Source organism: Acidovorax sp. CCYZU-2555, assembly GCF_018413525.1.
In the GTDB taxonomy this organism is placed as follows: Bacteria; Pseudomonadota; Gammaproteobacteria; order Burkholderiales; family Burkholderiaceae_C; genus Comamonas.
Genome location: NZ_JAHCDD010000001.1, coordinates 56,771 through 157,157, shown reverse-complemented (window position 1 = coordinate 157,157; position 100,387 = coordinate 56,771). Strand labels below are relative to the sequence as shown.

The 100,387-nt window shown below is 66.6% G+C and carries 87 protein-coding genes, 3 tRNA genes and 1 riboswitch (1 of these 91 only partly in view); of the genes, 54 read left to right on the top strand and 36 right to left on the bottom strand.

The features are described 5' to 3' along the window. From KHY18_RS00705 to KHY18_RS00695, 3 genes are all read left to right on the top strand, one after another. Positions 1–1,480: ATP-binding protein (locus KHY18_RS00705; protein ID WP_213293283.1), on the top strand; the 1,480-nt coding region annotated here is incomplete at its 5' end. After that, complete coding sequence (locus tag KHY18_RS00700) at positions 1,477–2,214, top strand: response regulator (protein WP_213293282.1); 738 nt, start codon at positions 1,477–1,479, stop codon at positions 2,212–2,214. The genes KHY18_RS00705 and KHY18_RS00700, both read left to right, overlap by 4 nt. 125 nt (positions 2,215–2,339) lie before the next feature. After that, positions 2,340–4,931 carry a sensor domain-containing protein gene (locus KHY18_RS00695; RefSeq protein WP_213293281.1) on the top strand — a complete coding sequence of 864 codons (2,592 nt, stop codon included), beginning with the start codon at positions 2,340–2,342 and terminating at the stop codon, positions 4,929–4,931. Positions 4,932–4,942: 11 nt separating this feature from the next. On the opposite strand, the gene KHY18_RS00690 is transcribed toward KHY18_RS00695, so the two are convergent. Further along, entirely contained in the window at positions 4,943–5,569 is a 627-nt protein-coding gene (locus KHY18_RS00690; RefSeq protein WP_213293280.1) for an NAD(P)H-dependent oxidoreductase, read from the bottom strand. 88 nt (positions 5,570–5,657) lie between these two features. Here KHY18_RS00690 and KHY18_RS00685 point away from each other — a divergent pair, with 88 nt between their 5' ends. The 5 genes from KHY18_RS00685 (at position 5,658) to KHY18_RS00665 (ending at position 9,620) form a co-directional block, all read left to right on the top strand. Then, complete coding sequence (locus KHY18_RS00685) at positions 5,658–6,266, top strand: TetR/AcrR family transcriptional regulator (protein ID WP_213293279.1); 609 nt, start codon at positions 5,658–5,660, stop codon at positions 6,264–6,266. A 127-nt stretch (positions 6,267–6,393) separates the two neighbouring features. Then, positions 6,394–7,416 carry a Bug family tripartite tricarboxylate transporter substrate binding protein gene (locus tag KHY18_RS00680; RefSeq protein WP_213293278.1) on the top strand — a complete coding sequence of 341 codons (1,023 nt, stop codon included), beginning with the start codon at positions 6,394–6,396 and terminating at the stop codon, positions 7,414–7,416. Between the two features lie 54 nt (positions 7,417–7,470). Continuing rightward, the gene (locus tag KHY18_RS00675) at positions 7,471–8,745 is read left to right on the top strand and encodes an LLM class flavin-dependent oxidoreductase (RefSeq protein WP_213293277.1); all 1,275 of its coding nucleotides are present in this window, start codon (positions 7,471–7,473) and stop codon (positions 8,743–8,745) included. Between the two features lie 20 nt (positions 8,746–8,765). Then, the gene (gene ssuE / locus KHY18_RS00670) at positions 8,766–9,356 is read left to right on the top strand and encodes an NADPH-dependent FMN reductase (protein ID WP_213293276.1); all 591 of its coding nucleotides are present in this window, start codon (positions 8,766–8,768) and stop codon (positions 9,354–9,356) included. A 48-nt stretch (positions 9,357–9,404) separates the two neighbouring features. After that, positions 9,405–9,620: a TOBE domain-containing protein gene (locus KHY18_RS00665; protein WP_159913649.1), complete on the top strand. Its 216-nt coding sequence runs from the start codon at positions 9,405–9,407 to the stop codon at positions 9,618–9,620. A 306-nt stretch (positions 9,621–9,926) separates the two neighbouring features. On the opposite strand, the gene KHY18_RS00660 is transcribed toward KHY18_RS00665, so the two are convergent. Next, positions 9,927–11,528 carry a rhodanese homology domain-containing protein gene (locus tag KHY18_RS00660; RefSeq protein ID WP_213293275.1) on the bottom strand — a complete coding sequence of 534 codons (1,602 nt, stop codon included), beginning with the start codon at positions 11,526–11,528 and terminating at the stop codon, positions 9,927–9,929. A 29-nt stretch (positions 11,529–11,557) separates the two neighbouring features. Beyond that, the gene (locus KHY18_RS00655) at positions 11,558–12,133 is read right to left on the bottom strand and encodes a cysteine dioxygenase family protein (RefSeq protein ID WP_213293274.1); all 576 of its coding nucleotides are present in this window, start codon (positions 12,131–12,133) and stop codon (positions 11,558–11,560) included. 169 nt (positions 12,134–12,302) lie between these two features. Between KHY18_RS00655 and KHY18_RS00650 the strand changes: the two genes are divergently transcribed. From KHY18_RS00650 to KHY18_RS00625, 6 genes are all read left to right on the top strand, one after another. Next, on the top strand, positions 12,303–13,331 hold the full coding sequence (locus KHY18_RS00650) for an ABC transporter substrate-binding protein (RefSeq protein ID WP_213293273.1): 1,029 nt from the start codon (positions 12,303–12,305) through the stop codon (positions 13,329–13,331). Between the two features lie 34 nt (positions 13,332–13,365). Continuing rightward, positions 13,366–14,472 (top strand): ABC transporter permease, encoded by a 1,107-nt coding sequence (locus KHY18_RS00645; protein ID WP_213293272.1) that lies wholly within the window; start codon positions 13,366–13,368, stop codon positions 14,470–14,472. Further along, entirely contained in the window at positions 14,466–15,326 is an 861-nt protein-coding gene (locus tag KHY18_RS00640) for an ABC transporter ATP-binding protein (protein WP_213293271.1), read from the top strand. The genes KHY18_RS00645 and KHY18_RS00640 overlap by 7 nt, the downstream gene beginning before the upstream one ends. Positions 15,327–15,329: 3 nt before the next feature. Continuing rightward, positions 15,330–16,568 carry a c-type cytochrome gene (locus tag KHY18_RS00635; RefSeq protein WP_213293270.1) on the top strand — a complete coding sequence of 413 codons (1,239 nt, stop codon included), beginning with the start codon at positions 15,330–15,332 and terminating at the stop codon, positions 16,566–16,568. Positions 16,569–16,678: 110 nt separating this feature from the next. After that, positions 16,679–17,779, top strand: coding sequence for an LLM class flavin-dependent oxidoreductase (locus KHY18_RS00630; protein WP_213293269.1), 1,101 nt, complete (start codon positions 16,679–16,681; stop codon positions 17,777–17,779). 2 nt (positions 17,780–17,781) lie between these two features. Then, positions 17,782–18,927, top strand: coding sequence for an acyl-CoA dehydrogenase family protein (locus KHY18_RS00625; RefSeq protein WP_213293268.1), 1,146 nt, complete (start codon positions 17,782–17,784; stop codon positions 18,925–18,927). A 199-nt stretch (positions 18,928–19,126) separates the two neighbouring features. Here KHY18_RS00625 and KHY18_RS00620 read toward each other — a convergent pair whose 3' ends face one another. The 5 genes from KHY18_RS00620 to KHY18_RS00600 are packed head-to-tail and all read right to left on the bottom strand — an operon-like array spanning position 19,127 to position 23,648. After that, entirely contained in the window at positions 19,127–19,903 is a 777-nt protein-coding gene (locus tag KHY18_RS00620; RefSeq protein ID WP_213293267.1) for an ABC transporter permease, read from the bottom strand. After that, the gene (locus KHY18_RS00615) at positions 19,900–21,141 is read right to left on the bottom strand and encodes an ABC transporter substrate-binding protein (protein ID WP_213293266.1); all 1,242 of its coding nucleotides are present in this window, start codon (positions 21,139–21,141) and stop codon (positions 19,900–19,902) included. The genes KHY18_RS00620 and KHY18_RS00615 overlap by 4 nt, the downstream gene beginning before the upstream one ends. A 43-nt stretch (positions 21,142–21,184) precedes the next feature. Further along, positions 21,185–21,994, bottom strand: a complete 810-nt coding sequence (locus KHY18_RS00610) for an ABC transporter ATP-binding protein (RefSeq protein ID WP_213293265.1) — start codon at positions 21,992–21,994, stop codon at positions 21,185–21,187. After that, positions 21,991–23,091: an acyl-CoA dehydrogenase family protein gene (locus KHY18_RS00605; RefSeq protein WP_213293264.1), complete on the bottom strand. Its 1,101-nt coding sequence runs from the start codon at positions 23,089–23,091 to the stop codon at positions 21,991–21,993. Before KHY18_RS00605 ends, KHY18_RS00610 begins: the two co-directional genes overlap by 4 nt. Then, positions 23,088–23,648, bottom strand: a complete 561-nt coding sequence (locus KHY18_RS00600) for a carboxymuconolactone decarboxylase family protein (RefSeq protein WP_213293263.1) — start codon at positions 23,646–23,648, stop codon at positions 23,088–23,090. The genes KHY18_RS00605 and KHY18_RS00600 overlap by 4 nt, the downstream gene beginning before the upstream one ends. 220 nt (positions 23,649–23,868) lie before the next feature. On the opposite strand from KHY18_RS00600, the gene KHY18_RS00595 reads away from it, so the two are divergent. Further along, complete coding sequence (locus KHY18_RS00595; RefSeq protein ID WP_213293262.1) at positions 23,869–24,783, top strand: EamA family transporter; 915 nt, start codon at positions 23,869–23,871, stop codon at positions 24,781–24,783. Positions 24,784–24,902: 119 nt separating this feature from the next. Here KHY18_RS00595 and KHY18_RS00590 read toward each other — a convergent pair whose 3' ends face one another. Beyond that, the gene (locus KHY18_RS00590; protein WP_213293261.1) at positions 24,903–25,565 is read right to left on the bottom strand and encodes a helix-turn-helix transcriptional regulator; all 663 of its coding nucleotides are present in this window, start codon (positions 25,563–25,565) and stop codon (positions 24,903–24,905) included. Between the two features lie 71 nt (positions 25,566–25,636). Here KHY18_RS00590 and KHY18_RS00585 point away from each other — a divergent pair, with 71 nt between their 5' ends. Together KHY18_RS00585 and KHY18_RS00580 are read left to right on the top strand one after the other, a co-directional pair. Continuing rightward, positions 25,637–27,091 carry an MFS transporter gene (locus tag KHY18_RS00585; RefSeq protein WP_213293260.1) on the top strand — a complete coding sequence of 485 codons (1,455 nt, stop codon included), beginning with the start codon at positions 25,637–25,639 and terminating at the stop codon, positions 27,089–27,091. After that, positions 27,084–27,401, top strand: coding sequence for a tetratricopeptide repeat protein (locus KHY18_RS00580; RefSeq protein ID WP_213293259.1), 318 nt, complete (start codon positions 27,084–27,086; stop codon positions 27,399–27,401). The genes KHY18_RS00585 and KHY18_RS00580 overlap by 8 nt, the downstream gene beginning before the upstream one ends. 81 nt (positions 27,402–27,482) lie before the next feature. On the opposite strand, the gene KHY18_RS00575 is transcribed toward KHY18_RS00580, so the two are convergent. Genes KHY18_RS00575 through KHY18_RS00565 form a run of 3 tightly spaced genes read right to left on the bottom strand, consistent with a single transcriptional unit; the run spans position 27,483 to position 30,440 of the window. After that, positions 27,483–29,009: a RimK family ATP-grasp domain-containing protein gene (locus KHY18_RS00575; RefSeq protein WP_213293258.1), complete on the bottom strand. Its 1,527-nt coding sequence runs from the start codon at positions 29,007–29,009 to the stop codon at positions 27,483–27,485. A 1-nt stretch (position 29,010) separates the two neighbouring features. Beyond that, positions 29,011–30,120, bottom strand: a complete 1,110-nt coding sequence (locus KHY18_RS00570) for a GNAT family N-acetyltransferase/peptidase C39 family protein (protein WP_213293257.1) — start codon at positions 30,118–30,120, stop codon at positions 29,011–29,013. Next, the gene (locus KHY18_RS00565; RefSeq protein ID WP_213293256.1) at positions 30,111–30,440 is read right to left on the bottom strand and encodes a hypothetical protein; all 330 of its coding nucleotides are present in this window, start codon (positions 30,438–30,440) and stop codon (positions 30,111–30,113) included. The genes KHY18_RS00570 and KHY18_RS00565 overlap by 10 nt, the downstream gene beginning before the upstream one ends. 292 nt (positions 30,441–30,732) lie before the next feature. Between KHY18_RS00565 and KHY18_RS00560 the strand changes: the two genes are divergently transcribed. Both KHY18_RS00560 and secD read left to right on the top strand, forming a co-directional pair. Next, on the top strand, positions 30,733–31,104 hold the full coding sequence (locus KHY18_RS00560; RefSeq protein ID WP_213293255.1) for a hypothetical protein: 372 nt from the start codon (positions 30,733–30,735) through the stop codon (positions 31,102–31,104). A gap of 105 nt (positions 31,105–31,209) precedes the next feature. Further along, positions 31,210–33,711 carry a protein translocase subunit SecD gene (secD, locus tag KHY18_RS00555; RefSeq protein WP_213293254.1) on the top strand — a complete coding sequence of 834 codons (2,502 nt, stop codon included), beginning with the start codon at positions 31,210–31,212 and terminating at the stop codon, positions 33,709–33,711. Positions 33,712–33,724: 13 nt separating this feature from the next. Here the strand turns inward: secD and KHY18_RS00550 are convergent, their stop codons facing one another. From KHY18_RS00550 to KHY18_RS00535, 4 genes are all read right to left on the bottom strand, one after another. After that, positions 33,725–34,798, bottom strand: coding sequence for a metallophosphoesterase (locus tag KHY18_RS00550; protein ID WP_213293253.1), 1,074 nt, complete (start codon positions 34,796–34,798; stop codon positions 33,725–33,727). 14 nt (positions 34,799–34,812) lie between these two features. Beyond that, positions 34,813–35,313 carry a dihydrofolate reductase gene (locus KHY18_RS00545; RefSeq protein WP_213293252.1) on the bottom strand — a complete coding sequence of 167 codons (501 nt, stop codon included), beginning with the start codon at positions 35,311–35,313 and terminating at the stop codon, positions 34,813–34,815. Positions 35,314–35,402: 89 nt separating this feature from the next. Next, positions 35,403–36,446: an alpha-ketoacid dehydrogenase subunit beta gene (locus tag KHY18_RS00540; protein WP_213293251.1), complete on the bottom strand. Its 1,044-nt coding sequence runs from the start codon at positions 36,444–36,446 to the stop codon at positions 35,403–35,405. Continuing rightward, positions 36,443–37,453 carry a thiamine pyrophosphate-dependent dehydrogenase E1 component subunit alpha gene (locus KHY18_RS00535; RefSeq protein WP_249728813.1) on the bottom strand — a complete coding sequence of 337 codons (1,011 nt, stop codon included), beginning with the start codon at positions 37,451–37,453 and terminating at the stop codon, positions 36,443–36,445. The genes KHY18_RS00540 and KHY18_RS00535 overlap by 4 nt, the downstream gene beginning before the upstream one ends. A gap of 338 nt (positions 37,454–37,791) precedes the next feature. Between KHY18_RS00535 and KHY18_RS00530 the strand changes: the two genes are divergently transcribed. The 8 genes from KHY18_RS00530 (at position 37,792) to KHY18_RS00495 (ending at position 46,739) form a co-directional block, all read left to right on the top strand. Then, positions 37,792–38,775 (top strand): GLUG motif-containing protein, encoded by a 984-nt coding sequence (locus tag KHY18_RS00530; RefSeq protein ID WP_213293250.1) that lies wholly within the window; start codon positions 37,792–37,794, stop codon positions 38,773–38,775. A 110-nt stretch (positions 38,776–38,885) separates the two neighbouring features. Next, on the top strand, positions 38,886–39,596 hold the full coding sequence (locus KHY18_RS00525) for a hypothetical protein (RefSeq protein ID WP_213293249.1): 711 nt from the start codon (positions 38,886–38,888) through the stop codon (positions 39,594–39,596). 275 nt (positions 39,597–39,871) lie between these two features. Further along, the gene (locus KHY18_RS00520; RefSeq protein ID WP_213293248.1) at positions 39,872–40,222 is read left to right on the top strand and encodes a hypothetical protein; all 351 of its coding nucleotides are present in this window, start codon (positions 39,872–39,874) and stop codon (positions 40,220–40,222) included. Between the two features lie 98 nt (positions 40,223–40,320). Beyond that, the gene (locus tag KHY18_RS00515) at positions 40,321–41,559 is read left to right on the top strand and encodes a TolC family protein (RefSeq protein WP_213293247.1); all 1,239 of its coding nucleotides are present in this window, start codon (positions 40,321–40,323) and stop codon (positions 41,557–41,559) included. A gap of 14 nt (positions 41,560–41,573) precedes the next feature. Then, positions 41,574–42,110: a hypothetical protein gene (locus tag KHY18_RS00510; protein ID WP_213293246.1), complete on the top strand. Its 537-nt coding sequence runs from the start codon at positions 41,574–41,576 to the stop codon at positions 42,108–42,110. Beyond that, positions 42,107–43,204, top strand: a complete 1,098-nt coding sequence (locus KHY18_RS00505; protein WP_213293245.1) for a permuted SH3 domain-containing protein — start codon at positions 42,107–42,109, stop codon at positions 43,202–43,204. Before KHY18_RS00510 ends, KHY18_RS00505 begins: the two co-directional genes overlap by 4 nt. Positions 43,205–43,218: 14 nt before the next feature. Next, a complete protein-coding gene (locus KHY18_RS00500; protein WP_213293244.1) occupies positions 43,219–46,338 on the top strand; it encodes an efflux RND transporter permease subunit in 3,120 nt (1,039 codons plus the stop codon). A 23-nt stretch (positions 46,339–46,361) separates the two neighbouring features. Next, complete coding sequence (locus KHY18_RS00495; protein ID WP_213293243.1) at positions 46,362–46,739, top strand: hypothetical protein; 378 nt, start codon at positions 46,362–46,364, stop codon at positions 46,737–46,739. Positions 46,740–46,757: 18 nt separating this feature from the next. Here KHY18_RS00495 and KHY18_RS00490 read toward each other — a convergent pair whose 3' ends face one another. Then, positions 46,758–47,027, bottom strand: a complete 270-nt coding sequence (locus KHY18_RS00490) for a hypothetical protein (RefSeq protein ID WP_213293242.1) — start codon at positions 47,025–47,027, stop codon at positions 46,758–46,760. Between the two features lie 109 nt (positions 47,028–47,136). On the opposite strand from KHY18_RS00490, the gene KHY18_RS00485 reads away from it, so the two are divergent. The 9 genes from KHY18_RS00485 to KHY18_RS00445 all read left to right on the top strand — a co-directional run bounded on the left by KHY18_RS00485 (position 47,137) and on the right by KHY18_RS00445 (position 56,164). Beyond that, positions 47,137–47,769 (top strand): hypothetical protein, encoded by a 633-nt coding sequence (locus KHY18_RS00485; protein ID WP_213293241.1) that lies wholly within the window; start codon positions 47,137–47,139, stop codon positions 47,767–47,769. 61 nt (positions 47,770–47,830) lie between these two features. Beyond that, a complete protein-coding gene (locus KHY18_RS00480; RefSeq protein ID WP_213293240.1) occupies positions 47,831–48,970 on the top strand; it encodes a metallophosphoesterase in 1,140 nt (379 codons plus the stop codon). Between the two features lie 90 nt (positions 48,971–49,060). Next, the gene (locus KHY18_RS00475) at positions 49,061–49,981 is read left to right on the top strand and encodes a LysR family transcriptional regulator (RefSeq protein WP_213293239.1); all 921 of its coding nucleotides are present in this window, start codon (positions 49,061–49,063) and stop codon (positions 49,979–49,981) included. A gap of 126 nt (positions 49,982–50,107) precedes the next feature. Further along, positions 50,108–51,526, top strand: coding sequence for a 3-isopropylmalate dehydratase large subunit (gene leuC, locus KHY18_RS00470; RefSeq protein WP_213293238.1), 1,419 nt, complete (start codon positions 50,108–50,110; stop codon positions 51,524–51,526). Further along, positions 51,519–52,169 carry a 3-isopropylmalate dehydratase small subunit gene (gene leuD, locus KHY18_RS00465; protein WP_213293237.1) on the top strand — a complete coding sequence of 217 codons (651 nt, stop codon included), beginning with the start codon at positions 51,519–51,521 and terminating at the stop codon, positions 52,167–52,169. The genes leuC and leuD overlap by 8 nt, the downstream gene beginning before the upstream one ends. An 80-nt stretch (positions 52,170–52,249) precedes the next feature. Continuing rightward, positions 52,250–52,873 carry a GNAT family N-acetyltransferase gene (locus KHY18_RS00460; protein WP_213293236.1) on the top strand — a complete coding sequence of 208 codons (624 nt, stop codon included), beginning with the start codon at positions 52,250–52,252 and terminating at the stop codon, positions 52,871–52,873. Between the two features lie 29 nt (positions 52,874–52,902). After that, positions 52,903–53,277, top strand: a complete 375-nt coding sequence (locus KHY18_RS00455; RefSeq protein ID WP_213293235.1) for a barstar family protein — start codon at positions 52,903–52,905, stop codon at positions 53,275–53,277. 75 nt (positions 53,278–53,352) lie between these two features. Then, complete coding sequence (locus tag KHY18_RS00450; protein ID WP_213293234.1) at positions 53,353–54,585, top strand: MFS transporter; 1,233 nt, start codon at positions 53,353–53,355, stop codon at positions 54,583–54,585. Between the two features lie 37 nt (positions 54,586–54,622). Then, complete coding sequence (locus tag KHY18_RS00445; protein ID WP_213293233.1) at positions 54,623–56,164, top strand: acetolactate synthase large subunit; 1,542 nt, start codon at positions 54,623–54,625, stop codon at positions 56,162–56,164. Between the two features lie 6 nt (positions 56,165–56,170). Here the strand turns inward: KHY18_RS00445 and KHY18_RS00440 are convergent, their stop codons facing one another. The 5 genes from KHY18_RS00440 to KHY18_RS00420 form a co-directional block, all read right to left on the bottom strand. Further along, positions 56,171–56,575 (bottom strand): GFA family protein, encoded by a 405-nt coding sequence (locus tag KHY18_RS00440; protein ID WP_213293232.1) that lies wholly within the window; start codon positions 56,573–56,575, stop codon positions 56,171–56,173. Further along, entirely contained in the window at positions 56,568–57,098 is a 531-nt protein-coding gene (locus tag KHY18_RS00435) for a P-loop NTPase family protein (RefSeq protein ID WP_213293231.1), read from the bottom strand. The genes KHY18_RS00440 and KHY18_RS00435 overlap by 8 nt, the downstream gene beginning before the upstream one ends. A 26-nt stretch (positions 57,099–57,124) precedes the next feature. Next, positions 57,125–58,111 (bottom strand): thymidylate synthase, encoded by a 987-nt coding sequence (locus KHY18_RS00430; RefSeq protein WP_213293230.1) that lies wholly within the window; start codon positions 58,109–58,111, stop codon positions 57,125–57,127. A gap of 64 nt (positions 58,112–58,175) precedes the next feature. Then, entirely contained in the window at positions 58,176–60,194 is a 2,019-nt protein-coding gene (locus KHY18_RS00425; protein WP_213293229.1) for an ABC transporter permease subunit, read from the bottom strand. Between the two features lie 56 nt (positions 60,195–60,250). Beyond that, entirely contained in the window at positions 60,251–61,294 is a 1,044-nt protein-coding gene (locus tag KHY18_RS00420) for an amino acid ABC transporter substrate-binding protein (RefSeq protein WP_213293228.1), read from the bottom strand. A gap of 253 nt (positions 61,295–61,547) precedes the next feature. On the opposite strand from KHY18_RS00420, the gene KHY18_RS00415 reads away from it, so the two are divergent. From KHY18_RS00415 to KHY18_RS00400, 4 genes are all read left to right on the top strand, one after another. After that, positions 61,548–62,762 (top strand): aminotransferase class V-fold PLP-dependent enzyme, encoded by a 1,215-nt coding sequence (locus tag KHY18_RS00415; RefSeq protein WP_213293227.1) that lies wholly within the window; start codon positions 61,548–61,550, stop codon positions 62,760–62,762. After that, on the top strand, positions 62,752–63,564 hold the full coding sequence (locus tag KHY18_RS00410; RefSeq protein ID WP_213293226.1) for an aspartate dehydrogenase: 813 nt from the start codon (positions 62,752–62,754) through the stop codon (positions 63,562–63,564). The genes KHY18_RS00415 and KHY18_RS00410 overlap by 11 nt, the downstream gene beginning before the upstream one ends. Before the next feature lie 198 nt (positions 63,565–63,762). Then, entirely contained in the window at positions 63,763–65,046 is a 1,284-nt protein-coding gene (locus KHY18_RS00405) for an O-acetylhomoserine aminocarboxypropyltransferase/cysteine synthase family protein (RefSeq protein WP_213293225.1), read from the top strand. A 359-nt stretch (positions 65,047–65,405) separates the two neighbouring features. Then, positions 65,406–65,891, top strand: a complete 486-nt coding sequence (locus KHY18_RS00400; protein ID WP_349630226.1) for an Ivy family c-type lysozyme inhibitor — start codon at positions 65,406–65,408, stop codon at positions 65,889–65,891. Between the two features lie 13 nt (positions 65,892–65,904). On the opposite strand, the gene KHY18_RS00395 is transcribed toward KHY18_RS00400, so the two are convergent. Both KHY18_RS00395 and KHY18_RS00390 read right to left on the bottom strand, forming a co-directional pair. Continuing rightward, complete coding sequence (locus tag KHY18_RS00395) at positions 65,905–67,326, bottom strand: FAD-binding oxidoreductase (protein ID WP_213293223.1); 1,422 nt, start codon at positions 67,324–67,326, stop codon at positions 65,905–65,907. Between the two features lie 26 nt (positions 67,327–67,352). Continuing rightward, positions 67,353–67,751 carry a DUF2069 domain-containing protein gene (locus tag KHY18_RS00390; RefSeq protein WP_213293222.1) on the bottom strand — a complete coding sequence of 133 codons (399 nt, stop codon included), beginning with the start codon at positions 67,749–67,751 and terminating at the stop codon, positions 67,353–67,355. Positions 67,752–67,772: 21 nt separating this feature from the next. On the opposite strand from KHY18_RS00390, the gene KHY18_RS00385 reads away from it, so the two are divergent. Beyond that, positions 67,773–69,074: a YihY family inner membrane protein gene (locus KHY18_RS00385; RefSeq protein WP_213293221.1), complete on the top strand. Its 1,302-nt coding sequence runs from the start codon at positions 67,773–67,775 to the stop codon at positions 69,072–69,074. A gap of 25 nt (positions 69,075–69,099) precedes the next feature. Then, positions 69,100–69,528, top strand: coding sequence for a VOC family protein (locus tag KHY18_RS00380; RefSeq protein ID WP_213293220.1), 429 nt, complete (start codon positions 69,100–69,102; stop codon positions 69,526–69,528). Between the two features lie 156 nt (positions 69,529–69,684). On the opposite strand, the gene KHY18_RS00375 is transcribed toward KHY18_RS00380, so the two are convergent. After that, positions 69,685–70,497: an alpha/beta fold hydrolase gene (locus KHY18_RS00375; RefSeq protein WP_213293219.1), complete on the bottom strand. Its 813-nt coding sequence runs from the start codon at positions 70,495–70,497 to the stop codon at positions 69,685–69,687. Between the two features lie 8 nt (positions 70,498–70,505). Next, positions 70,506–71,804, bottom strand: coding sequence for an O-acetylhomoserine aminocarboxypropyltransferase (locus KHY18_RS00370; RefSeq protein WP_213293218.1), 1,299 nt, complete (start codon positions 71,802–71,804; stop codon positions 70,506–70,508). 217 nt (positions 71,805–72,021) lie between these two features. Here KHY18_RS00370 and KHY18_RS00365 point away from each other — a divergent pair, with 217 nt between their 5' ends. Continuing rightward, on the top strand, positions 72,022–72,471 hold the full coding sequence (locus KHY18_RS00365) for a CBS domain-containing protein (protein WP_213293217.1): 450 nt from the start codon (positions 72,022–72,024) through the stop codon (positions 72,469–72,471). Between the two features lie 56 nt (positions 72,472–72,527). Here KHY18_RS00365 and KHY18_RS00360 read toward each other — a convergent pair whose 3' ends face one another. After that, positions 72,528–74,759 carry a sensor domain-containing protein gene (locus tag KHY18_RS00360; RefSeq protein WP_213293216.1) on the bottom strand — a complete coding sequence of 744 codons (2,232 nt, stop codon included), beginning with the start codon at positions 74,757–74,759 and terminating at the stop codon, positions 72,528–72,530. A 120-nt stretch (positions 74,760–74,879) separates the two neighbouring features. On the opposite strand from KHY18_RS00360, the gene aroC reads away from it, so the two are divergent. Next, positions 74,880–75,977: a chorismate synthase gene (gene aroC, locus KHY18_RS00355; protein ID WP_213293215.1), complete on the top strand. Its 1,098-nt coding sequence runs from the start codon at positions 74,880–74,882 to the stop codon at positions 75,975–75,977. A 383-nt stretch (positions 75,978–76,360) separates the two neighbouring features. Here the strand turns inward: aroC and nrdR are convergent, their stop codons facing one another. The 3 genes from nrdR to KHY18_RS00340 all read right to left on the bottom strand — a co-directional run bounded on the left by nrdR (position 76,361) and on the right by KHY18_RS00340 (position 79,209). After that, positions 76,361–76,813, bottom strand: a complete 453-nt coding sequence (nrdR, locus tag KHY18_RS00350; RefSeq protein WP_213293214.1) for a transcriptional regulator NrdR — start codon at positions 76,811–76,813, stop codon at positions 76,361–76,363. A 28-nt stretch (positions 76,814–76,841) separates the two neighbouring features. Beyond that, on the bottom strand, positions 76,842–78,089 hold the full coding sequence (gene glyA / locus KHY18_RS00345; protein ID WP_159913719.1) for a serine hydroxymethyltransferase: 1,248 nt from the start codon (positions 78,087–78,089) through the stop codon (positions 76,842–76,844). 33 nt (positions 78,090–78,122) lie between these two features. Then, positions 78,123–78,289: riboswitch (ZMP/ZTP riboswitch) on the bottom strand. A 71-nt stretch (positions 78,290–78,360) separates the two neighbouring features. Beyond that, a complete protein-coding gene (locus KHY18_RS00340) occupies positions 78,361–79,209 on the bottom strand; it encodes a lytic transglycosylase domain-containing protein (protein WP_213293213.1) in 849 nt (282 codons plus the stop codon). 711 nt (positions 79,210–79,920) lie between these two features. Between KHY18_RS00340 and KHY18_RS00335 the strand changes: the two genes are divergently transcribed. The 3 genes from KHY18_RS00335 to proX all read left to right on the top strand — a co-directional run bounded on the left by KHY18_RS00335 (position 79,921) and on the right by proX (position 88,175). Beyond that, positions 79,921–83,580 carry a DUF748 domain-containing protein gene (locus tag KHY18_RS00335; RefSeq protein ID WP_213293212.1) on the top strand — a complete coding sequence of 1,220 codons (3,660 nt, stop codon included), beginning with the start codon at positions 79,921–79,923 and terminating at the stop codon, positions 83,578–83,580. A gap of 149 nt (positions 83,581–83,729) precedes the next feature. Next, positions 83,730–86,585, top strand: coding sequence for a DUF349 domain-containing protein (locus KHY18_RS00330; RefSeq protein WP_213293211.1), 2,856 nt, complete (start codon positions 83,730–83,732; stop codon positions 86,583–86,585). A gap of 579 nt (positions 86,586–87,164) precedes the next feature. Continuing rightward, the gene (proX, locus tag KHY18_RS00325) at positions 87,165–88,175 is read left to right on the top strand and encodes a glycine betaine/L-proline ABC transporter substrate-binding protein ProX (protein ID WP_213293210.1); all 1,011 of its coding nucleotides are present in this window, start codon (positions 87,165–87,167) and stop codon (positions 88,173–88,175) included. A gap of 130 nt (positions 88,176–88,305) precedes the next feature. Here proX and KHY18_RS00320 read toward each other — a convergent pair. The 3 genes from KHY18_RS00320 to KHY18_RS00310 all read right to left on the bottom strand — a co-directional run bounded on the left by KHY18_RS00320 (position 88,306) and on the right by KHY18_RS00310 (position 89,180). Next, positions 88,306–88,390: transfer RNA gene (locus KHY18_RS00320), tRNA-Leu, on the bottom strand. A 440-nt stretch (positions 88,391–88,830) separates the two neighbouring features. Then, positions 88,831–88,915 (bottom strand) — tRNA-Leu (locus KHY18_RS00315). A 180-nt stretch (positions 88,916–89,095) separates the two neighbouring features. Next, positions 89,096–89,180, bottom strand: a tRNA-Leu gene (locus KHY18_RS00310). A gap of 34 nt (positions 89,181–89,214) precedes the next feature. Between KHY18_RS00310 and rnr the strand changes: the two genes are divergently transcribed. Further along, complete coding sequence (gene rnr, locus KHY18_RS00305; protein ID WP_213293209.1) at positions 89,215–91,662, top strand: ribonuclease R; 2,448 nt, start codon at positions 89,215–89,217, stop codon at positions 91,660–91,662. A gap of 50 nt (positions 91,663–91,712) precedes the next feature. Here rnr and KHY18_RS00300 read toward each other — a convergent pair whose 3' ends face one another. Genes KHY18_RS00300 through KHY18_RS00290 form a run of 3 tightly spaced genes read right to left on the bottom strand, consistent with a single transcriptional unit; the run spans position 91,713 to position 95,913 of the window. Continuing rightward, entirely contained in the window at positions 91,713–93,215 is a 1,503-nt protein-coding gene (locus tag KHY18_RS00300; protein WP_213293208.1) for an NAD(P)H-hydrate dehydratase, read from the bottom strand. 25 nt (positions 93,216–93,240) lie between these two features. Further along, positions 93,241–94,491 carry an FAD-dependent oxidoreductase gene (locus KHY18_RS00295; RefSeq protein ID WP_213293207.1) on the bottom strand — a complete coding sequence of 417 codons (1,251 nt, stop codon included), beginning with the start codon at positions 94,489–94,491 and terminating at the stop codon, positions 93,241–93,243. Positions 94,492–94,536: 45 nt separating this feature from the next. Continuing rightward, complete coding sequence (locus KHY18_RS00290; protein ID WP_213293206.1) at positions 94,537–95,913, bottom strand: amidase; 1,377 nt, start codon at positions 95,911–95,913, stop codon at positions 94,537–94,539. 205 nt (positions 95,914–96,118) lie between these two features. On the opposite strand from KHY18_RS00290, the gene rpsB reads away from it, so the two are divergent. The 6 genes from rpsB to KHY18_RS00260 all read left to right on the top strand — a co-directional run. Further along, complete coding sequence (gene rpsB / locus KHY18_RS00285; RefSeq protein WP_213293205.1) at positions 96,119–96,871, top strand: 30S ribosomal protein S2; 753 nt, start codon at positions 96,119–96,121, stop codon at positions 96,869–96,871. A gap of 104 nt (positions 96,872–96,975) precedes the next feature. Further along, positions 96,976–97,872 (top strand): translation elongation factor Ts, encoded by an 897-nt coding sequence (gene tsf, locus KHY18_RS00280; protein ID WP_213293204.1) that lies wholly within the window; start codon positions 96,976–96,978, stop codon positions 97,870–97,872. Positions 97,873–97,929: 57 nt separating this feature from the next. After that, positions 97,930–98,652: a UMP kinase gene (gene pyrH / locus KHY18_RS00275; protein WP_213293203.1), complete on the top strand. Its 723-nt coding sequence runs from the start codon at positions 97,930–97,932 to the stop codon at positions 98,650–98,652. A 45-nt stretch (positions 98,653–98,697) separates the two neighbouring features. Further along, complete coding sequence (frr, locus tag KHY18_RS00270) at positions 98,698–99,258, top strand: ribosome recycling factor (RefSeq protein WP_213293202.1); 561 nt, start codon at positions 98,698–98,700, stop codon at positions 99,256–99,258. After that, the gene (gene uppS, locus KHY18_RS00265; protein WP_502767985.1) at positions 99,255–100,022 is read left to right on the top strand and encodes a polyprenyl diphosphate synthase; all 768 of its coding nucleotides are present in this window, start codon (positions 99,255–99,257) and stop codon (positions 100,020–100,022) included. Before frr ends, uppS begins: the two co-directional genes overlap by 4 nt. 11 nt (positions 100,023–100,033) lie before the next feature. Beyond that, positions 100,034–100,387, top strand: partial view of a phosphatidate cytidylyltransferase gene (locus tag KHY18_RS00260; protein WP_213293201.1) — the 5' end (the start) only. The gene runs 501 nt beyond the window's last position; the window shows 354 of its 855 coding nt (coding positions 1–354); its start codon is at positions 100,034–100,036; its stop codon lies beyond the right edge, outside the window.

Here is a 100,387-nt window from a genome sequence, read left to right as displayed (position 1 = left end):
GCCGGTGCTGGTGCTGCTGGTGACGGCCGGGGCGGTGGCGGCGGCGGCGCTGGCGCGGCGCTTTCTGGGCCTCGAAGACCTGTCGATGGTGTTTCTGATCGCCGTGCTGCTGGTGGCTGCGCGCACGCGCATGATCACCGCGTTCACGACGGCCGTGCTGTGCTTCTTTGTCTATGATTTTTTCTTCATCGACCCGCTGCTGACGCTGGCGATAGGCTCACACGGCGGAATTGCCACGGTGGCCATGTTTCTGGCCGCGGCGCTGATTGCGGGGCGTCTGGCTTCACAGCTGCGCATGCAGGTGGTGGCCTTGCGCGCGGCGAATGCGCATGCGGCGGCGATGCAGGCGCTGGGCCAGCAGCTGTCGAAGGCCGCCGACCTTGGGCAGGTGATCGCCTCGGGTTCCGCGGTGCTGCAGTCGACGCTGCATGCCCAGGCCTGGATACGCATCAATGGGGAGTCAGGGCCGCCCGCGGGTGCGGCGCTGCTTGGCGAGAAGGACCTCGCGGCCGCCGACTGGGCCCAGCGCCACGCCCAGGCCAGCGGGCGCTTCACCGATACGCTGTCGCACTCGGCCTGGTGGTTTCTGCCGGTGCGCTCCGACCAGGAAAGCCTGGGCATCGTGGGCCTGCGGTTTCCCGCGGCCATGACGCGCCTCACGTTCGAGCAGCGGCGCCTGGCCGAAAGCATGGTCGAGGACATCGCCCAGGCCGCGCTGCGCGCGCGCCTGGTGTCCGATCTCGAAGTGGCGCGCGTCACGGGCGAAACCGAGCGCCTGCGCTCGGCGCTGCTGTCGTCGGTGTCGCACGATCTGCGCTCGCCGCTGTCGTCGATGATCGGCGCGGCCGACAGCCTGGCGAGCTATGGCAAGGACATGAGCGAAGACGACCGCAAGACCCTGCTCGAGACCATACGCCTTGAAGGCGAGCGGCTGGACCGCTATATCCAGAACCTGCTCGACATGACGCGCCTGGGCCACCAGGGCCTGACGCTCACGCGCGACTGGATCGGCATAGACGAACTCGTGGGTTCGGCCTCGCGGCGGCTGCAGCGATATGTCGCGCATACGCGTGTCGAGATCGACATTCCCGCGGGCCTGCCGCTGGCCCATGTGCATCCCGCGCTGATCGAGCAGGCGCTGTTCAATGTGATGGAGAATGCGGCCAAGTTTTCGCCGCCGGGCGAGGCGCTGCGCGTCGTCGTGCGGCGCACCGAGGCCGACCAGATGCAGATCGATGTCTGCGACAGCGGCCCGGGCATTCCCGAAGACGAGCGCAGCCGCATCTTCGACATGTTCTACAGCGTAGAGCGCGGCGACCGCGGGCGCCAGGGTACGGGCCTGGGCCTGACCATCGTGCAAGGCATCATCGGCGCACACATGGGCCAGGTCGAGGCCTTGCCCGGCTCCGACGGGCGCGGCACCACCATTCGACTGACACTGCCCTGGGGCGAACAGCCTCTGCTGGAGAACACCCCATGACCGTCAGCCACGACGCTTCCCCGACCACACCCGCGGCGCGCGTGCTGGTCATAGACGACGAACCGCAGATCCGCAAGTTCATCGACATCAGCCTGCGCTCGCAGGGCTACAAGACGCAGCTCGCCGACACCGGCGAGCAGGGGCTGTCGATCCTGGCGACGCAGGGCGCCGATCTGGTGATTCTCGATCTGGGCCTGCCCGATCGCGATGGCCAGGACGTGCTGCGCGAACTGCGCCAATGGTCGCGCGTGCCGGTGATCGTGCTGACCGTGCGCTCCGGCGAAGACCAGAAAGTCGCGCTGCTCGATGCGGGCGCCAACGACTACGTAACCAAGCCGTTCGGTATCGAGGAGCTGATGGCGCGCATCCGCGCGCTGCTGCGCAATGCCAGCCGCCAGGGCGAGGCCCAGCCGGTCTATGACGACGGCCAGCTGCGCATCGATCTCGCGCTGCGCGAAGTGCATCTGCAGGGGCAGTTGGTGGCGCTCACGCGCAAGGAGTTCGCGCTGCTGTCGCTGCTGGCCCAGCAGCCCGGGCGCCTGCTGACCCAGCCGCAGCTGCTGCGCGAGATGTGGGGGCCTACGCACGAGGAAGACGCGCACTATCTGCGCATCCTGGTCGGCAAGCTGCGCCACAAGCTTGGCGACGATGCCGCCGCGCCCCAGTACATCATCACCGAGCCCGGCGTGGGCCTGCGTTTCGTGGGCCGGGAGCGGGGTGAACGCGCGCATTGAAGCCGCTGCAAGGGCATTAGGCAAAACCAGGATTCGACACATCATGAAACAATATGGCGCAAGCCGTGTTGTAGCGGATGGATGTGCAAAGGGCGGAAGTTTTCCCCCGATCTTAGGAAGTGCAGATGTTGGAATGCCCTGAAGAAGAAAGCCCGGTTGCACAGCAACTGGCGCAGCTGAGTGCCCTGGATCGTGTGATGGCGATTGCGGAATTTGAACTCGACGGATCGCTGAGCCGCGCGAACGACAATTTCCTGGCGCTTCTGGGATTCACGCGCGAAGAGGCGGTAGGGCGGCATCACAGCGCTTTCTGTACCGCAGCGTTTGCGGCCAGCGCCGAGTACCGCAAGTTCTGGCCCCAGCTGCGCGACGGCAAGGCCCGCACCGGCCTGGCCGAGCGCCTGCGCAGCGACGGCAGCAGCTGCTGGCTCGAAGCCACCTACACGCCGGTGCTCGATGCCCAGGGCAAGGTGCGGCAGATTCTCAAGATTGCGACCGACATCACGGCGCGTCTGCAGCGCGAGCAGGCGCAAAAGGAACATCTGCAGCGGCTGTCGCTGGTCGCCGATGCCAGCGGTACCGCGGTCGTGATCAGCGACAGCGACTCGAAGATCGTCTACGTCAACAACGGCTTCACCCGCATGTTCGACTGGCAGCTCGACGAAGTGCGCGGGCGCGCGCCGATTGCCTTGCTGGCCCCGCAGATCAATGAGGATTTCGTCGATAAGTACCGCGATGCGCTGCGCACTGGCGAGTCCGTGGAACGCGAGGAAATCGTCGTCAGCAAGGAAGGTCGGCGCTATTGGGTCAAGGTCATCAGCAACCCGGTGGGGGCCGAGAACGGCGATGACTGGAACTACACCGTCACCACGCTCACCGACATCACGCGCGCCAAGATGCACGAGGTGCTGCAGCATCGGGTGCTCGAAGCCATGGTGCGCGAAAGCCCGCTGTCGGAAGTGCTGGAACTGATCTGCCACGAAGTCGAACGCATCTCTCCGGAGATCACCTCGTCCATCCTGGGCGTCAGCGAGCAGGGCACGCTGCAGCCCCTGGTCGGGCCCAGCCTGCCCGCAGATTATTCGCGCCAGCTCGACGGTGTGCCGATAGGGCCGGCATCGGGCTCGTGCGGCACGGCCGCGTGGCGCAACGAGACCGTGCGTGTCGACGATATCGCCACCGATCCGCTGTGGGCCGAGCACAAGCACCGCATCCTGCCGCTGGGCTTCGTCGCCTGCTGGTCCACGCCCATACGCAACAGCCAGGGGCGGGTCGTGGGCACGTTCGCGTTCTATTTCAACAGTCCGCGCGTGCAGGCCGCGGAGCTGTTTCATCAACTGATGGTCGATGCCTGCGTGCATCTGTGCGCGCTGGCGTTGGAGCGCGAGCACACGCGCCAGCGCATTCGCCAGCTGGCTTTCTATGATGGGCTGACCGGCCTGCCCAACCGCAGTCTGCTGCAGGCCAAGGCCGATCAGGCGATCGCCACGGCGACGCGCAGCAAGGAAAAGCTGGCCGTGCTGTTCATCGACCTGGATCGATTCAAGCAGGTCAATGACTCCCTGGGCCATCCCGCGGGCGACGAGTTGCTGCGCCAGATCGCGGGCAAGCTGCGCCAGGATCTGCGCGCTTCGGATATCGCCGGGCGCCTGTCGGGGGACGAGTTCGTGGTGGTGCTGCCGCAAAGCGATGTGGTCCAGACCACCGACATGGTGGAGCGCCTGCTGGAACTGCTGGGCGCTCCGGTCACCGTGGCCGGCGTGGCGCTGGCCGCATCGGCGAGCGTGGGCATTGCGATGTTCCCCGACGACGGCCGCGACATGGAGACGCTGCTGCACCGTGCCGACATGGCGATGTACCAGGCCAAGAGCAGCGGCCGCGGCTGCTTCAGCTTTTTCAGCAGCGAGATGAACCAGCTGGCGCAGGAGCGGCTGGCGCTGGAAACCGCGCTGCGCCAGGCGATCCAGACCAAGCAGCTGCATTTGCATTACCAGCCCCAGGTCGACATGGAGACCGGCAAGCTCTACGGCGTCGAGGCGCTGGCGCGCTGGACCCATGCCGAACTGGGCGAGATTTCGCCGGTGCGCTTCATTCCTCTGGCCGAAGAGTGCGGCCTGATCGCCGACCTGGGCCATTGGGCGCTGCGCGAAGCCTGCCGCCAGCTTTCGGCCTGGCGTGCGCAAGGGCTTGCGGTGCCGGCGGTGTCGGTCAATCTGTCGCCCACCAGTTTCCACAACCTCGACTTGCCGCGCATGATCGCCGACACGCTGCAGATCAATTCGCTGACGTCGCAGGATCTGACGCTGGAGCTGACCGAGAGCATTCTGCTGGACACCAATCCCAGCACCATGAAGACCATTGCCGAAGTGCATGCCAACGGTATTCGCCTGGCGATGGACGATTTCGGCACCGGCTACTCCAGCCTCAGCTATCTGCGCCGGCTTCCGGTCAACGAGTTGAAGCTCGACCGCAGTTTTGTCGCCGATCTGGGCAACGACGAAGCTGCGCGCGCGCTCAGCGCCGCCATCCTGGGCATAGGCAAGAGCCTGCACTTGACCGTGGTCGCCGAAGGCGTGGAAACCGCCGAGCAGAACCTGTTGCTGCGCGAGCAGGGCTACCCCGTGGCCCAGGGCTATCTGTTCTCGCGGCCGCTCAACCCGCAGGATTTTGAAAGCTGGCTCAAGAATGCCGCCGTTGGAGAGGCCGCCGTGGTCTGACGCGGCGCAGCTTACCGGCAGCCCGCTTCTTCGGCAGCCAGTGCCGGCACCTGGCTGGCGAAGGCTGCAGCGCCAAGCGCCTGCGCCGCGACGACATGCGACGCCGCCGCCTGCCCGTTCACGTCGAGCAGGAATTCCGACGACACCAGTTGCGCGCCGCAGAAGTCGAAGATGCCGTGATCGATCTGCGTGCGCATCGCCTGCGTGTAGCCGTGGCGCGCATAGGTGCCGGTGTCGGCGCCGCCTATGCCTATGAGGTGTACCGCAAGATGGCCCAGGCGCTTGACCAGCTTGCCGTCGGGCGTTTCCTCGTAGGCCCAGCCGTTGGTGAACACGCGGTCTATCCAGCCTTTGAGCTGGCCGGGAAACGACCACCAGTAGATGGGATAGACGAGCACCAGCGCGTCGGCTCGGTCTATGCGCGCCTGCTCGCGCACGATGTCACCAGGCAAGGGCGACTGCAGAAAATAGGCGCTGCGGTCATTCTGGTTGAACGCCGGGTCGAAGCCTTCGGCCGCGATGTCGGCGATCTCGGTGGTGTGCTCGCCGGCTGCCGCAACTCCCTGCGCAAAAGCGTTGGCAACGGCGTGTGTGAGGGACTGGGAATCGGGATGGCTGACGACGATGAGGGCATGCATGGCGGCTCCTTGGGACTGGCGATTGAACTACCATTGGTAGCTGGAATTCATAAATTACTTTTAGTAGGTTACCTTTGGTAGGTTAAAGATGTCAAGCAATCCGACGAAAGCGGCCCCGCCCGCTGAGACGAAGAAACGCCTGCCCAAGGAGGAGCGCCAGCGCCAGCTGATCGATGTCGCCTGGGACATCGTGTGCGGCGAAGGCACGGATGCGCTCACCCTGGGCCATCTCGCCGAGCGCGCGGGCGTGACCAAGCCCGTCGTCTATGACCACTTCGGCTCGCGCACCGGCCTGCTGGGTCTGCTGTATGCGGAGTACGACAACCGGCAGCACGCGCTGCTGGACCAGGCCCTGCAGGCCTCGGGAAAGTCGCTCAGCGCCGTGGCGAAAGTGATCGCCGGCGCCTATCTCGACTGCGTCATGGCGATGGGCCGCGAGCTGCCCGGCGTGACCGCCGCGCTCGCGGGCTCGCCCGAACTCGACGCGCTGAAGAAGGCGCACGAAGCGCTGTTCCTGGCGAAGTGCCGCGATGCGCTGCAGCCGCATGCCAAACAGCCGCTGGGCCAGGCCGGCATGCGCGCCATGCTGGGCGCGGCCGAGGCGGTGTCGTTTGCCGCGGCCGCGGGCGAAATCGATGCGGCCGAGGCGCTCGATGAAATCTACGACGCCATCGTGCGCATCGCGCGCCGCTCCTGATCGCGGGCCGGGGCGTGCATTGCGCGCCGCTTAGTTGAAAAACGTGTTTGCATAGTCCCAAACATTCGTGGCTGTATCCGGGCCGAATTCCTAGACTTCATTCCAAGCAATCATCAAGGAATGGGTCATGTCTGGATCAGCAATCGTCAATCGCCGCCTCAAGGTCGCACTCTCCGTGGGCTTCTCGGCAGGCCTGGTCCTGGCGGCCACGGCGGGCATGGGCGCGGCATGGGCTGCTGAAGGCAACTGGCCCACGAAACCCATCACGCTGGTCGTTCCCTACCCACCGGGCGGCACCAACGACAACGTCGCTCGGCTGATCGCCGAGCAGGTATCGAGCAAGGCCGGCCAGCCGGTGATCATCGAATACAAGCCGGGCGCGGGCGGCACCATCGGTGCGCAGTTCGTGGCACGTGCCAAGCCCGACGGCTACACGCTGCTCAATGCCTCGATAGGCAACCTTGCCATCGCTCCGCAGCTGATGCCCGTGCAGTTCGATTCGTTCAAGTCGTTCCAGTCGATCGCCTATATCGGCAGCGGCATCACCACGTTCGCGGTGCGCGCCGATTTCCCGGCCAAGAACCTGCAGGAACTCGTGGCCTATGCCAAGAAGCACCCGATCACGCTGGGCACTTCGGGCGTGGGCACGCCGGGCCACATGGCGGGCGTCTACTTCCAGCAGATCACCGGCATCCAGATGACGCATGTGCCATACAAGGGCAGCGCCGCGGCGATCAACGACGCGATCGGCGGCCATGTGGATCTGGTGATCGATCCACTGAGCACCACCTTCGTGCGCGCCGAGAAGCTCAAGGCCCTGGCCTATTTCGGCACCAAGACCGCGCCCGAAGGTCTCAAGGGCGTGCAGTCGGTGAGCCAGCAGGGCTTTGCGAAATGGGACGACGCGTTCGGCGGCTCGTTCTTCTGGACCGCCCCGGCCGGCATTCCCGACGCCGTGCAGAAGAAGCTCACGGGCTGGGTGCTCGAAGCCCTGGCCACGCCCGAAGTGCGCCAGGCGCTGGTCCAGGTGCAGGTCGCCGCCGCGCCCGCGGACGCGGCGGCGACCACGGCCATCGTGCACAAGATGCATGGCCTGGCCAAGGACATCTTTGTGACGCCGGCGCAGCAGCCGGTGGCGCTCGCGAAATAAGCGTCCGACAGGGCGGTGTTCGCCTCTGATGGAAATCCAGGAAAGTTGAAGTTCATGCATCTGGGATTGTTTTTGCTGGCCGCGGGCCACCACGCAGGCGGCTGGCGTTATCCCGGCGCGGAGTCGGGCACCGAGAACTTCGGGTTGATCTCCCGCATCGCCAAGGAAGCCGAGGATGCCAAGTTCGACATGGTGTTCTTTGGCGACCGCCTGGTCACGACCAAGGACTCGCACCCGTCGATGATCACGCGCCCCGACCCCATGGTGGTGCTCGCGATGCTGGCGGTGCAGACGCGCAAGATAGGCCTCGCGGCCACGGCGTCGACGACGTACAGCGACCCGTTCACGCTCGCGCGTTCGCTGGCTTCGGTGGACTTGCTGAGCCAGGGCCGCGCGGCCTGGAACATCGTCACCACGGTGCAGGACGGATCGGGCAATTTCAGCCGTTCGCTGCACCCCGAGTCGCAGGAACGCTATGCGATCGCGCAGGAGTTCGTTCAGGTGGTGCAGGGCCTGTGGCGCTCGTGGGAGGCCGATCCCTATGTGCGTGATAAGGAGCGCGGCGTCTACATCGACACCGCCAAGCTGCACGCGCTGGAGCATGTGGGCAAGTACTTCCAGGTGAAAGGGCCGCTCAATGTGACGCGCAGCCCGCAGGGCGAGCCGGTGCTGATTCAGGCCGGGTCTTCGGGCGCGGGCCAGCAGCTGGGCGCGCGCTATGCCGAAGTGATTTTCACGGCCCAGCAGGATCTGCAGGCGGCCCAGGAGTTCTACCAGGCGCTCAAGCTGCAGGTCGCTGCCGCGGGGCGCGATCCGGCCAGGGTCAAGGTGATGCCGGGGCTGATGCCCATCATCGGCCGCACCGCCGCCGAAGCGCGCGAAAAGCTCGCCCAGCTGCAGGAATTCACCGACCAGAGCAAGGCGCACTACATGCTGTCGGCCGAGCTCGATCTCGATCTCACGGGCCAGGACCTCGACGCGCCCGTGCCCGATCTGCCGCAGGACGATGCCAGCTTCAGCCGGCGCAAGCTGCTGCTCAAGTTGGCGCGCGAACAGAAGCTCACGCTGCGCCAGCTCTATCACCACATCGCGAGCAGCCGCGGCCACCAGGTGGTCGCGGGCACGGCCCAGGAGATTGCCGATCACATGCTGCACTGGGTCGATTCCGGCGCGGCCGACGGCTTCAACATCATGCCCGCCTACTTCCCCGGGGGCTTCGAAGAGTTCACGCGCGGCGTGGTGCCGCTGCTCCAGGAGCGCGGACGCTTTCGCCGCGAGTACAGCGGCAATACGCTGCGCGCCCATCTTGGCCTGAATGATCCCGTTTGACGTTTGAATCAAGGAACCCCATGTCCGTTTTGTTGATTGCCGGCAGCCCGTCGCACACTTCCCGCTCCGCGGCCCTGCTCGAGTCCGTGGGCAAGCGGCTCGCGAAACACCAGATCGAGGTGACGCAGCTGCAGATCCGCGACCTCGATGCCCAGGCGCTGATCCATGCCGATTTCGCCCATCCGTCCATCGTGCGCGCCGTGCAGCAGGTGGCCGACGCCAAGGTGGTGGTGATCGCCACGCCGGTCTACAAGGCGGCCTACAGCGGCGTGCTCAAGGTGTTCCTCGATCTGCTGCCCCAGACCGGACTCAAGGGCAAGACCGTGCTGCCGCTGGCCACGGGCGGCAGCCCGCACCACATGCTGGCGCTCGACTACGCGCTGCGCCCCGTGCTGCAGGCGCTGGCCGCCAAGCAGATTCTTCCCGGCATCTATGCGACCGACGCCCAGGTGTTCGTGCTGCCCGAAGGCGCGAGCACGCTGAGCACCGACCTCGCGGTGCGTGTCGACGAGGCCGTGCATGTGCTGGTTTCCGAGGTGCTGCTGCCCAAGCCGCATGCGGACGCATCGTTCGCGCCCGTGCATTTTTCCCAGGTGCGCTGCAGCGTCTGAGCGCCGCGCCTTCCCTCTTTTTCTCAACGGATTTTTCAGGAGCCTCCCATGACCATTCAAGCTATCAACGTTCGCAATCAGTTCAAGGGCAAAGTGCGCGAGATCATTCGCGGCGACGTGGTCTCCGAAGTCGATGTCGAGACGCCCTGGGGTGTCGTGACGTCGGTGATCACCACGCGTTCGGTCAACGATCTGGGTCTGGAAATCGGCTCGGAAGTCGTGGCGCTGGTGAAGTCCACCGAAGTGTCGATTGCCAAACTTTGAAATCAATGACTTAGAAGGTGGTCGATTTTGGCAAACGGCGGCAAAACTGTGACCCGTTCGTGGTGAGCCTGTCGAACCATGAACGGCCCGTCTTCATGACTTGAGGTCAGGCCGTTCATCCTTCGACAGGCTCAGGACGAACGGATTTTTGACGCCCGCTGTTTCTTTTTAACGCCTTGCGAGACCTAGGCTCGCTTACCCCGCTCAGGACGAACGGAACAGTCAGTCGCTCTGCGTTTGTCAAACGCCTTTTCCCATAAAAAACGCAGTGCCCCGAAAGGCACTGCGTTTTTCATTGCGCGGCGATCAGATGGTTTGGAACCCGTGCGTGCCGTCGTTCTTCAGTTGCTGGACCAGGCCGAATTCCCAGTCGAGATACGCCTGCATCGCGCTGCGCGGCGCCTGCGTGCCTTCGTAGGGGCGGCGGTAGCGGTCGGTGCGCGGCGAGGCCAGGCGGGTCTCGCCCTTCTCCAGCGGCAGGTCGGCGGCGATCCAGGCCTGGGTGCCGCCCGTCAATGCGTACACCGGCGCATCCGTGGCCTGGCTCAGCGCGTGCACGGCATAGCGCGCCAGCAGGCTGGAGCCGCAGGTCACGACATAGCGTTCGGCCTTGGGAATGGTCGCCAGCGCCTGCGTGAGCTGCGGGCGCAGCGTGAACCAGGCGCCGGGAATGTGGCGCTGCACGTAGTTGGCGCTGCTGGTGAAGTCGAGCACGGCGGTGCGCGGGCCCGCGCCGTCGTCGGCCAGCCATTGCGCCAGCGTGTGCACGGAGACATCTTGCACGGCACTCGCATGCGGCGGGTAGCTGATCACTGGCTGGCCGACTTCATTCCAGTCGGCCGCGCTGACGCCGTCGAGCACCCAGGTTTCCCAGCCCATTTGCGCGAGCCAGGAGGCGCTCATGTTGGCGCGCACGCCGTCGTCGTCGACCAGCACGATGCGCGCGCCGCGCACCGGCGCCGCGTGGTCGGTTTCCTGTACCAGCTGGCCGCCGGGGTAGTGGCGAAAGCCCGCGAGATGGCCGGCCGCGTATTCGTCGGCGCTGCGCACGTCGAAGCGGTAGGTGGTGCGCGTGCTCTCTTGGGTAAAGCCATCGAGTTGCGCGCGCGTGGCGCGGCGCACGCCCGCGCGGTCGGCGACGGCGCGCGCGCGTTCGGCGGCCTGGCTGCGTTCGGCTTCGGCGACGGCAGGTGCCTGGCGATCGGCGCCATGGTCCAGTTGCTGGCCGGCGAGCAGCCAGCCAATCGTGCCGTTGCGCAGCGCGGTGATGCGGTTGGGCAGGCCGGCGTTGATCAGCGATTGCGTGCCTATCAGGCTGCGCGTGCGGCCCGCGCAGTTGACGACGATATGGGTGGCGGCGTCGGGCGCGAGCGTGGCCGCGCGCAGCACCAGTTCGGCGCCGGGAACGCTCACGCCGCCGGGAATGCTCATGGTCTGGTATTCGTCGAAGCGGCGCGCGTCGAGCACCACCACGTCGGCCTTGCTGTCGAGCAGGGCCTGCACTTCCTCGGCCGCGAGCGAAGGCGTGTGGCGCTCGGCTTCGAGCCATTCGCCAAACGATTTGCTGGGCACGTTGACGTCGATGAACAGCTCGTAGCCTGCATCTTTCCAGCCCGCGAGACCGCCGGCGAGCACATGCACCTGGGTATAGCCCAGCGCCTGCAGCGTGCGTGCCGCGCCTTCGGTCAGGCCTTCGCCGTTGTCGTAGACCGCGATGCGCGTATCGCGCCGCGGCAGGCGCTGCCAGGCGTCGATCTCGATCTTGCCCGCGGGCAGATTGGCGGCCCACAGCGGGTGGCCTTCGGCGAACGGCGCTTCTTCGCGCAGATCGAGCAGCGCGATTTCTTCGCCGGCCAGCAGGGCCTGGCGTATGTCTTGGGGAGTCAGTTGGGGAACGGGATGGCTCATGTCGGGCTTGGAAGGGAGAGGGTGGAAATTCAGTGGGTGACGTTGGCGTAGCCCGAGACGAAAGGCTTGACGCCGCCGTCTTCGGTGAACACATGGCGCTGCACCTTGCCGATGTCGGCGCCGTAGACGTGGATGCTGATCGAGACCTGGTCGGCGAACACATTGCGCACGCGGTGCACATCGCCTATGGACGGCGAGACGGCGTCCACTTCGCCGGGCTCCAGGCGCTGCGCCGGCCCTTCGGGCTGCCAGCGGCCCGCGGCGTCGCGCGCGAAATGCTGGCCTTCCTCGGCGCCGCGCAGCATGCCGATCAGGCCCCAGACCGTGTGGTCGTGAATGGGCGTGCCCTGGCCCGGGCCCCAGACGAAGCTGACCACGGAAAAGCGGCCTTCGGGGTCGGCATGCAGCAGGAACTGCTGGTAGTGCGCGGGGTGGGGCTGGGCGAAGGCCTCGGGCAGCCAGTCGTCGTGCGCGACCAGCGACTGCAGCAGCGGCGTCGCGCCGGCGAGCAGCGCGGCTTCGTCGGTGCTGCGCGCAATGGTGTCCGACAGCTGCGCAACGAATTGCTGCAGGCGCGGCGCGGGCGTGGGGATTTCATTTGGCATGAATGGATTACAGCCTGCGCGCGCGTTGGCGTAAACGGTAATTTCCGCATATGGATTTCCGTTTTTGTTCGTTCCCGCGGCGCGCGCTATTGACTTCAATAGCGGCTCATCTGGTCATCACGCGTCAGCGTGCAGACCGGCCCAGATCGCCACGAAAGGAATCAACGGCATGGACAGCGTACAGAACCGGGACGGGTTGGAGAAGAAGGCGTGGTCGCGCCGTGATGTGCTGCGCGCCGCGGGCGCTGCCGGCCTGGTCGGCTCGGCGGGCCTGGCCGCGCAACGCGCCACGGCCGCAGGGCCGCTGCGCCCCATCAAGCTCGCCTGGAACGCCAATGCGATCTGCCTTTCGGCCGCGCCGGTGGCGATAGAGCGTGGCATTTTCGAGAAGCACGGCCTCAAGGTGGAGCTGGTCAATTTCGCGGGTGCGACCGATCAGCTGCTGGAAATCATCGCCACGTCGAAGGCCGACGCGGGCCTGGGCATGATCCACCGCTGGATCAAGCCGCTCGAATCGGGCTTCGACGTGAAGCTTGTGGGCAGCTCGCACGGCGGCTGCTCGCGGCTCGTCGGCTATGCGCCCGCGGGCGTCAAGGAACTCAAGCACCTCAAGGGCAAGACGATTGCGGTGTCCGATCTCAACTCGCCGGGCAAGAACTTCTTTTCGGTGCTGCTGACCAAGGCCGGCATCGATCCCGAACGCGATGTGAACTGGCGCCAGTTTCCCGGCGACATGCTGGGCCTGGCCGTCGAAAAGGGCGAGGCCCATGCGATCGCCGATGGCGACCCGAATCTGCTGCTGGTGCAGCGGCGCACCCAGGGCCTGGTCGATCTGGCGACCAACCTCACGGGCGAATACGCGGCCAAGACCTGCTGTGTGCTGGGCGTCAGCGGCGCGCTGGTGCGCAACGACCGCCCGACCGCGGCCGCGCTCACGCGCGCCATCGTCGAGGCCTCGGACTTCATCTCGGACAACCCGGCCGAAACCGCGCGCATCTTCAGCCCTTATTCCAAGGTGCCCGAGAGCGATCTGCGCGCCGTGCTGGGCAAGCTCACGCACCGCAGCCACCCCGTGGGCACGCCGCTGCGCGACGAGATCGAGTTCTATGCGCGCGACTTCAAGCTCGTCAAGGTGCTCAAGCCCACGACCGACCCGGCGCGCTTTGCCGCCCATGTCTACGCGGACGTGCTGTCCTGAAACCCTAGGCTGATTGATCTCCTGGAGAAATGCGATGAGTACCCTTGCCGAACATATCTTGCCTGGTAGAGAGGGCCGGCCCGGGCGCGGCCTGCCGGGAGAAAGCCGCACGGGCGCGGACCTGTCCGATCCGGTGCGCGTGACACCGACAACGGCTGCCGCCGCCACGCCCTCCACGCCGCTGTGGTGGCAGGGCGCGCTGGCCGCCGTGGCCTGGGGCGTGCTCGCGGCGCTCACGCATTTCTGGCCCAACCTGCCCGCGGGCTTTACCGAATGGGCCTACACCACCGAGTTCGCCGCGGGCGCGGCCGTGGTTTCGGCGCTGCTGCTGGCGCTGGTGCTCACGCCCGAAAGCGTGCAGCCGCTGGCGCTGCTGCGCCGCAAGCTGCGGCCTGCGGGCCCTTGGCTGGTTGCGCTGTCGCTGGGACTGATCGCCTGGGAAGTGCTCACGGCCAAGCTGGGCCGCCTGCCCACGCCGTTCTTCGCGCCGCCCCAGGCCCTGGTCGAAGTCTATGCGACCGATGCCGAACGCCTGGCCGAAAGCGCGCTCAACTCGCTGCGCCTGCTGTCCATAGGCATCGCCATAGGCGCGCTGGTGGGCTTTGTCATGGGCGTGCTGATCGGCTGGTCGCGCACTGCGAGCTACTGGATTCATCCCGTGCTGCGCGTGCTGGGCCCCGTGCCCACGACGGCGCTGCTGCCGGTGAGCTTCTATTTCTTTCCTTCGAGCTGGTCGACGGCGGTGTTCCTGATCGCGCTGGGCATGGCCTTTCCCGTCGCCATCCTGACCTGGTCGGGCGTGGCCAACGTGCACAAGAACTTCTATGACGTGGCGCGCACGCTGGGCGCGTCGCAGTGGTTCCTGGTGCTGCGCGTGGCGATTCCCGCGGCGCTGCCGCAGGTGTTCGTCGGTCTTTTCATGGGCCTGGGCGCGGCGTTTTCCACGCTGGTGGTGGCCGAGATGCTGGGCGTGAAATCGGGCCTGGGCTGGTATCTGACCTGGGCCCAGGGCTGGGCTGCCTATCCCAACATGTACGCCGCGCTGATCCTGATGGCCATCCTGTTTTCCGGCGTCATCACGCTGTTGTTCGCGTTCCGTGACCGCGTGCTCTCCTGGCAGAAAGGCACTCTCAAATGGTAAATACCGCCACCGCAACCGCCACTGCAACCCGCGCGCCCGAAACGGCTGCGCATGTATTCCCCGCCGCCGCCAATGCGGGCGCCGGCGCGCGCATCGAAGTGCAGGGCGTGAGCCACTGGTTCGCGCAGCGCAATGCCAAGGACGGCGCCGGCGGTCCGCTGCAGGTCATCGAAGACCTCGATCTGGACATCGCGCCGGGCGAGTTCGTCGCGCTGCTGGGCCCCAGCGGCTGCGGCAAGAGCACCTTGCTGCGCCTGGTTGCCGGGCTGGAGCCCGCGAGCGCGGGCCGGCTGCTGCAGGATGGCAAGCCGATCACCGAGCCCGATCCTTCGCGCATCGTGGTGTTCCAGGACCCCACGCTGTTTCCCTGGCGCACGGTCTGGGACAACGTCGCGCTGGGCCTGCAGGCGCGCGGCCTGCTCAAGTCGCAACGCCACCGCGTCGATGAAGCGCTGGCGCTGGTGGGCCTCGACGCCTTTGCGCGCGCGCTGCCGCATGAGCTCTCGGGCGGCATGGCGCAGCGCGTGGCGCTGGCGCGCGCGCTGGTCAACGACCCGCGCCTGCTGGTGCTCGACGAACCGCTGGGCAAGCTCGACTCGCTGACGCGGCTGGCTATGCAGACCGAGTTGGTGTCCCTGTGGCAGCGCAAGGGCTTCTCGGCGCTGCTGGTGACGCACGATGTCGAAGAAGCGCTGTTCATGGCCCAGCGCGTCGTGGTGTTCTCCGACCGACCCGCGCGCATCAGCGAAGTGCTGGTCAACGACCTGCCTTACCCGCGCCACCGCAGCGACCCCAAGCTGGTCGAACTGCGCCGCCAGGCGCTGGCCCTGCTCGGGCTTGGAGACAGCTGGTAATGCATGGTTCTGTCGACTGATTTCGTCAACGGCGTACTCGAAGCCCTGTACGCCGTGCAGATCGCGCTGCGCGATGCATGGCATGCGCTGGGTTTTGCGGGCACCGTCGCGGACCAGCCCGCGTGGCCGTTCGCCCAGCGCCTGGCCGCCGAGCGGCTGCTGCTCGAGCCCGGCCATGCGCGCCGCGTCGTGATCACGCTGGCCTGCTTCGCGGGCGCGGTCATCTTGTTGTTGATCGCGCTGGCGGCCGGCTTTTTGCGGCGCCCGCGCAATGCCGCGCAGGCGCGCCGGCGCATGTTCTGGCGTGCGGGCCTGGCGGCCGGCGCCGCCGCCCTACTGGTGTTCGCGCCCTGGCCGAGCAGCGCCTTGCTGTGGGCGCCGGCCGTGCCCACCAGCCTGCACCGCGCGCCCCAACCCTTTTCGACGCAAAGCATTGCCCAGGGCCAGGCGGTGTTCACCCAGCATTGCGCGCAATGCCATGGGGCGGACGCGCGCGGCGAAGGGCCGCTGGCGAGCCAGCTCGCGCAGTGGCCGCCGAATCTCGCGGGCGGCCTGCTGTGGAAACGCCTCGAAGGCGAATTGTTCTGGCGCGTGCGCCACGGCATGCGCGACGCGCGCTCGGGCCGCGAAACCATGCCCGCCGCACCTGCGCTTTCAGACCAGGACATCTGGTCGGCACTCGACTATCTGCAGGCCCGGGCTTCGGGCCAGATGCTGCGCGACATGGGCGCGTGGGAGCGCCCGGTGCGCCTGCCCGCGAGCCGCCTGGACTGCCGCTATGGCGGACTGCGCGGCAGCGACAGCCTGCGCGGCCAGCGCCTGCAGCTGGTGCTGCCCACCGCGGGCGAGGCGGCCTTGCCGCCGGAAGACCCACGCTGGGTCACGGTGGTGCTGGGCACCGCGCCCTCGGGCTCCACGCCCGAATGCCAGGCCCAGGACCGCGCGCTGCTGCCCGCGATCGCGCTGCTGCTGGGCGTCACGCCGCAGGAAGTGCCTGGCCACAAGCTGTTTGTCGACCGCGACGGCTGGCTGCGCGCGCGTTCGGTGCCGGGGCAGGCGGCCTGGTCCGAAGACGATCTGATCTGCCGCAGCGAGTCGGCGCCCGCGGCCGCGGCCGCTGTCGCTGCCGCTGCCGCTGCCGCTGCCGCTGCCGATGCGCCGCCGGCCCAGGGCGTAGACGGCCTGCTGCGGCGCATGGACGCCGACCGCATGCAGCTGGTGCGCGCCGGCTACCCGCATTGAAGCCGGCCGGGACCCACAAAAATCGCACAAGCAAACGCGTTTTTCTTCGTTGGCGCGTGGGGGCCGGCCGTCCGATCATGGAGTTTTGCAGCCATTCAAGGAGAAGAGCGATGTCCGTGCAGATCATTGGCATGATTGCCCCCCAGGAATCGTCCGAGACCATTTCCCGCAAGGGCCCGGCCGTTGATCCCGCCTATGTGCGCGCGTTCGCCCAGGCCCATGAGCACGCGGGCTTCGACCGCATTCTGGTGCCCGCGAGCGCGACCAGCCCCGACCCACTGCTCACGGTGGCCTATGCGGCGGCGCATACGCAGGGCATCAAGTTCCTGCTCGCGCATCGCCCCGGTTTTGTTTCGCCGACGCTCGCCGCGCGCCAGTTCGCGACGCTGGACCACTACACGGGCGGGCGCGTCGCCGTGCATTACATCAGCGGCGGCTCGGATGTCGATCAGCAGCGCGACGGCGACTTTCTGAGCCACGACGAACGCTATGCGCGCACCGACGAATACCTCACGGTGCTGCGCCGCGTCTGGACCGAGACCCAGCCTTTCGACCATGAAGGCACCTATTACAAAGTCAAGGGCGCGTTCTCCGAAGTCAAGCCGCTGCAGCAGCCCTATGTGCCTATCTTCTTCGGCGGCGCGTCTGAGCCCGCGCTGAAAGTCGCGGGCAAACATGCCGATGTCTACGCGCTGTGGGGCGAGTCGCTGGCGCAGTCGGCAGATCTGGTGCGCCGCGTGCGCGCCGAAGCCGCGGCCCATGGCCGTGAAGTCGAATTCAGCATATCGTTTCGCCCCATCATCGCCGCCACCGAAGAGCTGGCCTGGGCAAAGGCCGAGGAAATTCTCGCCGTGACGCGCAGCAAGCAGGTGCCCATCGCCCATGCGCGTGGCGCCGGCCCGCAGCAAAGCGAAGGCGCGCGCCGCCTGCTCGCCGATGCCGCCAAGGGCGACCGCGTCGACGAACGCCTGTGGACCGCGGTGGCGCGTGAAACCGGCGGCCGCAGCAACTCGACATCGCTGGTCGGCACGCCCGATCAGGTGGCCGAAGCGCTGGTCAAGTACTACGACCTGGGCATAGGCACGCTGCTGCTGCGGGGCTTCGATCCGCTGGTCGACGCCATCGAATACGGCCGCGAACTGATTCCGCTGATCCGCGAGAAAGTCGCGCAGCGCGAAGCCCTGCGCACGCAGGAACGCAAGGCGGCCTGACCATGAAACTGGAGATGACCTGGGTGGATACGGCGCGCACGCTGGCCGCGGATTTCGGCCGGCGCGCGGTCGTGCATGACCGCGACGGCAGCTTTCCGCATGCCAATTTCGCCGACCTGCTGCAGGCCGGCTTTCTGGCCCTGGCCGCGCCACGTGCGTTCGGCGGGCAGCAGGCGTCGGTGACCGAACTCGGTGAAGTCATAGGCGCCATCGGCTACGGCTGCCCGGCGACGGCGCTGGTGCTGAGCATGCAATACCTGCAGCAGCGCCACATGGCGCGGCCCGGTTCGGCCTGGCCCGAGTCGCTGGCGCGGCAGCTGGTGCAGGAAGCCACGCAAAGCGTGGCGCTGGCCAACTCCTTGCGCGTGGAGCCCGAGCTGGGCACGCCCGCGCGCGGCGGCCTGCCGGCCACGGTGGCCCGGCGCACGCCCGAAGGCTGGCGCCTCAGCGGCCGCAAGATCTATTCGACGGGCGCGCCCGCGCTGCGCTGGTATGCGGTCTGGGCACGTACCGACGACGCCGAGCCGCAGGTCGGAACTTTCCTGGTGCGCGCGGGCAGCCCGGGCGTGCGCATCGAGGAGACCTGGGACCATCTGGGCCTGCGCGCCAGCGGCAGCCATGACGTGGTCTTTGACGACGTTGTCACGCCGCTGGACCATGCGATCGGCGTCGCTCCCGTGGGCGCGCAGTCGCGCGACACCAACATGCAGGCCGAAATGACGGTGCTGCTGGGCGCGCTGTACACGGGCGTGGCGCTGGCCGCGCGCGACTGGCTGCTGACCTTTCTGCGCGAGCGCGCGCCCGCGAGCCTGGGCGCGCCGCTGGCTACACTGCCGCGCGTGCAGGAAGCCGTGGGCCGCATCGAGGCGCTGCTGCTGTCGAACCGGCGCCTGATCGCAAGCCTGGCGCGCGACCTGGACGGCGGCGCCCAGGTGCCGCTGGCCGACAGCGGCCTGATCAAGACGCTGGTGATGCGCCAGGCCGTGGAAATCGTGCAGGAGGCGCTGGCGCTGACCAGCAACCACGGCCTCTCCCGCCGCAACCCGCTGGAGCGCCATCTGCGCGATGTGCTGTGCGGGCGCATCCATACGCCGCAGGAAGACAGCGCGCTGGTGTTGGCGGGCAGGGCGGCGCTGGAGCACGCTTAGCGCCGGGGGGGAGAACACGCCTTGAAACGCCCTTCGACAAGCTCAGGGCGAACGGAGTGAACTAACCCGCCTGAAGAGCACTTGTGGTTTTCCCGTTCGTGGTGAGCCCGTCGAACCATGAACGGCCTGCCCTCATGAGCAAGCCCTGCTGCACGGGCCGGTCGATCGGCCGGTTTTCAATCCGCGCGTGCCGATCCCGTCACCCGCGGTTCCTGCCCACCCACCGTGCCGTCACCGCCCGCGCCGCCACATCCAGCATGAAGCCCAGGCAACCGACCACCACAATCCCCGCCATCAGCTCGTCATACGCCAGCCGGTCGCGCGTATCGAGAATGAAATAGCCCATGCCGGCCGACACGCCCAGCATTTCGGCCGGCACCAGCACGATCCAGGCAATGCCCAGCGAAAGCCGGAAGCCCGTGAGCACATGCGTGAGGATTCCCGGCAGAACGATGTGCAGCACGATTTCGGCGCGCGTCGCCGACAGGCTGTGCGCGAGCTGCAGCCAGCTCTTGTCGAGCGCCGCGACGCCGGCCGCGGTGTTGAGCATGATGGGCCAGACGGCGGCGAACGTCAGCAGGAACACCACCGGCGCCTCGCCCACGCCCAGCGCCATGACGGCCAGCGGCATCCAAGACAGCGGCGAAACCATGCGCAGGAACTGGAACAGCGTTCCCGTGAGCTTGGCGAACAGCGGCGACAGTCCGACCCAGATGCCCAGCGGCACGGCGATCACCAGGGCCAGCAGCAGCGACAGACCGATGCGCTGCAGGCTCAGCAGAATGTGTTCCCACAGATCTCCCGCGGCCAGCAGCCGGCCCAGCGCGGCGAAGCCGGCCGTGGGCGCGAAAGCGTTGCGTATGGCGTCCACATCGGACAGCTGGCGCGCGCCCAGCGACCACAATCCCACGGCCAGCGCCAGGCCGACGATGGGCCAGACCACGCGGTCCACGGCCCGCTTGATGCCCTTGCTCATGCCTGGATGACTTCCTTGCGCGTGAAGCTTTCGACATGGCCGAAGGCCTTGAGGCCGCCCACTTCCTTGAGCGCGGCCTTGACGAAGCGGTCGTCGACCAGGTCCCTGGCGACGAACTTGGGATCGAGCTTTTCCAGGAAGGCCGCATTGCCTTCGACATGCGTCACCTGCAGCGCCTTGACGAGTTCCTCGGTGTACGACGGATAGGGATAGGGCTGGAAGTCGATGCGGCGCTGGTTCCACTGCGGGTGCTTGATGATGCCGTCACGCGTGTACTGCGCCATCTCGGTCGCGGCCAGCACCTTGGTCAGCACGGGCAGGCCGTGCGGCGTGTACTTGCCTTCGCCGCTGCTCGCCAGCAGCTTGGCGGTCTCGAGCTGGTTGTCGCGCGTCCACAGCTGGGCCTTGACGATGGCGGTCGTGACTTTCTGCGCCCATTCGGGGCGCTCGACGATGTCGCGCTCGGCCAGCGTCAGCAGGCAGCACGCATGGTTCTGCCAGACATCGCCGACGAAGCGCAGCACCTTGCCCACGCCCGAGACTTCGGCCGCGGCGACAAACGGCTCGGCGACGATGTAGCCCGAGACGGCCTTGGCGGCCAGCGCCGACACCATCTCGGCGGGCGCCATGACGATCAGATTCACTTCATCGGCCGCCAGGCCCGCGGTGCGCGCGCGGCTCACGGCCTTGAGGCCGTTGGCGCGCAGCAGCTGCTGCAGCACCACGTTGTGTATCGAATACCAGAACGGAATCGCGACCTGCGTTCCGCCCAGATCCTTCACCGAATTGATGTGGCGCGCGACGGCGATCGCCGAGCCGTTCATGTGGTTCCAGGCCACGACCTTGGCGCCGAACTGCGAGCCGTATCGCACGAACATGGTGGTGGGCGACAGCAGGTGAACGACGTTGACCTGGCCGGCGACAAAGGCTTCGATGATCTGCGCCCAGGTGCGAAACAGCCGCGGCTTCTCGGTGCGCAGGCCTTCGGCTTCGAACAGCTTGCGGCTATGCGCCACCAGCAGCGGCGTGGCATCGGTGATCGGCAGATAGCCTATGCGCACCGGCACGTCGTCGCCCTTGTTGGCCTGGGCCATGGCGTCGCCGGCGCGCAGGAAAGGCGCGGCCGCGGCGCCGCTGAGCGCCGCCACGCGCAGCCAGTCGCGGCGGCTGATGCCGCAATCGCAGGTCGATGAGGCGCAGATGTGCTGGTAGTTGGGCGCTTGATTGTGCTGGTCCATGGTGCTTGCCTGGCTGAAGGAAAGTGGAAGGGAAGGGCGGTTTTCAGGCCGGCAGCACGCCGTGTCGGCGCGCATGCAGTTCGGCGAGGATCTCGAGGCGCAGCGCGGTTATTTCCGCGGGGTGCGCATGGCGCGGGTGCGGCACATCGACGCGCCATTCGCGCACGATGCAGCCGCCCTGGTCGCCCGGCAGCCGGCCCATCAGCAGGATGCGGTCGGCGACCAGGATGGCTTCGTCGATGTCGTGCGTGACGACCAGCGCGGCCGTGTGCCACTGGTGCACCAGGTCGACCAGCAGCTCCTGCATTTCGCTGCGCGTGATCGCGTCCAGCGCCGAGAACGGCTCGTCGGCGAGCAGCAGCTGGGGCTCGCGCGCCAGAGCGCGCGCCAGGGCCACGCGCTGCGCCATGCCGCCCGACAGCTGCGCGGGGTGCAGCTCTTCCTTGCCGGCCAGGCCCACGGCCGCGATCGCCTGGGCGACGCGCGCGTTCAGGCGTTCGGCCTCTATGCAGGGCTGGTGCTTGAAGTCCAGGCCAAACGCCACGTTCTTCGCCACCGTGAGCCAGGGCAGCAGGCTCGCCTGCTGGAACACGACGGCGGCGCGCGGGTGGGGCTGGGTCAGCGGCGCGCCCAGAAAGCGCACGCTGCCGGCCGTGGGTGCCTGCAGGCCGGCGAGCGCGCGCAGCAGCGTCGACTTGCCGCAGCCGCTGCCGCCCAGCAGGCAGACGATTTCCTGCGGGCGTATCGCGATGTCGATGTCGCTGAAGATGCGCGGGCCCTGGCCATAGGCGCAGGCCAGGCCCCGGCCCTGCAGCGCGAATTCCGCATCGGCTGGCGCGGCGGCGCTGCTCATGGCAAGGCGCGCTCGGGGGCCGGCGCCGCGGCGGCCGCGAGCTTGTTGAGTTCGCCCTGCAATTGCGTGAGGCTGGGCGTGACCACGGGAATGAACGCGCTTTCCTGCAGGCGCCGGCCGAAGTCGGGCAGGTGATCGCGCAGATAGGCGCGCCCGCCAGAGCCCTGCAATTCGAGCTGCACGCTTTCCTGCACCACGGCCGCAAGCTGCAGCCGCACGCGGAACAGCGCGGGCGCGTCGGCGACGAAACGTCCCGAGACCAGGCCTTCGCGAATGGTTTCGCGCAGGCTGTCGAGCTGGGTGCGGGCTTGGGCGATGCGCGCGCCCAGCACATTGCGCGCCGCGCCCACCTGCTCGGCGGCCTGCAGGCTGGCGCGCGCCAGGCCCAGCGACATGCCGCATTGCAGGCTCAGGAACATGGGCCGCGCGCGCTTGAGAAACGACAGGCCGTCGCGCGCCAGCACGGCCTCTTGGCCGACCTTCACGCCAGCGAGATCGATCGCCGCGGTATTGCTCGCGCGCAGCGCCAGCAGGTCGAGATCGGCGCTGCGTTGCACGCCCGCAAGCCGGCTGTCGATGGCCAGCACCATGGGCGCGGGCTGCAGCGGCGTCTGCACGGCCGCGGCGACGACGAACGGCGGGCGCAGATTGGTGACCCAGGGCAGCTTGCCGCTGACGCTCAGGCCGTCGTCGCCGTCGGGCCTGGCCTCGACTTGCAGGGGTTCGAGCTGAGACAGGAACTTCATCGCGTTCGACAGACCCGTCGCGCCCGCGAGCCGGCCTTGCAGCAGATCGGGCAGCCACAGCTCGCGCGCCGCGTTGTTGTCCGTGAGGCACAGGTAGTCGATGAATGCGCGGTGGCTCCACAGCACGAAGGCCGCGGTCACCGAATGTTCGGCGACCTGGGCGATTGCGTCGATGGCGTCAATCGCTTCGCCGCCATCGCCGCCAAAGGCCTGGGGCACGGCAATGCGGTGCATTCCGGCCAGCACCAGCTGGGGCAGCACTTCCTGCGCGGCGTCGGCATTCGCATTGAGGCTTTGCGCCTGGGTCTGCAGCCAGCTTTGCAGACCGGGCGTGAGCAGGGCGCGGCTCATGCCTGAAACACACCGGGCGAGAACGGCAGCAGTTCGGGGTTGATCTCGGGCTTGGCGAGGTTGTTGGCGAAGTTGCACAGCGTGGCCAGGCTCACGCCCAGCACCACTTCGAGCGCCTGCTGGTCGTTGTAGCCCGCGGCGCGGAACGCGGCCAGCGCGGCGTCCGATGTCGCGCCGCGCGTGGCGATCACTTCCTTGGTGAATGTCTGCACCGCGTCCAGCCTGGCATCGCCCGTGGGCTGGCCGCGCTGCAGATTCAGCGCCGTGACCGCGTCGAGCTCGGCTTTCTTGGCGACAATCGCGGTATGGCCCGAAAGGCAGAAGTCGCAGCCATGCAGCGCCGCTGCGGTCAGCTGCACCACTTCGCGTTCGGCCAGCGTCAGCGACGCGCGTGCATTGATGCCCGAGACTGTGACGTAGGTCTCCAGCGCCACGGGTGCGTTGGCCAGCACGCCGATGAGATTGGGCAGGAAGCCGTTGTTGGCCAGTGCCTTGGCGGCGAACGCCTGGCTTTCCTGGGGCGCGGATTCCACGGTCTGCAAGGGGATGCGGGGCATTTCGGGACCTTTCTGGGCGCAGCTGCAAGACTGGGCCCGGGGTTTTTCACAGGAATGAAAATGGCATCCGAAGATGCCAGTGATTCCATTTCTTCACCAGTATCCCTGTAGATGTCAGGGTTTCCTAACAATAATTCGTAATGTGCAAATCCATTGGTCGGGAATGCCGGCGTGCCCGGCCCGCTGCGGCCCCATCTCGGCCTGCGCCGCAGGCTACGCCATGAGTGCCGTGAATGCCCCTTTTTCCGGCCGCGATCTGTTCGCGGCGCTGTCGGTGGTGGTGATCTGGGGGCTGAACTTTGTCGCGATGAAGTGGGCGCTGGTCGATTTCACGCCGTTCCAGCTGGGCGTCTGGCGCTATGTGTTTGCCGTGCTGCCGCTGGTGTTCATCGTGCGCCGGCCGGCCGTTCCCTGGCGCTGGGTCGTCGCCTATGGCCTGTGCCAGGGCGTGGGCCAGTTCGGCGTGCTGTTCATCGCGCTGCAAGTGGGCATGACGGCCGCGCTGGCGTCGGTGCTGATGCAGACCCAGCTGTTCTTCACGGCCTTGCTGGGCGTATTGCTGCTGGGCGAGCATCTGTCGCGCCCGCTCAAATGGGGGCTGGTCTGGGCGGCGATAGGCCTGGGCTGCTTTGCAATGAATTACCTGGGCGGCGCCGTGGCCGCGGGCACGACCTTGCTGGGCTTTGTGCTGAACCTGGTGTCGGCCGCGATGTGGGCCGCATCGAACATCGTCGCGCGGCGCACGCAGCAGGTCGCGGGCAGCTACGACGCGCTGGGCTTCGTGGTCTGGAGCGCCGTGGTGCCCATCGTGCCGTTCCTGCTGCTGAGCCTGGCGTTCGATGCGCCGGCGCTGCGCTGGCAATGGCTCGATGCACCGCTGTCGAGCTGGCTGGCCGTCGCCTACCTGGGCTGGTGCGCGACCATCATGGCCTATGCGCTGTGGACCGGCCTGCTCAAGCGCCATCCCGCGAGCCGCGTCGCGCCATTCAGCCTGGGCGTGCCGGTGATCGGTCTGGCGGCGGGCATGGGCATGCTGGGCGAGCGCATCACGCTGTGGCAATGGGCCGGCGGCGCGTGCATCGTGATGGCGCTGGTGGTGGTGCTGGTCGGCGCGCGCTGGCAGGCCAGGCGCTGACGTTGGCACGACTGCCTTGTTTTTAGGCAGGCCCCGCAAAGCCAGCGCTGGCGCCGTTTTCGGCAGTTGTTACGGCAGTTATGCACAAGCTTGGGCACGGTCTGCAGGGATAACGTGGGTCAGTGCTTGGCGGGCACGATGCGGTAGGCGCAGCGCGTCGCGCCCGCGAGCAGATGCTGCTCGCGCGACACCTGGGCTTCGGGGCCCACGATGTCCTGGAACAGCTGCAATTCGGAGCGGCAAAAACCCTGGCAGGTGCGCGCCGCGACGCAGATGGGGCAGTGGTCCTCGATCAGCATCCAGTCCTTGCCGTCGGACTCGACGCGCGCCATGTAGCCTTCGGCGCTGCGAATGGCTGCGAGCTGCTCGAGCCGCTGGGGCACGGTCTTGCCGGTGCAGGTCTGCTGATAGACCACGCGCGCTTCGGCTTCGCGCTGGCTGATCAGCCGGTCCAGCCCTTCGTCGCCGAAGATCTGGCGCACCGATCCCAGCAGCTGGGCCGTGAGCTGCGCGTGCGCATCGGGAAAGCGGCGGTTGCCGGCGTCGGTCAGCACCCAGTTCTGGCGCGGCCGGCCCACGCCGGATGCCGCTTCCTGCCGGCCTTCTATCCAGCCCGCGGCGACGAGTTTTTGCACTTGCTGGCGCGCGGCTTCGGCGCTGGTCTCGAGCAGTTGCGCCAGCCGCGTCGTAGACGCCGAGCCCTGGGACTTGAGAAAGAACAGGATGCGATCGGCCGTGGACGCATGGGCAGAATTTTCAAAGTTTTGTCTTGCGTTATCCATGGCGCGGCCTTAATATCCAAACAATTACTTGGATAATAATCCAAGCCGGATTCCCTGTCGAGAGCGCCCCCATGTCTGAACCATCTTCCACGCCCACCGCCACCGCCTCCTGGGCTGATCTTTTCCGCGGCCGCAATGGTTTGCTGGCACTGGCGCTCACCGGTGGCGTCGCGCTGCACGCGATCAATGTGCACATCGTCACGACCGTGCTGCCGTCGGTGGTGCAGGACATAGGCGGCCTCGGCTGGTATGCGTGGAACACCACCTTGTTCGTGGTGGCTTCCATCGTCGGCGCGGCGCTGTCGGTGCGGCTGCTCGCGGCGCTGGGGCCGCGCGGCGCCTGCATCGCGGCGCTGGCGGTGTTCTCGCTGGGCTCGGCGGCCTGCGCGTCGGCGGTCTCCATGCCCTGGATGCTCGCCGGGCGCAGCGTGCAAGGCCTGGGCGGCGGTGTTCTTGCGGCGCTGAGCTACGCGCTGATCCAGGTGGTGTTCCAGCCCGCGCTGTGGCCGCGCGCCGTGGCTCTGGTCTCGGGCATGTGGGGCATTGCGACGCTGTGCGGGCCGGCCGTGGGCGGGCTGTTCGCCCAGGCCGGGCATTGGCGCTGGGCGTTCTGGATGCTGCTGCCCGTGGCGCTGGCCCAGGCCTTGATCGTTGCGGTGCAGCTGCGGCCCGCGGCCGATGGCAAGCCGACCACGCGCGCCAAGCCGCAGATTCCCGCGCTGCAGATCGTGCTGCTGGCCACTTCAGTGCTTGCGGTGGCCGCCGGCAGCCTGTCGGCGCAACTGGCCTGGCAAGGCGTGGGCGTGGCCTGCGGCCTGGCGCTGGGCGCGGCCGCCGTGGCCGTCGATCGCCAGGCCGCGGTGCGGCTGCTGCCGCGCGGCGCCACCGCCTGGGGCTCGGCGCTGGGCGCGGTCTATGCCAGCGTGGCGCTGCTGCTGGTGGGCACGACCACCGAAATCTACATTCCCTATTTTCTGCAGACGCTGCACGGCTACACGCCGCTGGCCGCGGGCTATCTGACGGCGGCGATGGCCGCGGGCTGGAGCGCGGGCTCGCTGCTGTCGTCGGGCCGCGAAGGCGAGAGCGCGGCGCGCCTGTTGCGCGCCGGTCCGGTGCTGGGCACGGCGAGCCTGTTGGCGCTGGCCGTGCTTGTGCCGTCGACGCTGGGCCTGGCGCCCGGAGTGCACATGCTGCTGTGCGGTCTGGCGCTCGCCGGTGCGGGCGCGGGCGTGGGCATAGGCTGGCCGCATCTGCTGGTGCGCGTGCTGACGCTTGCGCCCGCGGGCGAAGGCGGCATGGCGTCGGCGGCGATCACCACGGTGCAGCTCTATGGCATGGCCATTGGCGCTGCGGTTGCGGGCCTGGTGGCCAATGCCGCGGGGTTGATCGCACCGGGCGGAGCGGCCGGCGCGCAGTCGGCCGCGGTCTGGCTGTTCGCGAGTTTCGCCATCGCGCCGTTGCTCGCCGCGCTGCTGGTGCGCGGCATGGGCCGGCGTCAATCGATAGGAATCGAAAGCCATGCGTGAACGCCTGGAACAACTGCTGGCCGCGGGCCGCGACAGCGCCTTGCTGCGCTTCGGCCTGGGCAATGCGTGTCTCAAAGACGGCGATGCCCAGGCCGCCGCACTGCATCTGGCGCAGGCCACGCAGCAGCAGCCGAGCTACTCGGCCGCGTGGAAACTGCTGGGCGTGGCGTTGAACCAGCTCGAGCGCTGGGACCAGGCCCAGGCCGCCTGGACCACCGGGCTGGAGGTCGCCGAGCAGCAGGGCGATGCGCAGTCTGCCAAGGAAATGGCGGTGTTCCTGCGCCGGCTGCAGCGTCAGCAATCGCAGTGAGCGCTCGCTGGGAGTTGCCGCTTATTTAGGCATGCGCCGCAAACCCAGCACCGGCGCGGCTTGCGCGAGTTGTTCCGCGAGTTATGCACAAGCTTGGGCACGGTCTGGGGGCATAACTCGGGGCTGGGCCGCAGCCGGATGGAAGCGCAATTCCACCTGTTTGAGGAAGTGCGACAGCAGCATCACGTAAAGCGCGTCTCCCTGCTCGGCGTCTTCCACGCCGGAATCCAGATTGGGGTTGTCATTGATTTCTATGACGTAGACGCCCGAAGCGGTCGACTTGAGATCCACGCCATAGAAACTGTTGCCCACCAGGCGCGCCGAATTCACGGCCGCGCTCAGCACTTCGGGCGGCACCTGCGCCAGCGGCACGGCCTGCACCCGGCCCTCGGTGTACTTGCCGTTGGCCGCGTGCTGCAGGATCTGCCAGTGGCCGTCGCACATGAAGTACTTGGCCGCGAACACCGGCTGGCCGGCCAGCACGCCTATGCGCCAATCGAAGTCGGTGTACATGAACTCCTGCAGCAGAATGATTTCCGACTCCTTGAGCATGTCCTTCGCAATCTCCTGCAGGTGCTCGAAGCTGTCGGCCTTCTTGACGCTTTTGCTGAAGGCGCCGTCGGGCACTTTCACCACTACGGGGTAGGTCAGCCGGTGGTGCATGTCGGCCAGGCTGCGCCGACTGACCATGTGGGTCGACGGCGTGGCGATCGCATTCTCGCGCAGCAGTTCGGCCAGGAAGGCCTTGTTGGTGCAGCGCAAGATGGACACCGGGTCGTCCATGACCGGCATGCCTTCGGCCACCGCCTTCTTGGCAAACTGAAACGTGTGGTGGGTCACGGCCGTGGTCTCGCGAATGAACAGCGCGTCGAACTGGCTCAGCCGCGAGAAGTCCTTTTTCTCTATGAGTTCCACGGCGATGCCCATGTCCTGGCCCACGTCGACAAGTTTCCTGAGCGTCTTGAGGTTGGACGGCGGCAGCGGGTCGTGCGGGTCGTGCAGCACCGCCAGGTCCATGCGCGGCAAGGGCATGGCGATCAGCGGCCGCCAGGTGCGTCGCGTGTACTGGCGAATCGCCTGCAGGAACACTTCGTCGCGCGCGGTGTCTACGTCGCGCGGGTCCAGCGCCTGCATGTCGCCGATCTGCCAATGGCCGGACTGCTCATGGCGCTGCAGCGTGATTTCCATCAGCGGGCAGCGAAACAGCTCGAAGCTCTTGCGCGCCAGCGCGGCCAGGGTCGGGTCCTCGATGACGCCGAAGAAAACGTGCAGCGTGAGCGTGGTCACGGAGCGCGGAATTTCCTTGAGCGGGCCTATCAAGCGGTTGAGCTGCGCCAGTGCGGCCGGCGGCAGGCGCTTGCGCTGCAGACTCAATATGGTGTCCACGCTGGGCGTCACGCGGTCGCCGCGCGCCTCCGCGAGCAGCGAGCAGTAGTAGCCCATGCTCAGGTAGCCGTAGGTTCGGCACAGGTTGGTGACCTTGCGCCGCGGGCCGCGCGCACCGGGCTGTTCCGCGACGAACTGGTCGGCGGTGATGACCTTGAGCGCCGGGTCATTCCAGCGGAAGTCGGCAAGCTTCTCGACGACGATCACATGTTCTGAGGACAATTTATTTCTTTCTGGAAATGATGACCGCCGCCGTGCGCCGTCGGCGCCCGTATCTGGCGATCTTCTTGAATTCATCCAGGCTGATGGACATGCCGCCATCGGAGTCGCTGGAGCGGGCCATGGGGTCGAGCAGGCGAAACACCGCGCCGTCGAAGCCGACGATCACCACCCAGTGGGGCGTTTTTTCGCCGTGCAGCCGCCACAGGCTGATGAGCACGATGGGCAGGCTGCCCGCGCGCAGGTGTTCGATCAGGCTTTCGGGCGAAACGGGGCTGGCGTGCAGAGGTACCTGGTGCTCCTGCAGTTCGGCGCGGAAGTCGTTCTCCACCAGCTGAATGACGTCTTTCTTGTGCGGGTCGCGCACGCTGCTCATGAACAGGGACGCGCCCGCCGCGGCGTACACCGAGACCTCGAAGCCGCGCCGCAGCGCCGCGCGCGCCAGGCCGAACGGCCCGCAGCCGCCATGGCCCGCGGCCATGAACACGGTCGTGGCTTCGCGCCACAGGCGTATCTCCGCCGCCTGGCTCATGGCGATGGCAGGGTCCAAGGCGGACATGGCCATCAGCAGCGCGCAAGGCCCGCAGGTGAAATCCAGCGTCTGCGCGTAATGGCGCACCGCATACGCGGCGCCGGCCTGCGTGCCGTCGAACAGGTCGCGCTGAAAGCACAGCGCGTCCTGGCCATCTGCGTAGTACCCGTTCTTGCGGCCCGAGGGCACAAACCCATGGCGCTGGAAAAGCCGGTGCGCCGGCGTGTTGTCCCGCCGGCTTTCGAGCCGCAGCACCGCACACCCTGCCTGCCGCGCGTAGGCCAGCGCCGCGCTCAGCAGGCGGGCTGCCAGGCCGGACCCGCGCGCCGCGGGCATGACCGCGATCGAGTACAGGCGCGCCACGGACGAGCCCTTGCGGCGCAGCACCACGCAGGCGCCCTGCAAGGAGTCATCCGCGCGGCAGACCAGTACCCGCGCCGAAGAACTGGCCAGCAGGCGCCGCCAGCTTCGCGCGGAAATCCGGTCGCCGTCGAAGGCCGCGTGCTCCAGCGCGTCGAGCGCGTGCACATCGGTGGGCCGGGCCGGCGCGATGCTGCCCGAACCGCAAGGCGTCAGTGGCATCGACGCACCTCAGCCGTCATCACCCGCGCAACCCGACCGAACTCGGCGGCTGGAAAAGTAGCCATCAGCAGCTGCAAGCTTTCCTGCATGTCGCTGGCATGCATCTGCAGGATGACGGTCGCCTGCCGACCCGACATATCCAGCGCCAGTCGGTAGCCGCGCAGTCGCGAACCCAGCGCCTGGTGCAGCGCGCTGCGCAGGCGCAGCGCATTGGGGCAGGGCGTTCGCAGCGGCAGCTCCACCAAGGGATTCGTCGCATGGTCCGCATCGAGAATGCACGTGATCCGGTGCAGCTGATTGTTCGGGCATTTCTGCAGCATGTTTTCCGCCTCGGAACGCCTTTTCTGCAAGGCCTTCGAGGCAACTGTTGGACATGCATTCATGTCTAGGAAGCCTGGCGAAAACACTTCGTAAATGCTGCGTAAAAACGCCGGGCCCCGGCGTTAAATTTGCGCCAAGCGCGCGCCCTATGTCCGCTGCAGGCGCGGATTACGGGGCGGCTGCTAGACTGCTGCCGGTGAATTCTTCCTCAGCGTCCTTGCATGGGCAGCCGGTCCGTGCGCGGTTCCTGGCCCCCAGCAGCAAGCCCTCTTTGGCCAGGGCAGCCGCCGCATGAACAAGGCCTGTGAAGTCCGCCGCTCCTGGTCGGCGTGCGCGCTGTTCCTGCTGTTCCTGTGGGTGCTGGGCACGGGGGGCACGCACGCTTTCGCCGGCCATCCATCGCCCACGGCCTACGCCGCCGGCGACCGTTCCGAGCAATGGGGCACGGCACGCCATGCCGTCATCGCCCCCGTCAGCAGCACGCGGGCCCTGGCCAAGGGCCAGCCGCATGACGGCGCGGGCGACCCGGCTATCGTTGCGCGCGCCGGCGGTCTGCGCCTGCCGGGCGCGGCCCATGCGGGCATCGCGGCACGCGACGCATGGTGGCCGCGGCAAGAAGCCCGCCAGCGTTTTGCCGCGCGCGCCCCGCCTTTCCTGAAGTGATCCGCGCGCACGGCTTGCGTGCGCTTTGCGTCCTTTCGATCACCCGCGTCCCGCCGCACCGGTGCTGCCTGCACCCGTGCGTGCGTGCGCGCCAGGAAACATTCCATGAAGAATTCCAGATACCTGGTGGCGACCTATATCGCCATCATCCTGGCCGGCATATTGCTGGCCCTTCCCAACCTGCTGCCCTCCGCGACCCTGGAGCGGCTGCCCGCCTTCATGCCTTCCAGCCAGGTCGCGCTGGGGCTCGATCTGCGCGGCGGCTCGCATCTGGTGCTCGAAGTCGACGGCGCCGACCTGCAAAAGGAGCGGCTGCGCACCCTGACCGAAGACGCCAGGCGCACGCTGCGCGAAGCGTCCATTGCGTGGAGCCATTTCGACACCGCGCAGCGCGAGGTGCGCATCACCTTGCGCGATGCGCAGCAGCTGGGCCGGGCGAAAGATGCGCTCGCGCCGCTGATCAGCGCGCTGGGCAATGGCCGCCATGACCTGGCCGTGCGCGAGAGCGGGCCGGCGACCGTGGTGCTGGAGCTGACCGAGGAAGGACTGCTCGCGGCCACGTCTTCTGCGGTGGAGCAGAGCCTGGAAATCATCCGCCAGCGCGTGGACCAGGTCGGGGTGGCCGAGCCCACGATTCAGCGCGTGGGTTCCAACCGCATCCTGGTGCAGTTGCCCGGCCTTCAGGACCCCAGCCAGCTGCGCGCGCTGCTGGGCTCCACGGCGAAGATGAGCTTTCACATGCTGGGCGACGCCGGCTCGGCCGAAGTGCGCACGCTGAACGACGAACAGGGCGCGAGCTACCCGGTGCTGCGCAGCGTCGCGCTTTCGGGCGATCGCCTGTCGGATGCGAGCGCGGGATTCGATGCGCAGACCAATGAACCCGTGGTCAACTTCCGCTTCGACAGCGCGGGCGGGCGCATGTTTGCCGACATCACGCGCGCCAACGTGGGCAAGCCGTTCGCCATCGTGCTCGACGACAAGGTGCTGAGCGCACCCGTCATCCGCGAAGCCATCACCGGCGGATCGGGGCAGATTTCCGGCAACTTCAGCGTGCAGGAAGCCGCGACGCTGTCGGCGCTGCTGCGCGCAGGCGCGCTGCCCGCCAAGCTCACGGTCATCGAGGAGCGCAGCGTGGGCGCCGACCTGGGCGCGGACGTGATCCAGAAGGGCGTCTACGCCGGCATCGCGGCGTTCGCGCTGGTGTTTCTCTTCATGTTCGCGCTGTACGGCACCTGGGGGCTGGTCGCCAATCTGGCGCTGGCGCTCAACGTGGTGCTCACGCTCGCCGGCCTGAGCCTGATAGGCGCGACGCTGACCCTGCCGGGCATCGCGGGCATCGTGCTGGGCATAGGCCTGGCGGTCGATGCCAACGTGCTGATCAACGAACGCATTCGCGAGGAGACCGCCAAGGGCAGGCCCGCGCTGACTGCCATAGACACCGGTTTTCGCAAGGCCTATGCGACCATCATGGACAGCAACGTCACCGCGCTGATCGCCACGGTGCTGCTGTTCTGGTTCGGCTCGGGCCCGGTGCGCGGCTTTGCGGTCACCATGGCCATAGGCCTGCTCATTTCCATGTTCACGGCGGTCTCCATCGTCAAGGTGGTGATGATTGCCGTCGCGCGCCGCTGGCGGCTCAAGACCATCAACATCCGCCCGCTGTTCGGCTTTCGCCTGGTCAAGGATGGCACCAAGGTCGACTTCATGAAGGCCCGGTTCCTGGGCCTGGCCGTGTCCCTGCTGCTGTCGGCGGCTTCGGTCGCGCTGTTCTTCAAGCCCGGCCTGGACTACGGCATCGATTTCCGCGGCGGCATTCAACTCGAAGTGAAGACCAGCGCGCCCGCGGACCTGGCCGCGATGCGCACGCAACTGTCCCAGCTGGGCCTGGGTGAAGTCGCGCTGCAGGAGTTCGGTGGGAGCAATCAGGTGCTGATACGCGTGGAGCGCCAGGCGGGCGGTGAAGAGCCGCAGACGCGCGCCGTGGCGCAGCTGCGAAGTGCGATCGCCGACATGGACGCCGGCGCGAGCATAGAGCGCGCCGACGTGGTCGGCCCCAAGGTCAGCGGCGAGCTGGCGATGGCGGGAATTCTGTCCGTGGTGCTGGCCAGCATCGCGATGCTGATCTACATCTGGATCCGCTTCGAGTGGCCATTTGCCGTGGGCGCGATCGTCACGCTGGTGCTGGACGTGACCAAGACCGTGGGCTTCTTCGCGCTCATGGGGCTGGACTTCAATCTCACGGCGATCGCCGCCCTGCTGACGCTGGTCGGTTACTCGGTCAACGACAAGGTGGTGGTGTACGACCGCATGCGCGAGAACCTGCGCCTGCACCGCAATCTGCCGCTGCGCCAGGTGATCAACATGTCGATCAACGAAACCCTGGCGCGCAGCCTCTACACCTCGGCGACGGCGCTGCTGGCGATGCTGCCGCTGGCCATCTGGGGCGGCAGCGCAGTGGAAAGCTTTGCCGTGCCCATGGTGTTCGGCATCGTCGTGGCGGCGACATCGTCGGTGTTCATCGCCGCGCCCATTCTGCTGTTCCTGGGCGACTGGCGCCAACGCAGAAACGTGCAGCGCCAGGAGGCGCTGCCGGTGCCCGCGGTCTGACCCGGCGCGGCCCTTACACCGGGCCGCCGTATTCCTGCGTGGCCATTTCCTTGCCGTCCTCGAACATCAGCGTGCGCTCGGGCCAGCGCAGCGCGGCAAGATTGAAGCGCTCGTCATGCGGCTCGCCGGCGCGCCGCGCGACCCAGCGCCCGCCCACCGAGTAGTCGACGCAGAACACATTGCCGCGCGGCCCGTGCCAGGCCAGCGGCGCGGTCTGGCCGAACAGGTTTTCTTCCTGCTTGCCGTGCACCGGAACGCGCGGCGGATGCAGGCGGCGCCAATAGTGGCCTATGACCACGGCTTGGCTGTCGGTGTACTCGTTCCACCAGGCCATGCGTTCGACAAAGCGCCACTTGCCGCCCGCGAAGAACGGCTCGGTGCAGCGCCGCTCCAGGCCCGTGGTCAGCACCTTGAGCGGGTTGAAGACCGCCTTGTTGAGTTCGCTTTCGGAATGCGCGGGCAGGAACGGCGGGCGGTAGCGCGCGTCTTCGAGGCTGTGCGGCCAGCCGCGGTCTTCCGCTTCGCGGCGCGCGTGCAGGTCGCTGGCCTGGGCCTGGGTCTCGGCCACGGTTTCCCAGTGGTCGTATTGCGTGCGCAGGCTGCCCAGCGGCATGGCGCGCGCCGCGGTGATCTGCGGCTCCACCCAGGCCGCGTGCACGATGCGCAGATCGGCGCGCTCCAGCGCCACGGGCAGGCCGGCCGTGAACTCGGCGATCGCGCGGCGCTCGGCGCTGCCCTGCGGCTGGGCGAACGGCGCGTATTTGGCGCTGTCGGATTCGGTGCGGCTGTCGAAGAACCAGCCCGAGCCGTCCTTTGCGTCTTCGCGCAGCAGATTGATTTCATGGTTGCCCGCCACGGCCAGCGCGCGGCCGTTGGCGATCAGCCGGCGCGCGAGCGCCAGCACCGCCGGGCTGTCGGGGCCGCGGTCGCAGAAGTCGCCGACGAACACCAGCGTGCGTTGCTGCGGGTGCTGGCCGTCGGCGTCGTAGCCCAGGTGCCCAAGCAAGTCCTGCAGCGCCTGGTACTCGCCATGGATGTCGCCGATGATGTCCAGCGGTCCGGTCGGCAGTGTTTGGATGAGGCTCATGCGGGGCGCCTGGTTCAGCGCGTGGCCGCGGCGCGCACATAGCGCACAAAGGCATAGGGCAGGCCGGTGCGGCTCACGGCCTGGCTGCGCGTGGCTTCGATCCACTCGCTGCCCAGCGTGGGCGCGTAGGCGTCGCCTTCGAAGTCCTGGGCGATTTCCGTGACTTCGACGGCATCGGCCAGCGGCAGCGCCTGGGCGTAGATCTGCGCGCCGCCCATGACCCACACGTCGGCGCTCAGCTGCGCGGCCTGGGCCAGAGCGTCTTCGAGGCTTTGCGCGCGCAGCGCGCCCGGCGCCTGCCAGTCGGCCTGGCGCGTGACCACGATGTTGCTGCGCCCGGGCAGAGGGCGAAAGCGCTCGGGCAGCGAGTCCCAGGTCTTGCGGCCCATGACGACGGCGCTGCCGCCGGTGAGCTGCTTGAAATGGGCCAGGTCTTCGGGCAGGTGCCAGGGCATGGCATTGTTGAGGCCGATGACGCCGTTGGCGGCGCGCGCGTAGATCAGTTGAACGGACATGGGCAAGGTCGCAGGCAGAAACAACCGTCCATTGTCAGGCAAACCGACGATTCATTCTGTCGGTAGGGCGACCCTCCCCGGTCTCCGACTCAGCGCTGCAGCAGCTTGAGCGCCGCGGCCACCACCTGGTCGGCACCTATGCGCGACACGTTCTCCAGCGACTGCGCATAGCCCACGGGAATGCGCGGCGCGCCCAGGCGCGCGACGCGCGCCGAGGTGTGCTCGGCCACGGTCGCGGCGATCTCGCCGCCGAAGCCCGCGGCCTGTATCGACTCATGCACCACCAGCAGCCGGCCCGTGCGTTCGGCCGACTCCAGCACGGTCTTCTGATCCCAGGGCCAGATGGTGCGCAGATCGATCACGTCGGCGCTCACGCCTTGCGCCGCGAGCGCTTCGGCGGCGGCGCTCACCGCATGCACCTGCTTGGACCACGACACCAGCGTGATGTCGCTGCCCGCGCGCACGCGCCGTGCCTGGCCCAGCGGCACATGCTGCGGCGCGCCCGGTGTGACTTGGCCTTGCAGCGACCACAGTTCCTTGTGTTCCATGAAGACCACGGGGTCGCCCGAAGCCAGGGCCGAATGCAGCAGGCCGTAGTTGTCGGCCGGCGTGGCCGGCGCGACCACGACCAGGCCGGGCACATGCGCGAACCAGGCTTCGAACGACTGCGAATGCTGGGCCGCCGACGCCGTCCAGATGCCTATGGGCAGGCGCGCGACCAGCGGCACGCGGCCCTGGCCGCCGAACATGAAGCGGTTCTTCGCGGCCTGGTTGACGAGTTCATCGATCGCGCACAGCGCGAAGTCGGCGACGCGCAACTCGACCACGGGGCGCAGCCCGGCGAGCGCCATGCCCACGCCCGCGCCCATGATGGTCGACTCGGAAATCGGCGTGTCGATCACGCGCTGAGGGCCAAAGCGCTCGACCAGCGGCCGGCCGTCTGCGCCGCGGTACTGGCCGAACACGCCGCCGCGGCCCAGGTCTTCGCCCAGCGCGACGACGTTGCGGTCGGCGTCCATGGCTTCCGACAGCGCCAGTGCCGCGGCCTGGGCATAGCTCAGCGTCAGCGCGCCGGTCTCGGTTTCGGTCTTACGCGCGGTGTTGGCGGGTGTCGATGCAATGGCGCTGCTCATGCCCAGACTCCTTGGCCGGTGGTGGCGATATCTTGATAGGCCTCTTCGGCCAGGGGAACGGGGGCGGCCTTGGCCGTGGCGACGGCCGCCGCGATCTCGGCCTGGGCCTGGGCCAGCACCTGCGCCGCGGCATCGGCCTGGCCGCGCGACGCGAGCAATTCGCGCGCGCGCGAGATCGGGTCGGTCAGCAGCGCGGCCGCGACTTCGGCCGGGTCGCGGTAATGCGCGGGGTCCACTGACACATGGCCCTTGTGGCGGTAGGTCAGCGCATGCAGCAGGCGTGGGCCGCTGCCCGCGCGAATGCCGGCGATCAGCTGCTGTGCGGCGGCGCTCACGGCCAGCACATCGTTGCCGTCGACCTGGGTCGCGGCAATGCCCAGCGCCTCGGCGCGCGCGCTCGCGGCCTGGGTACCGGCGGTCATGGGCGCCGAGCGCGTGGTCGCGGAAATCTGGTTGTCTTCACAGACGAACAGCACGGGCAACTGGTAGATCTGCGCCCAGTTCAGCGCTTCGAGAAACGGCCCGCGGTTGATCGCGCCGTCGCCAAAGAAGCAGACCGCGATGGCGTCTTCGCCGCGCAGCTTGAGCGCATGCGCCGCGCCCACGGCGATCGGCAGGCCGGCCGTGACCACGCCATTGGCGCCCAGCATGCCGACCGAGAAATCGGCGATGTGCATGGAGCCGCCCTTGCCCTTGTTGTAGCCCGTGGCGCGGCCGAACAGCTCGCACATCATGCGCGTGCTGTCGGCGCCCTTGGCCAGCGTATGGCCGTGGCCGCGGTGGGTCGAAGTCAGCAGGTCGCGGGTCTGCAGATGGGCGCAGACGCCAGCTGCGACGGCTTCCTGGCCCGTGGACAGGTGCAGCGGCCCCTTGACCAGCGCCGGCTGGGCGTCGGGCGCGGCGCTCTGGCCCCAGATTTGCACGCCACCTTGGCTGGCGCGTTCGGCCGCGTCTTCAAAGGCTCGGATACGGACCATGGTCCGGTAGAGGGAAAGCAGGTCGGTCATGTGGCAATCAGGCAGCCGGCCGCTGCGCTGGAGCAGGGCCCGGCAATGTAGGGATGAGCGAGGACCGCCAGCCACCGGCTTGGGGTGCCTGTTGCGTAGGGAGCGATGAAGGTGCGGCTTGGGTGTGGCCGCTGCCTGCGGTCACCCCATTGTGCGTACAGGCCGCGGGTTTGCATCCTGGGAATGTCACCTAGGAGGGTCGCATGCTTCAGGTGTCGGTGGAGCCGGCGCTGCGGGCTTGGCGCTGGGATAGTCGCGGGCCTTTTGCCGGCACGCTTTGCGCCGTAAACGGTTCCCAATGAAGCGGGTCAGAGGCGAAAATTAACGGACCACAACCCATGCGCTTCCCCCCGCTTGTCTTGGCGCTAGCGACGTTGCCTACCATGGCGCTGGCAGCGCTGGTCCATGCCCAGGCTGCCGTGAACGAGGGCGCGGGTCGGCGCGAAACGCTTATCTACAGCATCGAAGGCTTGCAGGCCATGGGCCACGGCCTCGCTGGTCATTACGCGTTGGCCCAATCCATAGACGCCCGCGCCACGGCGGACTGGAACGGCGGTGCGGGTTTTGCGCCGATAGGCCGCGATGGCGCACCCTTTACCGGCAGCTTCGATGGCCGCGGCCACGTCATCCATGGTTTGTTCATCCATCGCCCCGGCGAAAACAACGTGGGCCTGTTTGGCCGCACGCGCAATGCCACGCTGCGCAATGTGCGCCTGGTGGGCGGCCAGGTGACGGGCGGCGAAAACGTCGGTGCGCTGGTCGGGCACCACGAAGCCGTCGATGGCAGCGCCCGCATCGACCGGGCCTGCGCCCTGGTACCGGTCACCGCATCTGGAACTATTGGCGGTCTGGTGGGACATAACGAAAGTTACGGCGGCCGCAGCACTATCTCGCGCTCCCACGCGGGCGCTGCAGTGCGCGGCACGGGCAGCAATGTAGGCGGACTGGTGGGGCACAACGAAGCTTACGCGGGCAGCGCGAGCATCAAGCAAGCCTATGCGAGCGGGGTGGTCGAGGGCCGGGACTATGTGGGCGGACTGGTGGGCTACAACGACGCGTTGCGCGGCCTGGCGCTCATCTCCGACAGCTATGCGAGCGGCGCCGTGAGCGCAGCGGGCGCGGTCGCTGGCGGGCTGGTGGGCCTGGACACCAATGACCGGGTCGCGCACAGCTTTTACGCGACCACCGATGAGCGCGGGCTGGCCATCAATCGCTTCGCGACCTCTGCCGGACAGGGCGTGACGCTGGACCAGTTGCTGCGCATGCCGCACTTCACGCGCTGGCGCAGCGATGGCGGGCAATGCGACGGCGTGCTGCCATAGCTTTATGACAGATTGAAATAAACCTTGTACTTTTTACCGAAAAGCGCTGTTTTTTTGATTCCAATTATAATTCTGGCGGATTTGTATGAAAGAGTAATTGGATAATTGAAATGTTAAGAAAATTGATTATATCTGCTGCAGTAGCGGTAGTTTGTACAGCAACGGCACATGCCCGCGATGAAAATGAGGGGCTTCATTCGAATAGCAATGACGCTTCGCAACTCAGCAACACCACAAAAAATTCAACCAACAAGGTCACCCGTTATTCGGCAGGTGATTCCATACCCTTGGGTTACCCAAAGGAGATTCAGAAAACCAAAAATATAGAAGTTGCACAGGCAAATGAATCTGTGCCGAAAATCAAGGTGGTCAAGTATTCCGCAGGGGAGTCCATTCCGTTGGAGTATCCCCCAAAGAGGGTAGTCGGGTATTCGGGCGCCTCCTCCATTCCGCTGGCAGGAGCGCTGGGTGACAGTGTAACTACTCACATTGGCCTGGGTCAGGCAGGTCTTGCCGAGCAAAACGGTCTGATCAATACTTCGCCGGCTGGCTTGCTTGGTCTGTTTGTGATCAAGGCCGGAATTATCTATTATTTTGATAATCAGGAGTCGACACTGCGCAAGACGGGACTCAAGGCTTCCGCAGGCGTATGGAGTGGGGTGACGATGAACAACCTGTTGCTGATCGCCGGATCTTCCAATCCATTGAGTCTTGTGGGCGGTGCCTTGTTCGGTGCCTATATGTACCGTCGTGAAGGCCTTACCTTGGAAAAAGAAGAAGCTGCCAAGTCTTCGCAGAGAATCGCTGCGCAAGCCAAATAGAAGAATCTTCTAAAATAATTCCAAGTGCGTCAAATTGTGTAAATTGTTTTGCTTTGTAATTTGTTTGCTGTTTTGAAAACAGATGCAATATCTAAAAATATGCGGTCCGCATTTTTTAAGATATTGAATTTTTCGAAATATGGCGGGCTGTTTTGCACAGGGGGAGGGCGCCCGACACGCTGCGTCCTGCGGCATCGCCGCCCGCGAAATGAACTTGCAAAATCAAGGCATTGCCGCTCACTATCGTTTTTGTTAGCCGTTAGACTCTGAGCTCAATGCGCCGCCTCATTCTCATTTCCATGATGTGTCTTCTGCCTCTCCAATGGAGCTGGGCGGCGGCTGCAAGCGTGTGTGAGCATGAGCAAGGGGCGGCCCATTTCGGCCACCACGAACACCGCCACAGCGATGATGCGCACGCTGGCGACGCCAGCGCGTCGGCCAATGATGCGCTGCAGCCACACCCCGATTGCCACACCTGCCACGGCATCGGTGTGGCTTATTTGCCCACATCGGACGCCGCGCATCCGCCGTGGGCCGAAGGCTATCTGCAGGCGCACGGCAGCGTCGCATTTCCCGAGCCGCCGCCAGGCAGCCTGCTGCGTCCCCCTTCCTTTTTCGTCGCCTGACGCCGGCGAGGACCGGCCGCGCTCCCTGAACAGGGGCGGGGCGTCTTCGTCGACTTTTGGACCCGCGGGCACGCGCCCGCATTCACGACGAACATTCCATGAAACGCATACGCTGGGCTTCCCCCGGCATTCTGGCGGCCGCATTGCTGACGGCCGCCATCTTGGGCCATGCCCAGACGGGCAGTGCCCAATCTCCTTCCCAGACGCCGTTGCGACTGGGCTTTGAAACCGCCTGGGCCAAGCAGCCGGAACAGCGCTCGGCGGCGCTGCGCCGCGATGCCGCCGCCGCAGGCCTGCGCGCCGCCGAGCGCTGGACGCCGCAGACCATGGCGCTCGATCTCTCGACGCGCAGCGATCGCTGGCATCGCAACGAAGGATCGCGCGAGTACGAAGCCGCGGTGTCCGTGCCGCTGTGGTCGCCGGGCGAGCGCGCGAAGTCGCAGGCCGCGGCGCAGTCGCAGGCGCATGCGGTCGACGCACTCGTGGGCGCGGCCCGGTGGCGCCTCGCTGATGAAGTGCGCGAAGCGTACTGGGCGCAGCAGCGCGCGCGCATCGAGCAGCAGGTCGCGCAGGAGAAACTGCTCAGCGCCCAGGGCATTGCCCGGGACGTGCTGCGCCGCGTCACGGCCGGCGATCTCGCGCGCGCCGACGCCCACCAGGCCGATTCGGCGGTGGCGGTGGCGCAAAGCGCCGTGGCCGAAGCCGCGGTCGCCGTGGCGCAGACCGCCCAGGTCTGGCAGGCCCTCACCGCCCAGGAACTCGGCGAGGGCCCCCAAGAGCCGCTGCCCGCGCAGACGCCCGTGGCCGACCATCCCGCGCTGCGCGATCTGCAGGCCAAGGTCGATCTGGCACGGCGCCAGCAGGAGCTGGCCGGCGTGCAGACGCGCGCCAACCCCGAGCTGTCGCTGGGCACGACGCACGAGCGCGATGCGCGCGGCGAGCGCTCGGCGCAGAGCATCAATGTCGGTGTGCGCATTCCCCTGGGGCGCTCGAGTGTCAGCGACGCCCGCATCGCGAATGCGAGCGCCGACCTGCTCGAAGCGCAAAGCCAGCTCGACCTGGAAATGCAGCGCATCGACTCCCGTATCGCGCTGGCGCGCACGCGCGTCGAACTGCTGACGCAGGCGCGCGCCGCCGCCGAACGGCGCGCCACCCTGGCCGGCGAGTCGCGCGGTTTCTTCGACAAGGCTTTTCGCCTCGGCGAAAGCGATCTGCCCACGCGGCTGCGCATCGATCTCGAAGCTTTCGAGGCCGAACGCCAGGCCGCCCGCAGCCGACTCGAAGTCGGCGCCGCCATCTCTCAACTTCGTCAGGCGCTCGGGCTGCTGCCCGAGTGAGCACAGGAAATTCCATGTTCAATGCAATTCTTGCAGGCGCAAGCCTGCTCGCGGGCCTCTACAGCCCGCTGGCCCTGGCCGATGCCGGCCACAGCCATGACGCGCCCGCGGCCAGCCCGTCGGCGCCGGTGATCCCACGCTTTGCCGCGGCGTCCGAACTGTTTGAAATCGTCGGCACGGCCAACGGCACGCAGCTCGCGCTCTATCTCGACCGCTTTGCCGACAACGCGCCCGTTGCCGGCGCCGCGCTCGAAGTGAGCGTGGGCGACACGCCGGTCGTGGTCAAGGAAATCGCCGCGGGCGAGTTCGAAGGCACGCTGGCCCAGGCCTTGGCACCCGGCGTGACTTCGGTCACGGTGACCGTGGCCGCCGGTGAAGAGAACGATCTGCTGGCCGGCGATTTCGATGTGCACGCCGATGCCGCCCAAGAATACACGCACCGCGATTGGCGCGCCTTGCTGCCCTGGGGCCTGGCCGCGCTGGGCATGGCCGGTGGCGGTCTGTGGCTGCTGCGCCGCAGCGCTTTTCGTCGTTCGGGAGGTGCAGCATGATGCGCCCGCTGTTGCTCACACTCCTGCTCGCCGCCGCCATGCCCGCCTGGGCCGATGCCGGCCATGACCATGGCGGCCCCGCGCCCGTGGCCAACGCCAACGGCCCGGGCCGCCAGCCCGACGGCAGCGTGTTTCTGCCCAAGCCCGCGCAACGCCAGCTGGCCTTGCGCACCCTGGTCGTTCAGTCCGGCGAGCTGCCGCGCACCATTGAGCTCGCGGGCCGCGTGGTGATGGACCCGAACGCGGGCGGCAAGGTGCAGCCCATGACCGCGGGCCGCATTGAAGCCGGCCCCAAGGGCCTGCCCGTGATGGGCCAGCGCGTGCGCAAGGGCGAAGTGCTGGCCTATGTCACGGCCGCCACGGCGGCGATGGACCGTTCGAGCCAGGCGGCGCAGATCGCCGAACTGCGCGCAGCGCGGACGCTGGCCGACAAGCGCCTGGCGCGCCTCAAGGACTTGAGCGACACCGTGCCGCGCAAGGAGATCGAGGCCGTAGAGTCGGAGAGCGCAAGCCTGTCGGCGCGCATTTCCGCGCTGTCCGCGGCCGTGGGCGCGCGCGAGCCGCTGATCGCACCCGTGTCGGGCGTGATTGCCGCGGCCTATGCGGTCGCGGGCCAGGTGGTCGATGCACGCGAACTGGTTTACGAAGTGGTCGACCCGGCGCAGGTCAATGTCGAGGCCCTGGCCTTCGATACCGCGCTGGCGTCCGACGTCGCCAGCGCGAGCATGGTGGTCGGCGGCCAGCGCGTGGAACTGCGTTTTGTCGGCGCGGCGCGCTCCTTGCGCGAGCAGGCCTTGCCCATGGTGTTCCGCGCCCAGGGCGATGCGCTCAGCACCCTGGCCCTGGGCCAGCCGGTCAAGGTCTTCGTGCAGAGCCGCTCGACCGTCAAAGGCATTGCCGTGCCCGCGGCCGCGCTGATGCGTAACCCCGCGAACCAGGACATCGTCTGGGTTAAGGCCGGGCCCGAACGACTGGAGCCGCGCGTGGTCACTACGGCGCCGCTCGACGGCGCCCGGGTGGCCGTGACGTCCGGCCTGCAGGCCGGTGACCGTGTCGCAACGCAAGGCGCGACGCTGGTCAACCAAGTCCGTTAACGGGAGCCATTCAAATGTTCAAATGGCTTCTCGTCAACAGCCTGGCCAATCGCCTGCTGGTCATCATCGCCAGCGTGGTGCTGATGTTCTACGGCGCGTGGACGCTTTCGCGCACGCCCGTCGACGTCTTTCCCGATCTCAACAAGCCTACGGTCACCGTGATGACCGAGGCCGGCGGCATGGCCGCCGAGGAGGTCGAACAGCTGATCACCTTTCCGCTCGAAACCACGATGAACGGCCTGACCGGTGTGGAAACCGTGCGCTCCGTTTCATCGGCGGGCCTGTCGTTCGTCTACATCACCTTCGACTGGAGCACGGACATCTTCCGCGCACGGCAGATGGTGTCCGAACGCCTCGCGTCGATGGAGGAGGGCATAGCGCCCGGCGTGGTGCCGCGCATGGGGCCCATCAGCTCCATCATGGGCGAAATCATGCAGATCGCGATTCCCGTCGACACCGCCAAGGTCTCGCAGATGGCGGTGCGCGAGTACGCCGACTGGGTGCTGCGCCCGCGGCTCATGGCCGTGCCGGGCGTGGCCCAGGTGATTCCCATCGGCGGCGAAGTGCGCCAGTTCCAGGTGCAGCCCGACACGCGGCGCATGGCCGATCTGGGCATTTCGCATGACCAGCTCGAGTCCGCGCTCAAGGGCTACTCATCCAATACCTCGGGCGGATTTCTCGAGCTCAACGGCCGCGAATATCTGATCCGCCATCTGGGCAGAACTTCGCGCCTCGAAGACCTGAGCAACCTCGCGCTCACGGCGAAGAACGGCCAGCCCATCCTGCTGCGCCAGATCGCCGAAGTCACGTTCGCCGCGGCGCTCAAGCGCGGCGACGCGGGCTTCGAAGGCAAGCCCGCGGTGATTCTGGGCATACAGAAGCAGCCCACGGCCGACACCATCGCGCTCACGCGCGCCATCGAGCAGGCACTCGAAGGCATGAATGCCTCGCTGCCCGCGGGCATGGACGCGCCGCGCGTGACCTTCCGCCAGGCAAGCTTCATCGAGGCGTCGATAGACAACCTCAAGTGGAAGCTGATTGGCGCGTCGGTGTTCGTCGCCGCCATCCTGTTCTTCTTCCTGGGAACGCTGCGCCCGACCATCATCGCGCTCACGGCGATTCCGGTGTCGATCTTTCTCACGGCCCTGGTCTTCAAGTACTTCGGTCTGTCGATCAACACCATGACGCTGGGCGGGCTGGCGATCGCCATCGGCGGCCTGGTCGATGATGCCGTGGTCGATGTGGAGAACATCCTGCGGCGCCTGAAGGAAGACCGCGCGCGCCACCCGGGCCAGCGCACCAATGTGCTGGCGCTGGTCGCACGCGCGTCGATGGAAGTGCGCTCGGCGATTCTCTACGCCACGGTGATCATCGTGCTGGTGTTCGTGCCGCTGTTCGCGCTGCCGGGCATCGAGGGCCGGCTGTTCATTCCGCTGGGCATTGCGTTCATCGTCTCGACGCTGGCGAGCCTGATGGTGTCGGTCACGGTGACGCCCGTGCTGTCGTACTACCTGCTGCCCGGCATGAAGTCGCTGGACCATGGCGATACGCGGCTGCTGGCCTGGCTCAAGCGCCAGTACGCGGTCGGCTTGCAGAAGGTCTTGAACCGCCCCAAGGCCACGCTCGCGGCCGCGGGTGTGGCGGTGCTGCTGGCCATTGCTTCGGTGCCGTTCTTTCCCACGACCTTTCTGCCGCCGTTCAACGAAGGCACGCTGATGATTGGCATACGGCTCAACCCGGGCGTGACGCTGTCGGAGACGTCGGCGCTCGCGCGCCAGGCCGAAGTGCTGGTCAAGCAGGTGCCCGAAGTGACCCACGTGGGCCGGCGCAGCGGCCGCGCCGAACTCGACGAGCATGCCGAAGGCGTGCATGTGAGCGAGCTCGACGTAGGCCTCAAGCCTTCGGGCGAACTCACGCGCTCGATGGCGGAGATCTCGGCCGATATCCGCGCGCGGCTGGCGAACCTGCCGGCGGCGATTTCGATCGGCCAGCCCATCTCTCACCGCATCGATCACATGCTGTCGGGCGTGCGCTCGCAAATCGCAATCAAGATCTTCGGCGAAGACCTCGACACCTTGCGCGGCCAGGCCGATGCGCTGCGCGCGCGGCTCGCGGCCATTCCCGGCCTGGCCGATCTCGAAGTCGAAAAGCAGGTGCTGGCGCCGCAGATCAAGGTGCGCATCGACTATGCGGCCGCCGCGCAGTACGGCGTGCCCGTGCCGCAGGTGCTGGCCACGCTGCAAAGCCTGGTCGAAGGCGAGCGCGTGACGCAGATCGTCGAAGGCGGGCGGCGCTTCGCGCTGGTCGTGAAACTGCCCGAAGAGACGCGTTCGGCCAACGGGCTCAAGGACATCCTGATCGAGACGCCCACGGGCCGCGTTCCGCTGTCGAAGATCGCGAGCATCGAGGAAGGCGACGGCCCCAACCAGATCAGCCGCGACGACGGCAAGCGCCGCATCGTGCTGTCGGCGAACTCGCAGGGCCGGCCGCTTTCCGACATCGTCGCCGACATGCGCCAGGTGATCGCCGACATGCCTTTGCCCGAAGGTTATTTCGTCACGCTGGGCGGGCAGTTCCAGGCACAGGAAGAAGCTTCCAAGCTCGTGGGCCTGTTGTCGCTGGTGTCGCTGACGCTGATGTTCATCGTGCTCTACAGCCGCTACCAGTCGACGCGGCTGTCGCTGCTGATCATGGCCAACATCCCGCTGGCCCTGGTCGGCGCGGTGCTGGGCCTGTGGCTTTCGGGCCAGCCGCTGTCGATCGCCGCGCTCGTGGGCTTCATCACGCTGGCCGGCATTTCGGTGCGCAACGGCATTCTGAAAGTCAGCCATTACGTGAACCTGATGCGGCTCGAAGGCGAGAACTTCGATCACAAGATGATCGTGCGCGGCTCGCTCGAACGGCTCGCGCCCGTGCTGATGACCGCGCTGGTGACGGCGTTCGCGCTCGCGCCGCTGCTGTTCGAAGCCGAGCAGCCGGGCACCGAAGTGCTGCACCCGGTGGCGGTCGTGATCTTCTGCGGCCTGATCAGCGCCACCTTGCTCGACACCTTCCTGACCCCCGCCATGTTCTGGCTCTTCGGCCGTGCGGACGCCGAGCGCCTCATGGAATCCAAAGACGTCGAAGCCCTGTGATTCACCCAACCGAAAGGACTCTCATGAAAATCGCCATTGCCACGCTTTCCCTCGCCGCCCTGGTGGCGGCCGCCCCGGTCCTTGCCGCGGGCAACCATGCCCATGACCCCGCGCATGGCGGCGTCGTTGCCGCGGCCAAGGAAGCCGACTATGAACTCGTGGCCAAGCCTGATGTGCTGCAGCTCTATGTCTCCGACCACGGCAAGGCGCGCGACCTGTCCAAGGCCGGCGCCAAGCTGACGCTGCTCGCGGGCAAGGACAAGCAGGAGGCCCAGCTGCTGCCCGCGGGCGACAAACTCGAAGCCAAGGGCACGTTCAAGGTGGCGCCGGGCACCAAGGTGGTGGCGGTGGTCACCGATGGCGGCAAGGCGCTGGGCACGGCGCGCTTCACGTTGAAGTAAGTTCCAATCGCGCCGGCTTCATGCGAGCCGGCGCGCAAATGTCGCATATCCGACATCTCCGTCATGGAGATGTTTTTTTTTGAATCCAATGTTCGTAATCGTGCGAATTGCTTCGTGTGGTTGCGCGGACAGGGGCAGGCATTCCATGCCGCCCGGTGATTCAATGCGTTGAAATCCTGTTTTGCCAACCTTGTGTGTCGGGCCTTTGGGGCCCGGTTTTTTTTGTTTGAACAGTGTGTATAGGGTTGGCGAGATGTCGGATGTATTGAGAAAGTGGGTTGCAACCACGGTGTTTGCAACCTGCGCTGCGGCCGCAAGTGCCCAGCAGGCAAGTGTCGAGACGGGTTCAGCGGATGAGGCGCCTGCGCAGTCGGGCCAGTTGCTGCCGCAGCTGACGATGGAAAAGACGATTCGTTATTCGGCCGGTGAGTCGATCGTGCTGGGCTTGGCGGCCCCGCCGGCGCAAGAGCGGGTTTTCGCGGCCGCACCTCAGGCCACATCTGCGGGCATGCGCTATTCGGCCGGTGAATCGATTGTGGTGGGCCCGGCGCCCGCGGTGGAAAACCCGCTGCCCGCCGAGCCCCCGCCGGCCGCCCAGGCCGAAGAGCCCGGTCGGACCTCGGGGTATTCGCAAGCCGCGCTGATCCCGCTGGCCGCAGCGGTCGGCGACAGCGTCACGACATATATCGGTCTCAACCATGCGTCCCTGGCCGAGAAGAATGGCCTGGTCAACACTTCGGCGGCCGGCCTGGTGGGACTCTTTGTGATCAAGGCGGGCATCACTTATTACTTCGATCGCCAGCCCAAGAAGATACGCGAGTCGGGCTTGAAGATCACCGCAGGCGTCTGGAGCGGCGTCACCATGAACAATCTGCTGCTGATCGCCGGCTCGTCCAATCCGCTGAGCCTGGTGGGCGGCGTGCTGTTTGGCGCCTACATGTACCACCGCGAGAGCCTTGCGCTGGAAAAGGAAGCGGCCGGCAAAAGGGCGCCGCTTCCATCCGCGCGTCACATGGGCACGGCAGAATAGGCGCACTGATCTGGCCCTGCCGGTCCCCCGCGCCGCCGCGCCTTCATTTCCCGGATTCCCTGTGTTCCACGTCTATTGCGCCATCGCCTATCTGTTCATCGTCGCGCGCGTCATCGCGCCCCTGCCCATTCGTGGGCGCTGGCGCGTGCTCGCCGCGGCCGCGCTGCTGCCGGGCGCGCTCTACCAGTTCTGGTCGCGCGTGTTCTTCGGCAACATGTGGGGTCCCGAGGTGCCGTTTCCGGTTGCCGCGCTGCTGGGCTGGACCTTCTGCAGCTTCGTGCTGCTGCTGGTGTTCACCATCATCGGCGAAGTGCTGTCCATGTTGTATTGGCTGCTCACGCGCCGTTCGGCCGCGCGCCGCGGCGCGAGCCCGCCCAGCGGCACGGCGCGCAGGCTCACCACGCTGGCGCTCGCGTTCGGTCTGGGCGGCTTTGGCTTCATCCAGGCGACGCGCCTGCCCGAAGTGCACCGCGTGGACCTGGCCGTGAAGAACCTGCCCGCCGAGCTGGAGGGCTTCAAGATGGTGCAGCTCAGCGATCTGCATATCAGCAAGCTGTTCCAGCAGGACTGGGTGCAGGGCGTGGTCGAGCGCACCAATGCCATCGATGCCGATCTGATCGTGGTGACAGGCGACTTCATCGACGGCAGCGTCGAAGCGCGCCGCGAAGATGTCGCGCCGCTGGCGCAACTCAAGGCGCGCCATGGCGTGATCGGCATTCCGGGCAACCATGAGTACTACTTCGACTACGGCGCCTGGAAGTCGCGCTTCGAAGAACTGGGCGTGCGCATGCTGACCAATCAGCATGCGGTGGTCCGGCACGGCAATGCGCAACTGACGGTGGCCGGCATCGCCGACGCCGTGGCCGCGCGCTACGGCTACGAAGGCCCTGATTTGCCCAAGGCGCTCGAAGGCGCGCCCGCGGACGCGCCCATCGTGCTGCTGGCCCACAGGCCTGCGGGGGCCGCGGGCCACGCCCAGGCCGGCGTCGCCGTCCAGCTGTCAGGCCATACGCATGGCGGCATGGTGATAGGCATGGAGCCGGTGTTCGGGCCGCCCAACGAAGGCTATCTGACGCGCGGCTACCGCGTGGGCGACATGCAGCTCTATGTGAGCAACGGCACGGGGCTGTGGATGGGCTTCCCGATACGGCTGGGCATTCCTTCGGAGATCACCGAGTTCGTGCTGACGCGCGCCAAGTAGCCCGCGGCCCGGGAAAGAAAGGGTGATCGCACGACATAAAGAGGTAGTGCGAGAATCCACCCATTCCCGTGGCGACGCAATAGGCACTCGATGGACATGTTTTCCGATCTGGCTTTCTTCTCGCTGGTGATCAAGCACGGCTCGCTCGCGGCCGCGGCGCAGGAGATGGGCCTGACGCCGCCTTCGGCGAGCAAGCGGCTGTCCAGCATAGAGAAGCGACTGGGCGTGCGCCTGCTCAACCGCACCACGCGCCGCATCAGCCTCACGCCCGAAGGCGAAATCTACGTCAGCGAAGGCGCGCGCGTTCTGGCCGAAATGGACGCGCTGGAGCGCCGCGTGGCCGGCGCGAAAGCCCTGCCGCGCGGCCAGATCAAGCTCAGCGCGACGCTGGGTTTCGGGCGGCAATTCATCGCGCCCGCGCTGTCGAAGTTCGCGCGCCAGTATCCCGAAGTCGAAGTCCAGCTGAGCCTTACCGACAAGCCCGTGAACCTGGTCGAGCAGGGCCTGGACGCCGTCATTCGCATGGGCGAAATGCCCGATGCGCAACTGACCGCGCGCCTGCTCGCGCCCAACAAGCGCATTCTGTGCGCCGCGCCGTCCTACCTCAAACGCGCTGGCCTGCCCCTGCAGCCCGCGGCCTTGCAGCGCCATTCCTGCCTGTTCATCCGCGAAAGCGACGACACCTTCGGCACCTGGCATCTGCGCGCCGGTACGCGCCAGGAGAGCGTCAAGGTGCGCGGGCCGCTCAGCAGCAACGACGGCGACTGCGCGCTGTCGTGGGCGCTCGACGGCCATGGCATCCTGATGCGCTCGCTGTGGGATGTCGCGCCCTACCTGCGTTCGGGCCGGCTGCAGCCGGTGCTGACCGACTGGACGCTGCCCAACGCCGACATCTATCTGGTGTTCCCGAACAGTTCCAACCTGTCGGCGAAAACCCGGGTCCTGGTCGACTTCATGGTCAAGACCTTCGCGCACCACAAGGCGGCGAAGGACGAGTTCCTGGGCTGGTGAAAGCGGCCGGCGACGGCCCATGATTGTTTCTTCTGGCGACGCAAAGAAGTTACTTTGGCGATATTGTTTGGTTCGATGGCATCTATACGATGACGGTTCCACCTGCCGCATCGAATGGCTGTCCCCATGACCCACAGAACGCTTTATCAAAAACTGGTCGACTCGCATACGGTCGCGCGATTGGACGAACAGAATGTTCTTCTGTTCTGCGATCTGCACCTGATGAACGAGTACACCAGCCCCCAGGCCTTTGCCGGACTGCATGAGAAAGGCCGCGGCGTGCCCATGCCCGGGCAGAACGTCGCGGTGGTAAGCCATGTGATCCCCACCGAGCCGGGCAGCATCCGCGTGATCCGCGATGCCGCGCCCGCGCTGCAGGCGAGCAATTTGAAGAAGAACTGCGATCGCCACGCGATTCCGCTGTTTGACACCAACGATGCCTTGCAAGGGATAGAGCATGTGGTGGCTCCCGAGCACGGCATGATCCGCCCCGGCATGGTGGTGATCTGCGGCGACTCGCACACCACCACCTATGGCGCGCTGGGCGCGCTGGGCTTTGGCATAGGCACGTCCGAAGTCGAGCATGTGCTGGCCACGCAGACCCTGGTCTACCGGCTGGCCCAGGACATGCGCATACGCATCGACGGCACGCTGCCCATGGGCACGACGGCGAAAGACCTGGTGCTGATGGTCATAGGGCAGATCGGTGCGCAGGGCGCGCGCGGCCATGTGATCGAGTTCTGCGGCACGGCGCTCGATGCGCTGTCGATAGAGGCGCGCTTCACGGTCTGCAACATGGCCGTCGAAGCCGGCGCGCGCGGCGCGCTGATCGCGCCCGACGCCAAGGCCAGGCAATACGTGCTCGAGCGCGCGACCGACATCCAGGGCGATGTGCGTGACGCCGCGCTCGCGCATTGGGACACGCTGTTCTCCGACGAGGGCGCACAATTTCATATCGAGCACCGCTTCGACGCCAGCGAAATCGCGCCGCATGTGACCTGGGGCACCAGCCCCGACCAGGTGGTGCGCATCGACGGCCGCATTCCCGTGCCCGATGCCCAGCCCGCGGGCCCGCTGCGCCGCAGTACCGAGCAGGCGCTGCGCTATACCGGCCTGGCCGCGGGCGCGGCGATCGAAGGCACGCCCATCCAGCATGTGTTCATAGGCTCGTGCACCAATGCGCGCATCGAAGACCTGCGCGCCGTGGCGCGCGTGGTCGAAGGCCGGCATGTGGCCAGCGGCGTGCGCGCCATGGTGGTGCCGGGTTCGGGCGCCGTGAAGCGGATGGCCGAGCAGGAAGGCATTGCACGCATCCTGCAAGACGCGGGCTTCGAATGGCGCGAGCCCGGCTGCTCCATGTGCCTGGCGATGAATGGCGACATCCTGGAGGCCGGCGTGCGCTGCGCCTCGACCACCAACCGCAATTTCGAAGGCCGCCAGGGGCGCGGCGCCATCACCCATCTGATGAGCCCGGCCATGGCCGCGGCCGCCGCGCTCACGGGCGCGATCACCGACGTTCGCCGACTGGAGGCCGCCCATGCGTAAGCTCAACATTCTTTCCGGCAAGGCCGCCGCGCTGCCCATCGAGAACCTCGACACCGACCAGATCATGCCCAAGCAGTTCCTGCACGGCATCGACAAGGCCGGGCTGGACAAGGGCTTGCTGTACGACCTGCGCCACGACGCCCAAGGGCTCATGCGCGCGGATTTCGTGCTCAACCGCCCCGAACGCGCGGGCACTGAAATTCTCGTCGCCGGCGCGAATTTCGGCTGCGGCTCCAGCCGCGAGCACGCGGTCTGGGGGCTGCAGCAGTTCGGCATCCAGGCCGTGATCGCGCCGAGCTTCGGCGAAATCTTCTACTCGAATGCGATGAACAACCAGCTGCTGCTGGTGATGCTGCCCGAGGCCGATATCGCGGCGATGATGGCCGATGCCAAACGGCCCGAGACCGCGGAGATCGCGATCGATATCGAGCACCTGCGCGTGCGCAGCGCGAGTGTCGACGCAGGCTTCACGCTGTCGGCGCGCCACCAGCGCATGCAGCTCGAAGGCCTGGACGTGATCGGGCTGTCGATGACTTACGAGAAGCAAATCGAGGCCTTCGCCGCGCGCCACTGGCAGGCCCAGCCCTGGGTCAAGGATGTGGCGGCGCGCACGATGGCCGCATTGCGCGCCGGCGAGAGCTGAGTCGCAGGGGGTCGCAAGGCGCGCGTAGCTTTCGATCCCGGCGTACGATCGCCCGGCTGCGCCCTCCATTCTTTTGAAACATGAACGCCAACCGCCTTTTCGTCCCCCTCGGCTACACCGATGTCGCCCCGGGTCATATCGCCAGCGTGGTCACCGACCTCGAGATGCTGCGCCCGCCCGCGCCCGCGCCCGCGCCCTCGGACACCGCACTGCCTGCGGGCTTTTCGCTTGCACCCGCGGCCCGCATGGGCATCGATGCCTATCGCGCGCTGTTTCGCAAGGTCGGTGCCGACTGGCTCTGGTATTCACGCCTCTTCATGGCCGACGACGAGTTGACGCGCATTCTTTCCCATCCTGATGTCGAGGTGCATATCGTTCGCCAAGCTGACCAGGATGTGGGCATTCTGGAACTCGATTTTCGCGACAAGGGCCAGTGCGAGCTGACCTTTCTGGGCCTGACGCCCGAGTGCACCGGCAAAGGCCTGGGGCGGGCCCTGATGAACCAGGCCATCGCGCTGGCCTGGGCGCGTCCCATCACGCGCATGTGGGTGCATACCTGTACCTACGACCATCCTTCGGCGCTGCGCTTTTACATCAAGGCCGGCTTCACACCCTGCGCGGTGCGCGTCGAAGTGCAGGTCGATCCGCGGCTGACCGGCCACCTGCCGGCCGACGCCGCGCCGCAGGTTCCCATCATCGCCTGACCCGCCAGGCCGTGGAGGAGAATGCACGCATGACTCCAGGCACCCAACTGACCATAGACCTCGGCGGCATGACGCAGAAGGCCCAGATCCTTTCGGCCATTGGCGCGGCGCTGTGCCTGGGCGGGCCGGGTGGCAACCACCCGGTGCGCGCGGGCGAGGAGCAGGGCTGGGGCATGAACTGGGACGCGCTGTTCGATTGCATGCTGAACCTGCATTCGGGCGGCATATGGGGAACGAGCCCGGTGTTCGCCTTCCCGCTGACGCTGACTTTCGCCGGCGCGGGCGCGCTGGCCCGGCACAATCCCCAGGCCTTCGCCATATTGCAGGACATTCTCGAGCAGACCCGCGACACCTACGCCCGCCAGCACCGGCACTTTGACTTCGAACTTGTCGCCTTGGAGTGAGGTGCGGGGCCAGGATCTGGGTAGGATGCAGCGCAGGCCGCAGCGGCGACTCTCCGTCAATCAAAAAATCCCAGTATGGACACCCGTTCCTCCGTTCGCGCGCTCGCCGCGCTGACCTTCGCGCTCACGCTGAGCCAGTTCTTTCGCAGTTGCCTGGCCGTCATGGCGCCTGAAGTGCAGAGCGATCTGCAGCTGTCTCCGGCCGGTTTCGGCATGCTGTCATCGTGCTTCTTCCTGTCCTTCGGCATCGCCCAGATTCCTGTCGGCATGGCGTTCGACAGATACGGCGTGGGCGCGCCCACGCGCTGGCTGCTGTCCGTGGGCGTGGTCTCGGCCGCGCTGTTCGCTCTCGCGCCCAACGGCCCCACGGCGATGCTGGCCCAGGTGGGGCTGGGCCTGGCCTGCGCGCCGGTGTTCATGGGGCTGATGCATTTCGCCGCCGATGCGCTGCCGCCCCACCAGTTCGCCACTTCGGTCAGCCGTGCCAACGCGGCCGGCATGATCGGTGCGTTGTGCGCGACCGCGCCGCTGGGCTGGGCCATCCATGCGTTTGGCTGGCGGCCGCCCATTTTCGTGGCTGGCCTGCTGATGGCCGTGGCCTGCTACTTCGTCGCCACCCAGGTGAAGGACAGCGGCAATGCCCAGGCCCAGCAGGAAGGGACGGGCGCGATGCTGCGCGCCAGCGGCCGGCTGCTGTTCATTCCCGCGCTGTGGACCTTGATTCCGATGTGCATGGCCCTGGCCGTGGGCACGACCTTTCGCAATTCCTGGGGCGGCCCTTATCTGGCCGATGTCTTCGGCCTGAGCGCGGGCGCGCGCGGACTGGCGCTGGCCGTTCTGAGCCTGGCGGCCATCAGCGCCGCCGCGGCGCTGCCCTGGTTCGTTCACCGCTCCTCGGTGCGGCAGACGGTGCTGGCCTGGGCGCTGGCCGCCCTGGCCGCGGGCAGCGCACTGGTGCTGATGCCCGGCGTGGGCGTGCTGCTCGACATTCCCCTGCTGGCGCTGCTGGCCAGCATAGGCGTGCTCCATCCCCTGGTGATGGCGCATGGGCGACTGCTGCTCGCGCCGGAAGTGCGCGGGCGCGGCCTGGGCCTGCTCAATACCTTTGTGTTTCTGGGCTCCGCGGCCACGGCCTGGATCTTCGGCCTGATTGCCGACGCCAACCTGTCCAGCGGCGCGGCGCCCGAAGCCGCCTACACGCGGATCTTCGGCTTTGCCTGCGCGATGGTCCTGGTCGGCATCGCTGCCTATATGCTCAGTCCGTCGATGGCACGTGCGGCGGCCGCGAGCGCCAAGCCCGCGGCCTGAGGTTTTTGGATCGAAGTTATCTAGGAGGATGGACAAGATGAATGGTGCAAAGAGCCTGGTGAAGACATTGCTGGCCGCGGGGGTGGACACCTGCTTCGCCAACCCGGGAACGAGCGAGATGCATTTCGTCGCGGCACTCGATCAGGTGCCCGGCATGAAGTGCGTGCTGGGCCTGCAGGAGAACGTGGTGACGGGCATGGCCGACGGCTACTACCGCATCGCGCGCAAGCCCGCCTGCACGCTGCTGCACTGCGGCCCTGGCCTGGCCAACGGCATGGCCAACCTGCACAACGCGCGGCGCGCGCGCAGCGGCATCGTCAACATCGTGGGCGATCAGGCCATCTACCACCGTCCATTCGACGCCGCGCTGACCGCGGACACCACGGGCATGGCGCAGACCGTCTCCGCCTGGGTGCGCACCAGCACCAGCAGCGCCGAGCTCGGCCGCGACGCCGCCGAAGCCGTGCGCGCGGCGCAGGTCTATCCGGGCCAGGTCGCCACCTTGATCCTGCCGGCCGACGTGTCGTGGGAAGAGGGCGGCGTCGTCGGCGCGCCTTTCGCCGTGCCCGCGCCGCCCGCGATCGACGCTGGCGCCATCGAGCAGGCCGCGCGCACGCTGCGCGATCAGCGCGATGTACTCATCCTTCTGGCCGGCCCCGGCGTGCTCGCCGAAGCCCAGGCCCTGGCCTGGCGCGTCGCCCGCGCCACGGGCGCGAGCGTGATGGCCAGCTATGCGAGCTCCCACCTCGCGCGCGGCCGCGGCCGCCTGCAACTCGAGCGCGTGCCCTATGCGATGGGCCTGGCCATCAAGGCGCTGGCCGAGTTCAAGCACATCATCCTGGTGAACGCGACCCCGCCCGTGGGCTTCTTCGGTTACCCCGGCATGCCGTCCGAGCAGGCCGACCCGCAGGCGCAGTTCCACGTGCTGTCGCGCCCCGATCAGGACGCGGTCGAAGCGCTGCGCGGCCTGGTCAAGGCACTCAATGCGCCCGCAGCCGCGATTCCCGATCCCGGCCCGCGCCCCGAAGCCGCGACCGGCGCGCCCACGCCCGAAGGCCTGGCGCAGACGCTGGCCGCGCTGATGCCCGACAACGCCATCATCTCGGACGAAAGCGTCTCCTACGGCCGCGGCTTCTACAAGTTCACGCATGCCGCGCCAGCGCACGACTGGCTGCACCTGGCCGGCGGCGCCATCGGCGACGGCATGCCCGTGGCCACGGGCGCGGCCCTGGGGGCCAACAAGCAGCGCCGCGTCATCAACCTGCAGGCCGACGGCTCGGCCATGTACTCGCTGCAGTCGCTGTGGACCCAGGCGCGCGAGCAGTTGCCGGTGACCACCATCATTCTCAACAACAGCAAGTACAACATCCTGATCGGCGAGTACGCGAATGTGGGCGCGACGCCGGGCGAGACCGCGATGAGCATGCTGGACCTGGGCAATCCATCGATCGAATGGACCAAGCTCGCCAACGGCATGGGCGTGGAAGCCGCGCGCGCGACGACGCTCGACGAGCTCGCGGTGCTGATGAAGGCCAGCTTCGCGAAAAGCGGGCCTTTCCTTATCGAGCTGATGATCTGACCGGCTTCAGTCGGTCAGCGTGTCAGCTGGCGCGCGATAGTTGCACCAAGGTGCGCGGGACTCGAGGTGGGCATGCTTTTGCTTTGGCGGCGTGAAGCGCGAATCCAGCGTGCCCAGCGAAAAGCAGATCCAGTCGCTCCAGTCGCCCTGGGTTCTGGACCAGAAAAGCGATGCACCGCAGTGGCCGCAAAACTGCCGCAGCACCTGCTCGGACGAGGCGTAGGACTTGATATCCAGCGCGCCGCTGATGATGTGCAAGTCGCTGCGTGCCACCGCGCCATAGGTGGCGAATGCCGCGCCATGGCCCTTTTGGCATTGGCTGCAATGGCAATGGGTGACGGCCTTGGGCTGGGCGCGCACTTCGTAGCGAACCCTCGCGCACAGGCAGCTGCCCAGATACGGCTCAGCCATGTTTGGCCGCTGCTGCAAGAAAGGCCTGGGCCTGCGCCGGCTGGGTGAGTTCGGTCCACTGCAGATGTGCAAACTCGGGCTGGGCGCGCAGCGCCGCGAATTTCTGCTGGTTCTTCGCATAGGTGGTCCAGGACCACAGCAGTATCGAGTCCTTCGACAGAAATGCCATGCGCAGCGATTCGCGGTTGCCCTGGTACAGGCGGGTGCGCAGCAGGCCGCGGCTCAGCGTGCGCCACAGCACGCGCGAAAACACCGTGGACCGTGCGTAGTTGAGCCACACCACATGGGTGGCGCGCGGCCACAGGTCGTCGCGCACGGCGCTGTAGTTGCCGTCGGCGACCCAACGTTCGCCCTGGGTTGCGGCCACCACGGAGCGTTTGAACTGCTCGGGGTGTACGGCCTGCCAGTCGGGCCCCCAGTAGTGGGCGTCGAGCTCGATATAAGTGGCGTTCGTGGCGGTCGCCAGCGCCTGGGCGAAAGTCGACTTGCCAGCGCCGCTTGTGCCTATCACCAGATAGCGCATTCCTGTGCTGCGGATAAGCCGCAGGCTCAGACCGCCATGGGCGCCGTGATATGCGCGTGGTGCTGATAGCCTTCGAGCGTGAAGTCCGAGGGCTCGACTTTTTCCAGCCATTCGGGTTCGTACTTGCCCGTCGCCGCGTAGTCGGGAATGCGGTCCGACAGCACCAGCTTGGGCGCTTCGAACGGTTCGCGCGTCAGCTGCTCCTTGAGCATGTCGACGTGGTTTTCGTAGATATGCGCGTCGCCGATGAAATACGTGAACCAGCGCGGCTTGTAGCCCGTGAGGCGGCCCACGAGGTGCAGCAGCGCCGCGCCTTCGGTCAGATTGAACGGCGTTCCCAGGCCCACGTCATTGCTGCGAATGTAGAGGCACAGCGAAATCTCGCCTTTGCTCTTGTCGACAAGGAACTGGTAGAGCAGATGGCAGGGGGGCAGGGCCATTTCCTCGAGCTGGGCCCAGTTCCAGCCGTGGAACAGGATGCGGCGGTTGCCCGGGTCCTTGACGATGGTGTCCAGGCACTGGCGCAGCTGGTCAATGGCCTTGTACATCAGCACGCCCGACTGCGCGCCGGGCGCGGCTTCGAGCATGCCGATCTGTTGATAGCCCTTGGAGAGCGCGTCGGCGACCTGGGCCTGGCCCTGGGGTTCGCTGGCGTCGATCAGCTTGTAGGCCGGCCATTGGCGCCACTGCACGCCGTAGACCGAGCCGAGATCATCTTCCTGCAGCCGGTAGGGGTTGGCCAGCCACTGCGCGTTCTCGTTGGCGTTCTGGTCCCAGACCTTGCAGCCCAGCGCGCGGAAATCGGCGGCGCTGCGGTAGGCGCGCATGAAACCCACGAGTTCGCCCACGGCCGATTTGAAGGCCAGCTTCTTGGTCGTGACCGCGGGAAAGCCTTGCTGCAGGTCGAACCGGAGCATCGCTCCCGGCAGGCTCAGGGTGCGAACGCCCGTGCGGTTGTCTTGCCAACTGCCGTTGTCGAAGATGTTCTGGACGAGGTCGAGATACTGTTTCATAGGCCGGAATCGTAGCGCAAGCCGCGCAGCGGCGACGCGCGCGGCTGCAATGCCCTGGGGTCGGTCAATGCCGCGGCAGCCGGCGCGAAAGCCACGACAGCGGCAGGCAGATCAGCAGATAGAACAGTCCGACGAAGCAATAGACCTCGACGAAATAGGGCCGCCAGGCGGTGTCGGCGACCACGGTCTTGGCCGCGGCCAGCACATCGAACACGCCGATGATCGCCACCAACGATGTGTCCTTGACGGCGCCGACAAACACGCCCAGCGCGGCCGGCGCGGCGAGCACGCGCGCCTGGGGCAGCACCACCGCGGCCAGCACCGTCGCCGGGCGCATTCCCAGCGCCTTGGCCGCCATGCCCTGGCTTTGCGGCACGGCCTGCAGCGCGCCGCGCAGCACTTCGGCGAGCATGCAGCTGGTGTGCAGCACGATGGCGAACAGCGCGAGCTGGAACTTCGCGCTGGACCAGTCGCCGCCGACGAAGATCGGAATCCAGAACGACGCCACGAGCAGTTGCACCACCAGCGGAATGCTGCGTACCGCATCGACCAGCGCGCCCGCGGGCCAGCGCAGCCAGCGCGAAGCGCTGCGGCGCATCAGCGCCAGCGCCACGGCCAGCGGCAAGGCCAGCACGATGGCGCTCAGCGCCATGGCCAGCGTCGCGAGCAGCCCGCCCCAGGCGACGACGGGCAGCGCGGGCCAGAGTCCTGCGCCGCCGGCCAGCACCAGCACCACGGCGAGTGCGCCCGCGCCCACCAGCGCCGCGCGCCATCGGAAGGCCAGGCGCGGCAGCATCAGCACCACGATCATGCCCGCGAGCAGGGCGCAGGCCAGCGCGGCCTGGGGCCGTTGCTCGGGGGCTATCGTGCCGAAGGTCAGCAGCGGCGCGTTGTACGTGACCACGGCCCAGCACGCGCCCGTGGCCTGGGCGCAGGCTTCGGCGCTTGCGCTCCAGACCGCGTCGAGCAGCGCCCACTGCAGGCCGCGCCACAGCAGCCACAGCGTGGCCGCGGACAGCAGCAGCGTCAGCGCGGCGCGCGCGCGCCCGGTCCACAGGCCTGCGGCGTTGAACGCGGGCAGGCGCAGCACCTGGCCCAGGCGCAGCGTTCCCGCGCCGTCGACGCTGTAGCGGTTCACATGCGCGTTGTAGCGCGCAATGCCCGCCGCCAGCAGTACGCCCAGCACCACATAGAACGCCATGGCCAGCGTCATGCCTTCGATCGCGCGGCCGGTCTGGGTGATGGTGGTGTTCACGATGGCCATCAGCTCCTGGTAGCCGATGGCGATCGCCAGCGTGCTGTTCTTGATCAGCATCAGGCATTGGTTGGCATAGGGCGGAACGGCCACGCGCACCGCATAGGGGTAGATCACCTGACGCGCGAGCGTGACGCCGTTCATTCCCAGCGCGCGGCCCGCGTTGACCTGGCCCAAGGGAACGGCCAGCACGCCGCCGCGCACCACGTCCGAAATGAACACCGCGTGGAAAATCGTCAGGCCCAGCAGCAAGGTCGTGAGTTCGGGGCTCAGGCTCCAGCCGCCGCGCAGGCCCAGGCCCGCGAGTCGCGGCAGGTCCCAGTGCAGCGCGGAGTAATCCTGCGCGGCAACGGCCCACAGCAGCGCCAGGCCGGCGAACACCGCGGCCTGGCTGCGGCTGCGCCGCCACAGCGTGGCGCAAGGCAGCAGCAGCCACAGCGGCCACCAGACCGCGCCCTGCAGCATGGGCAGGGCCAGGCCGCGATTGGACAGGTAGACGCCGGGCAGCGGCTGCCAGGCTTCGCGCACCACGGGCAATTGCAGCAGCAGCGCGTACCACATGAACATCTGCAGCAGCACGGGCGTGTTGCGAATCGGCTCGACCACGCAGGCCAGCACGCGCGCCAGCAGCGGGTGGCGCGACAGGCGCAAGACCCCCAGCAGCAGGCCCAGCGCCGTGGCCAGGGGAATGGCGATCGCGGCGACGGTCAGGGTGTTGACCAGGCCCGCGACGATCAACTGCCAATAGGGGTGTTCGGCGGTCACGGTCCACAGGCTTTCGGCGATCTGAAAGCCGGCGCGCTGGCCGAGGAAGCTGAAGTCCAGCATGAAAAATAGTACGGCCCGGGCGCCTTGTCAGCGCCCGGGCCGCAGCCTGTACTGGATTACTGGAAAGGCGGAGCGTAGAGCAGGCCGCCCTTGTTCCACAAGGCGTTCTGGCCGCGCTCGAGCTTGAGCGGTGTCTTGAGGCCCACGTTGCGGTCCCAGATCTCGCCGTAGTTGCCCACGGCCTTGATCACGTTGTAGGCCCACTTGTCGGTCAGGCCGAAGCTTTTGCCGATGCCCGCGTCCAGGCCCAGCAGGCGGCGCACCTGCGGGTCCTTGCTGGCGTTGAAGCTGTCGATGTTCTTCGAGGTGATGCCCAGCTCTTCGGCAGTGACCACGGCGTGCACCGTCCACTTGACGATGTCTACCCATTGCGTGTCGCTGTCGCGCACCCAGGGGCTCAGCGGCGATTTGTTGACGCGCTCGGGCAGGATCACGAAATCGTCGGCATTGCCGGCGCGCGACGAGCGGCTCGCGGCCAGCGTCGAGGCGTCCGACAGATAGACATCGCAGCGGCCCGCGTAGAACGCCTTCTCGAGTTCCACCAGGTTCTCGATCACGACCGCGCGGTACTGGATCTTGTGCGTCGCGAACCAGTCGACGAGGTTCTGCTCGTTGTTCGTTCCGGGCTGCACGCAGACCTGGGCGCCGTCGAGGTCCTTGGCGCTCTTGACGCCCAGCTTCCTGGGCACCATGAAGCCCTGGCCGTCATAGAAGACGATGGCCGGCGCCGTGACGTTCATGCCCGCGTCGCGGCCCGAGGTGACCGTGGTGTTGCGGTTGAGCACATCGATCTCGCCCGACTGCAGCGCGGGAAAGCGCTGCTGCGAGCTCAGCGGCACATAGCGCACCTTGTCGGGCGCGTTGAGCACGGCCGCGGCCAGCGCCTTGCAGAAGTCCACATCGAGCCCGCTCCAGCGGCCCTGGTTGTCGGCCAGCGACAGACCGGCCGAACCCTGGCTCACGCCGCAGACCAGTTGGCCGCGCTTCTTGATCGTGTCCACCGTGGAGTTCTGGCTTTGCGCGCTGGCGGGAAACAGCGCCAGGGCGGCGGCCGCGCCCGCGGCGGCCAGAGTGAAGCGACGCAGTAAGGAGTTACGCATTTCGGGAAGAGGTATTAATGATGGGTTCTTGATTCGGCATGGCTGCGCAATACCGCGACAATTCATTCAATAATGATTGACGGTCGATTATTTTTTGCAGGGGAAAGCAGTCAGTCCGATCTCTAGCGGCGATTGTAGGGAATGAAGGCCATAAACAGTGGTTTTCACATAGACGGATTTCCACTATGCATATGACTTAAAAAGTGATGCGCGAACTTCGTAAAACCCGTGGCGCGGTCCTAGAATTTCAGCCATGACCACGAGTACCGACGCGCCGGCCTGGCAACAGGTTTTTCGCAACCATTTCCCGATCACGGCGCAGAAGATCTATGTCTGTCAGGCCTATGCCAGTCCCATGGCGCCGCGCGTGAGCGATGCCATAGGGCATTTCTTCTCCAGCCTCAGCATGGCGCGCGCCGACAAGCCCGAGTGGCTGGCCGCGGCCGAGGGCGTGCGCACCCAGGTTGCGCAGCTGATAGGCGGCAAGAGCCGGCATGTGGCGTTCACGAAGAACACCACCGAAGGCCTCAACATCGTCGCCCAGGGCTACCCCTGGCAGCCCGGCGATAACCTGGTCATCGACGACCAGGAGCATCCGGTCAACACCGTGCCCTGGCTGCACCTGCGCCAGCGCGGCGTCGAGGTGCGCGTGGCGCGCACCGAAGACCGGCGCGTGACCGTCGATTCGATCTGGTCGCAAGTCGATGCCAATACGCGCCTGATCGCAGTCTCGTACGTGCAATACAGCACGGGCGTGCGCGCCGATATCCAGGCGCTGGCCGAACGCTGCCGCGCGCAAGGCATACATCTGGTGGTCGACGGCATCCAGGGCGTGGGCTTGCTGCCCATTGAAGTCGAAAACTGGGGCATCAGCGCGCTGTCCTGCGGCGCCTACAAGGCGCTGCATGGCCCGCTGGGCGTGGGCTTTCTGTACGTCGCGCCCGCGCTGCTGGCGCTGTTGCAGCCCGCGCATTTCGGCCCGTCGTTCGCCAACCGCATCGACAAGAGCGTCGACGGCTGGAAGCTCAAATCCAGCCCCGGCGATGCACGCGTGCTCGAAGGCGGCAACATCAACTACCCCGGCGTCTACGGCCTGGCCCAGGCGCTGCTGATGATAGAGGAAGCCAAGGTCGAGAACCTCGCGCCCTGGACGCTGGCATTGGCCGCGCGCCTCGACGCCGGACTGCGCGCCCAGGGTTTCCAGATTCTCTCATCGACCCATCCGGGCGAAAACAGCACCATCGTCTGCATACGCCATCCCCAGGCGTTCGCGCTGCGCAAATACCTCTACGCCCAGGGCGTGGTCTGCAATCTGCTCGACACCGGCTCCATCCGCTTTTCCATGGGCGCGTACAACACGCCCGACGAAATGGATGCCATCCTGAAGATCTGCGGCCGCTTCATGGCCGACCCTCAACTGCGCTCGCAGCTGATGCTGCCGACCGCGAGCACGGCCTATGCGCGCTGAGGCCACCCGCGCCGCGGCGCGCATCGCCGTCATCGGCCATGGCGCCATGGGCCGCTATCTGCTGCCCCGGCTCGCGCAGCTGCTGCCCCAGGCCGCCGTGGCGCTGGTGCTGCGCGACCCGGCGGGCGAGGTGCCCGCTGGCACGACCGTGCTCACGGGCGGCGCGCCGCTGCTCGCCTGGCAGCCCAGTCTGCTGATCGAATGCGCAGGCCATGGCGCGGTGCGCGAGCATGTGCCGGGCGCGCTGCGCGCGGGTGTCGATGCCATCATCACTTCGGTGGGCGCGCTGGCCGATGCGGGTTTGCGCGCTGAGCTGGAAGACAGCGCGCGCGCCGGTGCCAGCCGGCTGATCTCCGTCGCGGGCGCGATCGGCGGTCTTGACGCGCTCGACGCCGCGCGCAGCGCGGGCCTCGACAGCGTGCGCTATATCGGCCGCAAGCCGCCGCTGTCATGGAGCGGCACGCCCGCGGCCGATGCGTTCGATCTGGCGGCGCTGACCCTGCCCACGGTGATTTTCGAAGGCTCGGCAGGCGCGTCCGCGCGCGCCTATCCTAAGAACGCCAATGTGACGGCCGCCGTGGCGCTGGCCGGCATCGGTTTCGAGCGCACGCAGGTGACGCTGGTCGCCGATCCGCAGGTCACGCAGAACTGCCATGAACTCGAAGTGCGTGGCGCGTTCGGCGAATTCCATATTCGCCTGGCCAATGCGCCGCTGCCCGACAACCCGAAAACGTCCTGGCTGGCCGCGCTGAGCCTGGAAGCGCAGATTCGCGCCTACTTCGGATTGACGGCGTTTGCTTAGCCATGAAAATATCGACAACATGTCCTTCCGGAATAATCGCATCCGATGGCGCATGCTGCGAGCGGATCGCGGCCTGCACATAATCTCTGAATAATCCTGCTTATATCCGTCAGCGATTTATATATATTGATTCACCAACGCGCCGAATAAAAAAATCCCGTTCGGCATTCCAACCTGCACTTTCGAAAAGGCAAGAAAATGCGCATTGAAACCCTGGCAGTCCACGCCGGTTACAGCCCCGATCCCACCACCAAGGCCGTGGCCGTTCCCATCTACCAGACCGTGGCCTACGCGTTCGACAGCGCCCAGCACGGCGCCGACCTGTTCGACCTGAAGGTGCCGGGCAACATCTACACGCGCATCATGAACCCGACCACCGACGTGCTCGAAAAGCGCGTCGCGGCCCTCGAAGGCGGCATTGCCGCGCTGGCCCTGGCGTCGGGCATGGCGGCCATCACGGCCGCGATCCAGACCATTGCCGAAGCCGGCGACAACATCATCTCGGCCTCCACGCTCTACGGCGGCACCTACAACCTGTTCGCCCACACCTTCCCCCAGCAGGGCATAGAAGTGCGTTTCGCCGACGCGCGCGATCCCGCGAGCTTCGGCAAGCTGATCGACGCCAAGACCAAGGCGATCTTCATCGAGTCCATCGGCAACCCGCTGGGCAACGTGACCGACATCCGCGCGCTCGCCGATGTCGCCCATGCCCACGGCGTGCCGCTGATCGTCGACAACACCGTTCCCTCGCCTTACCTGCTGCGCCCCATCGAGTTCGGCGCCGACATCGTCGTGCATTCGCTGACCAAGTACCTGGGCGGCCATGGCACCAGCGTCGGCGGCGCCATCGTCGACAGCGGCACCTTCCCCTGGGCCGAGCACCGCGAGCGTTTCCCGCGTCTGAACGAGCCCGACGTCAGCTACCACGGCGTGATCTACACCGAAGCCCTGGGCCCCGCGGCCTACATCGGCCGCGCGCGCGTCGTGCCGCTGCGCAACATGGGCGCGGCCATCTCGCCGCAGAACGCCTTCCAGATCCTGCAAGGCATTGAAACGCTGGCGCTGCGCATGGACCGCATCTGCGAGAACACGCAGAAGATCGCCGAGACGCTGCAAAAGCATGCCAAGGTCGAATGGGTGCGCTATGCGGGCCTGCCGGACCACCCCGACCACGCGATCGTGCAAAAGCAATCGGGCGGCCGCGCTTCGGGCATCGTGTCGTTCAGCCTCAAGGCCAGCGCGGGCGACGCGCGTGCGGCCGGTGCGCGCTTCCTGGACGCGCTGCAGCTGTTCACGCGCCTGGTGAACATCGGCGACGCCAAGTCGCTGGCCACCCATCCCGCGTCGACCACCCACCGCCAGCTCGACGCTGCCGAGCTGGCCAAGGCCGGCGTGACCGAAGGCATGGTGCGTCTGTCGGTGGGCATCGAGCATATCGACGACCTGCTGGCCGATCTGGACCAGGCGCTGGCGCAAGTCTGATCAGGCCTGGGCGCTGGCCTCCAACCCGACGGCCTGGCCGTCGGGTTTTTTCATGGGCGAGCCGGAGTGCAGGCGGCGCCTTGGCCGACAGGCTTGCGAGGTCGCGCGGGTCAAAATGGTGCACAGCACGGTCGTGGCACGCACTTGAATGCGTCATGCGGCCGTGATAAAAGATCGATATGCGGCAGCGGCCGTGGGCGCTGTCGTCAAGCTTTTGCCCAAAGGTGTGCACCATGCGTTTTGTGTTTCTTTCCCTTCAGACAGTCGTCGCCCTGACCGCTGTGGGTTTGCTCTCGGCATGTGAACCCAAGCCGCCCGCGCCCAAGGCCGCGCATGCGGCAACCGTGCCTGCCGCTCCGGTGCCACTGACCACCCAGGATGTTTCGGCCACGGCGGCCGTGATCCTCAAAGACAAACCCGTGCCCACCCAACCCGCGGCGGCCCAGGCCCCCGCAACCGCGGGAGCGCCGCTGGAGCCATTGATCAGCATCGCGGAGTCCGTGGGCAAGTACCCGTACGACGGCGACAATTATCTGGAACAAGGCGTGCTCGCCGCGCGCCTGCGCGCGCTGCTGGGCGAGCGTTATCCGCTGCTGCTGGCCAACATGCGCACGGTGTCGCCGCTGACCTCGGCGGGCGGCCTGTGGTTCATCACGGGCAACCGGCCGCACGAAGGCGGTGTCGAGGCCGCCGCCGTGGTCATAGACCCGCGCGCCAACGCGTTGCGCGTGTGGCTGCTCAACGCGGGCCAGTCGGAGGAGTTTATAGATCCGCCGGCGGCGGTGATTCCCTGGCCCAAGGACGTTCAGACCCTGATCGGCAACCAGCGCCGCAACGCGCAATAACGCCCGAGCGGGCTTATTCCCGGGGCAGCACGCAGCCCGGATTCATGATGCCCTTGGGGTCCAGCGCCTGCTTGATGGCGCGCATCATGCCCAGCGCCACGGGCGACTGGTACTTCTGCAGCTTGTCGACCTTGAGCGCGCCCACGCCATGCTCGGCCGAGAACGATCCGCCGAACTTCGCCACGGCTTCATACACCAGATGGTTGACCAGATCCTCCTGGTCGCGCAAAAACGCCTTGGGGTCGCCTTCGGCCGGCGCCTGCACGTTGTAGTGCAGGTTGCCGTCGCCCAGATGGCCGAAGTTGACCAGGCGCACGCCCGGAATTTCCGCCTGCAGCAGCGCGTCGGCGTATTCCACGAACGCCGGAATGCGCGAAGCCGCGATCGAGATGTCGTGCTTGATGTTGAGGCCTTCCTCGGCCTGGGCCAGCGGAATGCTTTCGCGCACATGCCACAGGCCCTTGGCCTGGGCGATGCTTTCGGCGACCACGGCGTCGAGCACGCAGCCGTCCTCGAACGCCATCTCCAGCAGCGCTTCGAAGCGACCGCGCGCATGGGCTTCGGATTCGCTGTCGGAGTTCTCCAGCAGCACGCAGTAGGGCGCTTCGGCCAGGTCGGCGAACGGCACGCGCAGCTGCGGCATGTGGCGCACCACCAGGCTCAGCGCAAACTTGCCCATGACTTCAAAGCCCGTGAGCCCCGCGCCCAGTTGCTGGTGCGCCAGGCCCAGCAGGCGCACCGCGGCTTCCATCGACGGCACGGCCGCCCAGGCCGTGAGGCGCGCCGCGGGCTGGGGAAACAGCTTGAGCGTCGCCGCGGTGATCACGCCCAGCGTGCCTTCGCTGCCGATCAGCAGATCGCGCAGGTCATAGCCGGTGTTGTCCTTGCGCAGGCCCTTGAGCCCGTCCCAGATTTCGCCCTGGGGCGTGACCACTTCGAGGCCCAGGCACAGATCGCGCGTATTGCCGTAGCGCACCACCTGCGTTCCGCCGGCGTTGGTGCCCAGATTGCCGCCTATCGTGCAGCTGCCTTCGGCGGCCAGCGACAGCGGAAACAGCAGGCCCGCGGCGTCGGCTGCCTGTTGCACGTTCTGCAAAATGCAGCCGGCTTCCACCGTGAGCGTCAGGTTGTCCTTGTCCAGCTGGCGCACGGCCTGCATGCGCTGTAGGCTCAGCACGATCTGCGTGCCGCTGGTGTCGGGCGTCGAGCCCACCGACAGGCCGGTATTGCCGCCCTGGGGAATCAGGCTGGTGCCGCTGTCATGGCAGGCGCGCACCACGGCCGCGACTTCGGCGGTGTTGGCCGGGCGCACCACGGCCAGCGATTTGCCGCGGCTGCGGCGGCGCCAGTCCTGCTCCCAGGCGCTCAGATCGCCTTCGGTCAGTACATTGGGGGCGCCGACGATCTGGCGCAGGGTATCGAGCAGAGTAGACATGGTGACGGTTCTCGCAAAAAATTCATTCAGCCCGCGGCGCCCAGGGCCGCGGCCTTGACGGCGCGCTGGCGCCAGCGCACATGCAGCGTGCAGGCGACGAACAGCGACAGGCACAGCGCGACTTCGGCCAGCGCGAGCCAGCGGCTGGGCGCGGGATCGCTCCAGGCGCGCACCACGCCTTCGGTGAAGTACAGCCAGACCACCAGGCTGACCCAGCGGTAGGTGTACATGCGGCGCTTGAGCAGGCCGGCCAGCGGCAGGCACAGCGGCAGCGCCTTGAGCGCCAGCCACGAGCCGCCGGGGCGCAGCGGCGCAAGCCACAGCTCCCAGGCAACGCACAGCAGCATCAGGGCCAGCAGGCTGCCTACGGCCCACCAGCGGGTGGCAGCGACGTCGCTGCCGGGTTCAGTGTTGGAAGCATTCATGGAGGTGGCATCATATCGGCCATGGCCTTGTCCTTCCACCGAGCGCGCATGCGCGGGCGCCAATTGGCCCACACCCTGTCCGTCTTTCCCTGGCGCAATACCGCGCACACGCTGGCTGCGCGCTTTCGCGAAGACCGGCTGGGGCTCACGGCCAGCAGCCTCACTTTCACTTCGCTGCTGGCGCTGGTGCCCTTCGTCACGGTCGCGCTCGCGGTGTTCACCGCGTTTCCCACGTTCGGTCGCTTGCAGCTGATGCTGCAGCGCTGGCTGATCGACAGCCTGATTCCCGACTCCATCGCGCTGCAGGTCATGGACTATCTGATGCAGTTCGCGGCCAAGGCCAGCCAGCTCGGCGGCGTGGGCTTCGGCTTTCTGCTGGTCACGGTGATCAGCCTGGTGATGACCATGGACCGCACGCTCAACAACATCTGGCGCGTGCAGCAGATGCGGCCGCTGGGCCAGCGCCTGCTGATCTACTGGGCCGTGATCACGCTGGGCCCGCTGCTCATGGGCGGCAGCATCGCCACCACCTCCTACGTGCTGTCGGCGTCGCGCGGCATCGTCGCGGCGCTGCCCGAAGCGGTGCAGGTGGGTTTCAACTCGCTCGAGTTCCTGCTGCTGTCGGGCGCGATGGCCGCGCTCTACCACTATGTGCCCAACACGCCGGTCAAGTGGCGCCATGCGTTCGTCGGCGGCCTGTTCGTCGCCATCGGCATGGCGCTGGCGAAGAACGTTCTGGCGCTGTACCTGGCGTCGGTGCCTACCTATTCGGTGATCTATGGCACGTTTGCCACCTTGCCCATTTTGCTGATCTGGGTCTATGTGGCCTGGGTGATTTTTCTGCTCGGCGCCGTGGTCACGGCCTATCTGCCCAGCCTGCTCGCGGGCATGGAGCGCAGCTCCTCGCACCCCGGCTGGAGTTTCGAGCTGGCGCTTGAAGTGGTTGCCGTGCTCGACGAGCAGCGCGCGCAGCCGCCGCGCGGCATGCAGCCGCTGGCGCTGGCCAGACGCCTCAAGGTCGATGCGCTGCAGCTCGAGCCCGCGCTGTCGGCGCTGATCGCGGTGCGCTGGCTGGGCATGCTGCCCGATGAAGGCCAGATGCGCACGCTGGGCGACGTGGAGCCGCGCTATGTGCTGCTGTGCGATCCCGACAACACGCTGCTCGCGCCGCTGCTGCAGCATCTGCTGCTCGACAAGACGCCGGGCACGCAGCAATTGTGGGAGCAGGGCCATTGGGACGAACTCACGCTGGGCCAGGCCTTGCCTTTGCCCGAAGTGCTGGCCCAGCCGCCGGCCCTGACGCCGTTTGTGCTTCCCCGCTGAGGATATTTACCACCAGGAGAACCGTATGGAAACCATGGAAATTCACCGCGGACGGCTGATCGACCACCTGCAACTGGTGGTGCGCGATCTGCCCAAGGCCCAGACTTTCTACACCGCCGTGCTCGCGGCGCTGCAAGTGCCCATGGGCGGCACGGGCGAGGGCTATTTCTGGGCCGATGAGCTGTTCGTTTCCACGGCCGACAGCCAGGCCGCGCAAGGCCACCTGACGGGCCGCCATCACCTGGCGTTCCAGGCAAAGGACCGCGCCATGGTCGAGGCGTTCCACCAGGCTGCGCTGGCCCATGGCGGCACCGACAACGGCGCGCCCGGCGAGCGACCTTACCACCCGGGCTACTACGCGGCCTTTGTGCTCGATCCCGACGGCAACAACATCGAAGCCGTTTTCCACGGCGAGGCCCAGCGCAGCGCAGACTCGGTGCGCGTCACTTTTTGAGGCCAGGGGGGCGAGCGGCGGGCAGGTATTGCGCTCAAATACAGCAATACCGTTCGCCCTGAGCTTGTCGAAGGGCGCTTCAGGGCGCGTGGAGGTAAAAAAAGCCCCGTGCTTTGAGCCAGGTCGGGGCTTTTGACGCGAACGCTAAATCCGCGCTTAGGCCGCTTGCAGAAAATCCCGCAACGCAAACAGCGTTTCGTCGGGTGATTCCGTCATCTGGTTGTGCCCCATGGGCAGCAGTACGCGCTGCGGCTTCTTGCCCGCGGCCTGGGCCGCCTGGATCAAGCCTTGCGCTGCCTTGGGCGGCGTCATCTGGTCCTGAGCGCCGAGCGCGAACAGCACGGGGCAGGTGACGGCCGCGATCGCGGCTTCGCCATTGGCATAGCGGTCGCAGGCGAGAAAGCCCGTGTGCAGCAGGTTCTGCTTGTCGTTGCTGGCCAGCACGCGCCGGCCCAATGCCACGCCCGCACCGAACACCCAGCTGCCCGCGCCGCCGGGCGGCGCCAGCGTGGCGCGCGAAAAGGTGTTGACCAGCTGTATCGCCTGCTCGGGCGTGTTGAGTGCAGATTCGAGCAGCGCCGGCGAGACTTTCATCGGATGGGCCGTACCCACCAGCGCCAGATGGCTCACGCGCTCGCCCAGATCGGCCGCGGCCTGCAGCGCGATCAGGCTGCCCCAGCTGTGGCCCACGAGTGCGGCTTTTTGCAGGCCGGCGGCATTCATCAGTTCGCCGATGAAGCGCGCGGCTTCCTCGACGCTTTGCGGCGCCGCGCCTTGGCTGCGGCAATGGCCGGGCAGGTCTATGGCCAGCACGTTCCAGCCATGGTTGGCCAGGTAGCGGCTTTGCAGTGCCCAGACGCTGTGGTCGCACAGCACGCCGTGGATCAGGATGACCGTGGGCAGCTCGGGGCGCGGGGCCTTTCCGCCGGTGTAGGCATAAATGGAGTGGCCGTTGACTTCGATGTTCATGGAGACTCCTATGCCGCTTTTTCCGCGGCCTTCAGCGCGCGCTTGAGGTCGTCGATCAGGTCGTCGGCGTCTTCGAGGCCGATCGACAGGCGTATCGTTCCCTGGCTGATGCCCGCGCCGGCGAGCGCCGCGTCGTCCATACGGAAGTGCGTGGTGCTGGCCGGGTGGATCACCAGCGAGCGGCAGTCGCCGACGTTGGCGAGGTGGCTGAAGACTTTCAGCGTCTCGATGAACTTCTTGCCCTGGTTGCGGTTGCCCGCGATGTCGAAGCTGAACACCGAACCCGCGCCGCGCGGCAGCAGCTTCTTGGCCAGCGCATGGCTGGGGTGGCTTTCGAGCATGGGGTGGCCCACGCGGCTGACCATCGGGTGGCTGGCCAGGAACTCGACCACCTTGACGGTGTTGCGCATATGGCGTTCCATGCGCAGCGGCAGGGTTTCTATGCCTTGCAGGATCAGCCAGGCGGTGTGCGGGCTCATGCAGGCGCCGAAGTCGCGCAGGCCTTCACGGCGCGCGCGCAGCAGGAAGGCGCCGACGCTGCTTTCCTCGGTGAACACCATGTTGTGGAAGCCGTCGTAGGGCGCGCTGAGTTCGGGGAATTTGCCTGAACGCTCCCAGTCGAAGCTGCCGCCGTCGACGATCACGCCGCCGATCACCGTGCCATGGCCCGAGAGGAACTTGGTCGCCGAGTGGTAGACGATGTCGGCGCCCAGCGACAGGGGCTTCATCAGCCAGGGCGACGTCAAGGTCGAGTCGACCAGCAGCGGCACGCCGGCCTCGTGCGCGATCTGCGACACGGTGGGAATGTCGAGCACGTCCAGGCCCGGGTTGCCCACGGTCTCGCCGAAGAACAGCTTGGTGTTGGGACGCACCGCGGCCTTCCAGCCGTCGATGTCGCCGGGCTTGACGAAGGTGGTCTCTATGCCGAAGCGCGCCAGCGTGTAGTGCAGCAGGTTCTGGCTGCCGCCGTAGAGCGCCGTGCTGGCGACGATATGGCTGCCCGCGCCCATCAGCGTCGCCACCGACAGATGCAGCGCCGCCTGGCCGCTGGCCACGGCAATCGCGCCCACGCCGCCTTCGAGCGCCGACACGCGCTGCTCGAGCACGGCATTCGTCGGGTTGCTGATGCGGCTGTAGACATGGCCGGGCCGCTCGAGGTTGAACAGCGAGGCCGCGTGGTCGCTGGACTCGAACACGAACGAAGTCGTGAGATGGATGGGCACGGCGCGCGCGCCTGTCACGGGGTCGGGCTGCGTGCCTGCGTGCAGGCTCAGCGTATCGAAGCCGGGGTCAGAGTAACCGGGCATCTTGTCTCCAGATATGGTCAATCGCAACGGTGCCCCCGGAGGGGAGCCCTGGGCCAACGATTATGCATGGGCAGGTCAGCGCAGGCGGGCACCCTGGCGACCTGGTCGCTGACGGCCTAAAAGCCGTAGCACTGGCCTGGGGCGCGGGTTTGTCGATTAAGATCAATCACCAGTTGGAGAGGCCTCCATTCCCAGCGGCAGCAGCCGGAGACAAAACATGAAAGTTCGCGACATTCTTCGCGTCAAGGGCAATACCTTGTACGCCATTTCCCCCGATGAGCCCCTGAGCCGCGCCGTGGAGACGATGGCCGAGAAGGACATCGGTTCGCTGGTCGTCATGGAACACTCGGACGTCGTGGGCATGCTCACGTTCCGCGAAGTGATCCAGGCGCTGGTGAAGAACGCCGCCGGCACGACGCTGGTGCGCTCGGCCATGGACGACGCGCCGCTGACCTGCACGCTGGAAACCGAAATGGACGAAGTGCGCCGCATGATGCTGGATCGCCACGCGCGCTACATGCCCGTGATGGACAAGCGCATGCTGATGGGCGTGATCAGCTTCTACGACGTCGCCAAGGCCGTCGTCGACAGCCAGAATTTCGAGAACCGCATGCTCAAGGCCTACATCCGCGACTGGCCCGAAGGCGAGCGCCAGGGCGCGGAATAAGCTGACTGGGGGGCGATGCCCCCCATTGCGTTTTGCCTTGGGGCGGTCCTCCGCGACTACTGCGCCGCCAGCCACTCCTCAAGCTGCGCCGCCGCCACCGGCCGGCAAAACAGATAGCCCTGCATCACCGCGCAGTCATGGCTTTGCAGCCATTCGCACTGCTCGCGCGTTTCCACGCCTTCGGCCACGACCTTCATGTCGAGGCTGCGCGCAATGCTCAGCACCGAGCGCGTGAGCGCGGTCGCCGAGTCGCTGCCTTGCAGGTCGTGCACAAAGCTCTGGTCGAGCTTGAGTTCGCTGAACGGCAGCCGGTGCAAATGGCTCAGGCTGGAATAGCCGGTGCCGAAATCGTCGAGCGACAGTTGCAGGCCGCGCGCATGCAGCGCATGCAGGTTGGCCGTGGTCGCGGCGCTCGCATCCATCATCACGCTTTCGGTGATCTCCAGCATCAGGTCGCTGGGCTGCAGCCCGTGGCGCGCGAGCGCGGCGCCGACCTGGTTGGCAAGCTGCGGATCGTGGAAGTTGTGCGCAGACAGGTTGATCGCGAGCTGCGGCACCGGCAGCCGGGCCGCACGCCAGCGCGCCATCTGTGCGCAGGCGGCGTCCAGCAGCCATTGCGTCAGCGCCTGGATCAGGCCCGCGTCTTCGGCCACGGCAATGAAGCGCGCGGGCGATACCGCGCCCCATTCGGGATGGTTCCAGCGCGCCAGCGCTTCGACGCCATGCAGCCGGTGCGTCGACTGGCCCAGCACCTGCGGCTGGAAGTTCAGATGCAGCTGCTGGCGCGCAATCGCCTGGCGCAGGTCGCGCTCCATCGCCATGCGCTCCTGCGCCAGCACCCCCAGCTCGGGGATGAAACGGCACCAATGCGATGTGGGCTGCTTCTTTGCGGCATGCATGGCCTGGTCGGCATGGCTTACCAGCATGGGAATGTCGGCGCCATCCTCAGGGTAGAGCGCAATGCCTATGCTGGCCTGGGGCAGATGCTGCATGCCCTGGTGGACGAAAGGAAAGGCAATGCTGTCGAGCAGCCGCTGCGCCGTGGCGATCGCCTGCTCGCTGCAGGCGCCCGGCAGCAGCAGCACGAACTCATCGCTGGACAGCCGGCCCGCGACATCGCCAGGCCCCAGATGCGCGCGCAGGCGGTTCGCGGTTTCGCACAGCAGCGCATCGCCCGCGGCATGGCCCTGGCTGTCGTTGACCTGTTTGAACCGGTCGAGGTCGATATACAGCAGCGCGGCCTGGGGCGCGGCCGACTGGCGCAGCGTCGCCAGCGCGCACTGCGCGAACTCGGTGAACAGCGTGCGGTTGGGCAGTTGCGTGAGCGTGTCGTAATAGGCCAGCTGATGGATGCGGCTCTGGGCGCTGTCGCGCGCCATCGCCAGCGTGCACAGGTGCAGGCAGACTTCGACCAGGCGCAGATGCAGGTTGCTCGGGCCGCGCGCCTCACGAAAGTAGAAAGCAAAGGTTCCGACCACCTGGCCCGCGTGGTTCTTGATCGGGCTGGACCAGCAGGCGCGGATTCCCATGGGCATGAACAGCGCGCGGTAATCGTTCCACAGCGGGTCGGTGGCGATGTCGGTGACGGCCACCGGTTCGCCCAGGTACGCGGTCGTGCCGCAGGAGCCCGCCTGCGGGCCCATATAGGCCCCTTCAATGGCCTCGCACAGCACGGACGGCAGGGAAGGCGCGGCCAGCACGTGCAGGCGGCCTTCGGGGTCTACGCGCAGCACGCTGGCAATCACGTCCGGCGCGATGCGTTCGACTTCCGCGCAGACCAGTGCCATCAGTTGGGGCAGCGGCACTTCGCGCACCATGGCTTCGAGCACGCGGCTTTGTAATGCCTCCTGGTGCTTGGTGGGCGTGAGATCGGTGAGCGTGACCACGGCGCAGCCCGAGTCAGGCGGCTGGCCCGGTCCGGGCGGCGGGTGGATGTTGCTGACCAGCGAGACCCAGATGGGATCGCCGTTGCGGTGGTAGCACAGCGCTTCGCCGGTGAAGCGGCCATTGCGCGCCAATTGCTCATCGATATGCGCCAGCGCGTCCTGGGCGAAGGATTTGCCCAGCAGCAGTTCGCGCGGGCGCCTGCCCAGCGCTTCATGCAGTGGATAGCCGAACAGCCGCTCGAAGCCGGCGTTGACGTAGACGATGCGACGCTGCTCGTCGGTGATCACGATCGCGCAGTCGCTGACATCCAGCGCGAGCGGCAGCGACGGCAGGTAGTCTGGCAGCGTCAGGGCATGGGCGGCAGGCGCTGGCGCGGGAGGAATGGGGCTGGCGGCTTGCATGGGACGGCGGTGCTCCTCATGGTGAACGGGCCTGTCGAGACGTTGGCGCGCATCAGCGCAAATCGTATCAATGTGTTGCTCAAGTGCCAAGCACTTCATACACCGGCATAATCGCGCGCCATGAGCGGCAATACTTTCGGAACCCTATTCAGCGTCACCAATTTTGGTGAATCCCACGGCCCGGCCATTGGCTGCGTGATCGATGGCTGCCCGCCGGGCATGCCATTGACCGAAGCCATCATCCAGCATGACCTGGACCGCCGGCGCCCCGGCACCAGCCGCCATGTGACCCAGCGCCAGGAAGCCGACGTCGTCGAAATCCTGTCGGGCGTCTATGAAGGCAAGACCACGGGCACGCCGATCGCGCTGTTGATCCGCAATACCGATCAGCGCAGCAAGGACTACGCGAACATCTCCGAGAGCTTTCGCCCCGGCCACGCCGATTACACCTACTGGCACAAGTACGGCATTCGCGACCCGCGCGGCGGCGGCCGCTCGTCGGCCCGCCTCACGGCGCCCACGGTCGCTGCCGGCGCGGTCGCCAAGCAATGGCTCAAGGCCCAGTACGGCACCGAGTTCCGCGCCTGCATGACGCAGCTGGGCGAACTGGAGATTCCGTTCGAAGACTGGGCGCATGTGCCCAACAACCCGTTCTTCGCTGCCGTGGCCGATGTCGCGGCCTACGAAAGCTACATGGACGCGCTGCGCAAGGCCGGCGACTCCTGTGGCGCGCGCATCCGCGTGCAGGCCACGGGCGTGCCCGTGGGCCTGGGCCAGCCGCTCTATGACAAGCTCGATGCCGATATTGCCTACGCGATGATGGGCCTCAACGCTGTCAAGGGCGTGGAAATCGGCGCCGGCTTTGCAAGCGTCGCGCAGCGCGGCACCGTGCACGGCGATTCGCTCACGCCTTCGGGCTTTGCGAGCAACCATTCGGGCGGCGTGCTCGGCGGCATCAGCACCGGCCAGGACCTCGAAGTCTCGATCGCGATCAAGCCCACGAGCTCCATCCTGAGCCCGCGCGAATCCATCGACGTGCATGGACAGCCCACGGAAGTCATCACCAAGGGCCGCCACGACCCCTGCGTGGGCATTCGCGCCGCACCCATCGCCGAAGCCTTGCTGGCGCTGGTGGTCATGGACCACGCGCTGCTGCACCGCGCGCAGTGCGGCGATGTGCGCCATGGCGTGGCGCCGATTGCGTCGTCACTGCTCTGAGTCTTCTGCAGACGTGAAAAAGCCATCCCCAGGGATGGCTTTTTTGTGGTGCTTTGTTCTCAGGCACGAATGGCTGATGGCCGTTCGCCCTGAGCGGGGTAAGCGAGACGGGGTCTCGCAAGGCTTTCAAAAGAAACATCGGGCTTCAAAATCCCCGTTCGCCCTGAGCCCGTCGAAGGGTGAACGGCCTGTGCTCAAGTCATGAGGACGGGCCGTTCATGGTGCGACGCGCCCGGCTAGGGAGGCTCACCACGAACGGGCCACTGTTTTGCCGCCGTTTGCAAAAATCGACCACCTTCTAAGTCATTGATTTATTTGACAAAAAAGCTGTTTCTTGAGAGCCTGTCGAAGGGCGTCTGCGCCCTCAGCACGAACCGCAGGTCTCAGCCCCTGCGCACCTCGTCCATCACGCTCTTGAAGTCTTCGATGTCTTCAAAGCTGCGATAGACGCTGGCAAAGCGGATATAGGCGATCTTGTCGAGCTGCTTGAGCTCGTGCATGACCAGCTCGCCGATGCGGCTGGACGCCACTTCGCGCAGTCCCAGATTGCGCAGCTTTTCCTCGATGCGCTCGATCGCGGTATCGACCTGCTCGGTGCTCACCGGGCGCTTGCGCAGCGCCAGCGAGAACGAGCCGCTGAGCTTGGCGCGCTCGTACTCTATGCGCCGGCCGTCTTTCTTGACGATGGCCGGGAAGCTGACTTCCGGCCGCTCGTACGTCGTGAAGCGCTTGTCGCAACCGCCGCACTGGCGGCGGCGGCGGATGAAGCCGCCGTCTTCCGCCTCGCGGGTCTCGACCACCTGGGTGTCAGGATGGCTGCAAAAAGGGCACTTCATGGCTGGGAGCGGGGCGCAAAGCCGGGTTTCAGTCGCGGTAGACGGGGAAACGCGCGGTCAGCGCCGACACCTTGGCACGCACGGCGGCCAGGTTGGCTTCGTCCGTGGGGTTGTCGAGCACGTCGGCGACCAGATTGGCCGTCAGGCGGGCTTCTTCTTCCTTGAAACCACGGGTGGTCATCGCGGGCGTGCCCACGCGGATACCGCTGGTCACCATCGGCTTTTCAGGATCGTTGGGGATGCTGTTCTTGTTGATGGTGATGTGGGCGGCGCCCAGAGCGGCTTCAGCGGCCTTGCCGGTGATGCCCTTGGCGCGCAGGTCGACCAGCATCACGTGGCTTTCGGTGCGGCCGGAGACGATGCGCAGACCGCGTTCGATCAGCGTTTCGGCGAACACTTGTGCGTTCTTCACGACCTGGGCCTGATAGGCCTTGAACTCGGGCGTCAGCGCTTCCTTGAACGCCACGGCCTTGCCGGCGATGACGTGCATCAGCGGGCCGCCTTGCAGGCCGGGGAAGATCGCCGAATTGATGGCCTTCTCGTGCTCGGCCTTCATCAGGATCACGCCGCCGCGCGGGCCGCGCAGGCTCTTGTGCGTCGTGGTCGTGACCACGTCGGCGTGGGGCACGGGGTTGGGGTACACGCCCGCGGCGATCAGGCCGGCGTAATGGGCCATGTCGACCCACAGGATGGCGCCGATTTCCTTGGCGATCTTGGCGAAGCGTTCGAAGTCGATGCGCAGCGCGTAGGCCGAGGCACCGGCGATGATCAGCTTGGGCTTGTGTTCACGCGCCTTGGCTTCCAGGGCGTCGTAGTCGATCTCTTCCTTGGCATCGAGGCCATAGGAAACGACGTTGAACCACTTGCCCGACATGTTCAGCGGCATGCCGTGGGTCAGGTGACCGCCTTCGGCCAGGCTCATGCCCAGAATGGTATCGCCGGGCTTGAGGAAAGCCAGCAGCACCGCCTGGTTGGCCTGGGAGCCGGAATTGGGTTGCACGTTGGCGGCATCGGCGCCGAACAGCTGCTTGACGCGGTCGATGGCGAGTTGCTCGACCACATCGACGTTTTCGCAGCCGCCGTAGTAGCGCTTGCCTGGATAGCCTTCGGCGTACTTGTTGGTGAGCTGGGAGCCCTGGGCTTCCATCACGGCGGGCGAACAGTAGTTCTCGCTCGCGATCAACTCGATGTGGTCTTCCTGACGCTGGTTTTCGGCCTGGATGGCGGCAAACAGTTCGGGGTCGGCTTTTTCAACAGTGATATTGCGGTGGTACATGGCAGTCCTATGAACTTGTAGTCCCTTGAGGCCAAGGGCTGCCCAGGCGAACGGCGGAACGCTTCAGGCGGATCCGTTATGCCTGGGCGGTACGCTCCCCGGTGGTTCACAGATGGCCAGCATCCGTTGGTTTCCACGTCAGCGGCAGCCCGGTCTTTCGACCTCCTGGACTGCGCCTATCGCCAGTTGCGTACCCCGGTAGTGTAGCCGAGCCCGGATGCCCGCGCGGCAAAGGGCTTGCTGCGGCGGGGCGCAGCGCGGGGTACTTCGATCAGAGGTTGGTGTTCAACGCGACCTGTTCGCTGGCGCTGGCGACAGGTTCGGCCGCGGGAGCGACCTGAGGAGCGGTCTGCTTGACGGTGAGCAGAGGCTGGGCCGGAGCGGCAGGGGCGGCAGGAGGCAGAGCGCGCAGGCCCGCGGCCTGGCGCAGACGGCTGTGCTCGGCGAGCACCTTGGCCGCATAGCCGCCGTCGTTGGGCAGGTTGGCGGCACCCACGTAGTGGCGCAGGCCGCCTTCGACCGAGCCTGCGCGGCCGATCGCATCCTTGAGCACCTTGACGCCGACCCGCAGATTGGTCACGGGGTCGAACGCGGCCAGGCGGCCGCCAAAGTTTTCATACTTGTCGGTGTGCACGCTGGTCATGACCTGCATCAGACCCTGGGCGCCGACCGCGCTTTGCGCAAACGGGTTGAAGCTCGATTCGATGGCCATGATGGCCAGGATCAGTGTCGGGTCGATCTTGTTGCTCTGGCCCAGCGTGTAGGCTTCGGAGACCAGCGCGGCCAGCGGCTCGGGCGCGACCCGGTATTTCTTGCTGAGCCAGAAGGCGACAGCGGCCTGCTCGCGCGGCAGGTCCTTGGGATTGCTCGCCGTGGCGCGATCAATCGCATCGGGCTCGGTGGGCATGTCGATCACGGCCACCTGGCGCGCCTGCAGCCAATCGCGCAGGTGGGCTTCGCCTTCCAGGCGCAGGTCGGGACGGGCGAACAAGGTGATGGCCACGAAGGCCACAGCCAGACCCAGCAGGGCAAAGCTGTTGTGGGTAATTTCCAGAAAACCGTCGGTCACATCGGACGCGAAGGTTCGCATTGCAGCGAAAGCTTTCGCTAATGCAGGCATATTGATTCCTTTCAACAGGCGTCACCCCGCTTTGCTGACCCGTGAGGGGGCATGGGGCGAACGCCTAGATTGGCGCGCTGCAAGCCTTTGTGCGGTGCCGGAAAGGCATCAAAGGAAGTGGTCTGAGCACTTGTATGCAGCGAAGAGAGGGTCTCTTTTTCGAGAATGGCGGATTCTAGAAGCTCACCTAATACCAAGTCAATACTATAAAAAATATCTGTTAGACTTAAAAGGCATATAAAAACCTGTATAGAAACGCATGTTTCAGCGGTTTGTCCCCTGGAAAATTCCCATTGACAGCCATTTGTGTCAGTTCTATTAAGTTTTTTCGACCATTGCAAAAACTCATTGGATTGCTGCACTGCAGCTCGCTTATTCTTTAGCCGACTGCCATGGCAGTTGACTGCTGGAAGAGCGTTGATAGGCGGAACGGCACTTAAATCTGTCAGTTCCTGTCCTTTGGCTGTCTCCTAAGGCCTCCAGGGAGCAATCGATGCTTCCACGCAACCAGGACTATCCTCTCCAGGTTGCAATCCCCACGGCATAGGACTTGGAGCCTGCCGTAAAGCCCGGTCACCGGCCCCGCCGCTGACCGGGCTTTCTATTTGCGCGCCGCCTGGCGCGGCTCTTACTTTTGCTCACCCTGGTTTTCTGGTGCAATGGCGCCTGCGCAGCGCATCGCGCGGCTCGCAGTGAAACCTTGAGCACCCCATGAAATTCTTGAACCAAAAACGGGCATTGCGCCACGCCGCGCTGGCCCTGTCGGCGCTTCTCGCGCTGTGGCTGCTGCTGTGGCTCGCCGTGCCGGCCGTGCTCAAAAGCCAGATCCAGCGCCTGGGCTCGGAAAAACTGGGCCGCGCCGTCACCCTGGAATCGGTGCAATTCAAGCCCTGGACGTTGGAGCTGACGCTCAACGGCCTGCGCATCGCCGGACTGGACGGCGCCCAGCAGCCGCTGCTGTCCGTGCAGCGTATATATATGGATGCAGAAATGCAGTCCCTGCTGCGCCTGGCGCCAGTGGTGGATGCGATCGAAGTCGACGCACCGGTTGTACATCTCGCGCAGACCAGCGCGGGCCACTATGACATCGACGACATCCTGCAGCGGCTGGCCGCCGCGGCCCGGCCCGAAGACAATGCCGCACCCCAGCGTTTCGCGCTCTACAACATCAAGGTGCAGGGCGGTTCGGTCGATTTTCAAGATGCGCTCGTCGAGCGCACGCAGCAGGTGCGCGATCTCCATCTGAGCCTGCCGTTCATCAGCACCCTGGCATCCGCGCGCGAAGTGCGCGTCGAGCCGCGGCTGGCGTTCGCGCTCAACGGCAGCACGTTTGACTCATCGGCATTCAGCACGCCTTTTCTGGCCACCCGGGCCACGCAGCTGCGCCTGGCGTTCCAGGACCTGGATCTGGCCGACTTCCTTGGCTATATACCCAAGTCGCTGCCGGTGCAGGTCGTCGCGGGCCGGCTGGACGCCGATGTGGAAATCGGCTTCGAGCAGGCCGAGCAGACGCAGGTCAGCGTGCGTGGCAAGCTGGCGTTGCACCAGGCTCAGCTGCGCGATGCCAAGGGCCAGGAGCTGCTGCAGTTCGAGCGCCTCGACGTGGCGCTGCGCGACCTGCAGCCGCTGGGCCAGCTGGTGCTGGTGGACTCGGTGGTGTTGACCCAGCCCCAGGTGCGCGCCGGGCGCGACGCGCGCGGCGTGATCAACTGGCTTGCGCTGGCCGGCCCCGGTCAGGCTGCCGATGCCGGCGCGGCCCAGCCCACGCCCTGGCGCGTCGAAGTCGCCCAGGTGACGGTGGCGCAGGGCCGGGCCGAATGGCACGACCAGTCGGCCGACGCCGGCGCGCAGGGCGCGCGCCTGCAGATCTCCGATATTGCGCTGAATGCCAGCGCGCTCGCACTGCCGCTCACGCAGCCCGTGCAGTTCGATGGGCGCATGACGCTGGCTTCGGCTTCGGGCAAAGGAAAGGCCGCGCCTGGCGTGCTGGCCTTCAAGGGCCAGACCACGGCAGCGCTGGGCCAGGTCGGCGTCAGTCTCGAATCGGTTCCGCTGGGTTTGGGTGCTTCTTATCTGTCGGCCCAGTTCAAGCCCCTGGTGCAGGGTTGGGCCACGGCCCAGCTCGGCCTGGCCTGGAATGGCGGCACCACGGCAGTCAAGGTCGCGCGGCTGGCGCTCGACGACCTGGCGCTGCAAGACAAGGCCGCGCCGGCGCGCATGCGCCAGTTGCTGATCGAAGATACCGATCTGCGGCTGCCCGCGCAGCAACTGCGCATAGGGCAGCTGACGCTGAACCAGCCCGTGGTCGACGTGCAACGTGATGCCCAGGGCCGCTGGATGTTCGAGCCCTGGCTTGCGGCTTCGGCGCCCGCGCCCGCCAAGACCGGCCCGGCGCCGCGCCCCTGGGAGGTGCTGCTGCAAAGCGTGGTGGTCGATGGCGGCCAGGTGAGCTATCGCGATGCGCTGCCCGTGCGTCCGGTGCAATGGCAGGCCAGCGGCGTGGCGCTCAAGGTCAGGGACTTCGCGCCGCTGTCGAAGACCGAGAAAGCGTCGCCGCTGCAGGTGTCGCTGCGCATGGCCAGCGGTCGCCGCGCCCAGGCGGGAAGCCTGGCCTACGACGGCAGCTTGCGCGTGGCGCCGCTGCTGGTGCAAGGCACGGTGCGCGCCAGCGATCTGCCGCTGCACGCGTTCGAGCCTTATATAGCAGACCTGCTCAATGTGCGCGTGCTGCGCGCCGACGGCGGTTTCTCGGGAAGCGTGCGTTATGAAGACGCGCAGGGCGGGCCGCGGGTGTCGCTGCTGGGCGATGCGCAGCTCAACGACTTGCGCGTGCGCGCGCAGCCCAGCGCGCCCGCAGGCGAGGGCAGTGCCGCGCCGCGCCCCAATCTGACCGGCCCCGACCTGGCCGGCGGCGAAGACCTGCTGCGCTGGAAAGTGCTCGCGCTGCGCGGTCTTGACCTGGCGCTGGCGCCCGGCGTCGCGACCCAGGTGCGGCTGCGCGAAACCGCGCTCAGCGATTTCCATGCGCGCGTGATCGTGCAGCCCAGCGGTCGCATCAATTTGCAGGACCTCGTCAAATCCCGCCAGCAGCAGGCCGCCGAGCAGTCCGCGCCCGCGGCCGACGGCATGCAGACGGCCGAGGCGCCCGCGGTGGTGCCCTCGGGCCCGGCGCCCGTGGTGCATGTGGGCCCCGTGGTGCTCAGCGGCGGCACGGTCGCGTTCTCCGACTATTTCATTCAGCCCAATTACTCGGCGGATCTGAGTGCGCTGGCCGGGCGGCTGGGCGCGTTCTCGTCCGAGACCTTGCCCGACCAGCCGCCGCAGATGGCCGACCTCGAACTGCGCGGGCGCGCCCAGGGCACGGCCAATCTCGACATCACGGGCCAGCTCAATCCGCTGGCCAAACCCCTGGCGCTCGACGTCACGGCGCGCATGAGCGATCTCGAGCTGTCGCCGCTGTCCCCGTACGCGATCAAATATGCGGGCCATGGCATAGAGCGCGGCAAGCTGTCGATGGATGTCAATTACAAGATCCAGCCCGACGGCCAGCTCACGGCGAGCAACCGGTTGGTGCTCAACCAGTTGACTTTCGGCGAAGCCGTCGAAGGCGCGCCCGCGAGCCTGCCCGTGCGGCTGGCGACGGCCTTGCTCACCGACCGCAACGGCGTGATCGATCTCGACTTGCCGATCAGCGGTTCGCTCAATGACCCGCAATTCCGTCTCGCTCCCGTGATCTTCAAGATCATCGGCAATCTCATCATGAAAGCCGTGACATCGCCTTTCGCGTTGTTGTCGGGCGCGTTCGGCGGCGACGCCGGCAGCTCCGGCGCCGTGGAGTTCGCCCCCGGCAGCGCGGCGCTCGATGCCGCGGGCAAGCAGGCCCTCGACAAGATCGCCCAGGCCTTGCACGAGCGCCCCGCGCTGCAGATGACCGTGGTCGGCGAAGCCGCGCTGGCCGCCGAGCACGACGCCTGGCAGCAGGCCCAGGTGCAGCACATGCTGCTCGCCGAAAAGCGCCGCAAGGCCTTGCGCGCGGGCCAGGCCGTAGACAGCATTACGGCCGTTGCGCCGGCCGAGGAAGCAGCATTGCTCAAAGCGGTGTACGCTCGCGCTGATATCAACAAGCCGCGCAATGTACTTGGAATGGTCAAGGATTTGCCCGACAATGAAATGCGAACGCTGTTGCAGGCCCATGTCCCTGTGCCCGACAATGCAATGCGTGAGCTTGCATTGGCGCGCGCCGTGGTGGTGCGCGACTATTTGGCAGCACAGGAATTGTCCCTCAAGCGCCTGTTTCTCGGGGCGCCCGTACAGCCCTCGGCGGGGCCGGATTGGAAGCCGCAGGCCCGGTTGGAACTGGCTCTGCGGTGATTCAGTTTGGGCTCTGCGCAAATAACAGCGAAAATAACTCTTTATTCACTGCGACGCCCGCGACGCAGCACAGGTTCTTCCGGCCCAAAATTTGGGGCGGTCAGGGCCTATTCCATTGAAAAATGTCTTCTATTTCTCCACGTAGCAACATGTCCGACGCCCCTGAAGTGAACCCGGCCCTGGCCAAGACCTCTGAAACGCATCCTCTTGATGCGCTGACCGGCGGCGCGTTTTCCGCAGAAACCTCGGGCGAGCGTGCTTCGCGCGTGCGCGACTGGCTCGCGACGCAACCCGCGCATGACCAATTGCAGGAAGTGTTCAAGGAACTCAGCGTGCGCGACAAGAGCGCAGCCCGCGCCGTGCGCGAGCGCCTGGACGAACTGCGCCGCCTCGAGACGCAGGAAAAGATCGGTGTCGAATGGGCGGAAAAGGCCCAGCAGCTGCTGTCCGCCGACACCCTGAACATCGCCGATGCCACCACCTGGCAGCGCGAAGCCGCCAAGGCCGGTGCCGCGCTGTCGCGTGAACCCCTGTCGTCCTTCAAGAACCAGCTGGCCGAGCGCGTCAAGGTCATCGAAGACCTGCAGCACCGCGTGCAGGTGCAGCGCGAGGCCGCCGTGTTGCTGGCGCAGCGCATCGACGTGCTTTCGACCAAGCCCTGGCGCGATGCGCTGGGCGCGCTCGACGCGCTGAGCGCCGACGTCGCCCACTGGCAATCCCAGGCAGGTGAACTCACGGGCGATGCCAACTGGGTCAGCGTCGACGCCAAGTTCCCGCCCCAGCTCGAAAACTCGCGCAAGCAATTGCTGGTGGTCTGGGATGCGTTCCAGTCCGCACTCGCGCTGACGCAGACCGCGGCCCAGGACGAACAGGCCGAACTGCCGCCCGTGCCGATCTGGGCCGATGAACTGCGCGTTGCGCGTGGCCTGCCCACGGAAGCCGCCGCGGTCGCCGCCAAGACTGCCGCCGCACCCGCCAAGCCCGCCGCCGCCCCGCGCGCCAAGGCTGCACCCAAGGTCGCCGCCAAGGTCGCTCCCGAAGTGGTCGAAGCCGCTGCCCAGTCAGTGCGCCAGGCACTGGCCGATCTGCTCGCGCTGACGAACACCGCCGCGCAGGCCGCACCGCAAGCTGCTGCTGCCGTCGAAGCGGCTCCTGCCGAAGCCGCTGCTGCTGAAGCCGCGCCCGCTGAAACGGCGCCTGTGGAAGCCGCGGCTGTGCAAGCGTCGCCTGCTGAAGGCGAAGCTGCCCAAGCGCCTGCCGCCGAAGCCGCTCCAGCCGAAGCACCAGCCGCCGCCGAAACCGCAGCACCTGCTGGCGCTGGTGGTGGCAAGCTGAGCAAGGCCATTGCCCAACTGCGCGCCGTGCTCAAGCAGCAAGGCCGCCATATCGACGCCGCACTGGGCGCCGACGTGAATGCCGCTTTGCTGGCCGCGGGCGATGCCCAGGGCTGGCAAGGCTGGAAAGCCGACTCGGTGCGCGAAGAACTCGTCGCCCAGGCCGAAGCCCTGCTGAACCGTCCCGACGGCCAGGCCCTGGGTGGCCGCAAGATGCAGGAATCGCTGCGCAACCTGCGCGAGCAGTGGAAGCAGGCCGACCAAGGCGCGGCTGCCAACCATGCGCTGTGGAAGCGTTTCGACGAAGCCTGCAACGCCGCGCACAAGGTCGTCGAAGGCTGGCTGGACCGCGTTCGCAGCGAAGCCGCGAACAACAAGGCCCAGCGCCTGCAACTGATCGAGGAAGTCACGGCATGGGCTGCCGAGCACGCCGCGTCGACCGACTGGAAAGCCATGTCCCGCAGCCTGCGCCAGTTCGGCGAGCGCTGGCGCGATGGCGGCCATGTCGGCGAAAAGATGTTTGCCGAACTGCAACCCCTGTGGAAGCAGGCCTTCACGGCCGCCGAAGCACCGCTGCACTCGGCCCAGAAGGCCAGCCTCGCACGTCGCCACGCGATGATCGACGAAGCCGTGGCACTGGGTGAGGCGCCGACATTGCGCATCGATGCCGTCAAGTCGCTGCAACAGCGCTGGCAAGCCGAGGCACAGGCCGTGCCGCTGGACCGCAAGCATGAGCAAAAGCTCTGGGACGCGTTCCGCAAGCCGCTGGACGACGCATTCAACCGCAAGGGCACCGAGCGCAACAGCCGTGCCCAGGTAGAGCTCAGCGAGCGCGATCGCCAGGTGCTCGACGCCTCCAAGGCCCTCGAAGCCGCGAATGCCAGCGGCGATGCCCAGCAGATCCGTGCTGCCATGGCCGGCCTCGACGCCGCCTTGCACAGCCAGGCACAGGCCCAGGAATCGGCCAAGGCCGATGCCGCCGCCGCGCCAGCGGCTGCTGCCGACGACGCAGTCAAGCCGGCTGCCGTGTCCAAGCCCGTGGTTGCGGTGCGTGGTGACGACCGTCCCGGCATGAAGAAGGATGCTCCCGCAGCACCCGGCCGCCCTGGCCGTCCCGGCGAACGCCGTGACGCGCGTCCTGGCGACCGTGGCAACGATCGCGGTGGCCGCTTCGGCGAACGCAGCGACCGTCCCATGCGCGAAGACCGCGGCCCGCGTCTGGCGGACCCGGCTTTCCGCGCCCAGCGCGACGCGCTCGAGCACGCCCAGATGGCGCTGCGCAAGCTCGCCGTGCAAGCCCATGGCGAAGCCCTGACCCAGTTGCTCAATGCCTGGGAAACGCGCGATGCCGAGCAGCTGCCCAGCGTGCAGGACCTCGGTGGTCGTGTGTCGCCGCAAGTGCGTGGCGCCTGGGCCAAGTCGATCTCGGCACCGGTTGCCGGCGATGCCGGCGAAGCCCTGCTGCGCCTGGAAATGGCCGCCGACGTGCCCACGCCGGCCGAGCTGATCACGGCCCGTCGCACGCTGCAGCTGCAATTGCTGACGCGCCGCAACGACCCCGCACCCGCGGAAACCTGGGGCCAGGATGCTGCCCGTGTGCTGGCCAGCGCCCGCGATGACGCCAGCGCCCGTCGCCTGCAGAACGCGCTCAAGGCCTTGCTGCGCAAGTAAGCCGCGAGCCAGCGACGCACGTTGTGCCGTCGCCCCGCAAAAAGCCACTCCCTGGAGTGGCTTTTTTTATGCGCAGAAATCCCATGCGTGCGGTCGGTAAAGCCCAGCATTGACACGCTAATTACAAAAAGTTATGGTGTAGAGCATCGGCGGATCTTTAAGTCATGATGACCAGGAGCTCTGCTGGCACTGCTTGCGGACTTCCATCCCATCGCGGTTTTTGTTTCACGTTGCCGGGCTGCGTCCGGCGCGTCGGCCGGAGATTTTCCGGCCTCCTTGCCTCTTCACGCTCTGCCTTCGATCAGCCTGTTGCGCTGCGAATGGAGCCAGACCATCCCGTCGTGCCTGTCGGCAGCCTTTGCGGCTCGCCGCGCCCGCGCCAGGCATTTGTCGCCACGCGCTTTGTACGGGCCGCTGCATGGTCGGATGGCATCGCCGTGGTTGCCCTCAGGGGCCGCCGTGTTCGGCCCGTAGCGGGCCGCAGACCCCTGTTGCCGCGGCCGCATGGCCGCCATACCGCCAGTTTCTTTTTTTCCGTTCCTCCAACTCTCGCCTTGGCGCGAAGAAAGTCTCCCACTGATGCACATTTGCAATATCGCTCGTACGCTCCTGGCCACCAGTCTTCTTTCCCTTGGTCTTGCATCGCATGCCGCTGCCGACCTGCCCGGCAAGGGCGTCAAGGTGCTGCCCTTGCAAAGCTCGCTGGCCGAGGAGGCGTTCCAGACGCTGCTCGTGACGCGCGCGCTCAAAAAGCTCGGCTATGACGTGCTGCCGATCAAGGAAGTCGAATATCCGCTGGCCCACATGGCCGTGGCCAGTGGCGACGCGACATTCATTGCGAATCATTGGAATCCCCACCACTCCGAGTTCTACAAAAGCGCGGGCGGCGACGCCAAGATGACGCGCAAGGGCGTGTATTCGGCGGGCGCCACGCAGGGCTACATGATCGACAAGAAGACGGCGGACGAATACAAGATCACCCATTTGAGCCAGCTCACCGATCCCAAGCTGGCCAAGCTGTTCGACACCAACGGCGACGGCAAGGCGGATCTGGTCGGTGCCAGCGCGGGCTGGGGCGGCGAGGCGGTGATAGAGCACCAGCTCACCACGTTCAAGCTGCGCGACACCGTGAGCTATGTCCAGGGCAACTATCCGGCGCTGATCGCCGACACGGTGTCCCGCTTCAAGCAGGGCAAGCCGGTGCTCTACTACGCCTGGACGCCGTACTGGCTCAGCAACGTGCTGCGCCCGGGCCAGGAGGTGGTCTGGCTCGAAGTGCCGTTCTCGGCCATGCCTGGCGTGCAGGCGGGTGCCGACACCAAGCTGGCCAACGGCAAGAACTACGGCTTTCCGCTGAACAACGAATACATCGTTGCCAACAAGGCTTTCGTGGAAAAGAATCCCGCCGCCGGCAAGCTGTTCGAAGTCATGGCCGTGCCGCTGGGCGACATCAGCACGCAGAACCGCCTGATGCACGACGGCCAGAACCGCCAGCAGGACATCGAGCGCCACACCGACAGCTGGATCAAGGCCCACCAGAAGATCTTCGATGGCTGGATTGCCCAGGCCATGGCTGCCGCGAAGCAATAAGACTCCGGTCGCTGCCTGCAAGCCGCCGTCCGTTGGATGGCGGCTTTTTTCGTGCGCAGGGCAGGGGCAGCAAGCGGAAACGGACGCACAAAAAGAAAAAGGCCGTTGCAATTGCAACGGCCTTTTAAATTGGTGCCCAGAAGAGGACTCGAACCTCCACGATGTTACTCGCTAGTACCTGAAACTAGTGCGTCTACCAATTCCGCCATCTGGGCTCTCAGGAATAAATGAATTATAGGGGGCGTTTTTGGGTCAAAAAGGAAAAACGCGAAATTTTTCTTTATTTGGTGATTTCAGGGGGCGGGGCTTGTCAGGGGGCGGTGCGAAGCTGGAATCAAGACACCCTTCGACAAGCTCAGGGTGAACGGGTTCAGGGGGAGGGGCATCCTGGGTTCAGGGACGGCGGGCTCGGCATGAACAGGTTCGAGTGAACGGGTTGAGGTATGCAGGCCGGACATGAACGGATTCTGGCAGCGGCAAGGTTAGGCGGGATATCGCGCCTTGTCTGTGCCCATGCGCTGCGGGCTTGTCGGGCGTGCCTGATTTTCTGTTGAGCTTGTCCGAGCAAGACCTGGCTCCAGCAGCCAGCATGCATTGCAAGTTGTCGATGCGGAAAAAGAAAAAGGCCGTTGCGTTTGCAACGGCCTTTTAAATTTGGTGCCCAGGAGAGGACTCGAACCTCCACGATGTTACTCGCTAGTACCTGAAACTAGTGCGTCTACCAATTCCGCCACCTGGGCATTTCAGAACAGATTTGAATTATGCAGTATAAAAAACCGTATTTTTCAAAACTTTCGAAAATATTTATTTCCCGAAACTCGTTGCGCTGGCCCTGCCACATCGCACAATCACATTACAAGACCACTGAGGTAGCAGTAGCCCTGAATTTTTCAAAAACCTTTGCAGGTTCTCGTTAAACTTGGTGCCCAGGAGAGGACTCGAACCTCCACGATGTTACTCGCTAGTACCTGAAACTAGTGCGTCTACCAATTCCGCCACCTGGGCATCTCAGGAAAGATCAACATTGTATAGCAAAAAAATGAACCTCAGCACAAACTCTGCCAGCGCAACCGAAGAAATCGAAGGCAGCGTGCAGGGGCATCGTGACGGCCACGGTTACGTGTTGCGCGATGACGGTGAAAAAGACATCTATATCCCGGCCAACGAAATGCGTGCGGTGCTGCACAAGGACCGGGTCAAAGTCATCGTTGTTCGCCATGACCGGCGCGGTCGCCCCGAAGGGCGCGTGACCGAAATCATCGAGCGCCCGACCAAGACCATCATCGGCCGGCTGCTGCAGGAAAGCGGTGTCTGGCTGGTCGCGCCCGAAGACAAGCGCTATGGCCAGGATGTACTGATTCCCGCGAACGCCACGGGCACGGCCAAGACCGGTCAGGTCGTGGTCGCCGAGTTGACCGAATCGCCTGCGCTGTTCGGCCAGCCCGTCGGACGCATCACCGAAGTGCTCGGTGAAGTCGACGACGCGGGCATGGAAATCGAGATCGCGGTGCGCAAGTACGATGTGCCGCACGAGTTCTCGCCCGAGTGCCTGGAGCAGGCCAAGGGCCTGCCCGACAAGGTGCGTGCGATCGATCGCAAGCAGCGCATCGATTTGACCGACGTTCCGCTGGTGACCATCGACGGCGAAGACGCGCGCGACTTCGACGATGCCGTGTACTGCGAGCCCGCCAAGGTCGGCCGTGCCAAGGGCTGGCGTCTGCTGGTGGCGATTGCCGACGTGAGCCACTATGTGCGCACCGGCAGCGCGATCGACACCGATGCCTACGACCGCGCGACCAGCGTCTACTTCCCGCGCCGCGTGATTCCCATGCTGCCCGAAAAGCTCAGCAACGGCCTGTGCTCGCTGAACCCCGAAGTCGATCGCCTGTGCATGGTCTGCGACATGCTGGTCACGGCCAAGGGCGATGTGCATGCCTACCAGTTCTATCCGGCCGTGATGCACAGCCATGCGCGCTTCACCTATACCGAAGTCGCTGCCATCCTGTCGAACACGCGCGGCCCCGAGGCCCAGCGCCGCAGCGCGCGCGTGCCCGATCTGCTGAACCTGCACGGCGTCTACCAGTCGTTGCTCAAGGCGCGCCAGGCGCGCGGTGCGGTCGATTTCGAGACCACCGAAACGCAGATCGTCTGCGACGACAACGGCCGCATCGAGAAGATCATTCCGCGCACGCGCAACGAAGCCCACAAGCTGATCGAGGAAGCGATGCTCGCGGCGAATGTCTGCAGCGCCGACTTCATCGCGCAAAGCGGCCAGAACGGCCTGTTCCGCGTGCATGACAGCCCGTCGGTCGAGAAGCAGGAAGTGCTGCGCAATTACCTCAAGGCCATGGCCGTGGGCATGTCGATCAGCGACAACCCCAAGCCCGCCGAGTTCCAGGCGATTGCCCAGGCAACGAAGGACCGCCCCGACGCGCCGCAGATCCACACCATGCTGCTGCGCTCGATGATGCAGGCCATCTACACGCCCGTGAACGAAGGCCACTTCGGGCTGGCGTTCGACGCCTACACCCACTTCACGAGCCCGATCCGGCGCTACCCCGATCTGCTGGTGCACCGCGTGATCAAGTCGGCGCTCGAAGGCAAACGCTACCGCCTGCCCGTGCTGCCCACGCCCGGCGAAGCGCATGCCAAGCTGGCCAAGCGCCTGGCAAACCGCGTGAGCCAGCCGGGTCAGACGCCGCGCAAGAAGCCCGCGGGCGGCGCCGAGCTGCTGGCCTGGGAGGCCGCTGGCCTGCACTGCAGCGCCAACGAGCGCCGCGCCGACGAAGCCAGCCGCGATGTCGAGTCCTGGCTCAAGTGCAAGTACATGCGCGAGCATCTGGGCGAGGAGTTCTCGGGCATGGTCACGGCCGTGACCACGTTCGGCATCTTCGTCACGCTCGATGCGATGTATGTCGAAGGCCTGGTGCACATCACCGAGCTGGGCGGCGACTACTTCAAGTTCGACGAAATGCGCCAGGAACTGCGCGGCGAGCGCTCGGGCATTCGCTACGCGATCGGCTCACGCCTGCGCGTGCAGGTCAGCCGCGTCGACCTCGACGGCCGGCGCATCGATTTCCGCCTGGTGCAGGAAGGCGGCGAAGCTCTGCCCGCACGCAGCAGCGGTGGCGGCGGCAAGCGCGATTCCCGGCCCCAGCGCGGTTCGCGTGAAGAGCGCAGCCCGCGCGACGAACGTGGTCGGCGCGAGGAGCCTGCGGGCCATCGCAGTGAACGCCCCGAGCGCAATCCCCGCGATGCGGGCGCGCGCCAGGCTGGCGATGCGAAGACGCATGTGGAAGATGTGCAGGACCAGGGCATGGATGCAGCGTCGGGACGCAAGGACCGCGGCAGCCGCTCCAAGCCTTCGCTGCTGATGCCTTCGCTGCCGCCGCCATCGCCCATCGAAGGCCTCAAGGCGTCGGTGCGCAAGGCCGCAACGGGCCCCAAGCCGCCCAGCGGCAAGCCCAAGCGCAAGCCGCGCCGCTAAGCCGGTACCGCACGACAAGCCCTCGCTGGTTCCGCCTGCGAGGGCTTTTTTCATTGCAGCGTGGTGGCCAGCGCGCTGGCCGTCAGCGCCAGGTGCGCGGGCCAGCGGTCGGCCGCCGCGCCATGCGCCTGCACGGCGTCGCTGGCCGCGTGGTGGGGCGCCAGGCCCCGGGCCAGGCGCGCGCCTATCAGCCCCGCGAGCACATCGCCCGTGCCGGCCGTGGCCAGTCGGGCGTTGCCGGTCGGGTTGATGATGGGCCGCTCGCCAGGCGTGGCGGTCACCGTGCCCGAGCCTTTGAGCACCACGGTGCACAGATAGCGAGCGGCCAGGGTCTGCGCCGCGGCGAGCCGGTCGGCCTGCACCTGGGCGGTGGTGGTCTGCAGCAGGCGTGCGGCTTCGAGCGGGTGGGGTGTAAGCACCGTGGCCTGGCCGGCCGCGGCGCGTGTGCGCAAGGCGTTGGCCAGCGCGCTGTCGCCGGCGACGGCGTTCAGCCCGTCGGCGTCCAGCACCAGGCGCGGCGCCTGGGCCAGCACCGTGGGCAGCACGGCGCGCACGGCCTCGCCGCCGCCGCAGCCGCAAACCGCGGTCAGGTCGGGCAGGCGCAGCGCATCGAAACGGCGCAGCATCAGTTCGGGCCAGGGCGGCGCCAGCGTCAGGCCGTCGTCAAGCATGCAGACCATCACCCGGCCCGCGCCGCCAAACACCGCCGCGCCGGCCGCGAGCCAGGCCGCGCCTGTCATTCCCATGCCGCGCGCCGCCAGGCCTTCGCCGCCTATCACCGCGACATCGCCAAAACTGCCCTTGTGGCTGGCGTGCAGGGCCGCGCCGCGCGCGCTTGTGCTGTGCGCCGTGCCCAGCTGCGCCGTCGCCGCGGGTGCCAGCGCGCCGCAACCCAGGTCATCGAGCCACACGCTGCCGCAGGCGTCGCGCCCTTGCGCGGTGAACAGTCCGGGCTTGAGCGTCAGCAGGCTCAGTGTGTGGCAGGGGGCAAGTGGTGCGCAGGCGGGTGCGAATCCTGGGGCGTATTGGCCGGTATCTGCATCGAGCCCCGAAGGAAGGTCGATCGCGAGCAGCGTTGCCGGGCTGGCGCGCAGTTGATCCAGCAGCGCGCGCAAGGCGGGCGCCGGCAGGCGCGCGGACGCCGCGCTCAGTCCGATTCCCAGCAAGGCATCGATGCAAAGATCGCGCGGGCCGAGGTCTGCGGGCGGGCCGGGCGCAAACACCACGCCTGCGGCGACCGCGCGCTGCCAGGCGGCGCGCGCATCGGGCGGTGTGGTGTCGGGCTGGCCCAGCCAGGTCACGGTGACGTTCTTGCCGGCCTGGTGCAACAAGGCTGCGGCTTCGAGGCCGTCGCCGCCGTTGTTGCCGCTGCCGCAGGCGATCCAGATCTGATGTGCATGCGGCGCGAGCGCCAGCGCGAGCCGCGCGGTGGCGGCGCCCGCGCGCTGCATCAGGCAGTGCGCGGGCAGGCCGCTGGCGGCCGTGGCTTCGAGGGCGCGGGTCGCGGCCACGTTGTGCAGCGCGTGCGCGATGTCGGCGGAAATATGTTGCATGGCCCCAGCATAGCCGGGGCCGGGCTCAGAACGACCTGAGCATCAGGCCGCTGGTGTCGATCGCGGGCGCGCGCCCCGAGATCAGGTCGGCGAGCAGTTGGCCCGATCCATGCGCCATGGCCGCGCCGTGGTTGCCGTGGCCCAGGTTGAGCCAGACGCCGGGCAGGCCGCTCGCGCCCAGCAGCGGCGCGCCGTCGGCGGTCATGGCACGCGTGCCGCGCCAGGTCTGCACGCCTTGCGACGGCTGCATGCCGCCGGGAAACCAGTGGTTCAGTGCGTCGTAAAGCCGCTGCAGGCTGGGCGCGTGGTGCGCGGCCGACGTGCCGATTTCGGCGCCGCCACCCGCGCGCACGCGCTGGCCCAGCCGCACCAGCGTGATCTGGCTGTCCCAGTCGACCACGGCGCAGCGCGGCGCATGCACGGGTTCGCGCATGGGGGCGCTCACGGTGTAGCCGCCCAGGCTCACCACGGGCAGTTTCAGGCCCAGGGGGCGCAGCAGCGCGGCGCTGTCGGTGCCGGCGCAGACCACGAGCGCGTCGTGCACGCGCGGCGACGCCTCACCCGCGAGCTGCACGCCCGCGGGCGCGTGGCGCAGCCGGGTGATGCGCGCGTCGAACACGAACTGCACGCCCATCTGCTGGGCCTCGAAGCGTTGCAACTGCACCCACATGCGCGCGTTCGCGGTCGCGGCGGCGGGCAGGTTCAGCGCGCCGGCCAATTTGAAGTCGCCCGCGAGCCCGGGTTCGAGCTGGCGCGCCTGTGCCACATCGAGCTGCTGCACGGCAATGCCGGCATCGGCGAGCACCGCGAGCGCGGGTTGCAGCCGCGCCAAAGTGGCTTCGGTGCGCAGCAGCACCATGGCGCCGGACTGGGATTGCAGCTCCTGGTCCAGCGCCGTGCCTTCGGCGTCGCGCAGCGCGCGGCTGTACTGGGCCAGGCGTTCTATCGCGGCGAGCGCCGGATGCACGCGTTCCGGCGCGCTGCGCACGCGCTGACCGGCCTGGCGCCATTGCCAGAGCCATGACAGATCGGCGCGGCCCAGCCCGCCGCCTATGCGCAGCAGCGCGGGATCGCGGCGCAGGCCGATGGAGGGTGCGAGGCCGGGAGCGCTCCAGGGTTGGAGCAGGGCGGGCGCGAGCCAGCCCGTGGGCGCGAAACTCGCGCCTTCGGCGGCGCTGCCGTGCTGGTCATAGACCGTGACGGCGTGTCCGTCGCGCTGCAGCGCATGCGCAGTGGCGATGCCGGCAGCGCCGGCACCCACGATGGCAATATTCATGAGAGGGGTGTGGTCAGGGAAATGCGGACCGCAGCGCGGCAGGCGCTACGAGGCCGCGAGTATGCCTTCGATCTGCAGGCTGATGTCGAGAACTGCATCATCGTGCAGCGCGCCATGCCAGACCATCAACCCTACAGGAAGCTCGCCTTGTCTGTGGCAAGGCAGCGACAGCGCGCAGCCGTCGAGCATGTTGACCACGCTGGTGTTGCGCAGCAGCAGCGTATTGGCGTGCTGGAAAGCCGCGTCGCGGCGCGCATCTTCCGCGGCGTCCAGGCCCTGGGCCGGCGCGACGCTGTCGATGGTGGGCGCCAGAATCGGCACGGTGGGCGACAGCAGCGCGTCGTAACCGGCCAGCGCCTGCTCCATGCGTGCGATCCACTGGTTGCGCGCGTTGTGCAATTCGATGTAGTGCGCGGCGGTCATGCTCGCGCCGCGTTCGATGCGGCTGCGCACGCGCGGGTCGTAGGGCAGGCCCAGCGCGTCGGCGCGGGTCAGCAGCGGGCGGTGCCACGCATAGCTTTCGGCGCCCGAGAAGCTGCCGTTGTCGTTGATGTGGGTCAGCGTGTCGAGTTCGGGCAGGTCGATCTCGACGATGTGCGCGCCCGCGGCGCGCAGCTGCTCGAGGCTGCGCTCGAACGCCAGTGCCACGGCGGGTTCGATGTCATCAAAAAACAATTGGCGCGGCACGGCCAGACGCCAGTCGGCGATGCCGCAGGCGGCGCGCGTGACCGTACGCGCAGCCAGGATTTCATGCACCAGGATGGCGTCGCGCACGCTGAGCGTCATGGCGCAGACGGTGTCCAGCGTCGGCGACAGTGGAATCGTGCCGCTCGCGGGCGTGAGCCGCGCGGTGTTCTTGAAGCCGACCAGGCCGTTGAGGGCTGCGGGAATGCGGATCGAGCCGCCGGTGTCCGAGCCCAGGCCCACATAGGCCGCACCGCTGGCGACCGAAACCGCCGCGCCCGACGACGAGCCGCCGCTCACGCGCGCCGGGCCGGGCAGGGGGCCGAAGCGCGCATCGAGCGCCGCGGGGCTGCCGAAATGCGGATTGATGCCCACGCCCGAGTAGGCGAACTCGACCATATGGGTACGGCCGATGATGGCCGCGCCCGCCGCGCGCAGCCGCGCCACGGCCAGGCAGTCTTCGCCGGCCTCGGGCGCTTCGGCGAGTACGCGCGAACTCGCCGCGCTGCGTGTGCCCTCTATGTCGAAGAGGTCTTTGACCGAGACCGGCAGGCCGGCCAGCGGCAGCTGCGGCGCGGCGCGCGCCGCGCTCTGCATGGCGCTGTCGAAAAGGGTCTGGGCGAACACATGTTCGCAGGCCGGGGAAGTCGCCGTGGCGATCGCGGACTGGAGCAGATCGGTAGCGCGGCATTCGCCGCTGCGCACGTTGGCGAGCGCGGAGCAAAGATCAAAGGGCATGCTTGTGGTAGAATTTTTCGGCTTTGCTGAGTGCTGCCTTGCGGCATGCAATGCTGGGCGCGTCTTTCACGAAAAGTGATGCGCGTTCCACACAGTGTGCCCTAGCGGCAAGCAGCAAAGCAAATAGCAAACCAGTCCCCTCAAGGTGTTGCCCTCACGGGCAAATGTCGGGCTGGATTTTAGACCCAACCTTTGGAGTATTCATATGTCCGTCACTATGCGCGAAATGCTGGAAGCCGGTGTCCACTTCGGTCACCAAACCCGTTTCTGGAACCCCAAGATGGCTCCGTTCATCTTCGGTCACCGCAACAAGATTCACATCATCAACCTGGAAAAGTCGCTGCCGATGCTCCAGGCTGCGCAAAAGTTCGCCAAGCAACTGTCCGCCAACCGCGGCACCGTGCTGATGGTCGGTACGAAGCGTCAAGCCCGCGACCTGGTGGCTGCTGAAGCCCAGCGCGCTGGCGTGCCTTACGTCGACCAACGCTGGTTGGGCGGCATGCTGACCAACTTCAAGACCGTCAAGACGTCGATCAAGCGTCTGAAGGACATGAAGATCCAGCAAGAAGCCGGTCTGGAAGCGATGAGCAAGAAGGAACAGCTGATGTTCGCTCGCGAACTCGAAAAGCTGGAAAAGGACATCGGCGGCATCCAGGACATGAACGGTCTGCCTGACGCCATCTTCGTGATCGACGTGGGCTTCCACAAGATCGCCGTGGCCGAAGCCAAGAAGCTGGGCATCCCCCTGATCGGTGTGGTGGATTCGAACCACAACCCCGAAGGCATCGACTACGTGATCCCTGGTAACGATGACTCGGCCAAGGCCGTGGAACTGTACGCCAAGGCTATCGCTGACGCGATCATCGAAGGCCGTGCAGACGCCGTCAACGACGTCGTCAAGGCCGTGGCTGCTGAAGGCTCGGACGAATTTGTGGAAGTGCAAGAGTCGGCTGCCTAAAGTCCGCCAACGCGACCTGTCGCGAAAAAGAAGCGGGGCTCTGGTAGCCCCCTTTTTTTAGCCTCAATCCTTGTAACGAATCGAACTGAAACCGGAGAATTAAGATGGCTGTTATTACCGCAAAACTGGTGGCTGAACTGCGTGCTAAGACCGACGCACCGATGATGGAATGCAAGAAGGCACTGACCGAAGCCGAAGGCGATCTGGTCAAGGCTGAAGAGCTGCTGCGCGTCAAGCTCGGCACCAAGGCTGGCAAGGCTGCTTCGCGCATCACCGCTGAAGGCGTGGTTGCTGCTTACATCAACGGCAATGTTGGCGCGATGATCGAAGTCAACAGCGAAACCGACTTCGTGTCCAAGAACGACAGCTTCCTGGCCCTGGCTGATGCCGCCGCCAAGCTGATCGCGGAACACAACCCTGCTGACCTCGAAGCACTGGCTGCACTGCCCTACGAGCAAGACACTTTCGGCCCCACGCTGGAAGATGTGCGCAAGGGCCTGATCGGCAAGATCGGCGAAAACATGTCGTTCCGCCGCTTCAAGTACTTCAACGGCAGCAACCTGGCTTCCTACCTGCACGGCTCGCGCATCGGCGTGGTCGTCGAGTTCGAAGGCGACGCAACGGCTGCCAAGGATGTGGCAATGCACGTGGCCGCAATGAAGCCTGTCTCGCTGAGCAGCTCCGAAGTGCCTGCCGACCTGATCGAAAAAGAGCGCACCGTGGCAACCGCCAAGGCCGCTGAATCGGGCAAGCCCGCCGACATCGTCGCCAAGATGGTCGAAGGTTCGGTGCAGAAGTTCCTCAAGGAAGTTTCGCTGAACAACCAGGTCTTCGTGAAGGCCGCTGACGGCAAGCAAACCGTTGAGCAAATGCTCAAGGCCGCAAACACCACCGTCAAGGGCTTCACCCTGTACGTGGTCGGCGAAGGCATTGAGAAGAAGGTTGACGACTTCGCTGCTGAAGTGGCTGCCCAAGTGGCTGCTGCCAAGGCTGGCGCTTAAGTCATCCGTAGACCGTTTCTTTCCCCTGATCCCATTTTTACCGTTCGGAGTATTTTCATGACCCACGCAGCACCAGCCCACAAGCGCATCTTGCTCAAGTTGTCTGGTGAGGCGCTCATGGGCGACGACTCCTTCGGCATCAACCGGGCCACCATCGTTCGCATGGTGGAAGAAATCGCTGCCGTCACCCGTGTGGGTGTGCAGGTGGCGGTGGTCATCGGGGGCGGAAACATCTTTCGTGGCGTGGCGGGTGGCTCTGTAGGAATGGACCGTGCAACGGCCGACTACATGGGCATGCTGGCCACGGTCATGAATGCCCTGGCCCTGGCCGATGCCATGGACAAGCAGGGCCTGACGGCCCGCGTGATGTCGGCCATTGCCATCGAGCAGGTGGTCGAGCCCTACGTGCGCCCCAAGGCGCTGCAGTACCTCGAAGAGGGCAAGGTCGTGGTTTTCGCGGCCGGCACGGGCAACCCGTTTTTCACCACCGACACCGCCGCCGCGCTGCGGGGTGCGGAAATCGGTGCCGAAGTCGTGCTCAAGGCGACCAAGGTGGATGGCGTTTATACGGCCGATCCGTTCAAGGACCCTGAAGCAACCCGCTACACGAAGCTGAGCTTCGATGAAGCCATTTCGCGCAATCTGGGCATCATGGATGCAACCGCGTTCGCGCTGTGCCGCGACCAGAAGCTGCCGGTGCGGGTGTTCTCCATCGTCAAGCATGGAGCGCTGTTGCGCGTGGTGATGGGTGAAGACGAAGGCACCTTGGTGTACGCTTGAGCATCATGCACCACGCAGGTGCATAGCCGATCCCGAGGAATAGACATGACGATTGCTGACATCAAGAAGACTACCGAAGCCAAGATGGACCAGTCCATCACGGCGTTCAAGAACAACCTGGGCAAGATCCGCACTGGTCGCGCCAGCGCCGGCATGCTCGACAGCATCATGGTCGAATATTACGGCTCCATGGTGCCGCTGACGCAGGTGGCCAATGTGTCGCTGCTCGATTCGCGCACGCTGAGCGTTCAGCCCTGGGAAAAGCCCATGGGCGCGAAGATCGAAAAGGCCATTCGCGAAAGCGATCTGGGCGTGAACCCCTCGTCGCTGGGCGACCTGATCCGCGTGCCCGTTCCGCCGATGAGCGAAGAGCGCCGCAAGGAAATGACCAAGCTCGCCCGCAATGAAGCCGAAGGCGCGAAGATCGCCATCCGCAACCTGCGCCGCGATGCGAACGACTCGGTCAAGAAGCTGGTCAAGGAAAAGCTGGCGTCCGAAGACGACCAGAAGCGCGCCGAAACCGACGTGCAGAAAGTGACCGACCGCCACATCGTTGAAATCGATCAACTGGTGGCCGGCAAGGAACAAGAGATCATGGCGGTTTGACAGGTCCAGTCACCGTAGACCACGCCTTGCAGACGTTCACCGAATTTTCCGTGCCCGCGCACGTTGCCATCGTCATGGATGGCAACGGCCGTTGGGCCAAGCGCCGTTTCATGCCCCGGCTCACGGGGCACGCACAGGGCGTCAAAGCCTTGCGTCGCTGCGTCAAGGCCTGCCTTGAGCGTGGCGTCGCGGTGCTCACGGTGTTTGCGTTCTCCTCGGAAAATTGGCAGCGTCCCGAAGACGAGGTTTCCGGCCTGATGGGCTTGCTCACTTCGGCGCTGGGCCGTGAAGTGGCCCAGCTCGGCCGCGAAGGCGTGCAACTGCACTTTGTCGGTGAACGCCGCGGCCTGAGCGAGCGCATCTGCGCCGGTCTCGACGCCGCCGAGCGCGAAACGGCGCACAATAGCCGTCTTGTGCTCAATATCTGTTTCAATTATGGCGGGCGCTGGGACATCGCCCAGGCTGCGGCCCGCGTCGCGGCCCGGGGCGAGCCCATCACCGAGGCCAGCCTGAATGCGGCCATGGGATTGGCGCATGTCGCCGACCCCGACCTGCTGATTCGCACGGGCGGTGAAATGCGCATCAGCAATTTCCTGCTGTGGCAGCTGGCCTATTCGGAATTGTTTTTCAGCCCTGTCCTGTGGCCCGACTTCGACGAAGCGGCATTGGACGAGGCTTTTGCTGCCTACGGCGCGCGCGAGCGCCGCTTTGGCAAAACTTCTGCACAAATTCAGTCGGCCCCTCCCGCGCAGTTGCCGGTCTGAGAAAGGGAACCATGCTCAAGCAGCGTGTCATTACCGCCCTGGTCCTGCTGGCTATTCTTCTTCCCGCATTGTTCTATCCGGACCCGCTGCCGTTCTCGGTCGTGGTGCTGGTGCTGATGACCGCCGGCGCCTGGGAATGGGGGCGCATGCATGGCCTGGGACAGGCCGGCGCGGGCGCGCTTGGCGTCGCCTGCCTGCTGCTGTGCGCACTGAGCTGGTACCTGGGCTGGCTCGACCAGTCGCTGGCCCGGCTGTGGCTGATCGGCGGCAGCCTCTGGGTGCTGGCCGGCGCGGCGCTGCTGCGCGCGGGCGTCGGTGCCTGGGGCCGCGTGCCGCTGGCGCTGCGTCTGGTGGGCGGCGTTCTG

Bases quoted from the DNA above. Each gene is read 5' to 3' on its own strand.
- KHY18_RS00475 (WP_213293239.1), top strand. From the start codon at position 49,061: ATGGACATGTTTTCCGATCTGGCTTTCTTCTCGCTGGTGATCAAGCAC.
- KHY18_RS00460 (WP_213293236.1), top strand. From the start codon at position 52,250: ATGAACGCCAACCGCCTTTTCGTCCCCCTCGGCTACACCGATGTCGCC.
- leuC (WP_213293238.1), top strand. From the start codon at position 50,108: ATGACCCACAGAACGCTTTATCAAAAACTGGTCGACTCGCATACGGTC.
- glyA (WP_159913719.1), bottom strand. From the start codon at position 78,089: ATGTACCACCGCAATATCACTGTTGAAAAAGCCGACCCCGAACTGTTT.
- KHY18_RS00655 (WP_213293274.1), bottom strand. From the start codon at position 12,133: ATGCCAAATGAAATCCCCACGCCCGCGCCGCGCCTGCAGCAATTCGTT.
- leuD (WP_213293237.1), top strand. From the start codon at position 51,519: ATGCGTAAGCTCAACATTCTTTCCGGCAAGGCCGCCGCGCTGCCCATC.
- KHY18_RS00660 (WP_213293275.1), bottom strand. From the start codon at position 11,528: ATGAGCCATCCCGTTCCCCAACTGACTCCCCAAGACATACGCCAGGCC.
- KHY18_RS00375 (WP_213293219.1), bottom strand. From the start codon at position 70,497: ATGAACATCGAAGTCAACGGCCACTCCATTTATGCCTACACCGGCGGA.
- KHY18_RS00635 (WP_213293270.1), top strand. From the start codon at position 15,330: ATGGTTCTGTCGACTGATTTCGTCAACGGCGTACTCGAAGCCCTGTAC.
- KHY18_RS00440 (WP_213293232.1), bottom strand. From the start codon at position 56,575: ATGGCTGAGCCGTATCTGGGCAGCTGCCTGTGCGCGAGGGTTCGCTAC.
- KHY18_RS00510 (WP_213293246.1), top strand. From the start codon at position 41,574: ATGTTCAATGCAATTCTTGCAGGCGCAAGCCTGCTCGCGGGCCTCTAC.
- KHY18_RS00485 (WP_213293241.1), top strand. From the start codon at position 47,137: ATGGAAAAGACGATTCGTTATTCGGCCGGTGAGTCGATCGTGCTGGGC.
- KHY18_RS00615 (WP_213293266.1), bottom strand. From the start codon at position 21,141: ATGGACCAGCACAATCAAGCGCCCAACTACCAGCACATCTGCGCCTCA.
- KHY18_RS00675 (WP_213293277.1), top strand. From the start codon at position 7,471: ATGCATCTGGGATTGTTTTTGCTGGCCGCGGGCCACCACGCAGGCGGC.
- KHY18_RS00360 (WP_213293216.1), bottom strand. From the start codon at position 74,759: ATGCAAGCCGCCAGCCCCATTCCTCCCGCGCCAGCGCCTGCCGCCCAT.
- KHY18_RS00600 (WP_213293263.1), bottom strand. From the start codon at position 23,648: ATGCCCCGCATCCCCTTGCAGACCGTGGAATCCGCGCCCCAGGAAAGC.
- KHY18_RS00525 (WP_213293249.1), top strand. From the start codon at position 38,886: ATGTTAAGAAAATTGATTATATCTGCTGCAGTAGCGGTAGTTTGTACA.
- KHY18_RS00385 (WP_213293221.1), top strand. From the start codon at position 67,773: ATGGCCTTGTCCTTCCACCGAGCGCGCATGCGCGGGCGCCAATTGGCC.
- KHY18_RS00290 (WP_213293206.1), bottom strand. From the start codon at position 95,913: ATGCCCTTTGATCTTTGCTCCGCGCTCGCCAACGTGCGCAGCGGCGAA.
- KHY18_RS00520 (WP_213293248.1), top strand. From the start codon at position 39,872: ATGCGCCGCCTCATTCTCATTTCCATGATGTGTCTTCTGCCTCTCCAA.
- KHY18_RS00530 (WP_213293250.1), top strand. From the start codon at position 37,792: ATGCGCTTCCCCCCGCTTGTCTTGGCGCTAGCGACGTTGCCTACCATG.
- KHY18_RS00685 (WP_213293279.1), top strand. From the start codon at position 5,658: ATGTCAAGCAATCCGACGAAAGCGGCCCCGCCCGCTGAGACGAAGAAA.
- KHY18_RS00625 (WP_213293268.1), top strand. From the start codon at position 17,782: ATGAAACTGGAGATGACCTGGGTGGATACGGCGCGCACGCTGGCCGCG.
- KHY18_RS00585 (WP_213293260.1), top strand. From the start codon at position 25,637: ATGTCTGAACCATCTTCCACGCCCACCGCCACCGCCTCCTGGGCTGAT.
- KHY18_RS00330 (WP_213293211.1), top strand. From the start codon at position 83,730: ATGTCCGACGCCCCTGAAGTGAACCCGGCCCTGGCCAAGACCTCTGAA.
- KHY18_RS00405 (WP_213293225.1), top strand. From the start codon at position 63,763: ATGCGCATTGAAACCCTGGCAGTCCACGCCGGTTACAGCCCCGATCCC.
- KHY18_RS00570 (WP_213293257.1), bottom strand. From the start codon at position 30,120: ATGCCACTGACGCCTTGCGGTTCGGGCAGCATCGCGCCGGCCCGGCCC.
- KHY18_RS00390 (WP_213293222.1), bottom strand. From the start codon at position 67,751: ATGAATGCTTCCAACACTGAACCCGGCAGCGACGTCGCTGCCACCCGC.
- KHY18_RS00435 (WP_213293231.1), bottom strand. From the start codon at position 57,098: ATGCGCTATCTGGTGATAGGCACAAGCGGCGCTGGCAAGTCGACTTTC.
- KHY18_RS00580 (WP_213293259.1), top strand. From the start codon at position 27,084: ATGCGTGAACGCCTGGAACAACTGCTGGCCGCGGGCCGCGACAGCGCC.
- tsf (WP_213293204.1), top strand. From the start codon at position 96,976: ATGGCTGTTATTACCGCAAAACTGGTGGCTGAACTGCGTGCTAAGACC.
- KHY18_RS00560 (WP_213293255.1), top strand. From the start codon at position 30,733: ATGAACAAGGCCTGTGAAGTCCGCCGCTCCTGGTCGGCGTGCGCGCTG.
- KHY18_RS00690 (WP_213293280.1), bottom strand. From the start codon at position 5,569: ATGCATGCCCTCATCGTCGTCAGCCATCCCGATTCCCAGTCCCTCACA.
- KHY18_RS00645 (WP_213293272.1), top strand. From the start codon at position 13,366: ATGAGTACCCTTGCCGAACATATCTTGCCTGGTAGAGAGGGCCGGCCC.
- KHY18_RS00545 (WP_213293252.1), bottom strand. From the start codon at position 35,313: ATGTCCGTTCAACTGATCTACGCGCGCGCCGCCAACGGCGTCATCGGC.
- KHY18_RS00610 (WP_213293265.1), bottom strand. From the start codon at position 21,994: ATGAGCAGCGCCGCCGCGCCAGCCGATGCGGAATTCGCGCTGCAGGGC.
- KHY18_RS00415 (WP_213293227.1), top strand. From the start codon at position 61,548: ATGACCACGAGTACCGACGCGCCGGCCTGGCAACAGGTTTTTCGCAAC.
- KHY18_RS00700 (WP_213293282.1), top strand. From the start codon at position 1,477: ATGACCGTCAGCCACGACGCTTCCCCGACCACACCCGCGGCGCGCGTG.
- nrdR (WP_213293214.1), bottom strand. From the start codon at position 76,813: ATGAAGTGCCCTTTTTGCAGCCATCCTGACACCCAGGTGGTCGAGACC.
- ssuE (WP_213293276.1), top strand. From the start codon at position 8,766: ATGTCCGTTTTGTTGATTGCCGGCAGCCCGTCGCACACTTCCCGCTCC.
- KHY18_RS00565 (WP_213293256.1), bottom strand. From the start codon at position 30,440: ATGCTGCAGAAATGCCCGAACAATCAGCTGCACCGGATCACGTGCATT.
- rpsB (WP_213293205.1), top strand. From the start codon at position 96,119: ATGTCCGTCACTATGCGCGAAATGCTGGAAGCCGGTGTCCACTTCGGT.
- proX (WP_213293210.1), top strand. From the start codon at position 87,165: ATGCACATTTGCAATATCGCTCGTACGCTCCTGGCCACCAGTCTTCTT.
- KHY18_RS00495 (WP_213293243.1), top strand. From the start codon at position 46,362: ATGAAAATCGCCATTGCCACGCTTTCCCTCGCCGCCCTGGTGGCGGCC.
- KHY18_RS00450 (WP_213293234.1), top strand. From the start codon at position 53,353: ATGGACACCCGTTCCTCCGTTCGCGCGCTCGCCGCGCTGACCTTCGCG.
- KHY18_RS00300 (WP_213293208.1), bottom strand. From the start codon at position 93,215: ATGCAACATATTTCCGCCGACATCGCGCACGCGCTGCACAACGTGGCC.
- KHY18_RS00595 (WP_213293262.1), top strand. From the start codon at position 23,869: ATGAGTGCCGTGAATGCCCCTTTTTCCGGCCGCGATCTGTTCGCGGCG.
- KHY18_RS00605 (WP_213293264.1), bottom strand. From the start codon at position 23,091: ATGAGCCGCGCCCTGCTCACGCCCGGTCTGCAAAGCTGGCTGCAGACC.
- frr (WP_213293202.1), top strand. From the start codon at position 98,698: ATGACGATTGCTGACATCAAGAAGACTACCGAAGCCAAGATGGACCAG.
- KHY18_RS00370 (WP_213293218.1), bottom strand. From the start codon at position 71,804: ATGCCCGGTTACTCTGACCCCGGCTTCGATACGCTGAGCCTGCACGCA.
- KHY18_RS00380 (WP_213293220.1), top strand. From the start codon at position 69,100: ATGGAAACCATGGAAATTCACCGCGGACGGCTGATCGACCACCTGCAA.
- KHY18_RS00540 (WP_213293251.1), bottom strand. From the start codon at position 36,446: ATGAGCAGCGCCATTGCATCGACACCCGCCAACACCGCGCGTAAGACC.
- KHY18_RS00650 (WP_213293273.1), top strand. From the start codon at position 12,303: ATGGACAGCGTACAGAACCGGGACGGGTTGGAGAAGAAGGCGTGGTCG.
- pyrH (WP_213293203.1), top strand. From the start codon at position 97,930: ATGACCCACGCAGCACCAGCCCACAAGCGCATCTTGCTCAAGTTGTCT.
- secD (WP_213293254.1), top strand. From the start codon at position 31,210: ATGAAGAATTCCAGATACCTGGTGGCGACCTATATCGCCATCATCCTG.
- KHY18_RS00515 (WP_213293247.1), top strand. From the start codon at position 40,321: ATGAAACGCATACGCTGGGCTTCCCCCGGCATTCTGGCGGCCGCATTG.
- KHY18_RS00550 (WP_213293253.1), bottom strand. From the start codon at position 34,798: ATGAGCCTCATCCAAACACTGCCGACCGGACCGCTGGACATCATCGGC.
- KHY18_RS00500 (WP_213293244.1), top strand. From the start codon at position 43,219: ATGTTCAAATGGCTTCTCGTCAACAGCCTGGCCAATCGCCTGCTGGTC.
- KHY18_RS00445 (WP_213293233.1), top strand. From the start codon at position 54,623: ATGAATGGTGCAAAGAGCCTGGTGAAGACATTGCTGGCCGCGGGGGTG.
- KHY18_RS00395 (WP_213293223.1), bottom strand. From the start codon at position 67,326: ATGTCTACTCTGCTCGATACCCTGCGCCAGATCGTCGGCGCCCCCAAT.
- rnr (WP_213293209.1), top strand. From the start codon at position 89,215: ATGAACCTCAGCACAAACTCTGCCAGCGCAACCGAAGAAATCGAAGGC.
- KHY18_RS00410 (WP_213293226.1), top strand. From the start codon at position 62,752: ATGCGCGCTGAGGCCACCCGCGCCGCGGCGCGCATCGCCGTCATCGGC.
- KHY18_RS00695 (WP_213293281.1), top strand. From the start codon at position 2,340: ATGTTGGAATGCCCTGAAGAAGAAAGCCCGGTTGCACAGCAACTGGCG.
- KHY18_RS00430 (WP_213293230.1), bottom strand. From the start codon at position 58,111: ATGAAACAGTATCTCGACCTCGTCCAGAACATCTTCGACAACGGCAGT.
- KHY18_RS00365 (WP_213293217.1), top strand. From the start codon at position 72,022: ATGAAAGTTCGCGACATTCTTCGCGTCAAGGGCAATACCTTGTACGCC.
- KHY18_RS00295 (WP_213293207.1), bottom strand. From the start codon at position 94,491: ATGAATATTGCCATCGTGGGTGCCGGCGCTGCCGGCATCGCCACTGCG.
- KHY18_RS00340 (WP_213293213.1), bottom strand. From the start codon at position 79,209: ATGCCTGCATTAGCGAAAGCTTTCGCTGCAATGCGAACCTTCGCGTCC.
- KHY18_RS00680 (WP_213293278.1), top strand. From the start codon at position 6,394: ATGTCTGGATCAGCAATCGTCAATCGCCGCCTCAAGGTCGCACTCTCC.
- KHY18_RS00535 (WP_249728813.1), bottom strand. From the start codon at position 37,453: ATGACCGACCTGCTTTCCCTCTACCGGACCATGGTCCGTATCCGAGCC.
- KHY18_RS00425 (WP_213293229.1), bottom strand. From the start codon at position 60,194: ATGCTGGACTTCAGCTTCCTCGGCCAGCGCGCCGGCTTTCAGATCGCC.
- KHY18_RS00665 (WP_159913649.1), top strand. From the start codon at position 9,405: ATGACCATTCAAGCTATCAACGTTCGCAATCAGTTCAAGGGCAAAGTG.
- KHY18_RS00590 (WP_213293261.1), bottom strand. From the start codon at position 25,565: ATGGATAACGCAAGACAAAACTTTGAAAATTCTGCCCATGCGTCCACG.
- KHY18_RS00640 (WP_213293271.1), top strand. From the start codon at position 14,466: ATGGTAAATACCGCCACCGCAACCGCCACTGCAACCCGCGCGCCCGAA.
- KHY18_RS00335 (WP_213293212.1), top strand. From the start codon at position 79,921: ATGAAATTCTTGAACCAAAAACGGGCATTGCGCCACGCCGCGCTGGCC.
- KHY18_RS00630 (WP_213293269.1), top strand. From the start codon at position 16,679: ATGTCCGTGCAGATCATTGGCATGATTGCCCCCCAGGAATCGTCCGAG.
- KHY18_RS00455 (WP_213293235.1), top strand. From the start codon at position 52,903: ATGACTCCAGGCACCCAACTGACCATAGACCTCGGCGGCATGACGCAG.
- KHY18_RS00420 (WP_213293228.1), bottom strand. From the start codon at position 61,294: ATGCGTAACTCCTTACTGCGTCGCTTCACTCTGGCCGCCGCGGGCGCG.
- KHY18_RS00620 (WP_213293267.1), bottom strand. From the start codon at position 19,903: ATGAGCAAGGGCATCAAGCGGGCCGTGGACCGCGTGGTCTGGCCCATC.
- KHY18_RS00505 (WP_213293245.1), top strand. From the start codon at position 42,107: ATGATGCGCCCGCTGTTGCTCACACTCCTGCTCGCCGCCGCCATGCCC.
- aroC (WP_213293215.1), top strand. From the start codon at position 74,880: ATGAGCGGCAATACTTTCGGAACCCTATTCAGCGTCACCAATTTTGGT.